This window comes from Pseudomonas pudica, assembly GCF_015680405.1.
Lineage (GTDB): Bacteria > Pseudomonadota > Gammaproteobacteria > Pseudomonadales > Pseudomonadaceae > Aquipseudomonas > Aquipseudomonas pudica.
This window is the reverse complement of sequence record NZ_JADLJS010000003.1, coordinates 111,833-227,175: the sequence shown is the minus strand read 5'-3', so window position 1 is coordinate 227,175 and position 115,343 is coordinate 111,833. Positions and strand designations below refer to the sequence as shown.

The following is a 115,343-nucleotide window of genomic DNA, read 5'->3' as shown; positions in this document are numbered from 1 at the left end:
GTCCATGGGGTATGGCGTGCCGGCGGCGGTGGCAGCCAAGCTGACCTATCCGCAACGTACTGTGGTGGCATTTGCCGGTGACGGCTGCTTCCTGATGAATGGCCAGGAGCTGGCCACGGCGGCGCACTACGACGCCCACCTGATCACCGTGGTGGTCAACAACGGCATGTACGGCACTATCCGCATGCACCAGGAGCGCAGCTACCCGGGGCGGGTGTCCGGCACCGAGCTGCACAACCCTGACTTCGCCGCCCTGGCGCGTGCCTATGGGCTGCACGGTGAAACCGTCACCCGCACCGAGGACTTCGCTGCCGCTTTCGAGCGTTGCCAGGCTTCTGGCAAGCCGGCGCTGATCGAAGTGCAGGTCGACCCCGAAGCCCTGACCCCGCGCATGACCCTCAGCCAGATCCGCGACAAGGCCATGCAAGCCAAGCGCTGATTCGCCTCAGGTGGGGCGCGGTACGGCCCCACCTTTTTTCCTTTTTCGAACGAGTCAATCGACATGAACCTTGCCGATCGTGATCTGCTGCGTGAAGTTTGCTATATCGACGGAAAATGGCTGGCGGCCGACAGTGGTCAGCGCATTGCCGTGACCAACCCGGCCAGCGGCGAAGTGCTCGGCCATGTGCCGCGCATGGGGGCGGATGAAACCCGTCGCGCCATCGCCGCTGCCGAACGTGCCTTGCCGGCTTGGCGGGCGCTTGCTGCCAAGGAGCGTGCCGCCCGGCTGCAGGCCTGGTTCCGCGAAATCCTCGCCCACCAGGAGGATCTGGCGTGCATCATGACGGCCGAACAGGGCAAGCCGCTAGCCGAGTCCCGTGGCGAGATTGCCTTTGCGGCAGCCTATGTGGAGTTTTATGCAGAAGAGGGCAAGCGCATTTATGGTGATGTAATTCCTTCGCCGAGCGCTGATCGTCGGTTGATCGTCACCAAAGAGCCGATTGGCGTCTGCGCGGCGATTACGCCATGGAATTTTCCGGCGGCGATGATCACCCGTAAGGCGGCGCCGGCTTTGGCGGCGGGTTGCACGCTGGTGCTCAAGCCGGCCTCGCAAACTCCGTTCAGCGCGCTGGCGCTGTGCGTGCTGGCCGAACGCGCTGGTATCCCTGCGGGCGTGCTAAGCGTGGTGACTGGTGACTCGGCGGCCATCGGCGGGGAGCTGACGGCCAGCCCGGTGGTGCGCAAGTTGTCGTTCACCGGCTCCACGCCCATCGGCATCCAGTTGCTGCAGCAGTCGGCGGCGACGGTGAAGAAGGTGACCATGGAGCTGGGTGGCAATGCGCCGTTCATCGTGTTCGATGATGCCGACCTGGAAAAAGCCGTGGAGGGGGCGCTGATCGCCAAGTTCCGCAACAGCGGGCAGACCTGCGTGTGCGCCAACCGGTTCTATGTTCAGGGTGGTATCTACGAGCGCTTCGTGGCGCGCTTTGCCGAGCGCGTGGCTGAGCTGGTGGTGGGGCGGGGCGATGCGCCCGGGACCCAGGTCGGGCCTATGATCGACGGGCGTGCTGCCAGTGGTGTCGAGCGGCTGGTGGGTGAAGCGGTGGAGGCCGGGGCACGTGTGCTGGCCGGTGGGCGCCGGCATGCGCTGGGCGAGGCGTTTTTCGAGCCTACCTTGCTGGCGGATGTGACGCCGGACATGCGCGTGGCACGCGAGGAGATCTTCGGGCCGGTGGCGCCGATCTTCCGCTTCGGTAGCGAGGAGGAGGTGATTGCCCAGGCCAACGACACCGAGTTCGGCCTCGCCTGCTACCTGTATGCGCGGGATGTCGGGCGAATCTGGCGGGTGTCCGAGGCGTTGGAGTATGGGATGATCGGGGTCAACGTCGGCGTGGTGGCGACCGAGGTGGCGCCGTTTGGTGGGGTGAAGGCTTCGGGCTTGGGTAGGGAAGGGTCGCGCTACGGGATCGAGGATTACCTCGAGGTCAAGTATGTGTGCCTGGGGCTTTGAGGTGATTCCGGGCCGCTGATGCTGCCTGTGCTGGCCTCTGCGCGGCCGGTACAGGATAGCCATCAGGCCTTGCTGTCGAGCAACCGCTGATACCGCGACAAGCTTTCTTCCAGGTGCTTGCGCAGCGCCGTGCGCGCACTGGCCACATCGCCCATGCTGATTGCCGAGAGGATCGCCCCGTGCTCTCGGCCGATCTTCTTGATGTGCGCCTGGCGGTTCTTGCCCGTCACCTGCCCATGCTTGAGGTTCAAATCGAGGATGATGTCCGGGCCCAGCGCTTCCAGCAGCTGGGTGAAGTGCGGGTTGTTGGTGGCACGGGCAATTGCCAGGTGGAATTCGAAGTCGGCCCTGGCTTCTTCCTCCTGCGTGGCACCGTCCAGTGAGTTGAAACGGTCGAATGCCTCGGTGATTGCCGCCATGCTGGCCGGGCTGCGGCGCTCGGCTGCGCGGGCCACCGACTCGGTTTCGATCCCCAGGCGCAGTTCCAGGATCTGCGCGGCGGCACGCACGTCATCAACCACGCTGTCGATGGCAAAGCCGATGCGTTTCACGTCCTGCTCGACCACGAAGACGCCCACGCCCTGGCGGGCGATCAGGCGCCCACCCAGGCGCAGCGAGGCTACCGCCTCACGGATGACCGGGCGGCTGACGTTGAATTCCTTGCACAGCTCCTGTTCGGACGGCAGCTTGTCGCCCGGGCCGTAGGTGCCGTTGTCGATCCGGCCGGAAAGCTCCTGGATCACGGTTTCCGCCAGATTGGCGCGACGCGTGCCTAACGACGCATTCATAAAAGAGTTGCTCCTGAAACTGATTGGCTCATCACGGTTGATTCTCCGGCAGGTTGCGCGCAGCCCTCATGCCCCTTGCGGCGGGATCCGTAGCCAACCAGCGGTGATGTTGTAGGCATATGTTATCAAACATCTGATCTGTAGGAGCGGGCTTCCCCCCCGAGCAGGTCTCCACGCATGCCTGTAAATTTTAACCACGGCTCAAGCATACACCCATTGACAGTTGCCTGCTGACTGTTATCTTACAAGTGCGATGGCGTTCCGGCCAATTCGCATGCGGTAAGCGATGTCGAGGTTCGTCCAATCACTACTGGGAGCTGAGCATGAATAACAACAAGGGAGGGCGTGCAGCCCTCGCGACCGCGGTAACGTTGCTGATGGCCATGGGGACGGCAAACGCAGCAGACAGTGAAATCGTCAGGATCGGCTTCGCCGGCCCCCTGACCGGCCCTTCGGCGCACCAGGGACAGGATGTCGAGCACGGCATCCAGATTGCCGTTGATGAAGCCAACGAACAGCAACTGAAGATCGGCGACAAGGTCGCCCGGTTCAAACTGGTCTCCGAAGACGATGTCGCCGACCCGCGCACCGGCACGGCGGTCGCGCAACGCCTGGTGGACTCGAAAGTGGCGGTGGTGATCGGCCATTACAACTCCGGCACCAGTATCCCCGCCTCGAAGATTTACGCCGCCGCCGGCATCCCGCAGATCTCGCCCTCGGCCACCAACCCCACCTTGACCCGCCAGGGCATCCCTTCGGTGTTCCGTACCGTCAACGACGATGCCACCCTGGGCCGCTACGCTGGCAACTACCTGGTCAGCCAGCTCAAGGCCCAGCGCATCGCCATTTTCGATGACCGCACCGCTTACGGCCAGGGCCTGGCCGACGAGGTGACCAAGGCAGTCAAGGCTGCCGGCGGTAATGTGGTGGTGCGCGAGTACACCAACGACAAGTCCACCGACTTCAACGCCATTCTCACCACCGCCAAGGCACAGAAGGCCGATGCGGTGTTCTTCGCCGCCCTCGACTACCAGGCCGCACCGATGGCCAAGCAGATGAAGAATCTTGGCCTGAAGGCGCGCTTCATGAACATCGGCAACCTGCCCAACGACTCGTTCAGGCAGATGGCCGGCAGCGCCGCCGAGGGCACCTACGCCTGGAACTACGGCACGCCGCTGCTGGACATGCCCAAGGGCGCGGCCTTCGAGCAGAAGCTCAAGGACAAGTTCGGCGTGGGCGTAGTGCAGTCGTCGCCAGCCGCGTATGACGCCACCTGGGCAGCGATCAACGCCATGGTCAAGGCCGGCTCCGACGACCCCAAAGTGTACCTGCCAGTGCTCAAGAGCCAGAGCTACGAAGGCGTCACCGGCACCATCGCCTTCGATGATCAAGGCAACCTGAAGAACCCGGCGGCTACCGTGTTCCAGTTCGCCGACGGCGGCTGGAAAACCCTGTCGGTCCAGCGCGACTGAGCGCCACCCCCATAACAAGCAGGCGCCGGCCTGCCACATAACAAGAAGACTTTTCCCACCTGCCAGGCCTGTCGGCGTGTGGCGCTGAGCCGCCGCGCGCCGACGACAACGCAGTTTCGAGGATTCAGCGCGTGGACGGTAATTTCGATATCTTGTTGCAACAGGTCCTCAACGGCCTGGTGCTGGGCAGCATCTATGCCCTGGTAGCCTTGGGCTACACCATGGTCTACGGCATCATCGGCCTGATCAACTTCGCCCATGGCGAGGTGGTGATGGTCGGCGCCATGGTGACCATTTCGGTACTGACGATGCTCGCGGGCGCAGGTTTTGCCCCAGGCATCATCACCTTGCTGCTGGCGATCATGGCTGCGGTGGTGGTGTGCATGCTGCTGGCCCAGGGCATGGAAAAGTACGCCTACCGGCCCTTGCGCAAAGCCCCGCGGCTGACCCCGCTGATTCTCGCCATCGGCATTTCCATCGCCCTGCAGAACCTGGCGATGATGATCTGGGGGCGCGGCTACAAGACCTTCCCCGAGGTGGTCGAGACCCAGCCGGTGGACGTGTTCGGCGCCACCATTACCAACGTGCAGCTGTCGATCATGCTGATTGCGGTGGTGATCATGCTCGGCCTATGGCTGCTGGTGGACAAGACCCGTCTGGGCAAGGCCATGCGTGCCACCGCCCAGAACCAGGAGGTGGCCGGGCTGATGGGCATCAACATCAACCGGGTGATCAGCGCCACCTTCCTCATCGGTGCCAGCCTGGGCGCCATCGCCGGGGTAATGCGCGCGGTCAACTACGGCCAGGCCGATGCCTACATGGGCCTGCTGCTGGGCCTGAAGGCATTCTCGGCGGCAGTGCTCGGCGGCATTGGCAACCTTTTCGGGGCCATGGCCGGCGGCCTGTTGCTGGGGCTGATCGAGTCGCTGGCAGCGGGCTACACCGGGCAGATCACCGGTGGCTTCCTCGGTGCCAACTATCAGGACATCTTCGCCTTCGCGGTGCTGATCCTGGTGCTGCTGTTCCGCCCGAACGGCCTGCTTGGCGAACGCCAGGCTGACCGGGCGTAAGGAGTCGGCCATGAAAAACCTCAAGAGCCAATACTTGCTGTTGATCCTCGGCTTCATTGCCTTGCCGTTCCTGGTCGAGGCCATCCCCATGCTCGGCCCGACCTGGGTGCGCATCCTGGGCTTCGCCATGCTCTACGTGTTGCTGGCGTTGGGCCTGAACATCGTCATCGGCTACGCCGGCTTGCTCGACATGGGCTACATCGGCTTTTACGCCATCGGTGCCTACCTGTACGCCTTGCTTGCCTCGCCGCACCTGCAGATGGCCGGCCTGGTCGAAGGCGTGCTGGACTGGCCGGTATGGGTGATCATCCCGCTGGCGGCAGTAGCCGCGGCCATCTGTGGGGTGTTGATCGGCGCGCCGGTGCTCAAGCTGCGCGGTGATTACCTGGCGATCGTCACCTTGGGCTTCGGCGAGATCATCCGCATTTTCATGAACAACCTGGACCAACCGGTGAACCTCACCAATGGCCCCCAGGGCATCAGCAACATCGCTCCGCTGCACGTGGATGGCGCAGCATGGGCGCATGCCCCGGGGGAGGGTGCAGCGCCGCTGCTGTCGCTGCAGCAGAGCTGGAGCCTGTTCGGTCTGCAAGTGTCGCCGGTGATCAGCTACTACCTGTTCTTCCTGGCCATCGTCATCCTCAGCATCGTGCTGTCCAAACGCCTGGAAGTATCGCGTATCGGCCGTGCCTGGATGGCCCTGCGCGAGGACGAAGTGGCTGCCGAGGCCATGGGGCTGAACAAGCGCAACCTCAAGCTGCTGGCGTTCGCCATGGGCGCCACTTTCGGCGGCGTGTCCGGCGTGCTGTTCTCCAGCTACCAGGGCTTTGTCAGCCCCGAGTCGTTCACCCTGATGGAGTCGATCATGGTCCTGGCCATGGTGGTGCTCGGTGGCATGGGTTCGATCCGTGGCGTGGTGCTGGGCGCGCTGATCCTGTCGGTGATGCCGGAGTTGTTCCGCGACCTGGTCAACTGGGTCCAGCCATGGGTGATGGACAATGTCACTTTCATCAGCCGCGACATCCTGCGCAACGTACTGGATGCCTCGACGCTGCGCATGCTGGTGTTCGGCCTGGCGTTGATCCTGGTGATGCGTTTTCGCCCCGAAGGCCTTTGGCCGTCTGACCGCCGCCGTGCCGAACTGCACGATGGTGACCCAGAGGCGGAGCCGATGCCTGCGGCGCTCAGCACCGCAGTGCATGCTCCGGCCAGTGAAGCATCCTTCGAGCTCCCGATCAAAGAGGCGGACAAGGCATGAGCGACATCCTTCTCGAGCTGCATCAGGTCAGCAAGTTCTTCGGTGGCCTGCAGGCCCTGCATGGCATCGACTTGAGCATTCGTCGTGGCGAGATCCGCGGCCTGCTGGGCCCCAACGGCGCCGGCAAGACCACCCTGTTCAACGTGCTCACCGGGTTGTACCGGGCCGAGCAGGGGCGGGTGATGTTCGACGGCAAACCGCTGCGTATCAGCAAGCCGCACAAGGTGGTGGAAGCTGGCATTTCGCGCACCTTCCAGAACATCCGCCTGTTCCACAACATGACCGCCCTGGAAAACGTGATGATCGGCCGCCATGTGCGCACTCGCAGCGGTGTGTTCGGCGCCATCCTGCGTACTCCGGCCTGCGTGCGTGAAGAGCGCGAAATCCGGCAGGCCGCGCGCCACTGGTTGAACTACGTCGGCATCGGCCACCTGGCCGGGGAGCTGGCCAAGAGCCTTTCCTATGGCGACCAGCGTCGCCTGGAAATCGCCCGGGCGCTGGCCACCGAGCCCAAGCTGATCGCCCTCGACGAACCGGCGGCGGGCATGAATGCCTCGGAAACCGAAGGCCTGCGCCAGCTGATGTGCAAGATGCAGGCGGACGGCAAGACGGTGCTGTTGATCGAGCACGATGTAAAGCTGGTGATGGGCCTGTGCGACCACATCACCGTGCTGGAATTCGGCCGCAAGATCGCCGACGGCCTGCCGGCCGACGTGCGCAAGGACCCACGAGTGATCGAGGCCTACCTCGGTGCGGAGGCAGTGGCATGAAAAACATTCTGCAAGTGAACGACCTCAAGGTGAGCTATGGCGCCATCCAGGCCATCAAGGGCATCGACCTGACAGTGGGCGAGGGCGAGATGGTGGCGCTGATTGGCGCGAACGGTGCAGGCAAGACCACCACCCTGAAAACCTTGGCCGGGTTGCTGAAACCTAGCGCCGGTAGCATTACCTTCGATGGCAAGGCGCATGCGGCGATCAAGGGCCATGACCTGATCCGCGAAGGGCTGGCGCTGGTGCCGGAGGGGCGGGGCATCTTCCCCAAGCTGACCGTGCACGAAAATCTCGAGATGGGAGCCTTCAGCCGGCGTGACGGCAAGGATGCCATCGGCGCCGATATCGAACGCATGTATGGCATCTTCCCGCGCCTGAAGGAGCGCGCTTTCCAGTTGGCCGGCACCATGTCGGGTGGCGAGCAACAGATGCTGGCCATTTCCCGGGCGCTGATGGGGCGGCCCAAGCTGCTGTTGCTGGACGAACCGTCCATGGGCCTGGCGCCGATCATCGTGCAGAAGATCTTCGAGACAATCGTCGAGGTGGTCAAGGACGGGGTGACATTGCTGCTGGTGGAGCAGAACGCCCGGCTGGCACTGCAGACCTGCCAGCGCGCCTATGTGATAGATGGCGGACGCATCAGCCTGGAAGGCTGTGCCAAGACCTTGCTGCATGACGACCAGGTGAAGAAGGCCTACCTGGGCGAATGATCCATTCACAATGACAAGAGGATCTGCCCTGGGGTGTGGTGTTTGTCTTGCCGGCCTCTTCGCGAGCAAGCCCGCTCCCACAGGTATTTCACAGCCCTTGGGACCTGTGCAGTACCTGTGGGAGCGGGCTTGCCCGCGAAGAGGCCGGTAAGGCCATACCCGATTTCCGCCCCGGCCAGGCCCCCCCAAAGGTTTTAACGATGTCGCAAGTATCCCTGCAACACGGCCTGACCTCGCGCCAGGTTTCCATGATTTCCATCGCTGGCATCATCGGCGCCGGCCTGTTCATCGGTTCGTCCAAGGCCATCGCCTCGGCCGGCCCGGCCATTCTCGTGTCCTACGCCATGACCGGCCTGCTGGTGCTGCTGGTCATGCGCATGCTCGGCGAAATGGCCGTGGCCAACCCCACCAGCGGCTCCTTTTCCACCTATGCCGCCGAAGCCATCGGCCCCTGGGCCGGCTTCACCATCGGCTGGTTGTACTGGTGGTTCTGGGTGCTGATCATTCCCGTCGAGGCCATTGCCGGCGCCGATATCCTGCACGCGTGGTTCCCGGCGGTTCCATCCTGGTTGTTCGCCTTCCTGATCATGGCGGTACTGGCCACCAGCAATCTGGTCAGCGTGAAGAACTTCGGTGAGTTCGAGTTCTGGTTCGCCCTGGTCAAGGTGATAGCCATCCTGGCCTTCATCGTCATCGGTGGCATGGCGTTGTTTGGTGTCTGGCCACTGGCCGAGGCCTCAGGCGTGAGCCACCTGTGGGCCAATGGCGGTTTCGCGCCCAATGGCTGGGGTGCGGTGCTGGGTGGGGTGCTGATCACCATCTTCTCGTTCTTTGGTGCCGAGATCGTCACCATCGCTGCTGACGAAACCGCCAACCCGCAGGCCAAGATCCGCCGCGCCACCAACCTGGTGGTGTATCGCATCGCCGTTTTCTACCTGGCGTCGATCTTTCTGGTCGTGTCGCTGGTGGCCTGGAATGACCCCGCGTTGGTCGCGGTGGGTTCGTTCCAGCGGGTGCTGGAGGTGCTCAACGTGCCGGGCGCCAAGCTGGTGGTGGATGTGGTGGTGCTGGTGGCGGTGACCAGTTGTATGAACTCGGGGCTCTATACCGCTTCGCGCATGCTCCATTCACTGGGGGCGCGTGGCGAGGCGCTGCCCATTACCCGGCGGGTGACCGCGAATGGTGTTCCGGTGGTGGCGGTACTGATGTCGACCCTGGCCGGGTTTGCCGGCTGCCTGGTCAACTACGTGTTCCCCGGCAAGGTGTTCAGCTTCCTGCTGTCCACCACAGGCGCGATTGCCTTGCTGGTGTATCTGGTGATTGCAATTTCGCAGCTGCGCATGCGGGCACGGGCAGAACGCGACGGTGTGCAGCTGGAGCTGAAAATGTGGCTGTTCCCGTGGCTGACATGGCTGGTTATCGGCGCCATCCTGATGGTGCTGGGGTACATGCTGCTTAGTGATGCTTACCGCTATGAAGCACTCATGACTGCTGGAGTGACGGTATTCATTCTGCTGGTGTGCGTGACGCGGCGGCGGGTGGGTATGGTGGGGAGGGCGGTGTACGGGGATTGAGAACCAGGGGCCGCTTCGCAGCCCATCGCGACACAAGGCCGCTCCTACAGGCGGACGCGGTCTCTTGTAGGAGCGGCCTTGTGTCGCGATGGGGCGCAAAGCGGCCCCAAAGATCCTAAGTGTGCGGCACGCTGCGAGGCACTACCCCACCCGCATACTGCGGCTTCAGATGCCCCTGCTCATCCAGCAGATAGGCATCCATCACCTCCCGCACCACCGGCCCTGCCACCCGCCCACCGGCTTCACCGTTCTCGATCATCACCGCCACCACCACACTCGGGTGATCAGCCGGGGCAAAGCCGACGAACAGGGCATTGTCGCGGTGCCGCTCCAGGGTCTTGTCGCGGTTGTAGCGTTCGCCCTGCTTGATCGCCACCACCTGCGCGGTGCCGCTCTTGCCGGCAATGCGGTATTGCGCACCGGCCGCGGCCGCGCGGGCGATGCCGCGCGGGTCGTGCATGACCATCTGCATGCCCTGGCTGACCTGGTCCCAGGCGTGTCTGTCGTGCAGCACGATATCGGGCATCGGGTTGGGGTCTACCGGCGCATCGCCACCCACGGTCATGGCCAGGTGCGGGCGGTGCCACACGCCCTTGCTCGCCAGCAGGCTGGTGGCCTGGGCCAGCTGCAGTGGGGTGACCTGCATGTAACCCTGGCCGATGCCCAGGATCAGCGTCTCGCCCGGGAACCAGGCCTGGCGCCGTGTGGCGCGCTTCCACTCGGCCGACGGCATCAGCCCGGACGCTTCCTCGAACATGTCCAGCGACACCTTCTGGCCCAGGCCGAACTCGGCCATGTAGTCATGCAGGCGGTCGATGCCCAGCTTGTGCGCCAGGTCGTAGAAGTAGGTGTCGTTGGAACGCATGATGGCGGTGTACATATCCACCCAGCCATCGCCGCTGCGGTTCCAGTTGCGGTACTTGTGGTCGTAGTTGGGCAGCTCGTAGTAGCCCGGGTCGAACACCCGGCTGCCCGGGGTGATCACGCCGCTGTCGAGGCCGGCGATGGCCACCTCCGGCTTCACCGTCGAACCGGGCGCATACAGGCCGCGCAGCACGCGGTTGAACAGCGGGCGGTCGATGGAATCGCGCAGGGCGGCGTACTGTTTGAAGCTGATGCCCTTGACGAACAGGTTGGGGTCGAAGCTGGGGTTGCTGACCATCGCCAGCACGTCGCCATTGGCCGGGTCGAGCACCACCACCGAGCCGCGGCGGTCGCCCAGGGCCTTTTCCGCGGCCAGTTGCAGGTGGGCGTCCAGGGTCAGGACGATGTCCTGGCCTGGGGTCGGGGCCTTGTGGTTGAGCACACGCATCACCCGGCCTTGGGCGTTGGTCTCGACCTCCTCGTAGCCCACGTGGCCATGCAGCTGGCTTTCGTAGAAGTGCTCGATGCCGGTCTTGCCGATCGACTGGGTGCCCCGGTATTCGGTGCTGTCGAGGGTCTTGGCCTCTTTCTCGTTGATGCGCCCCACATAGCCCACCGAGTGGGCGAAATGCTCGGCCAGCGGGTACTCGCGGATGAACTGTGGTTCTACCTCCAGGCCTGGCAGGCGGAACTGGTTCACCGCCACCAGGGCGATCTGCTCTTCGCTCAGGCCGACCATCAGGGTCACCGGTTCGAACGGCTTGCGGCCACGGCGCAGGTCCTTGTCGAACTGCTTGCGGTCGTCGTCGGTCAGCCTCAGCACCTGGGCCAGGGTATCGAGCACCTTGGCCGTGTCGCCGCCGGCCCGCTCGCGGGTCATGGTCAGGTCGAAACTGGGCTTGTTGTCGGCCAGCACCACGCCGTTGCGATCGTAGATCAGCCCGCGCTCGGGGGCGATGGGCAGCACGTGCACGCGGTTGTTTTCCGATACGGCGGTCTGCTGGTCGTGCTGCAGCACCTGCAGCACATAGAGCCGGCCCACCAGGACGGCGACCAGGCTGAAGACCAGGGCGGCGCAGGCCAGAAGCCGGCGGTTGACCAGGTGCTTTTCCTTTTCGTGGTCCTTGAGGGGGATGGGTTGCGGCATCGGGGTTCTGTCTGCTGATGGTGTGGCTGGGTGAGGTGTGAGCGCTGTGGGCACGCGCCTGTGGGAGCGGGCGTGCCCACGAATGGGCCGCGCAGCGGCCCCGGGGGGCGGTGATGCTACGCAAGGTAGTGAGCCCCCTCAAGGTGAAGGCCTGCGGCTGCAGAAGCGAAGAGGGCTGCCACGCCCGCAATCAGGGCGCTCGCCAGCAAAATGAAGATTTGTTCATGGCGGCAGTGCGTTGGTGGGGGGCGGCGGCAACAGACATACTGCTGGGATATCTCTTGTTCGCCTGCTCCACTTGGCCTGGCTGACTCAGCGATGGACGCTGCCGTGTGATGCACTGGCGATCAAGCTGGCGCCGCACGCGGTTTTCATGCCATCGAGTGCGACAGGAACTCCGTTGACGCGGTAGGTGTCGCTACCCTCGATGATTGGGAATTCTCCTTTACAGAGTGGGCAAAATACCATGCTGCCTTTGCCAGCCAATGGTTTTCCGTTGAGGTTTGTGTGGGGAATGGCATCAAGTACTATTCCGCCGTGGTCGGTTGTGTCGCCCAGTCGAATTATTTGGTTCATTGTGATTAAGTTCCTGTACTGCTGAAGTATGTATTCCGTGCTTGTGAGCTATTCTGTTTATGGGGTGTCTATTTTTTCTTGCTGGTTCTACTGCGAAATTTAATCGTCGCTTCTGTGGGGTAATTTAAGTGCGTACAGATTTTTGTAAAAATCCCAGTGGATTATTTTTAAGTTATTTTCGTCTAGGTAGATGGTGTTTGCGTAATCGAGTTCCTTTGCAAATTTCTGCCATTCTTCTAGTGTTGTGCTGATTGCTGGGAAGGCATCATCTATGTTGATAATGATTATGGTTTCTGAATTTTTTAATTCTATGGTTGATGCTGCGCCCAATATTTCGACTATCAGTCTGTCCCTTTGGGTATGGCCTATTTCAATTCTGTTGGGAATGTTCTCCCAGTGGATTTTCGAAGGGCCTGCTGGCAGTAGTTCTCCAATCTTTTTCAAAACTTCATCTTGTCTTTCAAAAAGGTGGGTGTTGATATAGGTCAGGCACTCTGGTGTGAAATTCATCGGTTAAACCTCCTTAATAGTCTCTGGCGGTTTTTGATTTGCCTCGAATTAGATGATTGTTTTTGGCCCCAATACCGTTGGTATTTACGATGCGGATCAGGCGTATGTTTGGGGGCCTGATCAGCTCTCAATTTTAGGTCCGGAGCGGCGACAGCAGGCACACTCCTGGAATGTCCCTTGTTCGCCTGCTCCACTTAGCCTGGCTGACTCAGCGATGGACGCTACCGTGTGATGCGCTGGCCGGTCTTCATTCCGTCAAGCGCGACAGGAGTGCTATTGACGCGGTAGGAGTCGCTGCCCTCGATGATTGGCAACTCGCCTTCGCATTGAGGAAAAAAACCATGTTACGTTTGCCGGTCATCGGTTTGCCGTTAAGGCCTGTACTGTCTATGGAGCCAATCACGATACCTTTACGGTTGGTTTTGTCGTAAAGTCGAACTATTTTCTTCATTGTGGTTGAGGTCTATGTATTGTTGGCGTGTTGTTTGATTCGGTCCTTTGTTTAGAGTGAATTAATTAGTGTGTCTATCTTTTCGGCTGCGCGTGCATTTTTTTTTGTCAAGTTCATGATGCGCCTCGGTGTTAATGAAATTCTTGATGTGTGAAAATTTCTTCGGGCCGAGATGGGTGTTCCATTTGCGGAGAAAATCTAGCGGAGCTAAATTGCTCTTCAATTTTGTGAAGGTAAGGTATGGGGCTTCGTCTATGCCGTCCATTAGTGACATTATATACTTATCCCAATCGGACTGGCTTTCTAACCAAACATCTCGCCATTCACATGCGTAATGTTTTACGTCCAATCCGAGTGGTTCGATTTCAGGAATTAGCTCCAAAAGCTCTGGTGTGATTGGTGTGTTGAATTCGTCGATCACAAGCCAGTAGAGCCGGCTTGCTATTGAGTTGATGACATATGAGGCGGTGTTTGTCTCGTCGGAATTACTCTTAAGGATTTTGTGAAGGTTATCTATCTTTTCTAGCGTTTGCTTGGGGATGTTGCTTTTTTGGGCGAGTTCAAAAAAATCTTTTTCAGTTTTCTTTATGCGGTGGCAGGAAAAATCCGCGCACATGTAATAATTGTCGCCACCGTTAATGATTGTTTTGACGATATTTCGCGCTATTTCTCTGATTTTTAGAGATTCGTGCTTGTCGTTGTGTCAAGTATTTCGCCACAAAAGCTATCAGTGCTCAGTATTAAAATGAGGTCATCAAAAGTTGCATTCATTGTTGCTGCCTTTCGAGGCTGGATGGGATTTCGAGTGTGCCTATTTTTATATCGGTTGCTGCTTTTTTGTGACCCTCCCAAGATCCGCTCGCCATCAGGGTTATAGGCCACTTCTTCTCACCGCCGTTGGCGTCGGTGATGGCAATAGGCAGGTTGTCGCTGTTGTAGGTATCAGCTCTCAATTCTAGGTCGGGAGCGGCGGCAACAGACATACTTCTGGGATGTCTCTTGTTCGCCAGCTCCACTTGGCCTGGCTGACTCAGCGATGCACGCTGCCGCGTGATGCGCTGGCGATCAAGCTGGCGCCGCACGCGGTTTTCATACCATCGAGTGCGACAGGAACTCCGTTGACGCGGTAGGTATCACTGCCCTCGATGATTGGGAATTCTCCTTTGCATAAAGGACAGAAAACCATGTTGCCTTTGTCGGCCATAGGGTTGCTGTTGAGATTGGTATGCGGAATGAAGTCGATCACGGTTCCGCCGTGATCAGTGGTATTTCCAAGTCGTATTATATTTCTCATTATGGATTTTCGTATCTTCTATTGTGTTAAGTTTTACGAGTCTATGAATTCATAGCTCAATGTGTTTGGATTGGATGCGGAAAAGCTTACATGAAGGATTGCTTCGCTAGGTTCGTTGTTTTCTAGGATGAAACATTCCACGGCGATATCTCCATCACCGGTGTCGTACACGGTTATTAATGGTGCTTTGTTGACTTGAGAGTCCTGGCTGCCTAATGGTGGTGCGGACAGTATTGCTCCTGCATGGAAATAGATTGGTAGGAGATCTTGAATCTCTAAAATTACTGCATGCGATAGGCCGAACTTAGTGGACAAGGTTTTTGTGTCATTCTCGGAGATGGCCTTAATGAATCCGCTCAATAAAGCGTGCTTATTGGTGTCTAGATTTGCTGGCATTTTCATTTTCTCCTGGATCTTGGGGTCAGCGTGGGTGTACCTGCGTGGGCGCCAAGATGTGATAATTGACCGCGGGCTTTTAGCGTGGCGCACTTTGCAACTGGGGCGCTTAGCCCTGCTGCTCTCAGTGCGTTGAACGCTACTACGGTCTCACTGCCAAGTAATCCTGCAGATGATGCTGAATTTTGAGATAGCGTCGCTTTATAGTGTGGGGTACCAGTTCGAGATCTATCAGGATTTTTTCCAACAAGCCTGATTGCGATTGCATTGCCTGATGTATAGCCGTTAATAAGGGGTTGTTTTGTTTTATTATCAAGTAGAGCGGCCTGTTGGTAGATGTGGTGGGATTCATAAAGAGATCCTTTGTGTTTAGCGTCGGTGCTAAGGTTGGCATGGGTGTCGATGTCAACGCCAGCTTCGGACAAAATTTTATTGCAGTCTTCTGGGCATGGTTTCAGGCCGAGTGGATCCACCCAGCTTATTGGATTGGCGGCGTATAGATATAGGTTGAGTCCCCCCAATAACCCGATTGGATCCTTTTCGCAAAATCTTCCAGTTTGGGGGCTATAGAATCTGTGTCGGTTATAATGCAGGTTGGTCTCAAGGTCTGAATATTGGCCTTGGAAGCGTAGATTATTATTGGCTGGTAGCGAGTTTGTGTTGATATTATAGGTGCTACCTGAGCCAAAGGCGCTGTAAATTCCATGCCATGCCACATGTCCTTCTACGCTCGTAACTTCCATGGGGGTGCCTAAATGGTCGCACTGGTACCAGCCCACAGTGTCAAAAGGCTTCGGCGTTGGTTTTTCCTGCCATACCAGATCCCGATCAATGTCATAGGGGAAGCCATAGCTCGGCTGATGCAGCATCTCCTCGATGTGATTCATCACCCCTTGCGCGACCGGAACGAAAGTCCCCGGTTCAAACACATAGTGCGTAGTCCGCCCCTTGCCATCCCGCCCGCGCTGCTCGAACGCCAGCGTATCGCCGTCCCAGATGAACAGCGTCAAATCACAGCCCAGCTTTTCATCCAGCGCTCGCCGCGCATTCTCGTTCCAGACCGGCCCAGCTTGTATCCGTTTGCGGTACTTCGAGCGCGAGTCCTTGTACACTCGGCGGCCTAACGCGTCATACCCGAACTCGACAACCAGCCGCTCATCCTCGTAGCGCCGCAGCCGGTCATACAGATCCCAGGTAAACTTGCCTGTCTTGCCGTTCTCAATCCGCTCCTGCAGGTTGCCGCGCTCGTCGTATCGATACTGCGTGCCGCAGTAGCTGCGCAGCACGTTGTCCATCAGCTTGTGCGGCGAGTGCGGATTAGGATTGGGTGGTGCCTCGGGGTCCAGCAGGTTGCTCGCCGGGTCGAAGGCGAAGGTTTCCTTCTCGTGGTTGCGGCTGGCTTCAAGCAAACGGCCAACCGGGTCGTAGCGATAGTGCAGGTCGCCACGGTTGAGGTCGTCGATGTGGCACAGCTGGCCGGCTTCGTCATAGCGGTAGCTGCGCGCCGCGATGCGTCTGGATTCACCTTGGCGAACCAGTGTCTGCCCCAGCAACTGGCCATTCGGGCTCCAGGTTTGGCGCTGGACCAGGCCATTGCCTTGCACGCGGCCGATCTCCCGGTGCAGATCATCTCGCTCGTAGCTGATCAGCTCCTGGTCATCGAGCTTGAGCGCAAGCAGGTGGCCGCTGCCGTAGGTCAGCCAACTGACCCGATGCCCATCGGGGCGGGTGGTGGCGATGCGTTGGTTGAGGGTGTCGTACTCATGCCTGAACACGGCAACCTGTGGCTTGACCAGATAATCCAGCCACTGATGCTCGCGCGTGTTGTTGCCGGCAGCATCGTAGAACCATTGCAGCCTGCAGGCCTTATTGTTGGCCGCCAGCAGGTTGCCATTGCCGTCATAGGCAAAGGTTTCAACCTCCCACTTGTCACCGCCACGCCGAGCGGCCTTGCGCTGGATGAGCCGGCCCATGGGGTCGTACTCGAAGTGCGTGGTCCGGTCGCCATCCACCCGGCGGGTGGGCAGGTTGCTGCCGTTGTCGTAGAGGTAATGAGTGGTCTCTTTGTCGAAGCCGGTTTCCTTGAGCAGCCGCCCGACGGGGTCATATTTGAAGCTGGCTTCGCTGTTGTTCTCGTTGCGCAGGCGTACCAGTTGGCCGAGCTTGTTCCAGTGGTAGGTGAGGGTGGTGTCGTTGGCGTTGTGGCGCTGGTGAATCAACCCTGCTTCGTTGTAGGTCCAGCGGGTGCGTCGATACAGGGCATCGGTATGGCTGAGCAAGCGGCCTTCGGCATCACGTTCGAAGCGTTCGGTGGTCTTGTCCGGGTGGATGAGCAACACCAGCTGACCGGCTTCGTACTGGTATTCGGTGACATCGCCGGCGGCGTTGATCAGTTTGGCCAGTTGCCCCAACGCGTTGTATTTCCACTGCGTGGTCTTGCCTGAGCAATCGGTGTAGCTCGTCAGCTGGCCATCAGGGTTATAGGCCAACTTCTTCTCACCGCCGTTGGCGTCGGTGATGGCGACGGGCAGGTTGTCGCTGTTGTAGGTATAGAGGGTCTTGTTCTCCAGTGGGTCCTGGGTTTCGATGATGTTGCCGCGCTGGTCGTAATCGTACTTCCACAGGCCGCCCTCGGCATCGCGGGTCTTGAAGCATTGGCTCAGGTCATCGTACGCATGGTGAACGGAACTGCCATCGGCGCGGGTATGCTGCAGTAAGTTTCCGCGCTCGTCGTAGGCGAATTGCTCCGAACTGCCGTCGGTATGGATATGTTGAATTACGTTTTTTGCATCATCGCGGTAGAACCATTCTTCATTCCCATCTGGGTGCACAATGCGGTACGTAAACCCGAGAATGTCGTAGTAGTACCAGGTTTCCTGCTTCTGAGCGTTTGTGACATAGGTAAGCCGGATGTTTTTATCCCATTCCAGCCTGGTCTCGAAGCTTCCGTCATCACCCCACTCCCGTATCGCTTTCGCACCGGGGCCATCACCATCCCATTCCAGATTGAAACCGCGCCCCGTTCGATCTGTATAACGGGTGACCAGATGACGGTGGTACGCATAGTGCCACTGCGCGCCGTTTTCATCGTGTGCGTTGATCAAGTCTCCCGCATTATTCTGTTCATAGATGGCAAGTTGACGTTGCGCAAGGCCATCTACCATTAGCCATACCGAACAGATCAGCCCGTTCTCGCCATACCCAAGGTGTAGATGGTGCTGCTGGCGGTCATCCTGGTACGTGAGCAGGTCCGAAAGTAGCGGATTGTCGTTGTGGATGTGCTCGTAGTGCAGGTTTAGCCTTGCACCGTTGCGGTATTGGATGGCAGTAAGGCGATACTTGGCGCCTTGCCTTTGAAAATGCTCTTGAGTGTCATGACCGCGTGCAACGACCAGTTCGCTTTCCGAGGCTCGAATCAGTAGGACATCTTCGACTGCATCGTAGTGATACTTGCCAACGTCTGGATCTGGATAGCGATGACTTCGGCCGTCCGAATCCCGGTAGGCAAGGCCTCCATCATCAGTGCATTCCACAAAGATCGTGTAGGGGGTGATCCATCGAGCACCAAATGGCCCGGTGTCCAATGCGTCCAGGCTGGAGCGATAGGTTCGGGCCCATTCGATCGGGAAGCATCCCGGCAAAGAGAAGTCTGTATGTGTGAACGATTCGCTGCCTGTCGCAAAGCTGATATTCGCGCCGGTGCCGGCTGCTGCAAGGTTTCGGCAGTTGGGATCCTTGACCGCCGGGCGCTCGGTGCCCCGTGTTGTCAGACCGTTTTGCTGCTGCGTATGTTGTGCTTGGCTAGGCTTGTTGCTGTGGGATGTTGCTGCTATTGGTCTGCGGCGCTTGCGGTTTCTGAGTGCATTCGCCAATGACATCACTAGGTAGCCGATGCTTCCGACCTTCCCAGCGTCCGCCATGCCCAGTATTTTGGCTGAAGCGTTGCGACCTATCTGATCTGCCAAATTGGCGGCATTGAGCAATTGCTGGCAGGTATTCGATGAAAGCAGTCGGTCCTCGATCAGGAAGTTTGCGGCTATTGCCGCAACAGGTCCGAAGAAAATGGAGGCTTGCTTGGTTTTCTTGGCAAGGGCCTTTTGCCCTTGGTCGCTGGCTACCCCCCGAAGCATCTGAGCGAAGGAGGTGCACGCTTTCTTGATCTCTGCGGCAATCTTGGTAAGCAGCTCATTCAGGCGGCTTTCAATGGCTTGGGCGAAGGCTTCCAGTGATCCTCGCGTTTTATCGTTTAAGTTTTTCTCAAGTGCGCTCAACAGGGCGTCAGAAATCATCGCGATGCCATCGCGTCTGACCGCCGAGAGCGTAGTGCGTATGGCCAGACGCGCAGGCCCTACGCCTGGGAAGGAGACGAGCCCAACCACGTTGATGCCGAAGCTGACCCATGTCAGGAAATCATCGTGGTTACCATCAATAAGCGTCAGTAGGTCCCCAATGGCATCCACCGCTGCGAATACGGTGCCCACACCTGGGATGACCGAGCCTGCGGCATTGACGGCAGTCCAACCGATGGCGCCCCCCGTCATTTTTCGGATCCACTGATCCAGCTTTTCCTTGCCGGCTTCGATGTCGTTGACGGATGCGGTGTTCGTTGGGCCTGTGGCCTGTTGAGGTGCCCGAGCAGGAACGGTCATCGTGCTTTCTCCGAGAGTCTGATCAGCGTCTCGGGAACACCGGCGCCTTTAAGGGTGGGCTTTGCTGCGTCAGTAGCTAGATCAGCTCCCAAGCGAAGAGAACTATCTTTCAGCTTTGCGCCAGATAGGGTTGATGTGAGCTGCTTTAGAATTCCCGCGGCCTGGGCGCTCAACTTTGATGAAGAAGGTGTGGTCAACTCACCCGATATCTGCTCGTGAGGACCGGGGAATCCTGGGTCGTGCCAGACATCCACATCGTCATCGCTGAAGCGTACTTTGGCTGGGCCCGGCGCAACGTTGGCTACGCTGGCTTTTCCATCGCCATCAAGGTTGCCTTTGAAGACATGGCCGAGGGCGTCTTCAACTTCGTACTTGCCTTTTTTGAATGGCAGGGCATTAGCGTATTGCTGCAGCAGTTCCAGTGTTCCCTGGCCTGCCTTGGGCTCCTCCGGAAACGCCGCCGCCTGGCTTTTCGAACCTTTGTAGATGAAGTCAGTCGCGTGCGCGGTGTACTGGCCAGCGGTGGCATGCAGGATTCCCCCTGCGGTGTAGGTGGTACTGCTGCCGCCCCCCTGGATGACCAATTCCTCCTTGGCGCTGAGGGTGATGCGCTCGGCGGTTACGCTGACCTTGAGCTTGGCCAGCAGGTTGATGTTGTCCTTGAGCGCCTTCAGGTCGATGTCGCCGGTGGCCGCGACCAGTCGCCAGCCCATGCTCTGGACGAACTGGCGTACCCCTCGGCTGGCACTGATCAGCAGGCGCTTGCCGATGGCCAGGCTGGTGTGGCCACCCGTGCTCAGGCCCAGATGTTCGCCGCTGGCGATGTGGGTGGATTCCGGGGTGGTGGTCGCGATGCCGGTCGGGCTGGCGAGCACCAGCTGCGGGTCGGCCAGCTCCGGAAACCGGTTGGCTTCAGGGTTGCCGCCGTAGCCGCAGATGGCGTCGTGCTGTGCCTTGAGCGCTTCACCGACCTCATCCTGATCGCCACCTTCCTGGGCCAGGTGGTCGCGGGCGACCCTGGCGAAGGTGGTGTGGTACTGCTGTGCGGTCTGCAGGCGTTCGGCTGTTTCGGCCAGGTCGGTGTGGTGCTGGACGGCGCGGGCGCGCAGTTCGGTGGTCAGCAGCAGGCCGCCGCCTGCGCGGATCACCCCGTGGGTATCGGTGCGCAGCTCGAAACCTTGGCCACGGGGCTGGCCACCGAAGTGACGCGGATGGGTCAGGTAACCCAGGTGCAGCGCGGTGTTGTCGTGGTCACTCATCAGCGCCGCGCTGATCTGCCCGGTGGTGTCGTCCAGGCGTAGTTCGTTGTGCCGCTTGCCGTGGTGCTCCTTGCTGCGGATCGGGCTCAACGCCTTGAACTCGGGCAGGCGATACGGCGGGCGGTTGACGATGTGGTAGCTACGCCCGGTGATCATCGGTTGGTCAGGGTCGCCGTCGAGGAAACTGACCACCACTTCCTGGCCAATGCGGGGTATGGCCATATGGCCCCAGGTGGCACCGGCCCAGGCCTGGGTCACCCGCACCCAGCAGGAGCTCTTGTCGTCGTCCTGGCCCAGGCGGTCCCAGGGGAACTGCACGCGCACGCGGCCGTGCTCGTCGCAGTAGATTTCCTCGCCGGGCGGGCCGACCACCTTGGCCATCTGCGGGCCGTCGATCACGGGCTTGGGGCAAGCAGGGGCATGCCATTCGACCCGGGCTGGAATCAAGGTGGCGGTGAGGGTGTAGGACGTGCCGACTTCGGCTTCGGCAGCATCCTCTTCCAGCGCTGTGAACTGCTGCCCCATGTGCGTGATCTGCATCGGCCGCCAGAGGATGTTCAGGTCCTCACGGGCATGGCCGGCCAGCTGGAAGGCAATGCCCGGCTGCAGGCGCGCGTCGTCGCCTTTGACCTGGGCCACCCGGGCATCGCCGAACAAGGCGTTGATACGGGTCTGGGTAAACGGCTTGCCGGCGTTGTCGTGCTTGTAGCGGCCGGGGTAGTCGTAGCGCCCGTACTCGTTGCCCTGGTTGCCCATGTCCCTGGGGTACAGGGTGTGTTCCAGGTTGTAGCGCGGGTGGGTGAAGGTGTAGTCGCGCTGGACCTGGATACTGGTGCGTACCTGTTCGCGATAGCGGAAGTCATGCAGGCAGGGCTGGCGCGCCGTGCCACCCCGGTTGGCCACATACAACACCGGGTCGCCTTCCAGGCTGCCGAACTGGCTGATCTGGTCCGCCTGGATCACGCCATGGCTGCCTTGGCTGTGCTCGAAGATCGAGATCAGGCCTTCTTCTGCCGATAGCCGCCAAAAGAAATCCAGGTCCAGATCACCGGCCTGTACGCAGAACTCACGCGTCTGGTGCGGGTTGACCAGGTACTGGGTCAACGCTCCCCAGCGGCGCTCGCGGAACAGTTCCTCGAGCAACTGCGGCACGGGACGGTGCTGGAAGATGCGCCAGTCCGACTGCAGGCCGGCGCGGGCCAGCTGCGGTTCGACAATGGCGCGGTAGCGGGTGCGGCGGTGGCCGGTCTTGCCCTGTTCGAAGCTGCTGATCAGGCCATGCACGTGACGCACCGGTTGCTCCTGCTGCCAGATGGTCAGCAGCGCGGGGTGGTCGAGCAGGGTGGCGAAGTCGGCATCGTCGGCGAAACTCACCAGTTCGACTCCCAGGCGATACAACTGGCTGACGCCTTCGGTCAGCTCGAATGACACGACATCAAACTGAATGGCTTCGTCGGCTGGGGTAGTGAAGGTAAAGCGCACATCATTCAGGTTGCTCATGCGTACTCCTGCGGTTCGTCCCATCGGGCAGGTTCATGAAACCGGACGCGTCCTAGGACGCGAGGCATTAGTTGTGCTCACGGCCGTAATGAGGAATCCGTTCCTAGTCGTGAAAGTTGCTTCCTAAAAACCTGTAGGAAGTTTCGCTAAATGCAGGATCTATCTTGTTTCGGGCAAAGTTTTACTTGCTGCGCCCATCGGCACAGTGACTGTTGCGTCATGTCAGTTCGATGTTGTCGAGTTCATGGCTGCAGCATCGCCTGCAGTGATGCCAGTACTTGCTGGGTAATGCCGTCAAGTTTGCTGGCGAAGTAGAGATACAGGCCTGTGCAGAACACGCCCATCACGGCCCAGGGCGTCCACCAGGGCAGTTGGCGGTTCATGCGGTAATGCCGGGGCGCGACATGGGCCAGAGGGTCGGTCAGGGGTTGCGATTCGGCTTCGGGGCCATGCAGTTCAACGATCCGGTCATGGACCCGCTTGAGCCAGGCGGCCAGTTGCTCATCGCCATTGGTCTGGTTGGCGTACTTGCCGCGGTAGCCCAGTGCCAGGCACCAGAACAGGAACACAAACAGGTCGTAGCGCTTTTCGGGGGCGTCCAGCAAGCGTTCGAGCACGCTGAAGAATTTCTCGCCGCCCCAGGTTTCCTGATGGATGGCGCTGAGCAAGGACTGGGCTTTCCAGGACGAGTCGCGCCCCCAGGACGTAGTCATCACGGCTTCATCGACCACGCAACACAAGCAGTAGGAAAACACTACGCGGTCGCCTTCGTCGCAGTGTTCAAGCTGACGTACCTGCTCGACCATGCCGTGGATCATGTTCTTGACGTGGGCATGCAACTGCTCGACGTGGTCGTAGTGTTCGGTGCCTTCCAGGCGAATGACCAGGCCGAACAGGGGAGAGGCGATGTCGAAGAGGGGGAATGTGGTGTTCGAGCGGGTGTCGAACCCCAGCGCGTCGACATGAGGGAACAGTTCGCTGAGTGGGGGCGACCCGCGCGTATCTTTTTGGTCCTTGTCATACGATTGAGCGGATGTAACGGTCATAGGGCGGACTTCCTGGTCACATCACCGGCTGCCGCCCGGTCCGGGCAGGCCACAGCTGGCGGGTTGCGTTGGCGGTGTTGATGATCTGCAGTTGATGGAATGAGTTGCTGTTGGCGTACAACGTCATGAAATGGGACAGCACGTTGCCGAACAGCTGCACCTCACCCTCGCATTCGAAGCCGGCAGGGTCGATGTGCAGGATGGTGCGCATGCCCCGAACCGGCACGCCCTTGACCAGCCAATCGCAGGGCTCGTTGTCCACCTGTCTGATGGCGTCGAGGCGCTGGGTGGTATTGCGCTCCTGCTGCAGGTCGTGGGCGGCGACAAAGTCGTAAACCCGCAGTACCGCGGCAAGGGTTGCAGGAGAAGACAGCGACAGGTTGTTCAGCGCAAGGTTGGAGAGCAGCGCCCAGTGGCGCTCACCTTGGCCACCGCTCTGCAGCATCGGCGGGTAGCTGCGGGTAGGGCGGGTGAGGTTGCGATAGGTGACGAACGAGGGGGTGTCCTGGGTGGTCACATCGACCTCGCCAACCCTGAGCTGCTGCGCAAGGGGCCCGTTGCTGCAGGTAAGGTCGATGTTCAGTTCTTCGTGCAGACCAAGGTAGGGCGCAAGGTTGTGATGCACCAGGCTAATCTTGTGTTGCACCTTGTCATTGACGGGTTCCTGCTCGATGTCCAGCTTGTAGTAGCGGGCGGGCGTCGGCTCGGCCAACGGGAAGTCACGGTCCAGGGCTTCGAAGGGTTTGAAGTCCTGTACGTGATCGTTGGATTTCTGACGCTGGCTGCTGACACGATCAATGCTGAAAATCTCACCTTCCTTGCCGCCCCGGCGCTCCATTCGCACGGTTTCACACAGTGGCTGCCCATTCAACGGGATGGGCTCTGCCGTACAACTGAACAGGTTGATGGCAGGGATGCAGTTGAGCAGGATCGTTGTCTGGTCGATCTGTATGTCGGGCGGGAGGGGCGCGCTGAAACCGAACTCCAGCTGGATATGAGCGGCGGCCTCGTCAGGCCAGTAGCTGCCGAGCCCGTCAATGCGAAACCCATGAAAGCGCTCCGGGAAGCAGAAGAATTCGTGCAGGATGCGGTAGCCATCCATCTGCTCGCCGGGGCTGGGCAGCAGCGCTTCGTTTGCCTCGAAACCGACGAAGGCCACTGAGGGTGGTAGCGCAAAGCGGTGCTGGCCGATATGCAGATCAAGCTTGTCCAGGTGCTGCGCCAGCCACTGGTAGAGAGTGAGCGCATTGCGTTTACTGCCAGCCAGATGAAACCGAAGCTGGTCGCACTTCATCTGCCGCAGCGGCTGCTCGGACAAGGCGCCCAGGCCTATGCGCACTACCGGTGCTTCGGCACTGGGTTGCGTGGTGATGCTGCGAATTTCCAGCGGCGCGATAGCCAGGTCCGCGCAGGTGCGGAACTCGCACCTTACGCCGTCAACGGCTCGGGAGAACACAGGGGTGCCTTTGGGCAACACCTGGGTTTCGCTCAGCGCGTGGTCGACAGGCTGGAACTGCATCAGTGTCATGCTCGGCAGCGGACGCAGAAAATTGGGGTAGAGCAGCTGCAGCAACGGGTGGGTCAGCTCGGGCAGATGGTCTTCGATCTTCATGACCAGGCGAGCGGTCAGGAAGGCGAAGTGTTCCATCAGGTACTCGCTGGCCGGGTCCGAGGCGGTGCGACCGAGGACAGGCGCCAGACGCGGGTCGTCCTCGACAAAGTCGTCACCCAATTCCCGTAGGGTCTGCTGCTCCTGCATGAACCAGTCTTTGAACTTCATGTTTATCGCGTTGGACGCTCTATCTGGTGGCATGTGCCGGTGTTGATGAAAAGTGCACTTGGCTTATTTGTAGGAAAGTTCCCACAAGTTGATGGGTTATTAACTTTTCTGAAGCAAGTGCTTTTTTATTTAATAATTCAGGAAAGTCACCGGCGTCTGCAAGAAAAGTGTTAGCTGGTATTTCTTGCTTGATATCATTGAATAGTGTTTTTCAATGCTGCTACTGTTTTTGGCAGTGTGCACTGTGAGGTGCCTTAAATCATTCGGAAATGCAGTCGGTAAGGTTTGCCGCTATGAAAGTGAACAAGGACAGTCTGCTGCGCGGTGTATTGCTGGTGCAGCGTCAGGCAATGCCGGTAGTTGTTGGCGTGGTACTGCTCGGCGTTGCTGCCGCAGTGGTCTGGCTATGGTGGTTGGGGCCTGAATGGCGTTGGCGTGAGCAGCAACCGCTGGTTGACCTGCCGGTGCGGATTGCGGCAACCGTGCTGCTGGTGATGCTGCCATTGCTGGCATGGAGCGCGTGGGTGCATCGGCGCAACCGCTCGATCGTACGCGAACAGCAACGGCAGCGGCGCGAGGTGGAAGACCCGTGCCTGGTGTATCTGCAGGCCCAGCAGCGCTCCCTCGACAGCAGCCTGGCCCGCTTGCGCGACAGCCAAGGTGGCCGCGGGCACCGTTACGATGTGCCGTGGTACCTCATCCTTGGCGAACAGAATGCGGGCAAGTCGAGCTTCGTCAGCCGTTCGGATCAGCGTTTTGCACTCACCCGCACCGATGGCGCCACCCAGCGGGCCAGTACGGATCAGGACCTGGCTTTTGGCATCGACTGGTGGGTAGGTGACGACGCGGTGCTGATCGATCCGCCGGGCGAGTTCATCAGCCAGCCCGAGCGCCCGGCGTATGTGGTCAAGCCCATCAAGCCGCCGACAGCGGCTGAGGAGGGGGGCGATGACAACACGCTGCCAGCAGTGCAGGAGGCTGCACTGACGGCGAGAGCGCCGGCCGAGCCCTCAGGCCTGCCGGCGGGCGTCGAGCGACGCCTGTGGCGGCACATGATTGGCTGGCTTGCCCAGAACCGCAGCCGACGGCCACTCAATGGCGTGGTCTTGCTGGTGGATATGGTCAACCTGTTCGGGCGATCGGCGAAGGCACGACGTGACCTGGCATTCATGCTGCGTGCGCGCCTGACGGAGCTGGGTGATGAATTGGGTACGCGCTTGCCGCTGTACGTGGTGATGAGCAAGTTCGACTTGCTGGACGGTTTCGAGGAACTGTTCGCCGCGCTCCCGGCCCGTGAGCGGGAAGAGGTGCAGGGCTTTACCTTCACGCTGGGTTCGGTAAAGGACTTCGATGCCTGGCTGCAGGAGTTGGAGGGAGCCTATCAGGGCTTCCTGGGGCGCCTTGGCAGGCATCTGATGAGCGCTACCGTGGAAGCGCCTGGCAGCACGGGCAAGAGCGCCTGCTCGCTGCTTCGGGAACTGAGCGGGGCGCAGGAGATGTTGTTGAATTTCCTCGGTAATGTACTGGCCAGTGACCGCTACAGCACCCCACCACTGGTGCGTGGCCTGTACTTTTCCTCGGTCTACCAGCGAGGCGAAGTGCGCAACCTGCTCGCGGACGCTTCTGCCCGCGCCTTTGCCTTCGCTGCCCCGGCTTTGTCGACCAAGCCGCGAGGCACCTCCGTGGTGTATTTCGCGCAGCGGCTGTTGCAACGCGTGGTCTACCCCGAGGCCGGCCTGGCGGGCGACAACCGCAAGGTCGCCCGGCGCAAGGGCCGCCTGTTGAAGGGCGGCGCCGTGGCGGCGAGTGTGTGCGGGTTGGCCATGGCCGGTGGTTGGGCGTACTTCTACAGCGTCAACCGTGACAAGGCAGAGCAGGTGCTGGAGAAAAGCCTTGCGTTCAGCAACACCAGCACGGACGCCAAGGATGATTTGACCGGGCGCAGCCTGCTGCTGCCGTTGAATGAGATCCGTGATGCAGTGAGCCTGTACGGCGATTATCGCTCTGGTTGGAGCGTGTTCACGGATATGGGGCTGTACCAGGGCAAAGCCATTGGCCCGCAAGTGGACCAGGCGTACCTGAATGCCCTGGCCCAGCGCTTTCTACCGGTGATTGCGGGCGGCGTGGCAGCGTCTGTCAAGCAAGCCGCCCCCGGTAGCGACGAGCAGTTGGCGGCATTGCGCGTGTATCGCATGATCGAGGATCGCGGTAATCGTCGGGCAGAGATGGTCGAGCAATGGATGGCTCGCGAGTGGCAAAGGGCGTATCCGGGCCAGGGCCAGCTGCAGGCCGCGCTGATGCGCCACCTCAGGTACGCTTTGGCCTACGCAGATGTCGAGCTGCCGGAGTATCGGAAAGTCGTTGCCCAAGCGCAGCAGCAGTTGCGCAAGCTGCCGCTGGCCGAGCGTGTCTACATCGGCTTGAGGCAGCAGGCTCGGGAGCAATTGCACGGTGAGCTGGATTTGCGCAACGAGATCGGCCCAGCGTTCGATATCGTCTACAGGCCACTGGCCGAGCGCGATCACCAGGCGGCCGTCGACGCCAATTTGTCCCTGCCACCTTTGCTGACGGCGACGGGCTTTCGCGACTATTTCGACCAGCATAGCCAGAACGTGGCCGACCTCGCCCTGGTCGACCAGTGGGTGCTAGGGGAGCGGCGTAGCCTCGACTATTCCGACATGGACCGCCAGGCCCTGGCGGAGCGTCTGCGAGCCCTGTACAGCGCCGACTACATCGACAGTTGGCGGCGTGTGCTGAACCAGTTTTCGGTTGCCGAATTCAGCGATCTTGCGCATGCCTTGGGTGTTCTGGAACAAGTCAGCGGCCCGGCAGCGCCGATACGCCGGCTGCTGGAAACCGTGCGCAGCAATACGCTGATCTATCCGCAGGCCGCGGACAGCGAGAAGGAATCGAAAGCCGATCCGCAGGTTCGCATGCAGGCCATGGGTATCTATCGGTCTTTCGCGGGGCTTTCGGGGATGCTCGACGGGCGGGGTGACAAACCGTCCTACCATGACGAAACACTCCAGGCGATCAGCGCTGTACACGACCACCTGAAGGCGGTGCAGGACAGCCCTGACCGGGGCAAGGCCGCCCTGGCGCTAGTGTTGAGCCGTTTTTCGGAAACGGCGCCCGACCCCATTCGCAACCTTCAGCGCATTGCCACGGGCCTGCCGGAACCCCTCAATCGGCATGTTCGCCAGCTGGCGGAGCAGACTTCGCAGGTGCTGATGGTCATGGCGTTACGGGAGCTGGAGCAGCGTTGGGATGCCGAGGTTTACAGCGTCTACCAGGAACGACTGGCCTCACGCTATCCCATCGACCCGGCCGGGCCGGATGTGTCACTCAAGGATTTTGAAGCCTTCTTTGGCCCGCAAGGCCAGCTCAAGCGCTTCCAGGACCAGTACCTTGCGGTGTTTCTCGAAGACAACCTCGATGCCCTTTACTCCCGTGCGGATGAAGGTTACCTGGTCCGCCCCGAAGTCATGGTGCAGCTGAAGCAGGCTGAAGCCATACGCAATGCGTTTTTCGACAATCGCGGGGAGCTGAACGTGAGCTTTGGCCTCGAGCCCCTGGCGATCAGCGGTGGCTTGCGCGGCAGTGTCTTCGACCTGGATGGGCAGCTGCATGCATTTGCGGACCGGGGCAAGGAGCCGATCGGCATGACCTGGCCGGGCCCTGCCGGGGAGAGTGGGCATAGCCGTGTCACCTTGGTGCAGGTTGCGGGGACCACAGTCAGCCTGGGCTATCACGGCCCCTGGTCGCTCTACCGCCTGCTCAGCCGCGCTGGGCTGAATGCCCGTACATCCACCAGTATCGATCTCGGTTTCATGATTGCCGGCGATACGGCGCGCTACAAGGTTCACACCACGGGCGCAAACAACCCCTTCACCCGCCAGCTCTTTGCAGGGTTTGCCCTGCCGCAGCGGTTGTTGCGTGACGGCACGGCCAGCGAAGTGGCCGGGCGATAGGGCCTGGCGCAGGCCACCCAAGAACCCCGATACCAGTGGCCTGGGTCGGGATTCGTTGTCTGTTTGTTCCGGTGCCTGGTCCGGCCTTCACAGGATGCTCATTTCTTATTTGGACGGATCATTTGTCACGACGGTATTCACTGTCTTGCCTGAGTTCAACGGTGTTGTTCTCGAAGTGAACGTGTACGGTATGGTTGTAACCGCGTGACTGGATGCGTACTGCATCTTTCCAGCGGCCCTTGGAGTTATCGCCCAGGCGAGCAACGACGGCGATGTAGCGGGTGCGCTCGTTGATTTCTTCGTGTTCGATGAACTTGAACTGGCCAGGGGTCAGACGGTAGTCATCGATGCTGATCAGCGTGGTGCCCAGCGCTTTATCCAGGTCTTCTTCGACTTGCTCATAAGTGGCATCCAGCAACAACGAATCGTCACGGAGCTGAAGTACCTTGAAAACGATGGATGACGGGGCTTGGTGTTGTGATTGCAGGTCGAGTTCCTCAGGCAAACCGGTTTGGGGCGTTGCGTAACTGGCCAATGCCGCAGGCGCCTTCGGCCCGACGATGGCTTGCTTGCCCTCGACAGAAGCGGGGTAGTTGCGGTGCAGCTGCTCCGCCAATGAGCTCAGCTTGTCAGTCAACTCGACAGGACTTGTGGCGCTGAGGTTGGCCACCAGCTGTTCCGGGTGGCCATGCAGCGGTATTTGTTCGCCTGAATCTGTCGGTTCGAGGCTGACAGGCGCAGGCGCGTCTGCGGCGTAGAGGCTCAGCGCCAGGTGGCTGATTTCATTGTTGGGGCCACCGACTGGCAAAGACGGATCCATCGCCACCTGGTAGATCTTGCTGATCGAAGTACAGCCACTGATCGCCAGGCAGGCCAGTAGCAAACCTACAGGCTTGTTCATTGCACCTCCTTGCCGAATATTTCGGCTATGGCCGGGTCAACCCGGGCTTGTGCGGCCCTGTCCAGATAGGCCAACGGATCAAGCTCATCCACAGGCCCAGGCATTGAGGTTTGGAAAAATCCGGCGATATCCGTAATCGGTACGCCAAGTATCTGCAGCGGGCACATCTGCTGATTAACCCCTAGCTCGCAGAGTGGGTCTCTGCCGGTATGCGGCTCCGGCTCTACCTCGTCCTCGCCCAGGTGTATGGCAATCTGATAGTCACCCATCTGCAGTCTGTCGTTGTGCCTGAGGCGGATAGGCGTACCCGAAAGCAACTGGGAGTCACTGCCATTCATGAAACTTTTGCCGCTGTGGTCAATGATGCAGAAATGGCCTTCATGCCAGCCGATTTCGCAGTGCACCGGCAGGATGCGAACGCCCCGATCATCCAAGCGCCAAGCACCTTGACTGCCGATGGAGCCGCCAGCCCGATCGAAGCGATGCCGCGGTTCGCTGCCGTGCAAGAGTTGTTCCGGGTTGAGGACGGTGAGCGTGATGCTGGAGGGGAGAACATTTGTACTCATGTGCGTACCGTGATGCGAACAGGGGGAGGCGTGGGGTCATTGCGGTTGGCGATGAAGCTTGTCCAACCGAGGTGGGTGCCATGCGCGGCCCGTAGGCTGAAGGGTGGGGCTTGCTCGGCGCACATGCGTAACTCCAGGTCATAGGCCCCGACATCACGGAGCAGGAACTCCACCAGCCGCGCCAGCCTCTGGTAGTTGTCACCGCTGGGCAGGAATTCGCGGAACTGCTGCTGATCCAGGCCTGCGATCACAATGGTGAACTTGCTGCTGCGTGACTCGATGCTGTCGCCAACCAGGAAGTTGTTGCCGAGTTGGTAGTTTCTGGCCCCCAGGCAGTTGCGTTGGGAAGTGGGAATGGACACGGTGCGCTTTTCGAATTCGCGGATGGCAACCTGCTGGAGGTCGAAACAATGCGCGATCATGCCGGCTACCATGCCGGGCGAGCGGCTGCGGCTGGCGATCATTCCCACGAAACTGAGCAAGCGGCTCCAGGGTAGCGGCGTAGCGCCGCGTAGTGCTGAGTCGTCCAGGCCGATCAGGGCGAAGACATAGCGGGAGAAACCGTCCTTCGCGCCCGGTTGGAAGCGCACGTAGTAGCGGTATTTGCGCCATCCTTGATGGAGCAGGGTATGAAGGCGATGGTTGAAGAAATTGAGGAAAGCCGGGCGTAAACCGATGCCGTGTGCGTTTTCGTAGGCGATCTCGTCAAGGTAGTAAGTGGGCAATGGCGAGTCTGTGCCATGCAGGCCCAGAAAACTTGCCTGGATGCGGTAGCAGTCGTCCTTCAAGCGATCGGCGCGCAACACATCGGCAACAGGGAAAGACAGACTGGGGGACACTTCCAGCCGTAATCGGCGTCTCGTCTCTCGAGCAAGTGGGCGTTGTTCCAGATCGTCGTCGTGTACGTGATACAGCAATTCCAGTAGCTGGAAATAGGCGTACTGGTGGGCGCTTTCCAAAGCGATATCGACCTGGCCAGCGGCGTGCGGAACTACTGGTTTTTCCATGGTTGAGTCTCTTGCCGTAACTAACGGGGGCGAAGTGAATGCTGATCGTAGTCGATGGTTTCTGATTCAGGTCATTGTTTTTTCGTTTGAAAGTGGATATCGACCAATAAAAAGAACTTTCTGTAGGAAGTATCTTTTTTTATTGGCACGGGGCTGTTTATATTGACTTTTCGGTAAGGCTTTCAGGGTTGTGGAATTAATAAGTTCATCGAGAGTTGAAGCTGGATACCGCTTTTCGAATAGAGTCGGAAATTGCTTTATCGAGGAAAACGACGAGTGTTCGTTCACACCGCGATGAACCTGCTATTCCTAAGAAGACCCCTGAACTCACCAAGGCCCGTCGATGCTGGTCATCGAGCAACTGCACAAATCATTCCCCACCCCCCAGGGCCCGCTCCCCGTGCTGCAGGGTGTCGACCTGCGCCTGGCGCGCGGCAGCAGCCTGGCGCTGATGGGCGAGTCGGGCAGCGGCAAGAGTACGTTACTGCACCTGGTGGCCGGTCTGGACCGTGCCGACAGTGGCCGCATCCTGATCGACGACACCCCGCTCGACAGCCGTTCCGAGGCGTCGCTGGCGCTGTGGCGGCGGGAGGGCATCGGCCTGGTGTTCCAGCAGTACAATCTGATCAGCAGCCTGGACGTGGGGGCCAACCTTGCGTTTCAGGCCCGGCTGGCCGCTCGGCATGATCCCGATTGGCTGGCGTACCTGGCGCAGCGCCTGGGGCTGGCAAATTTGCTGGCGCGTTACCCGGAGCAGTTGTCTGGCGGCCAGCAACAGCGGGTTGCCATCGGCCGCGCCCTGGCCGGACGCCCGGCCTGGTTGCTGGCCGACGAACCCACCGGCAGCCTTGATGAAGCCAGCAGCGATGAGGTGTTGAGCCTGCTGTTGCAGCTGGTCGCCGAGGCTGGCAGTGGGGTGCTGTTGGTGACCCACAGCCCGCGGCTGGCGGCGCGCTTGCAGCAGTGTTGTTACCTGCAGGCCGGCCGCGTGCGGCCCGAGCTGGGCGGATGAGGCTTCTATCGCTGGCCCTGCTGGCGCTGCTCAGCCACTGGCGGCGCCATCGCGTGCAGTTTTTCAGCATCTTCACCGGCCTGTGGCTGGCCACGGCGCTGTGGACCGGCGTGCAGGCGCTGAACAGCCAGGCACGCAGCGATTATGCCCGGGCCAGCGCCGTGCTGGCCGGGCCGTTGCAGGCGCAACTGGTGCCGCGGGGAGGCGAGCGCTTCGACCAGGCACTGTACGTGCAGTTGCGCAGGCAGGGCTGGGCGGTGACGCCGGTACTGGAAGGGCGCTTGCGCTTTGCTGGTGAGCCGGCGCGCAGCGTGCGGTTGATCGGCATCGAGCCGTTGAGCCTGCCGCCGGCCAGCAGCATCGCCGGTGTGCAGCCCGGAACGTTCGATCTGCAGGCCTTTGTCGGCATGCCCGGGCAAGCCTGGGTCGGGCCGGACACCTTGCGCCAGCTGAATGCAGGCCCCGGGGCGTCAGTACGCGACAGCGAAGGGCAACTGCTGCCGCCGTTGGTTCTGCAGCCAGCGCTGGCCCCGGGGTTGATCGTAGTGGATATCGGCCATGCCCAGGCGTTGCTGCATGCACCCGGGCAGTTGTCGCGCCTGCTGGTGGCCGGCACGCCGAGGCCGCTGCCGGCGGATATCGCGCCTTACCTTGAGCTGCAACCCCGGCAGGACGATGGCGGCTTGCAGCGGCTGACCGACAGTTTCCACCTCAACCTGACCGCCCTTGGCCTGTTGGCGTTCGTCGTCGGCCTGTTCATAGCCCATGCCGCAATCGGTCTGGCACTGGAACAGCGGCGCGGCCTGATCCGCAACCTGCGCGCCTGTGGCATCGGCCTGCAAACCCTGTTGTGCGCGTTGGTGCTGGAGCTGGGGCTGTTCGCGGTGCTGGGCGGGCTGGCCGGCGTGGCCAGTGGTTACGGGCTGGCCGCGTGGTTGCTGCCCGATGTGGCCGCCAGCTTGCGCGGCCTGTATGGCGCCCAGGTCGCCGGGGCGCTGAGCCTGCCCGCAGGGTGGTGGCTGCTGGGCATGCTGATGAGCGTGCTGGGGGCGCTGCTGGCGGGTTTGGGCAGTGTACTGCGTGCGGCGCGGTTGCCGTTGCTGGCGCTGGCGCAACCTCAGGCGTGGCGGTTGGCGCAGGGGCCTTGGTTGCGGCGCCAGGCCCTGGTGGCCGGCCTGTTGCTTTTGCTGGCCCTGGGCTGTGGCGTGCTGGGCGACAGCCTGCCCAGCGCGTTCGGCCTGCTGGCAGGCTTGCTGCTGGCGGCGGCGCTGCTGCTACCGGCCTTGCTCGACCGGGTGCTGGCCTGGTTGGCGCGCCATTGCCGGCGGCCTTTGGCGCAATGGTTCGTCGCCGACAGCCGCCAGCAATTGCCGGCCCTGAGCCTGGCGTTGATGGCACTGCTGCTGGCGCTGGCGGCCAGTGTCGGGGTGGGCAGCATGACCGAGGGCTTTCGCAAGACCTTCGTCGGCTGGCTTGACTTGCGCCTGTCCGCCGACCTGTATGTCACGCCAAGGGACACCGCCCAGGGCATGCAGATAGCCGAGTGGCTTGGGCAGCAACCTTCGGTGGGTGTGGTGTTGCCCGGCTGGCGTGAGGAAACACAGCTGCAGGGCTGGCCGGTGCAGGTCCAGGGCATCGTCGATCACCCCGTCTATCGCACACGCTGGCCATTGCTGGCGCAGCAAAAGCACGCCTGGCAGCAACTGGCTGCCGGGCAGGCCGTGATGCTCAGTGAACAGCTGGCCAGGCGACTGAACCTGCGACTGGGCGATCGCCTGAGGCTGCCTGCAGACACTTCGCCAGCCCTTAGCGTTGTGGGCATCTATGCCGATTATGGCAACCCCAAAGGGCACATGCTGGTCAACGCCGGCTGGCTGCGCGGGCACTGGCCACAGGCAACCCTGACCGGCTTGAGTGTCGATCTGGTGGGCGATCAGGTGTCGGCGCTCGAGGCTGCATTGCAACAGCGCTTTGCCCTGGACGACAGCCGCGTGGTCGATCAGGCGCGTCTCAAACGTTGGTCGACCGACGTGTTCAACCGCACCTTCGCCGCCACTGCCGCGCTCAACAGCCTCACCCTTGGCGTGGCAGGCGTGGCGCTGTTCATCAACCTGCTGACCCTGGGCCAGACCCGCCTGCGCCAGTTGGCGCCGCTGTGGGCACTGGGTGTGCGGCGTACGCACCTGGTGTGGCTGAGCCTTGGGCAGACACTGTTGCTGAGCAGCCTTACCGTGCTGCTGGCGATCCCGCTGGGCATCCTGCTGGCCTGGTGCCTGGTAGCGGTGGTGAACGTGCAGGCATTCGGCTGGCGTTTGCCGCTCTACGTGTTCCCTGGGCAACTGCTGCACCTGACACTGCTGGGCGTGCTTACCAGCCTGTTGGCCAGCGCCTGGCCACTGTGGCAGCTGGCGCGTCGCCAGCCGCGCGAACTGTTGAGGCCGTTTGCCGATGAAACGTAGCGCCTGGCTGTTGCTGTGTGGGTTGCTCGGCGGCTGTGACCAGCCCGCCGAGCAGAGCTATGCCGGGCTCGGGCAGCAGGCGGGCGAATTCAGCCAGGTAAGCCGCGGCCATCGCCTGGAATTTCCGCGTGACCACGGGGCCCACGATGGCTTTCGCATCGAATGGTGGTATGTCACCGCCAACCTCCAGGACTTCCTGGGGCGGGACTGGGGCGCGCAGTGGACGCTGTTTCGCTCGGCCCTGCGCCCAGGCCCCGAGACTGCCGGCTGGAACAGCCCGAACCTGTGGATGGGACATGCGGCGTTGACCGGTCCCGGTGGCCATCAGTTCGGCGAAACCTTGGCGCGTGGAGGTATCGGCCAGGCCGGCGTGCAGGCCCAGCCGTTCCGGGCGTGGATCAATGACTGGTCGTTGCAGGGCAGCAGTGGCATCGAAAATCTGCAAATGCTCGCCGGTGGTGACGGCTTTCGCTATGACCTGCAACTGCACAGCGAGCGGCCCTTGGTGCTGCACGGGGACCAGGGCTACAGCGAGAAGTCCGGCAAGGGACAGGCTTCGTACTATTACAGTCAGCCGTTCTATCGGGTGAGTGGGGAAGTGCAGCGTGACGGCCAATGCATTGCAGTCAGCGGCCTGGCCTGGCTGGACCGGGAATGGAGCAGCCAGCCGCTGGCTGCCGGGCAGACGGGTTGGGACTGGTTTTCCCTGCACCTGGACAGTGGTGCCCGATTGATGCTGTTCCAGGTGCGCGAAGTGCAGGGGCAGGCGTATCGCGCCGGGACCTGGGTTGGCCCGCAGGGTAAGGTGGTGGCACTGCAGGGTGCGCAGATCCAGCTGCAGGCGCTGGCCTGGGCCCGGCAGAAGAACGGCAAGCAGGTGCCGACGCGATGGCGGGTGCAGGTGCCGGGGCATGGCGTGGATGTACAGGTCGAGGCTGTGGAATCGCAAGCCTGGATGGAAACGCGGTTCCCGTATTGGGAGGGGCCGGTACGCTTGACCGGGAGTGCGGGTGGGCGTGGGTATCTGGAGATGACCGGCTATTAGCAATACTGGGGGTTTCTGAGTTTTACCGGGGCTGCGTTGCAGCCCATCGCCGGCAAGCCAGCTGTCATGGAACAACCCAGGGCTCATCGGTTCAGTGAGGCTGCTCCTACAAAGGACGCTTCAAGCGAGCGATATTTGTGGTGGGAGCAACTGGCTTGCCGGCGATGGGCCGCAACGCGGCCCCAGGTTTTCAATCCTTGATCAACCCTCGCAACACCGCTCGCGCTTCTTCAGTGCGCAAGCACTCGATGAACAACCGGGCCTCCCGCGCCACTGTCGTCTCAAGCTCGGCCCGTTGGCCATCCTTGAGCAGCCGCTTGCTGATGCGCAGCGCCGCCTGCGGGTAGCCTTGCAGCTGGCGGGCCAGGCGCCGGGCAGCCGCCAGGCACTGTTCCCCGTCTTCATGCAGTTCATTGGCCAGCCCCCAGGCCACCACCTGTGCGCCGTCGAGCAACTCGTTTGCCAACAGCAGGCGAGCTGCCCGGGCATGGCCAAGCAAACGCGGCAGCAGCAGGCTGGAACCGAACTCTGGGCACACGCCCAAGGGCGCGAAAGGGATGCGCAGCTTGGTGGTACGGCTGACCAGTACCTGGTCGCAATGCAACAGCAAGGTGGCGCCAATGCCGATTGCCGCACCACTGACCGCGGCAATCAGCGGTTTGTCCAGGCCCATCACCACCCGCATCAGGCGGAACACCGGGCTGTCCAGGTCGGCAGGCGGGTTGTCGAGGAAGTCGCGCAAGTCATTGCCGGCGCTGAAGCAGTGCGGCCCACCGGTGATGATGATGGCTTCGACATCAGGGTCTTCACCTGCCGCCAGCAGCAGGTCGCCCAGCCGTTGGTACATGGCGGTGTTCAAGGCGTTGAGCTTGTCGGGGCGGTTGAAGGCCAGGGTCAGCAGGCCCTGGTCCAGGTCACGTGTGATCAGGTCGTTCATGGCAGCCGCTTTTGTTGTTGTAGGCAAGGGTGGCAAGGGTTTATCACGCAGTCCGGCTTGTTGTACAGTCGTTCAGCCCAGCCCATAGCCCGAGAGCCGCCGATGAACCAGGAAGCCCGCTACCACCGCATGCTGCCGGAATTGCGCAAAGCCAACCTGGTCGAGGCAACCCTGGCATGCCTCAAGCGCCATGGCTTCCAGGGCGCGTCGATCCGCAAGATTTCGGCCGAGGCCGGAGTTTCGGTCGGGTTGATCAGCCATCACTATGCAGGCAAGGATGAGCTGGTGGCCGAAGCCTACATGGCGGTCACCGGCCGAGTGATGGGCCTGCTGCGCGAGGCCATGGCCCAGGCTGCGCCCAATGCCCGCGAACGGTTGTCGGCGTTCTTCCGCGCCTCGTTCTGCGCCGAGCTGCTCGACCCGCAATTGCTCGACGCCTGGCTGGCGTTCTGGGGCGCGGTGAAGACCGCCGATGCGATCAACCAGGTGCATGACCATTCCTATGGCGAATACCGCAATGAACTGAGCGGGCTGCTGGCCACGCTGGCCGGGGAGGAGGGCTGGCAGGGCTTCGATGCCGACCTGGCGGCCATCAGCCTGAGCGCCTTGCTCGATGGCCTGTGGCTGGAGTCGGGGCTCAACCCCGGTACCTTCACCCCCGAGCAGGGCGTGCTGATCTGCGAGGCCTGGGTCGATGGCCTGCAGGCCGGTGGCCGGCGCCGCTTCAGCCTGCCGGAGGGCTGTTGATCGCCTGTTCAGTAACGAGTACGCTGCTGTCGCGAGTGTGTAGAACAAACCAATAAAAAAAAAGAGACGACACGCAATGACGCCTCGGGTATTGATCGTCGATGACGATCCGCTTATTCGTGACTTGCTGCAGGCCTATCTGTCCCAGGAAGGCTATGACGTGCACTGCGCCGACACCGCGGAAAAGGCCGAAGCCCTGCTCGGCAGCCAGGATGTCGACCTGGTGCTGCTGGATATCCGTCTGCCCGGCAAGGACGGCCTCACCCTGACCCGCGAGCTGCGGGTGCGTTCGGAGGTCGGCATCATCCTCATCACCGGCCGCAACGACGATATCGACCGTATCGTCGGCCTGGAATGCGGCGCCGACGACTACGTGATCAAGCCGCTCAACCCCCGCGAACTGGTGTCCCGCGCCAAGAACCTGATCCGCCGCGTGCGCCATGCCCGCGAGGTGCACCCGGCGCCGGCCTGCGCGCAATCGCTGAAGCAGTTCGCCGACTGGGCGCTGGACACCGACCGCCGACGGCTGATAGACGCCCGTGGCGGGCAAACCCTGCTGACCCATGGCGAGTTTCAGCTGCTCAGCGTGTTCCTGCGCAACAGCGGCCATACTCTCAGCCGCGACCAGCTGATGGACCAGATCCGCAACCGCGAGTGGGTACCCAACGACCGCTCCATCGACGTGCTGGTCGGCCGCCTGCGGCGCAAGTTGCACGATGACCCGGCCGAGCCCCAGCTGATCATCACCATCCACGGCACCGGCTACCTGTTCACCGCCAGCGTGGCGGCATGACCCGCAGAGCCTGGGTGCTGGCCTTGGCATTGTTCGCCTTGCAAGCCAGTGCAAGGCAGCCAGTGCGCTATTGCGACTACCCGGTGTACCCGCCGATTTCCTGGAGTGACGGCCACCAGGTGCGTGGCCTGGCCCCCACCGTGGTGCGAGAGCTGTTCGCGCGCATGGGCTACGAAGTGCAGACCGTGGTGCTGGGCAACTGGAAGCGCTGCCTGATGGACGCCGCTGCCGGGCGGGTGGACGTGGTGCTGGCCTACAACAGCGACCAGCGTGACCAACGCATGCGCTTTTCCACGGTGCCGGTGGTGCGTGAGGAAGTGGCGGTGTTCTACAACCGCCTGCGGCCAGTGCAGTTCCAGCGCCTGGAGGACCTGGCCGGCTACCGCGGCGGCCTGCTTTACGGGGAAAGCTACGGCGCCGATTTCGACCGCTTCGTCGCCCGCCACCAGAACATCGAACGGGTGTCGTCCAGTCAGCAGAACTTCGGCAAGCTGATCCGTGGGCGCATCGACTACGTGATCCAGGAGCGGCGCACCGGTCAGCTGTTCATCGAAAACCTGCCCGGGGCGCAGGACATCCGCGTATTGCCCACGGCCCTGAGCGTGGACTACCTGCGCGTTGCGATATCACGGCAATCGCCTTTGAGCCAGCATATGGACGAAATCGACGCGCAGTTGCTGCGCATGAACCAGACCGGCGAGATCGAGCGCTGGCTGGAGCAGAGCGAAGTGACCTACCGCGACATGGTCAACCTGCCGGCGGACTCCCGATGATCCGCCTGCGCACCGATGGCTTGCTGCGCCGCCTGCTGCTGTTCATCCTGCTGTTCAGCCTGTGCTTCACCGTGCTGGCCAGCTCGGTGCAGCTGTATTTCGAGTACCGCCGCGAGATGCGCGATATCGAGGCGCGCATGGCGTTGATCCGCGCCGGTTACCTGGCCAGCCTGGAGCGCAGCCTGTGGGACCTGGACGAGGCCCAGCTGGACACACAACTGCGCGGCCTGGTGGACTTTTCCGATGTCGCCCGGGTGCGCCTGGTCAGCGACGATTTCCAGCTGCTGCGCGGCGCCGCCGAGCCCAAGGGGCCGCTGCGCATCGAACGCTTCCCCCTCGATTACCAGCCGCCCTCGGGGCCGGCCAGGCACCTTGGCGAGCTGGAAGTGAGCATCGACCTGGGCGCGGTGCACAGGCGGCTGTATGCCACTGGCCTTGCCAGCCTGCTGTGGATGGGCGTGTTCCTGTGTGGCCTGGCGGTGGCACTGTCGGGGCTGTTCTATCGCCTGGTCACCCGCCACCTGCAAGTGATGGCCGAGTTCGCCCGGCGAATTGGTGCCGGCCAGTGGCAGGAACCATTGCGCCTGGGGCGCCGCCCGTCGACACGCCCGGACGAGATCGATACCGTGGCCAATGCCCTGGATGACATGCGCCGCGCCATCCTCAGCGACATCGAGCGCCGCGAGCGCGACCGTCTGGCGCTGCAGGACAAGCGCGACGAACTGCAGGCCATGGTCGAGCGGCGCACCGCCAGCCTGGCCCGGGCCAAGGACGAGGCCGAAGCCGCCAACCTGGCCAAGTCACGCTTTCTGGCGACCATGAGCCATGAGTTGCGCACACCGCTCAACGGCATTCTCGGCATGGCCGAGCTGCTGCGCGGCGGCCGGCTGGAGGTGGCCGACCGTCAGCGCGTCGAGGCCTTGTACAAGGCCGGCGAGGGGCTGCTGGCGATTCTCAACGAAGTGCTGTATTTCGCCCGGCTCGAGGAAGGCGAGAGCCGCGCCGAGCTGGTCGGATTCTCGCTACGCCAGTTGTGCCAGGAAGTGCTGACGCTGCTCGAACCCATGGCCAGGGACAATGGCGACGCCCTGCAGCTGCACATCGACGAGCAATTGGCCGAGTACCAGCACGGTGCCGAACAGTACCTGCGCCAGGTGCTCAGCAACCTGCTGGCCAATGCCATCAAGTTCACCGAACACGGCCAGGTGCGGCTTGTGGTGCAGGTACTGGCCAGTGACCAGGGCGCGCAGCGCGTGCGGGTGTCGGTCAGCGACAATGGCATCGGCATCGAGCCGGCTGTGCAGGCCAGGGTCTTCGACCGCTTCGTCCAGGCCAGCGAGGAGGTGGCCCGGCGCTATGGCGGCACCGGCCTGGGCCTGGCGATCTGCAAGCATCTGGTAGAAAAACTGGGGGGCTGCATTGGCCTGGACAGCGTGCAAGGACAGGGGAGTCGCTTCTGGTTCGAACTCGACATGGCCTGCGGGCAGCCAGTGAAGGCCAACTCACCAGCCCCTTCGCCCCTGGCAAGCCTGGACATCCTGCTAGTCGAGGACGTGGAATTGAACCGCGAGGTGGCCGGTGGGTTGCTGCTGCGCGATGGCCACCGGGTGAGCTTTGCCGAGGACGCCGGGCAAGCCCTGCTGGCCTGCGCGCAGCGGCGCTTCGACCTGATCCTGCTCGACGTGCACCTGCCCGGCATGAGCGGGGTGGAGCTTTGCCGGCAACTGCGTGCCACGCCCGGGCCGAACCGCCACAGCCGGGTCCTGGCACTGACGGCTGGCGTGCAACCGGGGCAAGTGCCAGGGTACCTGGATGCCGGCATGCAGGGAGTGCTGGCCAAGCCCCTGCGGCTGGACAACCTGCGCCAGGCGCTGGCCGAAGCGGTGCCCACCGAGGTGGCGTGTATGGACGCGAGAATGGACTGGTCATTGCTGGACACCCACCGCTCGCTGCTGGGTGAACAGAAGCTGCAAGGCCTGTTGAAGGTGCTGCGCCAGTCGCTGGAACATCACGCCACGGCATTGGCCGAGGCGCTGCCGGCCCAGGACCATACCGAAGTGCTGCACCTGGCCCACCGCCTGGCCGGCAGTTGCGACTCCCTGGGTTTTTCTGGCATGGCTGCGCTGTTGCGTCGTCTTGAGGACGCTGCCCGGCAGCATGACGAACAGGCATTGAACGCGCTCGGCGAGCCGCTGGCCATGGAGCTTGCCCAGGCCCGCGCCACCCTGGAACAGTTGATCCAGAGCTGACGTACAAAATACTTACGACTTTTTACATCTTCGATCCGTTCGTACAACGGCACCTTACATCCGTTTCCAATAATCCATGGCAACCGTGTTGCACGCGGTCCATGAGGCTTATTGGAGACAAGAATAATGACATGCCGTAGCGCTCAGCCCCTCCTTCCTACCACAACGCGCGGCACCCCCGCGCGGCCTGGCACCGGCCGCAAAGGCGAGGTGCGCCATGACTGACAACCGCGAAAAGATCCAGCTCACCCGTGCGCTGAAAAGCCGACACATCTTCATGCTGTCGCTGGGCGGGGTGATCGGCACCGGGCTGTTCATGGGCTCGGGCGTGACCATCAACCAGGGTGGCCCGATAGGCGCGATCCTGGCCTACCTGGTCGCGGGTTTGCTGATGTACCTGGTGATGGTCTGCCTGGGCGAGCTGTCGGTGCAGATGCCGGTGTCCGGTTCGTTCCAGGCCCACGCCACCAGGTTCATCGGCCCGGCCACCGGCTTCATGATCGGCTGGGTGTACTGGATGAGCTGGGCCACCACCGTGGGCCTGGAGTTCACTGCCGCCGGCATGCTGATGACCCGCTGGTTCCCGGAGGTGCCGATATGGTATTGGTCGGCGCTGTTCGTGGTCGTGCTGTTCGGCCTCAACGCCCTGGCCACCCGTGCCTTCGGCGAGGCGGAGTACTGGTTCTCGGGGATCAAGGTGGCAACCATACTCGGCTTCATCATCATCGGCCTGCTGGTAATCTTTGGCGCCATCCCGCTGAGCAGCGGGGCGCCGGCCCCGATGCTGGACAACCTGGTGGGCGAGTCGCTGTTCCCCCATGGCCTGTCGGCAGTGTTCGCAGTGATGATGACCGTGGTCTATGCCTTCCAGGGCTGTGAAATCATGGGAGTGGCGGCCGGCGAGACCGAGCACCCGGAAAAGAGCATCCCGCGGGCTGTGCGCAACGTGGTGTTCCGCGTGCTGATCTTCTACGTGCTGGCGATTGCCGTGCTCTCGGCCATCGTGCCGTTCGAGCAGGCCGGGCTGATGGAAAGCCCGTTCGTGCAGGTGTTCGACATGGTCGGCATTCCCTTTGCCGCCGACCTGATGAACTTCGTCATCCTCACCGCCATCCTTTCGGTGGGCAACTCCGGGCTGTATGCCTCCACGCGCATCCTCTGGGCCATGTCCAAGAGCGGCATGGCGCCGAAAAGCCTGTCGCCGTTGAGCAAGCGTGGCGTGCCGTTGCGGGCGCTGAGCATCACCCTGTGCTTTGCGCTGATCTCGCTGATGACCAGTTTCATTGCTGCCGACACCCTGTTCATGGTGTTGATGGCGGTGAGTGGCATGTCAGGCACCGTGACCTGGATTGTCATTGCCCTGGCGCAGTACCGCTTCCGCAAGGTCTACCTGCGTGATGGTGGGCAGCTGCAGGACCTGAAGTACAAGGCGCCGCTTTACCCGCTGGTGCCGCTGCTGTGCATCACCCTGTGCAGCTCGCTGTTCGTGTTCCTGGCGCTGGATGAAACCCAGCGGCCGTCGTTGTACTGGGGCTTTGGCTTCATTGCCCTGTGCTATGCGGCGTACTTCTTCGTCAACCGCCGTCGGCAGGGGGCCTTCGAGCCGAGCGTGCCGGGGGTTTGAGGTTTCAATCTCGGGGCTGCTACGCAGCCCATCGCGACGCAAGGCCGCTCCCACAGGTAACGCGCAGACCTGAAGTCTGCGAATGACTTGTGGGAGCGGCCTTGTGTCGCGATGGGGCGCAATGCGCCCCCAGCAATCCGCCAGTTGTACAAAGTTGTAACAACCACCTCCTATCTCAACCTTGATCCAACAAATAAGACTAATAAAAACAACGACATATATCGTTTTCAAGCGTTGTTACAGCCCCATCCCCGCCCAATTGCCGCCTTGTTGAACACTCGTTTAGTATCTCCCTCATCAAGCCCTCTCAAACCATCACAACAACACCGAGGCCCCCCATGACCACCCCGTCGTCGTCACTGTTGAGCAAGGTCGAAGCCGGCGTTGCCTGGATCACCCTCAACCGCCCCGAGCAGCGCAATGCGCTGGACATCCCCACCCTCAAGCAACTGCACACTCTGCTGGAAACCTGCAACAGCGACCCGGCCGTGCGCGTGGTGGTGCTGACCGGCAGCGGCCGCAGCTTCTGCGCCGGTGCCGACCTTGCCGAATGGGCCGCGGCCGAGGCCCAGGGCACCCTGGAAAGCTACGGCTGGACCGAAACCGCCCACGCACTGATGTTGCGCCTGCACAGCCTCGACAAGCCCACCATCGCTGCCATCAACGGCACCGCCGTGGGCGGTGGCATGGACCTCAGCCTGTGCTGCGACCTGCGCATCGCCGCGGCCTCGGCGCGCTTCAAGGCCGGCTACACCAGCATGGGCTACAGCCCCGACGCCGGTGCCAGCTGGCACCTGCCACGGCTGATCGGCAGCGAGCAGGCCAAGCGCCTGTTGTTCCTCGATGAGCTGTGGGGTGCCGAACGTGCCTTGGCGGCCGGGCTGGTCAGCGAAGTCTGTGCCGACGAGCAACTGCCCGCCGTGGCCGCCGAGCTGGCCGGGCGCCTGGCCAATGGCCCTACCTTCGCCTACGCGCAGACCAAACGGCTGATCCGCGATGGCGCCCGGCGCACCCTGGCCGAGCAGCTGGAAGCCGAGCGCCAGGCCGGCCTGCTGTGCGGCCGCAGCCAGGACGGTGCCGAGGCGCTGCGAGCGTCGGTGGAGCGCCGCGCACCCCGTTTCACCGGCCAGTAACCCGATAACCGACCCTCACCAGGACCTTCGCAGATGAATTTCCAACTGACCCAAGAACAAGAAATGTTGGTGGAAGCGGTACGCAGTTTTGTCGCCAAGGAGCTGCTGCCCCATGAGGAGGCAGTGGACCGCGCCGATGCCGTGTCGCCCGAGCTGGCTGCGCAGATCCGCGGCAAGGCCATCGCCGCCGGGTTCTATGCCTTCAACATGCCCGAGGAGGTCGGCGGCGGTGGCCTGGACTATCTGTCCCAGGCGCTGATCGAGCGCGAACTGTCCAAGGTGTCCTGGGCCCTGCACGTGTTCGTCGCGCGGCCATCGAAAATCCTCATGGCCTGCAAGGACGAGCAGATCAACGACTACCTGTTGCCCTGCGTGCAGGGTGAGAAGATCGATTGCTTCGCCCTCACCGAGCCGGGCGCCGGCTCCGATGCCAACGCCATCAAGACCCGTGCCGTGCGCCAGGGTGACGACTTCGTCATCAACGGCAGCAAGCACTTCATCAGCCATGCCGGCCACGCCGATTTCGCCATCGTCTTCGCCGTCACCGACACCTACGAGCACAACGGGCGCAAGCGCAACGCGGTAACGGCCTTCCTGGTCGACCGTGGCACGCCGGGCATGACCATTCGCCGTGGCCCCAAGTGCGTGAGCAACCGTGGCTACCACACCTACGAGCTGTTCTTCGACGACTGCCGGGTGCCGGCCAGCAAGGTGCTGGGCGAGGTCGGCAAGGGCTGGGAAGTGGCCAACGCCTGGCTCACCGCCGGCCGGGTGATGGTCGCCGCCAACTGCGTGGGCCAGGCCCAGCGTGCCCTCGACCTGTCGCTGCAATGGGCTGCCGACCGCAAGCAGTTCGGCCAGGCCATCGGCAGCTACCAGGGGGTGTCGTTCAAGCTGGCCGACATGGCCACGCAGATTCGCGCTGCGGAAATGCTCACCCTGCACACCGCCTGGAAGATGGACCAGGGCAGCATGACCGATGGCGAGGCCGGCATGGCCAAGCTGTTCGCCAGCGAAGTGCTGGGCAAGGTTGCCGACGAAGCCGTGCAGATCTTCGGCGGCATGGGCCTGATGGATGAAGGGCCGGTCGAGCGCATCTGGCGCAACGCACGCATCGAGCGCATCTGGGAAGGCACCTCGGAAATCCAGCGGCACATCATCGCCCGCGAACTGCTGCGCCCGCTGCTGCGCTGAGCGCCAGGAGAACACCCATGTCGCATTCGATTCGTGACAACCTCAAGCGCCTGCTGGCACCCCGGCACCTGGCCTTCGTCGGCGGGCGCAGCATGGCGCGGGCGCTCAAGCGCTGCGCCGAAGGTGGCTTTGGCGGCGAGCTGTGGCTGGTCAACCCGCAGCATGACAGCCTCGAAGGTATCCCCTGTGTGGCGCGGGTGGCCGACTTGCCCTATGCCCCGGACGCGGTGTTCATCGCCACCAACCGCGAACTGACTCTGCAGTGCGTTGCCGAGCTGGCCGCACGCGGCGCCGGTGGCGCCATCTGCTATGCCTCAGGCTTTGCCGAAAGCGGCGAAGAGGGCGGCCAGCTGCAGCAGCGCCTGCTGGCCGCCGCCGGTAACATGGCCTTGCTCGGCCCCAACTGCTACGGCCTGCTCGACTACCTGCACGGCGCTGCCCTGTGGCCGGTGGCCCATGGTGGCCAGCAAGTGGAGAAGGGCGTGGCGATCCTCACCCAGAGCGGCAACTTCGCCTACAACCTGTCGATGAGCGACCGCTCGCTGCCGGTGGCCTACATGGCCTCTGTCGGCAACCAGGCACAACTGGGCGTGGCCGAGCTGATGGACGTGCTGCTCGACGACCCACGGGTAACCGCCATCGGCCTGCACCTGGAAGGCCTGAAGAACGTGCCGGGCTTCGCCCGTGCCGCCTGCAAGGCATTGCAGCAGGGCACGCCGATCATTGCGCTGAAGACCGGCGTGTCGCAGATCGGCGCCGAACTGGCGCTCAGCCACACAAGCTCGCTGTCCGGCTCCGATGCCTTGTACGACAGCCTGTTCCAGCGCCTGGGCGTGATCCGCGTCAGTGGCCCGGTGAGCTTCGTCGAAACCCTCAAGGCCGCCGCCTGTGGCCGCCTGCCGGTGAATGGCGAGCTGATAGCCCTGGCTTGTTCCGGTGGCGATGCCGGCTTGATCGCCGACTATGCCGAGCGCAACCAGCTGGTCCTGCCAAAGCTCGAACAAGGACAGGTGGCGCAGTTGGCCGAGGTGCTGCCGGCCTATGCCAACCTGGTCAACCCACTGGATTTCACCACTGCCATCTGGGGTGATGCAGCGGCCCTGCAACGCATGCTCGACAGCACCCTGAGCGGCGCAGCCGACGCGGCCATGCTGGTGCTGGACTACCCGGCGGCGTTCACCGGCGAACGCAAGGAATGCGACCTGCTGCTGGCACTGTACTGCGATGCGTTGGAGCGCCACGGCAAGATCGGCTTCGTCACCTCGGCATTCCCGGAGCTGTTGCCCGCCTGCGCGCGCGAGCGTTTGCACGCGCGTGGCATCGCCGCCCTGCAGGGTGTGGAGGATGGCCTGGCAGCCTGGGGCCGCATCGTCGCCTACCAGCGCAACCGCCAGCGGCTGCTGGAACAGGGTGAGGCCGCACGGGTGCCGCTGTGCCCCCAGACCATCGCGGGCGAGGGCCAGCTGCTGGACGAATGGCAATCCAAGCAAGCCCTGCGTGCCTTCGGCCTGCCGGTACCGGCAGGGGTGTTGAGCACACCCGAGCGTGCCGTGGCAGATGCCGCCCGCGTCGGCTACCCGCTGGTATTGAAGGCGGTCAGCGCGCAACTGCCGCACAAGACCGAAGCCGGCGCGGTGGCGCTGAACCTGCGCGATGCCGCTGCCCTCGAGGTTGCGCTGGTGCAGATGCGCCAGCGCATCGCCGCCTACGCCCCGCAGGTAGCGTTCGACCAGGTGCTGCTCGAACCGATGGCCGAGCCGCCGCTGGCCGAATTGATCGTCGGCATCAAGCGCGAGCACGACTTCGCCCTGGCCCTGGTGATCGGTGCCGGTGGCGTGCTGGTCGAGCTGCTCAAGGACAGCGTCAGCCTGTTGTTGCCGACCACCGACGACGCCATCCGTGGCGCGCTGCTCGGCCTGCGCAGTGCCAGCCTGCTGCAAGGCTTCCGTGGCCGCCCGGCCGCCGACCTCGACGCATTGGTTGCGGCTATCCGCGCGGTGGCCGACTACGCCTGCGAAAACGCCGGGCAATTACTGGAGCTGGATGTGAACCCATTGATGGTAGGTGCCCACGGCACCACTGCGGTCGATGCGCTGATCCGCCTCGGCCAGGCGCAAGGAGAACGACATGAATAAGCACACCCCGACCGCCGGCCAGGCGTTGGTGCGCCTGCTGGCCAACTATGGCGTGGAAACGGTATTCGGCATCCCCGGCGTGCACACTCTGGAGCTGTACCGCGGTCTGCCGGGCAGTGGCATCCGTCATGTGCTGACCCGCCACGAGCAGGGCGCCGGCTTCATGGCCGACGGCTATGCCCGGGTAAGCGGCAAACCGGGGGTATGCTTCGTCATCACCGGCCCGGGCGTGACCAATGCCGCCACGGCCATCGGCCAGGCCTATGCCGACTCCATCCCTATGCTGGTGATTTCCAGCGTCAACCACACTGCCAGCCTGGGCAAGGGCTGGGGCTGCCTGCACGAAACCCAGGACCAGCGCGCCATGACCGCGCCGATTACCGCGTTCTCCGCCGTGGCCCTGCGCGGTGACGATCTGCCCGAGCTGATCGCTCGTGCCTGGGCCGTGTTCGACAGCGAACGGCCGCGCCCGGTGCATATCTCGGTGCCGCTGGACGTGCTGGCCGCACCGGTCAGCCGTGACTGGAGCGATGAGGTGGTGCGCCGCCCCGGGCGCGGCCAGCCGTGCCGTGACATCCTCGACCAGGCTGCCGTGAAGCTGGCAGCCGCCAGGCGCCCGATGATCATTGCCGGTGGTGGGGCATTGCACGCGGCCGAGCAGTTGCAGCAACTGAGCACCCGGCTGGCAGCCCCACTGTTCACCAGCGTGGCCGGCAAGGGCCTGCTGCCAGCGGACGCACCACTGAATGCCGGCGCCAGCCTGTGCGTCGAGCCCGGCTGGCAGCTGATCAGCCAGGCCGATGTGGTGCTGGCAGTGGGTACCGAAATGGCCGACACCGACTTCTGGCGCGAGCGCCTGCCGATCAGCGGCGAGCTGCTGCGCGTGGACATCGATCCGCGCAAGTTCAATGACTTCTACCCCTGTGCCATTGCGCTGCACGGCGATGCCCGGCAAACCCTGGCCGGCCTGCTCGAGCACCTGCCAGCGCTGGACCGTGACCCGGCCCAGGCCAGCGAAGCCGTGGCCAACCTGCGGCTGGCCATCCGCAACGGGCATGCGCCGCTGCAGGCCGTGCACCAGGCAATCCTCGACCGTATTGCCGCCGTGCTGCCCGATGACGCCTTCATCAGCAGCGACATGACCCAACTGGCCTATACCGGCAACTACGCCTTCGCCAGCCGGGCGCCGCGCAGCTGGCTGCACCCCACCGGTTACGGCACCCTCGGCTACGGCCTGCCGGCCGGCATCGGCGGCATGTTCGCCAGCGACCACCGCCCAGGCCTGGTGCTGGTGGGCGACGGCGGCTTCCTTTACACCGTCCAGGAACTGGCCACGGCAGTCGAGGAGCTGGACCGACCGTTGGTCGTGCTGTTGTGGAACAATGACGCCCTTGGCCAGATCCGTGACGACATGCTTGGCCTGGACATCGAGCCGGTCGGCGTACTGCCGCGCAATCCGGACTTCATCGGCCTGGCCCGTGCCTTTGGTTGCACGGTGCGCCAGCCGCGTGATCTGGATGCGCTGCAGGCCGATCTGGCCAGCGGTTTCGCCACCCCCGGCGTCACCTTCATCGAGCTCAAACACACCTGCGTCTGCTAAGCGGCAGACACCACGAACAACAAGAGAAACCACCATGCCATTTCGCCGTACCCTCCTGGCTGCATCCCTCGCTCTGCTGATCACCGGCCAGGCCCCGCTGTACGCCGCACCACCCCTGTCGATGGACAACGGCACCACGGCCCTGACCGTGCAGAACAGCAACGCCTGGGTCGAAATCAGTGCCGGCGCCCTGCAACACAACATCCGCACCCTGCAGGCCGAGCTGGGCGGCAAGTCCAAACTGTGCGCCGTGCTCAAGGCCGATGCCTATGGCCATGGCATCGGTCTGGTGATGCCGTCGATCATCGCCCAGGGCGTGCCTTGCGTGGCGGTGGCCAGCAACGAAGAGGCCCGGGTGGTGCGCGCCAGTGGCTTTACCGGGCAACTGGTGCGGGTACGCCTGGCCAGCCTCGGCGAAGTTGAAGATGCCTTGCAGTACGACATGGAAGAACTGGTCGGCAGCGCCGAGTTCGCCCGCCAGCTCGATGCCCTCGCCGAACGCCACGGCAAGACCCTGCGCATCCATCTGGCGCTCAATTCCAGTGGCATGAGCCGCAACGGCGTGGAGATGGCTACCTGGTCCGGCCGTGGTGAAGCGCTGCAGATCACCGACCAGAAGCACCTCCAGCTGGTCGCGCTGATGACCCACTTTGCCGTGGAAGACAAGGACGATGTGCGCAAAGGCCTGGCAGCGTTCAACGAACAGACCGACTGGCTGATCAAGCACGCCAAACTTGATCGCAGCAAGCTCACCCTGCATGCCGCCAACTCCTTCGCTACGCTGGAAGTGCCCGAAGCGCGCCTGGACATGGTGCGCACCGGCGGCGCGTTGTTCGGCGACACCGTGCCGACGCATACCGAATATCAACGTGTCATGCAGTTCAAGTCGCACGTGGCAGCGGTGCACAGCTACCCGGCTGGCAACACCGTCGGCTACGACCGCACCTTTACCCTGGCGCGTGATTCGCGCCTGGCGAACATCACCGTCGGCTACTCCGATGGCTATCGCCGGGTGTTCACCAACAAAGGCCATGTGCTGATCAACGGCCACCGTGTGCCAGTAGTGGGCAAGGTGTCGATGAACACCTTGATGGTCGATGTCACCGACTTCCCCGATGTCAAGGGTGGCAACGAAGTGGTGCTGTTCGGCAAACAGGCCGGGGGAGAGATCACACAGGCCGAGATAGAGGAAATCAACGGCGCGCTGCTCGCCGACCTCTACACCGTATGGGGCAGTTCCAACCCGAAGATTCTCGTCGACTGAAACCGCCAATGAAGGGAGATTGCCATGCGCTACGCCAAGCTCACTCAACGCATCGCCGGCGACGGGGCCGCGGCCTGGGACATCCACTACCGCGCCTTGGCGCTGCAGGCCGAGGGCAAGGATATCCTGCTGCTGTCGGTGGGTGACCCGGACTTCGACACCCCCGCGCCGATCGTCGAGGCGGCCATCGACAGCCTGCGGGCGGGCCACACTCATTACGCCGATGTGCGCGGCAAGCTGGCGCTGCGCCAGGCCATCGCCAACCGCCACCGCCAGCGCAGCGGCCAGGCCGTCGATGCCGACCAGGTGACGGTACTGGCGGGGGCCCAGTGTGCGCTGTACTGCGTGGCCCAGTGCGTGCTCGACCCGGGTGACGAGGTGATTGTCGCCGAGCCCATGTACGTGACCTACGAGGCGGTGTTCGGGGCCTGTGGCGCCAAGGTGGTGCCGGTGCCGGTCAAGCCGGAGAACGGCTTCCGCGTTTGCCCCCGTGACGTGGCCGCGCGCATCACCTCGCGCACTCGCGCCCTGGCCCTGAACAGCCCGCACAACCCCTCGGGGGCAAGCCTGCCGCGTGCCACCTGGGAAGCGCTGGCCGAACTGTGCATCGCCCACGATCTGTGGCTGATCTCCGACGAGGTGTACAGCGAGCTGTTGTACGACGGCGAGCATGTCAGCCCCGGCAGCCTGCCGGGCATGGCCGAGCGCACCGCCACCCTCAACAGCCTGTCGAAGTCGCATGCCATGACCGGTTGGCGGGTGGGTTGGGTGGTTGGTTCGAGCGAACTGGCCGCCCACCTGGAGAACCTGGCGCTGTGCATGCTGTATGGCTCGCCGGACTTCATCCAGGACGCCGCCGTGGTGGCACTGGAGCAGCAACTGCCCGAGCTCGACAGCATGCGCGAGGCCTATCGCCAGCGCCGCGACCTGGTGTGCGAGCAGTTGGCCGGTTGCCCGGGCATCAAGGTGCTCAAGCCCGATGGCGGCATGTTCGTGATGGTCGACATCCGCGAGACCGGCCTCAGCGCCCAGGCCTTCGCCGACCGCCTGCTCGACAGCCAGGGCGTATCGGTGCTCGCCGGCGAAGCATTCGGCCCCAGCGCTGCCGGGCATATCCGCCTGGGCCTGGTGTTGGGCAACGAGGCCTTGGCCGACGCTTGCCAGCGCATTGCCCGCTGCGCCGCGGCATCGATGCAGGTGCAGGCCCATGCGTGAGTATGCGCGGCTGTACATCGACGGCGCCTGGCAGGTACCGAGCGGGCAGGGCATGGCCGAGGTGATCGACCCGGCCACCGAACAGGTCATCGGCCGGGTGCCGCTGGGCGCGGAGGCCGATGTCGAGCGGGCGGTGACGGCCGCGCGGCGGGCCTTCGATGGCTGGTCGCGTACACCGTCCGGCGTACGTGCCGGGTACATAACGGCGCTGGCCGCACAGCTGAAAAGCCGCGCGGCGGAAATGGCCTCGGTCATCACCGATGAACTGGGCATGCCGGTGCAGTGGTGCCAGGCGGTACAGGTCGAGGGCCCGATTGCCGGGCTGGAGCAGTATGCCGAACTGGCCGGGCTGATGGATGAGGTGCGCGAAGTCGGCAACTCGCTGGTGTACCGCGAGGCCGTTGGCGTTTGCGCGTTCATCAACCCGTGGAACTACCCGTTGCACCAGATGATCGGCAAGCTGGCGCCGGCCCTGGCCGCCGGCTGCACGGTGGTGGTCAAGCCCAGCCAGGAAACACCGCTGCACGCGTTCCTGCTGGCCGAGATGATCGAGGCCATCGGCCTGCCGGCCGGGGTGTTCAACCTGGTCAGCGGGCCGGGGGCCAAGGTTGGCGAGGCCCTTGCCCGGCACCCGCAGGTGGACATGGTGTCGTTCACCGGTTCCACCGGTGCCGGGGTGCGCGTGGCCCAGGCGGCCGCGCCGACGGTGAAGCGGGTGTGCCTGGAGCTGGGCGGCAAGTCGCCGCTGCTGATCACCGCCGACGCCGACCTGCACGCGGCGGTGCGCCATGGCGTGCAGGACGTGATGATCAACTCGGGGCAGACCTGCACGGCCCTGACCCGCATGCTGCTGCCGGCCAGCCGCTACGCCGAGGCGCTGGAGATTGCCGAGGCCGAGACCCGTGCGCTGGTCATGGGCGACCCGCGTGACCCGGCCAGCTTCCTAGGCCCGATGTGTTCGGCAGGCCAGCGGCGCACCGTGCTCGACTACATTCGCCTGGGGCAGGAGGAGGGCGCGCGCCTGCTGTGCGGCGGTGATACGCCAGCCGGCTTCGAGCGTGGCTTCTACGTGGCGCCGACCTTGTTCGCCGATGTCGACAACTGCATGCGTATCGCCCAGGAGGAAATCTTCGGCCCGGTGCTGTGCCTGATCCCCTATGCCGACGAGGCCCAGGCGCTGGCCTTGGCCAACGATTCGCCGTTCGGCCTGTCCAGCGCGGTGTGGGCAGGTTGCCGCGAACACGGCCTGGCCCTGGCGCGGCAGATACGCGCCGGGCAGTGCTTCATCAACGGTGGTGGGTTCAACTACCAGGCACCGTTCGGTGGTTACAAGCAGTCTGGCAATGGGCGCGAGTGGGGCGAGGAGGGCCTGGCGGAGTTCGTCGAGGTGAAAGCGGTGCAGTGCTGAGCCACAGCTGGAAGACAACCTGTTTTGTGTGAGGAGAATGTTTGTGAATGTACTGATCGTCCACGCTCACCCCGAGCCGCAATCGTTCACTGCCGCCCTTCGTGACCAGGCCGTGGAAACCTTCCGCGCCCAGGGCCACCAGGTGCAGGTCAGCGACCTGTACGCCATGGGCTGGAACCCAGTGGCCAGTGCCGATGATTTCACCCAGCGCGAGAACCCCGAGTACCTGGTGTATGCCCTGGAGCAGCGCCAGGGGGTCAAGCGTGGCGCCATTGCCGCGGATATCCAGCAGGAGCTGGACAAGCTGCTGTGGGCCGACTTGCTGGTGCTGAACTTCCCGATCTTCTGGTTCTCGGCGCCGGCCATGCTCAAGGGCTGGATCGACCGCGTGCTGGTGTCGGGGGTGTGCTATGGCGGCAAGCGCTTCTACGACCAGGGCGGGTTGGCAGGCAAGAAAGCGCTGGTGACCGTGACCCTGGGCGGGCGCGAGCACATGTTTGGCGACGGGGCGATTCATGGGCCGCTGGAGGACATGCTGCGGCCGATCTTGCGCGGTACGCTGGCCTACGTCGGCTTCGAGGTGCTGCCGCCGTTCGTGGCCTGGCATGTGCCGTACATCAGTGACGAGGCGCGGCAGGGCTTTTTGCAGCAGTACCGACAGCGCCTGGAGCAGCTCTCGGACGACCAGCCTCTGGTGTTCCCGCGCCTTGAGCAGTTTGATGAGGCGTTGTACCCGCTGACCTGACCTTTCTCCTGTGCCAGCCACTGGGGCCGCGTTGCGGCCCTTTCGCGACACAAGGCCGCTCCCACAAGGACTGCGCAGCCTTCGAAGCTGGCAGTGAACCTGTGGGAGCGGCCTTGTGTCGCGAAAGGGCTGCAAAGCAGCCCCCAAAGATTCGGCAGGCTGTTGAGATCCACCTGCCAAAAAACGACCACCCACACATTCGGGGTATGTTCCCCTTCGGCAAATCCCTCGATAGTGCCTGCATCGGCTCGATCCCGAGCATTCACACGATGGAGTTGCCATGCGCAAGGTACTGAAGGTGATTGGCGGTCTGCTGCTGGCGTCTGGCGCCAGCCTGGCCCAGGCGGCAGAGGTGGACAGCGGTAACACGTTGCGGTTGTACAACTGGACCGACTACATCGGCGAAACCACCCTGGCCGACTTCGAGAAGGCCACCGGCATCAAGGTCATCTACGACACCTTCGACGGCTACGAAACGGTACAGACCAAACTGCTCACCGGCCGCTCCGGCTACGACCTGGTCATGCTGAATGCTTCCCTGGTACCCCCGCTGATCAGTGCCGGAGTGTTCCAGGCACTGGACAAGCAGCAACTGCCCAGCTGGCACAACCTCGACCAGCAGGTGGTGAACAACCTGCAAGGCTACGACCCCGGCCTGAAATACTCGGCGCCCTACACCTGGGGCAGCTCGGGGGTAACCTACAACGTCGACAAGATCACCGCGCGCATGCCCGATGCCCCCATCGGCTCGCTGGCCATGCTGTTCGACCCCAGGATCGTCTCGCGCTTTGCCGACTGTGGCGTCACCCTGATGGACGCGCCGACCGAAGTCATCCCGCTGGCCCTGCAGTACCTGGGCAAGGACCCACGCAGCGCATCGCCTGCCGACCTCAAGGCGGCCGAACAACTGCTGCTGGGCATTCGCCCGTACATTCGCAAGTTCGACTCGGTCAACTACCTCACCAGCCTGCCCAACGGCGATGTCTGCCTGGCCCTGACCTGGTCCGGCGACTACGCCACCGCCCAGGCTCGTGCGGTGGAAGCGAAGAAGAACATCAAGCTGTCGTTCTTCATCCCCCAGGAAGGCTCGCTGATCTGGTTCGACAACTTGTACATCCCCAAGGATGCACCGCACGTGGCCAACGCCCACCGCTTCATCGAGTTCCTGCTGCAGCCGCAGACCATGGCCAAGGTCACCGACTACATCCACTACGCCAACAGCAACGCTGCCGCCACGGCGTTGGTGCGCGAGGAGATCCGCCAGGACCCGGCCATCTACCCCGACGCGCAAACCCGCGAGCGCCTGTTCGCGCAGAAAACCCAGAGCCCGAAGGACATGCGCGCCATCACCCGGGTCTGGAGCACGGTCAAGACCGGTTTCTGAACACCGCCCAACGATCACTGCCAAGGAGCTGCCCATGGCTACCCCAAGCAAAGCATTCGCCACTGCCAACGACCCGCTGGTGGAAGCCGACAAGGCCCACTACATGCACGGCTACCATGTGTTCGACGAGCACCGCGAGCAAGGCGCGCTGAACATCGTTGCCGGCGAGGGCGCCTACATCCGCGATACCCACGGCAACCGCTTCCTCGATGCAGTCGGCGGCATGTGGTGCACCAACATTGGCCTGGGCCGTGAGGAGATGGCCCTGGCCATCGCCGACCAGGTACGCCAGCTGGCCTATTCCAACCCGTTCTCCGACATGGCCAACGATGTGGCCATCGAGCTGTGCCAGAAGCTCGCGCAGCTGGCGCCGGGTGACCTGAACCATGTGTTCCTCACCACCGGCGGCTCGACCGCGGTCGACACTGCCTACCGGCTGATCCAGTACTACCAGAACTGCCGTGGCAAGCCGCACAAGAAGCACATCATCGCCCGCTACAACGCCTACCACGGCTCCACCACGCTGACCATGTCGATCGGCAACAAGGCCGCTGACCGGGTGCCGGAGTTCGATTATCACCACGACCTGATCCACCACGTGTCCAACCCCAACCCGTACCGTGCCCCGCACGACTTGGACGAGGCCGAGTTCCTCGACTTCCTGGTGGCCGAGTTCGAGGACAAGATCCTCTCGCTGGGGGCCGACAACGTGGCGGCGTTCTTCGCCGAGCCGATCATGGGCTCGGGTGGGGTGATCATTCCGCCCAAGGGCTACTTCCAGCGCATGTGGCAGCTGTGCCAGACCTACGACATCCTGTTCGTCGCCGACGAAGTGGTGACCTCGTTCGGGCGCCTGGGCACCTTTTTCGCCAGCGAGGAACTGTTCGGCGTAACTCCCGATATCATCACTACCGCCAAGGGCCTGACCTCGGCCTACCTGCCGCTGGGGGCATGCATCTTCTCCGAGCGCATCTGGCAGGTGATCGCCGAGCCGGGCAAGGGCCGCTGTTTCACCCACGGCTTCACCTACAGTGGCCACCCGGTGTGCTGCACCGCGGCGCTGAAGAACATCGAGATCATCGAGCGCGAGCATTTGCTGGAGCATGTCAAGGACGTTGGCGCTTACCTGGAACAGCGCCTGCAAAGCCTGCGCGAGCTGCCGCTGGTGGGGGATGTGCGCTGCATGAAGCTGATGGCCTGTGTCGAGTTCGTTGCCGACAAGGCCAGCAAGGCGCTGTTTGCCGACGAGGTGAACATTGGCGAACGCATCCACAGCAAGGCCCAGGCCAAGGGGTTGCTGGTGCGGCCGATCATGCACCTGAACGTGATGTCGCCGCCGTTGATCGTCACCCATGCGCAGGTGGACGAGATCGTCGAAACCCTGCGCCAGTGCATCATCGAAACCGCGCGCGAACTCACGGCGCTTGGCCTGTACCAGGGCCGATGAACCTGGCGCAAAGGCCTGTGCGCGGGCGTGCCTGGCAGGCTAGACTGCCGGGCATGACCCAGGCCTCTCCCGACACCCCGCTTACCCTTTCACTGGGCGCGCTGCAGCAATGGCATGCGGCGCTGCAACGCGCATTGGCCCACAGCGAAACGCCCGAGGCGCTGGCCCATGTGGCGGCAGCCATCGGCCAGCTGGTGCAGGTGGAATCGATGATGATCAGCCTCGAGTGCCAGGGGCGGGCACCGCAACTGCTGTACCAGCAAGGCATCCCCGACCTGCACCGCGCCGCCGTGCTGGAGCGCTATTTCACTGCCGGCTACCTGCTCGACCCGTTCTGCCTGGCCGTGCAGAGCGGCCTGGCCGAGGGCTTCTACCACCTGCAGGAAATCGCCCCGGACAACTTCTTCGACAGCGATTACTACAAGGCTTATTACCTGGGCACTGGTTGCAGTGAAGACAGCTACTACATCGTCGACCTGAGCGCTGGCCGCAAGTTGTCGCTGAGCCTGTTCCAAGGCTGCAGCGGCACGCGCCTGAGCGCGGGCCAGATCGACCTGCTGCGTGCGCTGGAGCCGATGGTGCGCGAACTGCTGGGGCGCTATGCCCGGCACCATCTGGAGCCCGGCCCCGCGCCGGCGGAGCGTGGCGGCCTGCAGGCGGCGTTCGACAGTTTCGGCTGCCAGGTGCTGACCGACCGTGAGCGGGAGGTGGCGCACATGATCCTGCGCGGGCATTCGGTGAAGTCCACCGCGCTGGAGCTGGGCATCTCGCCGGAAACCGTGCGCATGCACCGCAAGAACCTGTACCTGAAGCTGCAGATCAACTCGCAGTCGGAGTTGTTTGCGCGGTTTATCGACTGGCTGCGCGGCGATCATCTGCCGGCCTAGCAGCAAAGGAGCAACTGCCTTGCTCAAATCTGAAAGCTGGCGCGGTCCCCTGTGGGAGCCGGGTTCACCCGCGAAGCAGGCACCGCGGTATATGGCACGGGCTTCGCCCGTGTTCGCGAGTGAACCCGCTCCCACAGGTACAGCGCTGCCCCCCCCTATAATTCTCAGCCCCTGCCTTTAGCCAGATAGGCCGCAAACTCTGCCTCCGGCACCATGCTGCCACCGGTCCCCCACACCAGATGCGTGGCCCGCTCCATGCGCCCGGCCGACAGGCCAATGCGCGCCAGGTACTCAGGTGATTCAAGCACCTTGACCATGCCCGGCATCCCCGCCAGCGCCGAAGGCTCCAGCCGCGTGTTCTCCTGGTCATGGGCCAGTACCAACAGCCGGTACAGCGCCTCGTCGCTGACCGTGTAATAACCATCGAGCAAACGCTGCATCGCCTTGCCGACAAAGCCGGAAGGGCGGCCCACCGCCAGGCCATCGGCGGCGGTCAGGTTGTCGATGCCGAAATCCTGCACGCTGGTGGCATCATGCAAACCGCTATACACCCCCAGGAACATGCACGGCGAGTGGGTGGGCTCGGCGAAGATGCAGTGCACATGGTCGCCCCAGATCAGCTTCAGGCCGAACGCCACGCCACCTGGGCCGCCGCCGACCCCGCAGGGCAGGTAGACGAACAATGGGTGCTGGGCGTCTACCTTGATGCCCGCAGCCTCGAACTGGGCGGCCAGCCGCTCGGCCGCCACTGCATAGCCAAGGAACAGGTGTGGTGAATTCTCGTCGTCGACGAAGTAGCAGCTCGGGTCCGCCGCCGCCTGCTGGCGCCCTTGCTCCACTGCCACGCTGTAGTCGCTTTCGTACTCGACCACGCACACGCCGTGGGCGCGCAGCTTGTCCTTCTTCCATTGGCGGGCATCGGCCGACATGTGCACGGTGGCCTGAAAGCCCAGCCTGGCACTCATGATGCCGATCGACAGGCCGAGGTTGCCGGTCGAGCCGACCGCAACCTTGTACTGGCTGAAGAATTGCCGGGCCTGGTCGCTGGCCAGTACCCGGTAATCGCTGTCGAGGTGGATCAGGCCGGCCTCCAGCGCCAGGTCCTCGGCATGCTTGAGTACTTCATGAATACCGCCCCGGGCCTTGATCGAACCGGAGATCGGCAGCTCGCTGTCGGCCTTGAGCCAGAGTGAACCGCTGGCGGGCAGGCCCGCTGCCTGCAGCAAGGTGGCGTGCAGGGTGGGCAGCGGGCGCAGCGGCGACTCGATGATGCCGCCGCTGGTGGCGGTGTCCGGGAACACCTTGGCCAGGTACGGGGCAAAGCGTGCCAGCCGGGCACTGGCGGCACTGACATCGGCGGCGCCAAGGCCGACATCGGCCAGGGCCTGGGCGGCAGGGGCGATGTGCGGGTTGAACCAACGGGTTTCGCGCAGGGCCACCAGGTCTTCGATCAGAGGATGGGAGCTGCACCATGCTTGCAGTGTCTTGCCGTGAATCATGCTGGGTTTCCTGTTGGTTGATGATGACCGGGGAGCGCACGCTCATTCGGCCTGCTGCGCAATCAATGCCAGGCAGCGCCGCACGATCGGGCTCACATCGCCCTTGCGCCGGCTGAGGATGATCGGGCTGACGGCGCCGCTGTCGAGCAGGCTTACATATTCGATATCGGTGCGGTGCTGCTGCTGCACCGACGCCGGCACCAGCGTGACGCCTACGCCGACGGCCACCAGGCCGATGGCAGTCTGCAGTTCGTTGGCCCACTGGCTGACGCGGATGCTCATGCCGTGGTGCGCGAACAGCGCCAGCACATGGTCTGCATAGCTGGGCCGCGGGTTGGCCGGGTAGAGGATGAACGCCTCGCCAGCCAGCTGGGCGAGTGTGAGCGGGCTGCTCCCCAGCGGGTGGCCCTTGGGCAGTACGGCCACCAGTGGGTCTTCGCACAGCACTTGCTGGTGAATGGCCGGGTCATCGATGCGAATGCGCCCGAAGGCGATGTCGATGCGCCCGCTTTTCAACGCCTCCACCTGCTGCAGCGTGGTCATCTCGTTCAGGCCCAGCTCCAGCTCGTTGTCCTGACGCAGTTCGCGGATCAGCTCCGGCAGCACCTTGTACAGGGTCGAGGGGGCAAATCCGATCCCCAACCACTGACGCTGGCCCTGGCCGATGCGACGGGTGTTGTCGCTGATGTTCTCCAGCTGCTGCAGCACGGTGCAGCTCTGCTCGTAGAAGAAGCGACCCGCCTCGGTCAGCCGCAGCGGGCGCTCGCGCACCACCAGCAAAGTACCGAGCTGGTCCTCGAGCTGGCTGATCTGCCGGCTCAGCGGTGGCTGGGCAATGTGCAGCAGCTCGGCGGCGCGAGTGAAGTTCAGGGTTTCGGCCAGGACCTTGAAGTAACGCAGGTGGCGCAGCTCCATCAGACCTCCAGGGTATGGTGGGAGATTCATTCGATATTGGACGGCTATCAGGGTCTCGCGCAATCCTTGAACAAGCAAGTAAATGCACCACTCGGGCCTGCGGCTGGCAGCCCGAAACTACGGGACCTGGCAACAATGACAAGCGCGCTGATTGAACGTATAGAGGCAATTATCGTCGACCTGCCGACCATTCGCCCGCACAAGCTGGCGATGCACACCATGCAGCAGCAGACCCTGGTGGTATTGCGTGTTCGCTGCAGTGATGGTGTGGAAGGCATCGGCGAGGCCACCACCATTGGCGGCCTGGCCTATGGCTACGAAAGCCCCGAGGGCATCAAGGCCAACATCGATGCGCACCTGGCGCCGGCGCTGATCGGCCTGCCGGCAGACAACATCAACGCCGCCATGCTCAAACTGGACAAGCTGGCCAAGGGCAACACCTTTGCCAAGTCGGGTATCGAGAGTGCCTTGCTCGATGCCCAAGGCAAGCGCCTGGGCCTGCCGGTCAGCGAACTTCTGGGTGGCCGCGTGCGTGACAGCCTGGAAGTGGCCTGGACCCTGGCCAGCGGCGACACCGCCCGCGACATCGCCGAAGCCTTGCACATGCTGGAGATTCGTCGGCATCGGGTGTTCAAGCTGAAGATCGGCGCCAACCCGTTGGCCCAGGATCTCAAACACGTGGTGGCGATCAAGCGCGAACTGGGCGACAGCGCCAGCGTGCGGGTCGACGTCAATCAGTATTGGGACGAATCCCAGGCCATCCGTGCCTGCCAGGTGCTCGGCGACAACGGCATCGACCTTGTCGAGCAACCGATTTCGCGCATCAATCGCAGCGGCCAGGTGCGCCTCAACCAGCGCAGCCCGGCGCCGATCATGGCCGACGAGTCGATCGAAAGCGTCGAGGACGCCTTCAGCCTGGCAGCCGACGGCGCGGCCAGCATCTTCGCCCTGAAAATAGCCAAGAACGGCGGCCCTCGCGCCGTACTGCGCACCGCGCGAATCGCCGAGGCTGCCGGCATCGCCCTGTATGGCGGGACCATGCTCGAAGGCTCGATCGGCACCCTGGCTTCGGCTCACGCCTTTCTGACCCTGCGCCAGCTCACCTGGGGCACCGAGCTGTTCGGGCCGCTGCTGCTGACCGAAGAAATCGTCAATGAGCCGCCGCTGTACCGCGACTTCCAGCTGCACGTGCCACACACACCGGGCCTGGGCCTGACCTTGGACGAACAGCGCCTTGCGCGCTTCGCCCGCCGCTGAGTCACGCTGGCTGAAAGAACACACAACCCCTGTGGGAGCGGCTTTGGCCGCGAAACAGGCGACGCGGTGGATGGCACGGGCTTCGCCCGTGTTCGCGGGTAAACCTGCTCCCACAGTGTTCGCGCCAAATCAGAAAAAGGAGATACCAGCATGCTGTTCCACGTGAAGATGACCGTGAAACTGCCGGTCGACATGGACCCGGCCAAGGCTGCCCGGCTCAAGGCCGACGAAAAGGAACTGGCCCAGCGCCTGCAACGCGAAGGCACTTGGCGCCACCTGTGGCGCATTGCCGGGCACTACGCCAACTACAGCGTGTTCGACGTGCCCAGTGTCGAGGCGCTGCACGACACCCTGATGCAGCTGCCGCTGTTCCCTTACATGGACATCGAGGTCGACGGCCTGTGCCGGCACCCCTCGTCGATTCACAGCGACGACCGCTGAGACGCACCTGTCAACCTGACAAGAACAAGATGAGGCAAGCACGATGACCGTGACAATTTCCCATACTGCCGATGTTCAGGCGTTCTTCAAGGAAGTGGCCGGCCTGGGCCATGCCGAAGGCAACCCACGCTTCAAGCAGATCATCCTGCGTGTGCTGCAAGACACTGCACGCCTGGTCGAAGACCTGGAAATCACCGAAGACGAGTTCTGGCATGCCGTCGACTACCTCAATCGCCTGGGTGGCCGTAACGAAGCCGGCCTGCTGGCGGCGGGCCTGGGCATCGAGCACTTCCTCGACCTGCTGCAGGATGCCAAGGACGCCGAGGCCGGCCTGACTGGCGGCACCCCGCGCACCATCGAAGGCCCGCTGTATGTGGCAGGGGCGCCGCTGGCGCAGGGCGAAGCGCGAATGGATGACGGTAGCGACCCGGGTGTGGTGATGTTCCTCCAGGGCCAGGTGTTCGATGCCGAAGGCAAGCCGTTGGCCGGCGCCACCGTCGACCTGTGGCACGCCAACACCCAAGGTACCTATTCGTACTTCGACTCGACCCAGACCGAGTACAACCTGCGCCGGCGCATCATCACCGATGCCGAAGGGCGCTACCGCGCGCGCTCCATCGTGCCGTCGGGTTACGGCTGCGACCCGCAGGGGCCGACCCAGGAATGCCTGAACCTGCTCGGCCGTCACGGCCAGCGCCCGGCGCACGTGCACTTCTTCATCTCGGCGCCGGGGCACCGCCATCTGACCACGCAGATAAACCTGGCTGGTGACAAGTACCTGTGGGATGACTTCGCCTATGCCACCCGTGACGGGCTGGTCGGCGAGCTGTGCTTCGTCGAGGATGCTGCGGCGGCGCGTGATCGCGGCGTAGAAGGTGAGCGTTTTGCCGAGCTGACGTTCGACTTCCATCTGCAGGCGGCCAAGGCGCCAGACGCCGAGGCACGCAGCCATCGCCCGCGTGCGTTGCAAAACAGTTGAGCCCTATCAATCGATGACTGGTTTTGGCCTGGGCCTTTCCGTGCGGGGAGGGCCTGGGCTTTTTGCTGCCAGGGGCTGTTGATCTAGAATCCGCCTTTTTACCCGAGCCCTTCGCATCATGCTGCCCATCGAACTGCTGGCGACCACTGCCGACCAGGCCCCGCTGATTCGCAACCTCTACCAGTTCTACGCCTACGAGTCCTCGGACTGGGAGCAGGAAGACGTCGAAGTGGACGGCCGCTTCTATATCCATGACGAGCACCTGCAACGATATTGGCAGGCCGATGGCTGGGGCGCGTATCTGGTGCTGGCAGATGGTTTCATCGCCGGTTTCGTGCTGGTCGAGCGCAGCGAACTGCCGGGCATCGATGCGTTCGAACTGGCCGACCTGTTCATCCTGAAAAAGTACCGCCGACAGGGCATCGGCCGGGCGGTGGCGTTGCAGCTGCTGGGCGGCGATGGTGATTGGCTGATGCGCTGTTACGCAAAGGACGCGCCTGCCGTGGCCTTCTGCAATGCCGTGCTGGCCGAGCTGTCGCGCCCGGCGCAGCCCATAGCCCTGGATGACGGACCAGGCTTGCTCAATTTCCTGGTCACGGGCGCACGTCATTGAGGGTGGCCAGCCTTCGTTCGCAAATTGAAGGGATCGTGGCTTTTTGTGAGCTACTTCACAAAATCGTCATCGGAGGCATAATGCCACCAATCCTTTTCACGCCTTTCGAAGGCCCAGGTAAAGTTCATGTCGCTAGTCGCAAGCCCCGACATCATGTACCGGCTGTTGATCCAGAGTGTGGTGGACTATGCCTTCTACCTGCTCACCCCCGAAGGGATCGTCGCCAACTGGAACCCCGGCGCCCAGCGCGCCAAGGGCTACCTGGCCGAGGAAATCGTCGGCCAGCACTACTCGTTGTTCTACACCGATGCCGAGCGCGCCGCCGGGCTGCCCGCGCTCAATCTTGAGCAGGCGCGCAGCACCGGGCGCTTCGAAGAGGTCGGTTCGCGCCTGCGCAAGGACGGCACGACCTTCCATGCCCATGTGGTGATCGACGCGGTTTACGATGATGCCGGGCAACTGGTGGGCTTCGCCAAGGTCACCCGCGACATTTCCGAGCGCCACCGGCAAGAGCTGGAACTGCTGCAGGCCAAGGAACTGGCCGAGCAGTACAGCCAGGAAATGGCCAAGCTGTCGCAGTTTCTTGATTCGGTGATTGCCAATATCCCCGCCAGCGTCATTGTCCAGGACCTGGAAAGCCAGCGCATCCTGCTGGCCAACCAGCAGGCCGAACGCCTGTTCGGCGGGCCGCAGCGCAGCATGATCGGGCAGCTGCCCGGCGAATGCCTGGCACCGGGTGCTGCCGGCTACCTGGAACAGCAACTGGCCCGTGGCGCCCGCAGCACCAAGGGCCATGCCGCCGAAACCCGGGTCGACACAGCCTGCGGCCCACGCACCCTGCGCAGCCGCACCTTGCTCAGCCAGAACCGTGAAGGCCAGGCCGACTATGTGCTGTTCGTTGCCGAAGACGCCACCGAAGAGCTGGCTGCCCACGCGCAGATCCACCACATGGCGCACCACGATGCGCTGACCGGGCTGCCCAACCGCACCCTGTTCAACGAACGCCTGCGCCAGGCGCTGGTGCGTGACAGCGAGCACGCCAAGCTGACCGCCGCCCTGTGCCTGGACCTGGACAACTTCAAGAACATCAACGATTCGCTGGGCCACGCCTTTGGCGACAAGCTGCTGCGCGCGCTGGGCAAGCGCCTGCGCCGCGAGCTGCGCGAACACGACACCCTGGCCCGCCTGGGCGGCGACGAGTTTGCCGTGGTGCTGACCGGCCTGGAAGGCCGGGAGGCCGCATGCAACACTGCGCAGCGCCTGATCAACGCGGTCTGCCCACCGTTCCAGATCGAGGGGCACCAGTTCACGGTGGGGGTGAGCATCGGTATTGCCATTGCGCCTGACGACAGCGACCAGGCCTAGCAACTGCTGGGCTACGCCGACATGGCGCTGTACGAGGCCAAGCGCAATGGCCGCAACCGCTACGAGTGTTTCAACGTCGAACTGGACGTCGCCGCCCGCCAGCGCCGCCTGGTGGAAACCGACCTGCGCACCGCGTTGCACCTGGGCCAGTTGCAGTTGCATTACCAGCCGGTGGTCGATCAGCAGACCAGCAGCGTTACCGGCTATGAGGCGCTGCTGCGCTGGGAGCACCCGACCCGCGGCATGGTCATGCCCATGGACTTCATCCCCATCGCCGAGGAAACCGGGCTGATCCATGAACTGGGCGCCCGGGCGCTGAACCTGGCCTGCCAGGAGGCGGCCAGCTGGGACAGCGAGCAGACGGTCTCGGTCAACCTGTCGGCGGTGCAGTTCAAGAATGCCAACCTGGTGCACACCGTGGCCTTGGCGCTGGCCGACTCAGGCCTGCCGCCACAGCGGCTGGAGCTGGAGGTCACCGAGTCGGTGCTGCTGGGCAACAGCGAGGAAAACGTGCGTACCCTGCGTGCACTGAAGGACCTGGGGGTGGCCATTTCGCTGGACGATTTCGGCACCGGGTATTCCTCGCTGGGCTACCTGCGTTCGTTCCCGTTCGACCGGATCAAGATCGACAAGTCGTTCGTGCATGACATGTGCGACAGCCGCGAGGCGATGTCGATCATCCGCGCCATTACCGACCTGTCCAACAGCCTGATGATCAAGACGACGGCCGAGGGCGTGGAGTCAGAGGAGCAGATGCGCCGGTTGGCGGCGGAGGGTTGCTCGCACTTCCAGGGCTACCTGTACGGGCGACCTGCACCGGCGAACGAGCGCTTGAAGCAGGTCATGACGCCGGCATAACGGTTTGCGCGGCCCATTGTGGGAGCGGCCTTGTGTCGCGATTGGGGCGCGCAGCGCCCCCAACATTTTCAGCTTCGCCGCAAAAATTGCCGGGGCCGCTTTGCGGCCCTTTCGCGACACAAGGCCGCTCCCACAGAGATCGTGCCAGCTTTCAGATATTGAGCAGCAATCAGCTGTTCCAGTCCGGCGCAAACGCCGGGCTCACCACCCGCTGGTTTTTCGGCAACCCGGCAATCGCCGCGCGGTCCTCGTCATCCAGTTGCACGGTCGAGGCCGCCAGGTTGGCCAGCTGGTTCTCGCGGCTGCCGGCCTTGGGGATCACCGCCACGCCGTCCTGGTCCAGCAACCACTTCAGCGCCACCTGGCTGGGCAGCACGCCATGCTTGCGGGCGATCGCCTGGATCACCGGCTGCGCCGCCGCCTGCCCACGGGCCAGCGGGGTGTAGGCGGTGAGCAGCAGGTCGTGGCGGCGGGCATAGTCCAGCAGCGGTTGCTGGCCGAGCAGCACGTGGTATTCCACCTGGATCGCCGACAATGGTGCGCCCAGCGTTTCCACCACCTGGCGCAGCAGCCCCAGCGGGAAGTTGGCCACGCCGATGCTGCGCGCCTTGCCCTCGTCACGCAGGGCCACCAGGGTTTCGATGCTGCGGGCCAGGTCCCAGTCCTGGGCGGGCCAGTGGATGTGGAACAGGTCGACCTGCTCGGTACCCAGCGCGCGCAGGCTGTCCTCCAGCGACTGGCGCATGGCCTTGGGCGCCAGGCGATCCCACCATACCTTGGTGGTCAGGTGAATATGCTCGCGCGGTACATCGCTGTCGCGCAGGGCCTGGCCGACGGCGGCCTCGTTTTCATAGGCAGTGGCGGTATCGATATGCCGGTAACCCACTTCAAGCGCCTGGCGCACGGCCTGGGTGCACTCGCTGCCGGTCATTGGCCAGGTGCCCAGACCGATCGCGGGCAGGTCCAGGCCGTTTCGGGTGGTGAGCCTTTGCATGTAAATTCCTTGTAGGGTGTGCAGGGTTCGCATTGGATGGTCGGCGATCAGCACGGCACGGGCCATGCGCGCGGGGCGGAAAGTGGTCGATCAGCGAACAGAAACTGCAGTCGGCCTTGGCTGGCGGCAATTGAACTTCCTTATTCTTTGGCATCTCTTCTAGAATCCGAGCTGTTGCATCCGCCAGGCTGTGCCTGCGCGGCCTTCACTGGGCGCCGCATCCAGCCGCGCCGTCATCGAGAGTGCCATGAGTTCCAGCACACCGCTGTCCGGAGTCAACCAACCCCTGCGCGGCATCGCCCTGGTGGTGGTGGCGACATTCCTGTTCGCCAGCCACGATGCCCTGTCCAAGTTCCTCGGCGGCCTGTACCCGATCATCATGGTGGTGTGGGCGCGGTATGTGGTGCATACGCTGCTGATGGCCGGCATCTTTCTGCCAAAGGCCGGCCTCAACGTGCTGCGTACCCGCCGCCCGCTGTTGCAGACGTTACGTGCCCTGAGCCTGCTGAGCACCAGCCTGCTGTTCACCACCGGCCTGCAGTACCTGCCGCTGGCCGAAGCCACGGCGGTCAACTTCCTCGCCCCGGTGCTGGTCACCGCACTGTCGGCACCACTGCTGAAGGAGCGGGTGACGGTGGGGCAATGGGTGGCGGTGGTGATGGGCTTCATCGGCGTGCTGGTGGTGGTGCACCCGGGCGGGGCGATGTTCACCCCGGCCATCCTGTATCCGTTCGGTTCGGCGCTGGGCTTCTGCTTCTACCAATTGTTGACGCGTATCCTGGCTTCGCACGACAGCCCGACCACCAGCAACTTCTATGCGGGGTTGTGCAACACCCTGGCGATGAGTGCGCTGGTGCCGTTCTTCTGGGAGATGCCGCGTTGGGACCATGCGCTGCTGATGCTGGCGCTGGGTGGCTTTGGCATGACTGCGCACCTATTGCTGACCCAGGCCTTCCGCCATGCGGCACCGGCGTTGCTGGCGCCGTTCAGTTATTGCCAGATCGTGTTTGCCGGTTTGCTTGGGTTGGTTGCCTATAGCCAGGTGCCGGATACCTTGAGCCTGGTGGGCATCTCGGTGATCTGCCTGAGTGGGCTGGGGGCGGCGTGGATGCAGCGGGGTAAGTAGAAGGCCGTTATTACAGCACCGACCTGTAGGAGCTGTGCCCAAGCATTGCGCTAGACCAGTGGAAGGCCCTCAAACGCGACCCTTCAACAACGCCTGCAACGAATCGTCAAAGTCCCGCAGCGCATCTGCCTGCACCGCCCGCTCATCCTCGACCACCCGCGCCACATCGCCCAGGCGCTTGCTGGCCCGTCCTTCAGCGCGGCCGATATAGGTCAACTGGTCATCGAAAAAGCGAGCTACCACCCGGCTTTCGATATCCGCGCTGGCCAAACGGCTTTCGGTGTCCAGCAGCACGATCACATCCGGGTGGTCGCCCAGCAGCGTGTCCAGGTCGTCATAGAACGTCACTTCGGCAAACTGCTGCGCCAGTGACCGCGCCAGCCAGTCATACGCCTGGCTCTCGCTGCGCAGGGGCGCCACCGGGACGCGCTGGCCCTGGGCCGGCGCGGTGGCCTGGGTGCGATGGCTGCCGAGGTATTCGAGGGTCGCTGCGGCATCACGTCCCAGCAGCACGGCCACCCGCTGGCCAGGGCCCAGGATGACACTGGAAATGGCCGTGGCCGAATAGAAGTGCCCGTAGGGCTGCGTGTCGGTAGCCGCCGGGCTGGCACAACCGCCAAGGGCGGCCAGCAAGGCTAGCAGGGCTGCGATCATGCCGGTTTTCATGGGAGGCCTCATCAATCAGTGAATGCCGCCATCTTCCAACCGGGCTGTTCGCAGCGGAACTTGATGGCATTCATGGTAGCTATCGATGAGGTCGATGAATCACTGCGTGGCCATGAATTGCAGGATGCGTTCGCGCAGCCAGCGCTCGGCGGGGTCATTGTCCTGGGCGCCGCTCCAGACCATCGACAGTTCAGCCTCGGTGATGTCGAACGGCGCCGGGTCGGCGCGCAGGCTGCCGTCGTCGGCCAGGGCGCAGGCGGCGTAGTCCGGCACCGTGGCGATAAGTTCGGTGTTGCGCAGCAGGGCGCGCAGGCTGCCGAACTGCGGCACCGCCAGCACCACCTTGCGGCAACGGCCGATGCGTGCCAGGTCAAGGTCGATATTGCCGCTCATGTCGCCGGAGAACGACACCATTACATGTGGGCGGGCGCAGTATTCGTCGAGGGTCAGCGGGCCTGGACGGTCATCGGCGCGCAGCACCCGCACGCCGATGTTACGCAGCTTTCGGCGCTTGGCGGTGGCCGGCAGGTCAGTGGTGTAGCTCACGCCCACCGAGATCTCGCCGCTGGCCAACAGCCCTGGCATCAGCAGGAAGTTGGCTCGGCGCACCACCACGCTGATGTTCGGGGCCTCTTCGCGCAGGGCCTGCAGCAGGGCCGGGAACAGGCCGAACTCGGCATCGTCCGACAGGCCGAGGCGGAACACGTTGCAGCTGTTGACCGGGTCGAACTCGCGGGCGCGACTGATGGCGGCGGAAATCACGTCCATGGCCGGCCCCAGCTCGGCGAAGATCTGCATGGCCCGTGGGGTGGGCTCCATGGCCCGGCCGTTGCGGATCAGCAGCGGGTCGTCGAACAGCTCGCGCAGGCGGGCGAGGGCGGCGCTGACGGTGGGTTGGGTGATGAACAGCTTTTCGCCGACCCGGGTCAGGTTGCGTTCGATCATCAGGGCTTCGAACAGTACCAGCAGGTTCATGTCGACGCGGCGCAGGTCGTTGCGGTTCATGAGTGGGCGGGTTCCGGAGTAGAGGGGGTGGCGGTGTATTGAAGCATGTGGCCAGCCTGATTGCCTTGTATGGATGTGCCGGCCTCTTCGCGGGTAAACCCGCTCCTACAGGATCATCATGGGAAAGCTGACAGAGCCAACCTATCACCCCTCAATAGCCACTCTATTAGAACTCTGTCCAAGCTCGGCTAGTCTTTCCCCTGGCCCCGCGAGTTCCGCGAGCGGGCGGCGTGTCAGCACCTGCGTGCAAGACCGCACCAACCCCATCGTGACAGCTTCGCAAGCCCCGTGTAGACCTGATGAGGGGTTGCACGAGCCCACGCGCTCGGCTGAAAGAACACCTGGCAATGACCGGAAATCTGGATAACCGACCCAAAGGTACCCGCAGATGTCGAACGAATCGAAATGCCCGTTCCATCAAACCGCAGGTGGCGGCACCACCAACCGTGACTGGTGGCCTGACCAGCTCAACCTGAGAATTCTTCACCAACATTCCTCCAAGTCCGACCCGATGGACCCGGGTTTCGACTATGCCAAGGCGTTCAAGAGCCTCGACTTCCAGGCCCTGAAGCAAGACCTGACCGCCTTGATGACCGACTCCCAGGACTGGTGGCCCGCCGACTTCGGCCACTACGGCCCGCTGTTCATCCGCATGGCCTGGCACAGCGCCGGCACCTACCGCATCGGCGATGGCCGGGGTGGTGCAGGCTCTGGCCAGCAGCGCTTCGCCCCGCTCAACAGCTGGCCGGACAACGTCAGCCTGGACAAGGCCCGGCGCCTGCTGTGGCCGATCAAGCAGAAGTACGGCAACAAGATTTCCTGGGCCGACCTGATCGTGCTCACCGGCAACGTCGCCCTCGAATCGATGGGATTCAAGACCTTCGGTTTCTCTGGCGGGCGTGCCGATGTCTGGGAGCCGGACGAGGACGTGTACTGGGGCTCGGAAAAGGTCTGGCTGGGCGGAGACATTCGTTATGGCAATGAGCAGGTCAAGGCCCAGCCGCCAGGCCAGGGTGACCTGGTAGCCGAGCCAGCCAAGCACGCAGAGGAGCAAAGCCGGGACCTGGCCGGCGAGCGCAACCTGGAAAACCCGCTGGCTGCCGTGCAGATGGGCCTGATCTACGTGAACCCGGAAGGCCCGGACGGCAACCCCGACCCGGTGGCCTCGGGCAGGGACATCCGTGACACCTTCGGCCGCATGGCCATGAACGATGAAGAAACCGTGGCGCTGATCGCCGGGGGCCACGCCTTCGGCAAGACCCACGGTGCCGGCCCTGCCGACAACGTCGGCCCCGAGCCGGAAGCAGCAGGCCTGGAGCAGCAGGGGTTGGGCTGGGCCAACAAGTTCGGCAGCGGCAAAGGTGGCGACACCATCACCAGCGGCCTCGAAGTGACCTGGACCTCGACCCCCACCCGATGGAGCAACGAATACCTCAACAACCTGTTCAACTTCGACTGGGAACTGACCAAGAGCCCGGCCGGTGCCCACCAGTGGCGGCCGAAGGAGGGCAAGGGGGCAGGCACTGTGCCGGATGCCCATGACCCGGCCAAGCGCCACGCGCCTTCCATGCTCACCTCCGACCTGGCACTGCGCTTCGACCCGATCTATGAGCCGATCGCCCGCCGCTTCAAGGACAACCCTGACCAGCTGGCAGACGCCTTCGCCCGCGCCTGGTACAAGCTGATCCACCGCGACATGGGCCCATTGGCGCGCTACCTCGGCCCGGAAATGCCCAACGAAGAGCTGCTGTGGCAAGACCCGCTGCCAAAAGTCGACCATCCGCTGGTAGGCGAGCAGGACGTTGCCGAGCTCAAGGCCAAGGTGCTGGCGACGGGCCTGAGCGTTGGCGAGCTGGTGGCCACAGCCTGGGCGGCGGCGTCGACCTTCCGCGGTTCGGACAAGCGTGGCGGGGCCAATGGTGGCCGCCTGCGCCTGGCGCCGCAGAAGGACTGGCCGGCTAACCAAGGCACGGGCAAAGTGCTGGCGGCGCTCGAGAAGATCCAGGCCGAGTTCAATGCCGGTGGCAAGAAAATCTCCCTGGCCGACCTGATCGTTCTGGCTGGCGCCGCCGCAGTGGAAAAGGCTGCCAAGGACGCCGGGCACAACGTCAGCGTGGCGTTCCGCCCGGGGCGTACCGATGCCTCCCAGGCGCAGACCGACGTCGAGTCGTTCGCCGTGCTGGAACCGCTGGCCGATGGCTTCCGCAACTTCACCAAGGCCCGCTACAGCGTCAAGGCCGAGAAGCTGTTGCTGGACAAGGCCCAGCTGTTGACCCTGACCGCACCGGAAATGACCGTGCTGATCGGCGGCCTGCGCGTGCTCGGTGCCAACCATGGCGGCAGCCAGCAGGGCGTGTTCACCGACAAGGTCGGTACCCTGAGCAACGACTTCTTCCGCAACCTGCTGGACATGGGCGTTGAGTGGAAGCCGACCTCGGCGGATAACGAAGCCTTCGAAGGACGGGACCGCAAGACCGGGCAGGTTAAATGGACAGGTAGCCGGGTTGACCTGGTGTTCGGTTCCCATGCCCAGTTGCGGGCGTTGAGCGAGGTGTACGGCAGCAGTGATGGCCGGGACAAGTTCGTGCGGGACTTTGTGGCGGCCTGGGAGAAAGTGATGGAGCTGGATCGCTTTGACCTGAAATAGCTTCGTCAGAAATGGGGGCTGCGAAGCAGCCCCCATGCTCTCCGGGGGCTGGACCATTTCAATCTTCCTGTGCAAGCTGGTGCACGACAGTGATTGCACACAGAAGGTAATCGTTCGTGAACCCCGAAACCATGCTGGCGGCATTGCCAGGCTACGCCATGTCGGCAGAGTCCATCCAGGTGCTGCCCGATGCCAAGGCCTACCGCGCCTGCCTGCTTGAGCGCATCCGCGCCGCAACCCGGCGTATCGTCATCGTTGCGTTGTACCTGCAGGAAGACGAGGCTGGCCAGGAAGTGCTGGATGCCCTGTACCAGGCCAAGGCCGCGCGGCCAGGGCTGGAAATCACCATCGTGGTCGACTGGTTCCGTGCCCGCCGTGGCCTGCTGGGCGCCGGCCGCCAGCCGGGTAACGCCGCCTGGTACCAGGCACAGCGCCAGCACCATGGGCTGGACATCGTCATCCATGGCGTACCGGTCCAGACCCGCGAGCTGTTCGGCGTGTTGCACCTGAAGGGCAGCATCATCGACGACTGCGTGATCTACACCGGCGCCAGCCTCAACAACGTGTACCTGCACCGTTTCGACCGTTACCGCCTGGACCGCTACCACCTGTTCCAGTCACCAGAGCTGGCCGATGCGATGGTCGGGCTGGTGCGACGCCTGCTGCACCACACCGCCACACCGCGCCTCGACCTGCCGGCGCCACCCTCTACCCGCAGCCTGCGCGGTGACATCCGGCGCTTGCGCGCGCGGCTGCGGCGCATGGCCTATGAGGCACCGGCCAGCGCAGCAGGGCAGGGCCTGCGGGTTATTCCGCTGTTGGGTGTGGGCCGTGGCAACCCGCTGAACCGGGCGCTGTGCGCCTTGCTGGCGGCGGCGCGCGCACAGGTCATCATCAGCACGCCGTACTTCAACCCACCCCGGGTGCTGATGCGCGAGCTCGACCATGCCCTGGCGCGTGGCGTGCGGGTGGAGCTGATCGTTGGTGATCGCACGGCCAACGATTTCTATATCGCCCCTGGCGAGCCGTTCAGCGCCAGCGGCGCGTTGCCCTACCTGTACGAAGACAACCTGCGCGCTTTCACCCGACGTCGCCACGCTGCGATTGCAAGCGGCCAGCTGCAGGTGCGGATCTGGAACGACCCCGGGCATACCTTCCATGCCAAGGGCGTGTGGGTCGACCAGCGCTATTCGCTGCTGACCGGCAACAACCTGAACCCGCGCGGCTTCAACCTGGACCTGGAGAACGGCCTGCTGATCGATGACCCGCAAGAGCAATGGCTGGGGCCACGGGAGGCAGAGTTGGCCGAGTTGCGCCGGCATGCGCCGAAGATCGGCTCGGCAGAGGAATTGGGAGTCAAGGCCGAGCACCCCAAGGAAGTGCGCAGGTTCCTGCGGCGGCTGCGCTATAGCCGACTGGAGCCGCTGATCAAACGGGTGCTCTGAGGGAATTCAAGCGTTTTTGTGGGAGCGGCCTTTTTGTCCGGGCAACGGCTTACTGCGCCGGGGCCAGGCGAATACCACTCACCTGCACCTGATCACCGGGCTTGAAGCGGGCATTGGGCGAGCGATAGCGCTGGGTACTGCCGTCGTCATGGCGTACCACGTAGGCTGCATCGCTGTGTCCGCTGCCTTGTTGCACGGCGGCTCCGCCAAATGCACCCAGGGCTGCACCTGCGATGGCGCCGAACGGGCCGCCGAGCGCGGCACCGACCATCAGGCCGGTGACGCCCCCGACGCCATGGCCCACCGTGTTGTCGGGGCTTTCCGAGAGCACCTCGTCGGCGCAGGCGGGCAGGGCGATGGACAGGGACATCGCCAGAGGGAGAAGGATATTTTTCATGATGGTTATTTCCGCAAGGCAGGTAGTGGCGAAGAGAATGGTTCAGCTTTCGTGCCAGCTGGGCAGCCCTTGCAGATGGGGGTGTTACGCTGGTGTGTTGTCATAACGACAGCAGTTTTTGTGGTGCAAATGACTGGCTGATGTCAATATGACATTTCGCCCGCACGGTATTGGCCAGGGCTGGGCTATCATTTGCAGGCTGGTGGTGTAAGGCTCCTCTGAAAAGTCATCACGAGCGCATACAATCGGGCCTTTTCCTCGTCAACCAGATAGGCCAAACCGTTCATGGCGCTTGATCCACCCACGATGCTGACTATCTCGATCGCCCTGGCTGCCGCGGCTGCGTTGTACCTGGCGATCGAGTGGCGCAGCGTCCGCGAGCCGTCACTGCTGTTCTGGAGCGCAGGCTTTGCCACCATCACGATTGGTTCCACCCTGGCCTTGCTGCGCGGCATCGGTTTGTTGCTGATCGGTATCTGGTTCGCCAACGGCCTGCTGGTGGTGGCGCACTGGTTCTTCCTGATGGGTGTGTTGCGTTTTACCCAGGAGCGGCTGTCGCGTATCTGGTTATCGGTCGTGCTGGTGTGGTTCGCCTTGCTGCTGTTGCCTGTGGGGCCGCAGTGGTCGAAGGTGATGCTGATGGTCAACTCGTTGCTGGTGGCGCTGTTGACGCTCAAGGCCAGCTGGCTGTTGCGGCCGCATGGCAGGTCGCTGAGTGTTGGCGCGGTGCAGTTGCGCTATGTGTTGCTGGTTCATGGGTTGTTCTATGTGGCCAAGGCGATCATTGCGATCACACCGGGTACGTTGATTGACCTGGCCACCTTCGGCGGGCTGATCATTCAGGTTTCGTTGGTCGAAGGTGCGATGGCGATCATGCTGATTGCCTTGTCGATGACTGGCACCGTGCGCTACCGGCGCGAGGAGCGGATTGCCCGCCTGGCAGCCCGTGACCCGTTGACAGCGCTGTACAACCGACGTGCACTGGAGGTGCGGGCGGGGCCTTTCTTCAAGGCAGTGGACTCGGCGCAACCCGGGGCCTTGCTATTGATCGACATCGACAATTTCAAACTGGTCAACGACCTGCACGGGCATGTTGCGGGGGACCGCTTGCTGATTGCCCTGAGCGAGATGATTCGTGCGGTGCTGCCCGAGCGCTCGCTGGCGGCGCGGCTGGGTGGTGATGAGTTCGTCATTCTGCTGTGTGGTGCGAGCAGCGAGCGGGTCATGGAGCTGGGAGGACTGCTGCGCGAGCAGTTCCAGCAGTATGCCAGCAAGACGGTACCTACGCCGCAGCCGGTCACCTTGAGCATCGGCGCCAACCTGTTCGACCAACCGCCGACGAGCCTTGCAGCCTTGATCGAGCAGGGGGATGTCGCCTTGTACCAGTCCAAGCGCGGTGGGCGCGACAGCATCCGCTTCGTCGAACGACCGATGACCGATCTCAGTTAGCCATATCCAAAAAGCCAAATAGCTGCAGGCCCCGTCCGTGGGGCCTCAGCAAGAATGGCGACTCAGGTCACCACCTGGTAGCACGGTACATACGCCGCGCCGCCAGGTAACTTCATCCGATGCTGGTCGACGAACGCCTGCAACAGCCGGCCCAGTGGGTCCAGCACGGCGCTGTCGCCACGGATCTGGTACGGCCCGTGTTCCTCGATCAGGCGGATGCCCTTGTCTTTCACGTTGCCAGCAACGATGCCGGAAAACGCCCGGCGCAGGTTGGCGGCCAGTTCGTGAGCCGGCAGCTCGCGGCGCAGGTCGAGGTCGGCCATGGCCTGGTGGGTCGGGTCGAACGGGCGCTGGAAGCTCTCCTCGATCTTCAGCAGCCAGTTGAAGTGGAAGGCATCGTTGCGCTCGCGGCGGAACTGCTTTACCGCCTTGAGCCCTTCGACCATGTGCCGGGCAACTTCAGCCGGGTCATCGATGATGATCTCGTACAGGCGGTGCGCCGCTTCACCCAAGGTGGCGCCCACGAAGGCATGCAATTGTTGCAGGTACGGCTCGGCGCTGCGCGGGCCGGTGAGTACCACCGGGAAAGGCAGGTCCTGGTTGTCCGGATGCATGAGGATGCCCAGCAGGTAGAGGAACTCCTCGGCCGTGCCGGCACCGCCCGGGAAGATGATGATGCCGTGGCCGACCCGGACGAAAGCTTCCAGACGCTTCTCGATGTCCGGCAGGATCACCAGTTCGTTGACGATCGGGTTGGGCGCTTCGGCGGCGATGATGCCCGGCTCGGTGAGGCCCAGGTAGCGGCTGCCGTGCATGCGTTGCTTGGCGTGGGCAATGGTGGCGCCCTTCATAGGGCCCTTCATCACACCCGGGCCGCAGCCTGTGCACACGTCCAGCTTGCGCAGGCCCAGCTCGTGGCCGACCTTCTTGGTGTACTGGTATTCCTCGCTGCTGATCGAATGGCCACCCCAGCACACCACCATCTTCGGCTCCACGCCCGGGCGCAGGGTGCGGGCGTTGCGCAGCAGGTGGAAGACATAGTCGGTGATGCCCTGGGAGCTTTCCAGGTCGATGCGCTGGCTGGCCAGCTCGCTTTCGGTGTAGACGATGTCGCGCAGTGCGCTGAACAGCATTTCACGGGTGCTGGCGATCATTTCGCCATCGACGAAGGCGTCGGCCGGGGCATTCAGCAGCTCCAGGCGCACGCCGCGGTCCTGTTGATGGATACGTACCTCGAAATCCTGATAGGCCTCGAGTATGGTCTTGGCATTGTCGACATGGGCGCCGGTGTTGAGGATGGCCAGGGCGCACTGGCGGAAAAGGGTGTAAAGGCTACCGGTACCGACTTCACTCAGTTGCTGCACTTCACGTTGTGACAGCGTCTCCAGGCTGCCTTTGGGGCTGACGGATGCATTGATGACATTGCGTTGAGGCATCTAAGTCTTTCCTGTGCGGGTAAAACATCCTTCTTTGACAACACCATACCGAGAAATGTGGACGGCAACGAGGGGGGAGTGGAAAAAGCTTGAGACCAGGCTGGCTTCTTCGCGGGCTTGCCCGCTCCCACAGGGGCCGCGCCGCTTTCAGGCTTGCGCTGGACCTGTAGGAGCGGGCAAGCCCGCGAAGCAGGCGACTCGGTCTCAAGTCATCCCAACAGCTTCTGCACACCCAGGGTAATGGCCACGCCACCAAACACCAGCCAAAGGTTGAGAATCGCCCCGGTGGCCAGTGCCCGCGGCCCGGCCTGGCGAATCTGGCTGAGGCGCGTCTCCATCCCCAGCGCGGTCATGGCCATGGTCAGGGCGAAGGTATCCAGGCTGTTGATCGTCTGGGTCAGGCTGCCCGGCAACACCTGCAGCGAGTTCACCAGTACCAGCGCGAGGAAGCCGAAGGCGAACCAGGGCATGGCGATGCGCCCATTGCCCTGTGCCTGGCCCGGCTGGCGCGCGCGGCTGATCCAAAGGCCCACCACCAGCAGTACCGGTACCAGCAACATCACCCGGGTCATCTTGACGATGGTGGCGATATGCGTGGCCTCGGGGCTGACGTTGCTGGCCGCACCGACCACCTGGGCCACTTCGTGAATGGTGCCTCCCAGGAACAGCCCGGCACCCATGGTGTCCAGGTGCAGCCAGCCGGCATTGATCGCCAATGGGTAGAGGAACATCGACAGGGTGCCGAACAGCACCACGCTACCTACCGCCATGGCACTTTTATGCGGTGCACTGCGCAGGGCCGACTCGAAGGCCAGTACCGCGGCGGCGCCGCAGATGGCGCTGCCGGCTGCGGTCAGCAAGGCGGTATCGCGGTCCAGCTTGAACAGCTTCATGCCGCACCACAGGCCGATCAGCAGTGTGCTGGACACCACCAGCAACGACACGATGAGCCCGGACCAGCCGACTTCGGCAATTTCCTGCAGGCTTACCCGCAGGCCAAAGAAGGCCACGGCAATGCGCAGCAGGCCGCGGGCCGAAAAGTTGATACCCGCCGCCCAGCTTGCCGGTACACCGTCACGCAGTGCATTGCCGTAAAGCGCACCGGCGACGATACCGACGATCAGCGGGCTGATGCCCATGTTGGCAATGGCGGGCAGGGCAGCCAACTGGGTGACCGCAAGCGCGAACAGCGCGACGAACAGGATGCCATTGAGCCGCCCTCGGGTAGAGAGGGTAGGAGCAAAGGCGGGGTTGGACGGAGCCGTGGCCATGTGAGTCCTCCGGAAAAGTGTTTCGACATGGCTTACGTTAGTCTGGTTATAAGCTTATAAAAAATCGTAATTTAGGATGGAAAATATCCGTTTAGCTGATATTTTTCATTCATGACCCCAGAACAACTGATAACGTTTGCTACCGTCGCCGAGCACGGCAACATCAGCCATGCGGCCCAGGCCCTGCACTTGTCGCAGCCGGCGGTGTCTGGCCAGCTCAAGTTGCTGCAGGAGGCCTTTGGCGAGCCTCTGTATCAGCGCGCCGGCCGTGGTGTGCGGCTGACAGCAGCCGGCGAGCAATTGCTGGCCCATGCCGAGCGCTTGCGCGAAACCTTCCGTCAGGCCCAGGCATTGCGCGAGGCCATGCGCGGGCTGGAGCGCGGCACCTTGCGCATCGGCGCCAGTACCACGCCGGCAAGCTACCTGCTGCCTTACCTGATTGCCGATTTCCATGCCCGCTATCCGGAAGTGCTGGTGAGTACTTCCAACGGCAACACGGCGGAAATCGTCGCTGCGCTGGATAGCGTCGATATCGCCCTGATCGAAGGGCCGCCTGGGCAGGAACTGCCATTGGGCACGTCGGTGACGGCGTGGCGGGAAGACGAGATCGTGGCCATCGTGCCGCGTGCTCATCCGCTGGCTGGCAGTGACCGGCAGACACTGGCATCACTGGGGGCCTACCCGTTGGTGTTGCGCGAGAGCGGCTCGGGTGTGCGGCAGATCGTCGAGCGGGCATTTGCCCGCAGCGGCGTGGCGATGCGCGTGGCGCTGGAAATTGCCGGGGTGGAAGGGGTGAAGGAAGCGGTGCGGGCCGGGATGGGGATCGGTTTTGTATCGGCGATGTCGATCCGGCATGAGGATGGGGCTTTGCAGCGGTTGCAGGTCGTGCCGCAGGCGCTGGTGCGGCGGTTTTCAATTCTGGTGCCGCATGCCGCCACCCCCTCGCGGGCTGCGGCGCGGTTTCTGGAGTTGTGTGTTGGTCTGCAAGAGGTGGGGTGACTGTGCAGGCCTCAATCCACCCGAAAGACATGCTTCAGATAGGCCACGAAGTTCTCATCCCGGCACTGTGTCTTGCCCGGGCTGTCGGAAATCTTGGCTACCGGGGCCCCATTGCACGCTGTCATCTTGATCACGATGTTCATCGGCTCCACCCCCGGGATATCGCAGGTCAGCCTGGTCCCAATGCCAAAGCTCACATTGATCCGCTCATGCAACGCCCGGTACAACCCCAGCGCCTTGGGAAGGTCCAGCCCGTCGGAAAAGATCAGGGTCTTGCTCTTCGGGTCGATCCCCAGCCGCTCATAGTGGGCAATGGCCTTTTCCGCCCAGGCCAGCGGGTCGCCCGAATCGTGGATAGTGATCCCAAGGACATCCCACAACTCCACCGCCACGATCTAACTCGTTGTTCTACGGGGACTATTTTTAGGAGTATTTCTGGGACTGAAATTTTGTCCAATCCTAAATCTGCGTTCGACTCTTTGACGAGGAAGCAGCACTCTGGACTGAATGATTGCCTCTTTCCTGAAATATTAATCCGCACATTTTTCTGCCCGCCCAGTGAGAGTACTGGCCTGTCAGCTACCGCTTCGGGGTTGTAGGCTGATCGCAGCAGCTCAGCTCTCATCACCCGAACCCACTCACTCATGCTGGGGGAGGGAGCCAAAGAGCCAAGGAGGCGAGGTGGCGAACGCCACCCCGCGCCGATTGAGATTCACTTGGAAATGCGCTTTTTGGATGTGGAGTAGGAAGCTTGAGTAGAGAAGGGGCGCTGATTGATGCAGCCACTTCACCTGCTATACAACAAAACTGCCGAGAGACGCATGGCGCGCACACGGTGCTTCCCTTCAATTCCTGCCCTCTGAATCCACCCTTCAAACATGCGAGTAAGCGTCTTAATACCTGAGCCCAGATCATCAGGTGTTTTGATGAACAGATAGTCTCCTCGTTTGAGGCCCGCATCTTTAATGTACTGATAGAACAGGTCGATCTGGGCTGGAGACAAATGGACATTAAGGAGCCTAGAATACTTATCCTTCAACATGTAAATACTCATAGGGAAGCCTACCTGCGCGGTGACAACCTCTCGGGCTCGGAGGCCTTTAGCTAGCAGCACATACATGCATCTCTCTTTTAGGTTTGCAGATGTTTTGACCACAATTTCCAGTTGTGCAAGCTGTTGCTCGGTCAATATCTGATTTTTCCAATCAAGGCGATTCTTGAAAGCTTCGTGAGGCTTCGTCAACTCTTCAATGGGCTGCCCAGGCCCAACAGCTGACTGCGCTGTCGTATGCTGCACCTTTGTATGCACATCTTGCAGCTTAAGATTTTGGTAAGCCTGGAGGCGATGCAGCGAGAGTGAGGCCAGTAACGCATCCACATCAGCTATTGAGGCACCTTCAATTTTGAAATGCGCAATGATGAACGCTCGGATGCTTACTCTAACCTCAGTTTCACTGGGTGCATGGATCAAGTCTGAGCTAGAAGGGGGGGATTCTTTGATCAGAGACTGCTGGAGATGATGGCAATCCTCGTAACCAAGCCCTCGTGCCAATATCTCCTGTGCTTCCATAAGACTCAACCCATTAGCACCTGGCCAACCCCGTTGAATTCTCCTGGCGGTCTGCTTGAAGGCTCCGGTACGGAGTAGATCAGACTGTAACATAGGAAAGCGCATGGCATTTCTCCGTTGTCAGAATGTCGGCTGTTTCTGACTTCCGTAGAAAGCATGCGAGAGGGCATGCGGAGGATGAAGCACCTGTGGCTAATGCCTTTGCGAGCCGACCGCATGATTCAGGCTAATCAATCATAAATCCTAGCACAGTGGTTTTCTCTGTCCAAAAAGCGTGAGTCAGAGCCCGAGATCCAACTCTAAATTCATTTCAACCAAATGCTCCGGTGCGGTTCCAGATTCGACCCACCAGCCCAGCGCCTTGATGAGAAATGCTTCCCAGATTATTTCAGGTACAATGACGTTAACATGCATCTTCTTCTTGCCGTGTATAGTCTTGCCCGGAGTCAACGCTTTACGAAACAGCGCCAGTGTTGTCTCGGGAACTGCCGGCCGACCACGTCGGTCAGCTAACATCACAAACGGAAGTAAATAAGATTTTTCTTGGTGTTGGGTAGCTGTATCTTTCAATTCTGCTAGCAAAAACTTTTCATCCTTTAGGAGTGTAATGGTATTTAATATTGCCCACGTGTCAAGTTGAGTGAAGCGAAGTAGATTGCTGGTGAGTTTTATTGGTGTGTATTTTAAAAAGGCTTCAAGTGATATGGATCTTTCGCAAGTGTAGCAGGCTGTCATGAGCGAGCTTTTGTGAAGGAGGCTGGATGTTGTTGTTTTTGCTAGCGTCTTATTTAATATTAAGCTCCTGTTTGGGGAGGTCGAGGGAGGTAAAGTTACACTTGTGGGTGTCTGCTGATTGCCATTGCTCATGATGTGCTCCTTGGTAGATGCTGTGTTCAGCGCAGAGGCGAACTGCGAAGAATGACCGAACATGAATTTCAACGCGAGACGAATATGGGGAGGCAGCTACTCTTCGATGATGAGAAAGCTGTTGTAAGCAAAGAAGTTTATAAGCAAGTGTCTGACGATATTGCGATTCTCAAAGGCCAATGGCTCCGAATAGCCAGCCCTTATCGCCTGCTCAACTGCTTCATACTCTGCATACCTCATGAAGCTTGCAGAGCTATTTTCGTCAAGATGGAGTTGAGACAGTTTTACATTAGGATGGCGTGTCACCAATCCCTGCATCAAACCGCAGATCGCATTGCCCTCTTGAGTTCCTTCATCTTGAGGTAGCTTAGAAAGGTATGCGGCGAGCAATTGGCTAAAGTAAGAAAAATCTTCTTCGTTGAGAGTGTTTCTCAGAGCGCCAAAATCGAGACGGATCACCTTGTTGGCCTCGGTACATTCAAATAACGACTCGTAGCGCCTGATTTCTAGTTGGGTGGGGTCGCGAAATAACAAGTAAATCATGTTGCATTCATACTGAGATTCTTCGATGATTTTGGCTGCAGATTGAACGTCGATGGCCACGTTAGAAGCCTGCTCAGCGCAAACGGCCCGTAATACATTCGCAACCTCAGTTTTTTCAAGCTGCATAGTCACGTTTAAAAATCCTCTGAATGCCATAAGCTCATCATAATTGATGTTGTTTTCATCAGTAATGCGCATGACTCCCAGATATGTCCGAAAGGCTGCTAGGCCACGACGGCGGATATCGATCGGGCTCCCGTCGTTCAGGAATTTCGGAAAATTCTCCCCCTCGCTTCTTTCATCATGCTCGGTCAGGTTGTGTAGCCAAATTTGCGTGAAGGTTATCATCTCAATGCTGGGCCTCTATGTGAGAGTTGCGCTTTCGACGGGGCGAGAGTTGAAGCTTGGTTACTTATTTCCTATTGGCTGACGTCTTCGTATATGGCGGTGGGGTATTAACAAGTGGATTGGTAGGAATTGTGTTTGTGAGTTGGTATCTCCTCTGGGTATAGATTGGGTGCTTTAACCTGGGAAGTTTTGGGTTGCTAACTGGAGTCAGAATGAGGGCGATATTAGTGTGTGCTAGAAGGGCGGTTCGTCGTCTAATTTGTCGTTATCAGAAGAGTCAAGTGCTGACTGGCCATCATTCATTTCCGACTCAGCCCGCTGGCTGCTCGCAATGTCATCCATGACCTGATTCCACTCTTCCCTGAATAGGAAGTGATCTAGGCTGATATCCTCAATCCCTAAGCTCTCTACGGCGAGGATACTTTGAGCGTATTCGCGAAACCTACGGCCCTCTATGGAGGGCTGGATGTCCTGCTCGAACAGAATGCGTAACTCCCAGCTATCACAGATGACATTGGTCGCGATGCAACGCCAGAACTCCTCGAACTGCCCTGTGATTTGACGAAATGAAGGATCCACGAGAAGCGTCAGCAGGCCTTTTGAATGATGAATCAGCTGGACGGGTGCGAGCACGTCGCACGCTATGGCTTCTTCAATGACGTTGAATAGTCTCGAATCAGTGCCGTCTAACTCCCAAAGTACGGCAAATGTTTGAATGCCCACGCTCAAGCGATAACGTCCGTTTGCATCCATGTGTTGGTGGGTAGAGTAAATCGAGCAGACCATACGTCCGTCTTTGCGATCAAGCAGGTCGTGCTCAGCGAAAAAGAATCGTGAGCACCGGGCAATCTGGGGTTCTCTGCGCTGCAGGGTGACCGATTCTACCTGTGACATGATTGATGCTCGCGAGTAGATGTTTCGAGCGAGGATAATTGGTCGCTCCATATTTGCAAGTGCGACCACAGCGTCTCGTTAGGGAAGGCAGGTAGATGCAGAAGGGTCGAGCAAAAAACTTGAGCCAGGACGTGGGGTTACCAACTTTTTTCTATTTAAGCATATATTGATAGTTGCCAAGTATCGGACGAATGGTTGTTGCTAGGTGTCAGCATCGCTTACGCACACTGCTGTGCGGGGAGGGAAGCGCTCAGTCAGTTTTAGTAATCTATGGATGGAGTTGCCTGTGTGGACTAAAAATCTGTAGGAATTGGTTTAGTTAGTTGCTGGTCATAGAGTCTGCCGTCTCTGGTAATGCCAGTATTGATGTAAGGGCTTTATCTTTACAAGCTTTTGGTGTGGCCGTTAGCGCTGGGCAAGACACGCAGAAATTGCCTGGCGGGCTCGTGTAAAAGTTAAGAGTATGTGGCTCCGTGTATGATTAATCCGAGTCGCGTTGGTTTTGTAGATGCCTTAATCGTTATGATTAGGCCAAGTAGGAGGAGCCATATTACATCAGTGGTACCCTGGATAATTCAAGATCTATGGGCTTCCAGTTTGATGGCCTGCTAAACTTTTGGCGCCACTCGTTTCGACTTGTCATTCATGCGCCATCTGCGCACTGTTTCGTCGGACAGTTGGACGCCCGCCTCTTCGAGTTTGAGGAGATGGTAGGCGGGCGTGCAGTGTGGCGGCGCTGCTCACAAATATGTGATGCACCGTCCTTTGAGGCCTTGTCGTAGAATGTTCAGGCTGCGTCAACGTCTCTATTGCTAATCCGGCACACCTCGACTTGGTAGCCCATTGCAGTAAGCCGCTGGGCAAATTGCCTGAAGTTGACCTTCGAGAAAAACGGCATGTGCAGTTCTGCATTGGGTTGCATGATCGCGAACACGATTTTGTTGCGCGGCTGGGTGGCCGGGTTGAAGGCGAATTGGAAACCACCCAGCTCTGCCAGGTGTGCGTTCACCTGGGTAACCACATCCGGTGCATTGATCAGCGCCTCGGCGGACACATAGGCCTGTGAGAAGAGGTGGCTCAGCACGCTCGACGATGAGTACTTCTTGACGTGGATGATGTGGTTATCAGGTGTGAGCAAATCACAGAACTCGAACGGGCCGCCTGCGCCAGTTAGTCTCACCAGTTTTTGGTCGAGTAGATAGAAATTGACGTTGTCAGCAATGCGCCGAAGGTAGGCGCCTTCATGGTCAGTGCGGTAGGGAGGAAACACCAGGTTGCACGGTGTTGCGGCCTCAAAAAAGTGGTTCACTTGCTCGGTGTAGTCGCGATCAATCTGGTACCAGTCACCTTCGCTCAGCAGATATATTTTTCCTTCGTGCTCGATCTCCGCCTCCAAGCACATGTACAAAGGCCAAGTGGCGAGTCGTTGTTCGTCCGCGCCGTAGAGGTAGATGCGTTCGGAATCAAGAAGTGGGCGAGTTATGCCTCCTAATAGGTGCTTAGCGAGCAGGGCTTGACGAAGATCCAGATCGAATGAGATTGCTGGGCCATTGTGCGCTCGGGCACTGTGTTTAACATAGCCGAAGCCGCTGACGTCATTACCAAGCAGCTCAGGTGCCGCTGCGCGGACGCAGTCGAACCGCTCGGCATTCATCGCTTCTACCAGCACCCTGTCCAACTGTCCTTTGAGGGCAGCGTCGCGGACTGGGACGATGAAGTCCATCCAAGGATATTTTTCCTTGCAGTGCTCATCCTCGTACGCTGTCAACAGGCGGAGCGCGATTTCAGGGAATTCTTCGAGCTTTACATCGGAATGGAGCGCCAATGAGTCCGACCCGCTGACGTACTCCCCCTCATCCTGGTCGTTCTCCACAATCCCGGTCAGAGATTTGAGGATCTCCGAATCGAACTTGAAGTCGAACTCCGATATCGACAACAGCCTTGATGACTGCGCCTTTGAGCGCAGCGGGGTGCGGTCAATGTTGGATTTCTCCACGGACTTGATCAGCAGTGGATCGGTCAAGCTGAGCGCTGTACGTAGCCCGAAGTAGCGCTCAATCGCGAGCGGATCAATCAGGTGCCTGGCATGGCCAAAGGTAAAGCAAAAGACCCTGTCGTTGATTGCCAGAACGAGCAGGGCTTTGAGCGATCTACCGGTCAAGTCGAGGTCGGCCACCTCCGGGACTGCGCCAAAGAGCTGCGTCCACTTTGGATGGGAAGGATTCCTCTGGTGGTAGAAAAGGCATTCAACTTCGCCCAATGCAAAGGCGATAGGTCGTAGGTTGACCTCATCGGAAAGCGCGTCCTGGACGGTTCGCCCCTCCTTGAGCAAGAACACATTTATAGTGATCTTCACGCGTCACTCCTTGACTCCTCGGCTTGATGTTAAATTGGCATCTACCTCTGTGTCCGTCAAGCCGCGTCAGTGACATGCTGAGCGACGTACAAGTCCATTGTTGCAATCATCAATTGAAGAGTGTGGGCTGCTCGTTAGCGCTACTCTGTTGGTTACCGATGAGACGCATATGGAGCAGCAATGAAAAGGAATGTTGCGTCAATGCTCATGCCCGACGATCCCGTTATGCGGGAAGCCATCGAGGCAATGAAGCGTTATCACCAAGCCCAAGAAGCAGGGGAGGCCGATGTAGAAGTAGAGCGGCTGAGATTGACTGCAGAACAGCTATTTCAGTCCATCAGCGACTACCAGCTTGCAGCGCTAGGGCATCAACCTCTGGTTCGCCACTGACAAGGGGGTTGAGCACCCTTGTGCCGATGAAGGGGGCATGGTTGCGCAATGTTCCTTAGCCGTAGTTGAGCTTAGGGAGCAAATGGCCTACGCATGGCGGTCGCTTGGCGTGGCATCAGACAGGCTTAGTTTGCCGACGAAGCTGATCCGTCTCTGATGTCAGAGCCGCACGTCGATCAGGCGAGACTCTCTTTGGGCGAGGGGAGCCGTCTGGTAGGACGACGGTGAGCCCGTAAGACCCAAGACAAATTACAGCTCATCATTTTTGAAGCGAGTCAGCTAGCGACCAAGGCACTAGGGATCATCTACCAATGCCTTCCCACAGTCTGCTTGGAAACCCCAAGCTCCCGAGCCACCTCAGCCTTGGTCAACCCTTGGCTCTTCAGTCGTTGCACCTCTTCCCGACGCTCATTGGCCGCTGCCACTCTGGAATGTGTCCTGGTTTCAGGCCTGATCGCGAGCGGGGCGATCGACCCACCCAGGGTGCCCACCTCTTTGGATACCTGCTTTAAGAGATCGGTAGGTCGCACAACCTCATCTGCCCCGTATGCAAGCGCGAGGAGGGTAAGGGGATGTACACCCAGCTGTCGTGCGATCTCATCCAGCTTCTCGACCGTAACTCCTCGTTCACTGCGTTCGATCCGGCTGAGGTGAGCGGCGGTGACGCCTTCCTCAAGGTCAGTAAGCACCACTCGCTGTTGCTGGCGAACGTGGGTCAACGCTGCGGCGATCGCTTGCCTGAGCATTCGGGAGTATCCCTAAAATCCGACTGTATGCCCGGTTTGCGCAGTTCCGCTCAATGTCGTATAGTCAAATGAATGGAACTGTTGCGATTCGCTGCGCGTCCGTGAGGGCAGGTTGGCCCGTCCAAGCGCAAGCCATGGACAATTTCAATATATCGCTTAATCGAAGACACCGGGACTGAGTCAGTCCTGCGGGTAGCTGTATGAAAATTTTGGTCTATTCCGATTTACACACCGAATTCGAGGCGTTCACGCCGCCGGCGACGGAAGCTGACCTGGTCATCCTGGCCAGTGACATCGGCACTAAAGCACGGGGTGTAAAGTGGGCCAACGAGACCTTCAGTTGCCCGGTCATTTACACCTGTGGAAATCACGAATTTTATGGTGGTCACCTGGATAAAACGCTCGAAAAAATGAAGGTGGTCGCAGCACCACACGTGCACGTCTTGGAGAACGAATGCTGGGTTTGGAAACAAACCCGGTTCCTGGGCTCGACAACGTGGACTGACTTTTCATCAACGGGCTCAAGGGATCTTGGGATGCGAACGGCCCATGAGCGAATGAATGACTTTATGGCCATTCGCGTCGATACCAGCGACCGCCGCTTAACGCCTGCAGATCTGGTCGTGCGCAATGCAGCATCGCGCGCCTGGCTTGCCCAGCAGCTAAGCACTCCGTTTCCTGGGCGTACGGTAGTGGTAACACACCATGCCCCGCTGATCGGTTTAGTCGGTGGGCCGCGTGAGCACCTGATGGCAGCCTACGCCAATCATTGGCCGGATCTCGTTGCGCAGGCAGATCTTTGGGTCTTTGGTCACACGCATCACCCGGTTGACCTCGTCAAATATGGCTGCCGTGTGGTGTCGAATCCTAGGGGCTATCCCGGTGAGGGGCTGCAGTTCCGTCCTGAATTCGAGGTTGAGATCTGATGGATTCCAGCGGCACTGAGGCTGCGAGTTTCAGACTTCATGGCAGGGTATACCAGCGAAAACGGTCGGCGGATTGATCACAGACAAAGCGTTGAAGGCTCGCGCTAGCTCTTGATAGGCGGTGGAAATAATTCTGGCAAATCGCGAACGAAAGCGATGGCTAATCACTCAGGTATCGGTTCTGACAACAACAAAGGTGGGAAGGTGGAAGCAGCACAATTGGCGCATTTCTTTCTCGATGGCGCAGAGCATGTGGAGGGCCTGCCATTGGCGGATGACGAGCTGGTTGAGGTGGCCAAGAAGCGCTTCGGAGCAAAACCCTTCTGCGTGATAAGGAGCTGGATACTGCTCGACGTGATGGTCTCGGATAAAGACGAAAGAACCCTGGAGGATCAGGGCCTACATCCTACAGTCATGCTAGGGCGCGAGATCGTTTTCGACAGTCGCACTCAAGGTTCACGGCCAGGTGGGCTGAGGTCGAGCTTCATGCATGCACTGGTTGAGTCGGTATTTGAGAGCAAGGACACGCTTTACTACCTGGCAGGGCCGGGTTTTCGAAAGTACACGAGTCTAACGGCAGTGCTTACGCTCGATAACGTGGGCGAGGTTACTCAGGACGCGACTTGAAGAGGCGACCCACCCTAAGCCACACGGAGCACGGGCACCTGATGAGGATTCTGATCTACTCAGACTTGCACTTGGAGTTTGTTGGCTTTGAGCCACCTCCGGTAGAGGTTGATCTGGTCGTATTAGCTGGCGACATATCGATGCGTTGTCGCGGGGTGACATGGGCAAATGAGACGTTCCGATGCCCGGTGATCTATGTCTGCGGCAACCACGAATTTTACAAATCGCACATTGATCGAACGCTGATCAAAATGCGAGCTGCAGCTGCGGAGCATGTCCATGTCCTAGATAACCAATGTCTGATCATCGGTGGGAGCCGGTTTCTGGTGGCGACCGCGTGGACAGACTTTACCTCGACGGGTGACTACAACGCTGCGATGAGAGACTGTGCTGAGTGGATGAGTGACTTCAGGCGTATTCGAATCGGAGAGGATTACAGGAAGCTTCGGCCAGCCGACCTCATTGCTCGGAACATCGCCAGTCGTGAGTTCCTGCTCGCGGAACTGGCCAAGAATTTTGACGGCAAGACCATAGTGGTTACACACCATTGCCCGATTGCAGAGGTAGCCGGAAATGGCCATGAAGGCCACCTTGCGGCGGCTTACTACAACCAATGGCACGACTTGATCGAGCAGGCGGATGCGTGGTTTTTCGGTCACACACATCATGCTATCGACACTGAAGTCTTGGGCTGCCGCTTGGTCTCGAATCCCAAGGGCTATCCAGGTGAGCGAACGGGGTTTGCTCCTGATTTCGTGATAGAGATCTGACCATACACTGCGCCAAATTTTATCACTTTATCGACTTCTTAGAGCTACGAAGTAAGGTGGCGTCATGAAAACTCTTGGAATTCATCGTCCACCCCCATGCTCGACGTTAGCGTGCTCGGAGCAGCCATGAATTTTGAGAAGCTAATTCAGCATCAAGCCGAGCAAGTGTTTGGCAGCAAAGCCAAGGCCAACATTTGGTTGTCGCAGCCTAGGACTGTTTTCAGTGGCGCCACCGCATTGGAGTGCGTACGCGATGAGGCGGGATATCGAAGAGTCAGAGGTGTGCTAGATCGCATCGAACACGGGTTCGTATCCTAGTCGGATCTTCGCGGGGGCGGTTAACTCTAGGGCTCAAAAACATGTATAAATCCAGGCTTCAAATCGCGCTTCGCACAGTGGCAGGTATTAGGGGCAGGGAGAAATTTTCTTTCACTAAGCGCTGTATCACTGAATTCAATCTGTCCGTCATTCCTGGAGGGCCGGAATGAATGATTTATATTCCGAGTGGGGCCGTTTTTGTTTGAGGTATCGACAGGTGACAGAAGCCTCAGATTTTGCATCCCCTCGCGTTGACCTTCCCCAGTCTGATGGGGTAGCGGAATTTCGAATTGCGGCCAATTTCTCTGGCGGTAAGAAAATGATTGGCACGCTATTTTTCGTACCATATTACGAAATCGACCCGTTACCCATTACCTTCCACCACAACGAGGCCATTGCGAGCTTAAGGGAAGGGTATTGCTTGCTAGTCCCTGTTGCCTTTGGTACGAACTGTTCGGAGAGCGTATGGCCCAAGTCGATGATGGAACTAAATATTTTTATTGCCGATTCGACCGGTTCTCCGCGACTCCTTGAAGATTGGATTGTGGGGAGGCGTCGCGAGCTTAACAAGCTACTGATGGTTGTGCTAGTTCAAGACAATATTTGTTATGGATACCTACTAGGCTCTCCGAGAGATGGGGGATTCACTGGGACTCGTGTAGTACCTGTTTTCTTCGACCGACTTGAGGAGCTTTCATTTGAAGATCGCGTGCTGATTGAACTGGAACTCAGTGTAAAGCATCTCCAAGCGCTCATCAGGCACTCTCGTCAGCTACAACCCAGTTCTGGCGACGCAATAGAGGATCAATGTTTGCGTTATGCGCTCGATGAGCTTGCGAGTGCGCTGGAAATGGGCGCAGGTAGATTCCGTCCGACCTAACATAATGCCTGCCAGGCCCACCGCATCCAGAGCATCCACGTCAGCCAATGCTGCCATGACCGGTATCTACTGAGGCATAAACATCTGACTCTAACATTGCAGGTAGGGAAGTTTAACGGATCTTATAAGCCTTTGGACGGCTGACAAGGCCTCTCTATTCCTCCTATTATCACGCGCATGACCAAGAACGCACGCATTCGGTGAAGCGCTTCGGCATACGAGACTGCGGTTGAGCTCGGTTCGCCTGGTCGCCGATCGCCAGCCTGCCGTCCAACATGGGGCGAAGCCATTTTCTAGGAGCCAACAGTGAAAATTACCGGGCTGGTCGAGATTGAGGCCATCACTGATGTCACGTGTGACGTCTGCGGTAGCTCTACGCGCATGGCCGCGGGCAGTTACCAATATGGAACCCTGCAAGCCCACTGGGGATATGGCAGCGACCACGATGGCCAGCGCTTTGAGGTACACCTCTGTGAGCACTGCTTTTTCCAGACCCTGGCGTACGTGAAGCAAGAGCGACGTGTTCAGCACCTGTTCAATGATGAGCCGTTTGCTGAGAGTGCTGATTTGGGCCTGGTTGACCGGGACGATTACTTCCAGGGCCCGCACCACCGTTGAGTGGTCGACCATCGACCAGCCAGTGAAGAGATTTTCGTCAAGGTTCCAGCGCTCACATCAGCTGGGCCAGATGAGGGGGAGCGCCGACTATCACCGCGATCACTCGGGCTAATGCGGTTTCAGTACCAGCGCGCATATTGATGGCCTTTTGCCCTGCGCAGCCATCATGGCCTCCTGGGCGACCGAGCGCCTGAAATGGACAGCACGATCATCACTGAAATCTGGAGGCGCGCCTCGGCTTGTTGCGGCGACGAATTCGTCCACGTTCTGAGCGGGTTGCTCGACGAATATGAGCGTAAACCTGGCAAAGACGAGCCTGTTCGAATCACTGCCGAATGGGTAGGCCAGGATGCTTACACTTCACTAGTCGTAGCCCTGAATGCAAAATCTCGCCGGAATGTCAGGTACTACGACCAGGGCTGGCATATCGAGCTGCGATCGCGTCTATGGACGCACATCTGCAGGGGCATACAGCATCGACTGGTGACGAGTGGGTTGGCGCCCGAAGCCATCACTGAGGATCTCCTGGCTCTCGAAATCGGCGTTTGATGCGATCTATTGGACGGGATGCGGTTTTCACGGCACCTCTAAGCGAATCATCGACAGGCTAATAACCTGTTGTCTGTCACCGACCGGAAATTTCAGCCCATTGTGAACGGATTCATCCACCGAGCGCTGCGCGCCTTGGCATTGAACGCAAAATGAAAAGCAGCGGCCTGCGGCCAATGAAGCGATTGCCCCGAGCCCCAAGGGGCCGATCTGTATCAGTTCCATCGTTGCAACACGAGATTAGAAGCAAAACGGCATCGAAAAGCATGTGGCCAAGATCGCGGGAGAGACGGAAGAAATGCAGCGGAGCAGATCTCGCTTTTCTTTGGGTCTCAAATATAGAACTCCGTCTCACAAAAAAAATTGACAGACCAAAACGACGACTTATTTTTGAAATGTGATGAGCGTCACACTTTTTCCCTGTTCTCACTGAAGTCGGTCACGGCTGGGGGATCTGCGGTCACCTAGCCGATCGACATGCCCCAGATTGTTCGTCGTGGCTCACCTGCCTATCCTGGCTGTCGCATGGATTCGTGCGCCTTACAACGACCAAAGGATCATTACGCCTGAAGCTGGAAGCGCTATCATCCCGCCATCAGCTCAAGAGGGGCTCCTTGGCCGGCCTAATCCGGCACTCCCTTGGGCATAACGACAAGGAAGGTTGCGCATGGACGACATCGTTCAGCCCCTCGCTGCTCAAGAAGAAATCCCGCCTAAAGAAGTCAAGATTCTGGCCACGTTGGTGGCGAAGCTGAACCTTGCCGACTTCCAGAACGCCATTCCCGTGATTCGGGAACTTCGCATCGCGAACGAGACCGAAGAACGCTTCGTCAATGTGACCCTGACATTGACCTCAGAGCCTGAGGTGTTCAAGGCCAAGGTCTGGCGAATCGACGAAGTCGCACCTGACAGCTTTCGAGTTATTCCGGGGCTTGATCTGGTCTTGGATGGCCCCTTGCTCAGTCGTCTCACAGAGGCGGAGCTTTCGACTTTTACCTTTGTCCTTGAGACCGATGACAAGGCGTCCGAGAGTGGTCGGAAGGAAGTTGCTCGCCTAGAGCAGGTTGTAGACCTTTTGCCGCGTAACCAGTGGGGTGGGCTTCGTCATATCCCAGATATGACTGCCGCTTTCGTACAACCCAATGATCCGGCAGTTGAACGGTTGTTGAAGCAGACGGCTGAATTGCTACGTCTCAGTGAGAAGTCTTCGGCGCTCGATGGCTACGAGGGTGGTGCGAAGCGTGTCTGGCAGCTGGCGTCAGCAGTCTGGGGCGCCGTGGCACGAATGAAGCTTGATTACGCGTTGCCACCGGCGAGCTTTGAGCAGACTGGCCAAAAGGTGCGCAGTCCCAGCCAAATCGCCGACACTGGTTTGGCGACCTGTATGGATCTCACTCTGCTTTTCTGTGCAGCTCTTGAGCAAATTGGGCTGAACCCGGTGATCGTCTTTACCCGGGGGCATGCCTTCGTGGGGCTGTGGATGAAGCCGGAAGAGTTTACGACGGCGCTGGTGGATGATGTGACCGCGGTGCGCAAACGGGTGAAGCTGCGCGAGCTGGTGCTTTTCGAGACCACCCTCGTTACTCAGAACCTTGCTCCGTCTTTCTCCTATGCCGTCGAGCGCGGAGCGAAGCAGATAGCTGAAGACTCAGACAGCGACTTCGAGATGCTGCTAGACATACGTCGCGCACGTCTGCAGCGCATCAAGCCCCTGGCGAGCTCCGAGGCTCAGATACCACGAGTTGCTCTGGAAGTCCCGGACGAGGCCGCACCGCTGCTGGTTGAAGACGGCCTGGACATGCCAGATGAAGTGCATGAGGTGGTCGTCGAAGATCTTTCCAAACTCGATCCTGCTGATCGTCTAGGCCGCTGGCAGCGCAAACTGCTGGATCTGTCGCTTCGAAATAACCTTCTCAACTTCAAGACGGGCAAGCGGGCTTTGAAGCTCGAGTCTCCAGACCCGGGTGCTCTTGAGGATGTACTGGCCAGTGGTCAGTCGCTGAAGCTGCTCACCCGTCCAGACCTCATGGATGGTGCTGATCCGAGGGAGCGCGCTCTGTATGAGCAACGCGAGCGTGAGGATGTTCGTCGCCGGCATGCCGAGGATGCGCTTAAGCGCAGAGAGGTGTTCGTTGCGCTGACATCCAACGAGATGGATGTTCGACTCACCGAACTGTACCGAGGTGCTCGCACAGCGCTGCAAGAAGGCGGCTCCAATACGCTCTTCCTGGCCATCGGCTTCTTGAGTTGGACTCGTGAGGACAGGGCAGGGCAGAAGTACAAGGCGCCATTGGTTTTGGTTCCGGTTACGCTGGAGCGCAAGAGCGCTCGCTCCGGATTCACCATGGTGCTCCACGATGATGAGCCGCGCTTCAACCCAACCCTTATTGAAATGCTTCGGCAGGACTTCGAGTTGGGCTTGGGTTCCCTGGAGCACGAGTTGCCTCGGGACGATTCTGGTCTTGATATCGCCGGCATTTGGAACAAGGTCGGACATGCCATCAAGGACATCCCAGGGTGGGAGTTGAGCGAAGACGTCGTGCTGTCGATGTTTTCATTTGCCAAATACCTCATGTGGAAGGATCTGGCCGAGAACGCTGAGCATCTGCGGCAGAGCCCTGTCGTTCAGCACCTTTTGGATACCCCACGCGATTCGTTCGTTTCGGATACACCGTTCCCAGAGGCGCAATCGCTGGATCGTGATTACGGCCCGACCGATGTTTTCTGCCCACTGCCATCAGACTCATCTCAGTTGGCTGCAGTGATGGCGGCAGCCAAGGGCAAAGACTTCGTATTGATTGGCCCACCCGGTACCGGCAAGAGCCAGACGATTTCCAACATGATCGCTCAGTCGATTGCCCAAGGGCGTCGCGTGCTGTTCGTCTCGGAAAAGATCGCCGCGCTGGATGTCGTGTATCGTCGCCTCCGTGAGATTGGCTTGGGTGAGTTCTGCCTCGAGTTGCACTCAAGCAAGGCTCGGAAAACTGATGTGCTGGCCCAGCTGCAGTCCGCTTGGGAGGCGAAAGGGCAGGTCGACTCTGCTGCATGGGAGGTTGAGGCTCAGCGCCTCGCAACGCTGCGCGATAGCCTGAACATTTACGTGGAGCGGCTGCACCAGCGTCATCGCAACGGTTACACCATCTACGGTGCGATTGGCACCGTCACTTCGGGTGGCGATGAAGCTGTTGCTCCTGTTGGTTGGGCGTCACCTGACACGCATGACCAGAAAGCCATACTAGAGCTTCGTGAGTTGGCCGATCGCCTCGAAGTGAACGCGCAGGCTGTGGGATACGGCCTTTTAGTGGGCAATGCGTTGTCCGCTATAGGCCAGGCGGAATGGTCACCCCATTGGCAGCAACAGCTGGTGCAGGCAGCTCGCGATGTATTGCCTGCTGTGCTGGATGTGCAGCGGGCGGCTGATCGGTTCGTTGAGTTGGTTGGGTTCCCGACTTCGGAATACACCGCGACAGCACTGGAGGGGTTGTCAGTCCTTTCCCAGGCACTACCCGCGGCAGCAGGGCAGGATTGGCGCTTCGCGTTGCGGCCTGATGCCCGCTCCATATCCCAACGACTGAGCGATGGCTGTGCGTGGGTTGAACAACACCGAGAACTCAACGGCAAGCTTTCGCCGCTCTGGCCTTCACGCGTTGTGGCGGAAGCGAAGCAGGGTATCGAGTTGCTACAGCAACGTCGCATCACCTTCGGTGAACTCAGCCCAGCCTGGCCGGCGAGTGTCACCGATGTCCTTGCTCAGGCGGTGGCACTGCTTGGCCAAATAGAAGAGCTCAAGCAGCAGCTCAGTGCGACCTATGGCGATACCATCGAATCGCTCGACATCGATCTGTTGCTGCGTGAGTGGAAAGAGGCCGAGGAATCGTTCTGGCCAAAGTCCTGGTTCGGTAAGCGTCGTATCGCAGGTTTGCTAGCCCCGACTCAAACCACTGCAGGCGAGGCCGATCACGGTAAAGATTTGGCCATCTGGGCAGAAATCCGCGCCGTGCGCCGTGCTATTGATGAGCTTGAGCCCGGACACGAGTGCGTTGCCGTTTGGCAAGGTTCAAAGTCTGTGGCTGAGCAGCTTTCAACGTCGATCAAGCTTCAAGAGGCCATTCGGCTCCAGCAAGCAGACTCGGACTGGATTGATGATGGGCTCCAGTTGGTCGAGCAAGGCCAGCTGGGTGACGCCTTGAAGGAAGAGCTGCGACGACTTCGCACGCTGACGCGCCTTAATAGCGATATGGCCGCCTTGTCCGACCTTGGCCCGACCACTCAGCAGCTTTGGTGCGGCAAGGACACAAACATTGAACTCCTTACTGCAGCGCTGCGTTTCCAGGCTGAGCGTCGAGATATCGAAGAGCGTGGTCGCCTTGTTGATGATCACCCAGAAGTGCAGGAGGGCCGCTGTGGAGCGTTGCTTAAAGGTGACTTCGACCTGTTAAAGCAGCGGGCAGCGGTTGAACGTGATCTGTCCGACCTGGCTGACCTGCGAGAGCTGGTACCGGTCTGGAGTGACCTGAAGACCAAGCTTGAAGTTGCACGTCAGGCTGTGGTGTTCCAAGGGCAGGTAGCAACGGCTATTGCGAAGCTCGCGCTGAATCCGGAGCACATCGCAGCTTACAAGGCTCCCCTCCAAACGCTCTTGGGAGATGGCAACGCCTTGCTAGAGCCTGAAGGTGCGATAGCTCTCGCAGGCGTGGCCCTTCGTGAAAAGCTTGCGTTGTTGCAGGAGCGTTCATCGCATCTGACTTCGATCGGTCACTTCACCGAGGCCGGGGCTGATGAGACCGCACATCTTTCGTTGAATGACCTCAAGAAAAATTGCGAGACCGTCGTTTCTTCCGAGGCGCGACTCAAGGCATGGTGTGCTTGGAGAAAGGTGCGCGATGAGGCTTTCGCCGTTGGCCTCGCCCCAATTGTCCAAGCTATGGAAAGCGGAGCAATCACCTCCGGAAAAGTCCGCCGCGTCTTCGAGGTGAATTACGCTCGCTGGTGGCTGAATACCACTGTCGATAATGAGGAAGTGATCCGGACGTTTGTCAGTGTTGAGCACGAACAGCGTATTCGCGATTTCCGAGCGCTGGATGACAAGTTCACCGAGCTGACGAAGGACTGGCTCCGTGCTCGGCTGTGTGCTGACCTGCCAAGTCAGGACAGCGTGAGCCGCTCTTCTGAGTGGGGCTTGCTGCGTCATGAAATGGGCAAAAAGACCAAGCACATCCCTTTACGCGAGCTTATGACGCGAGCACCAGAAGCGTTAACGAAGCTTACGCCTTGCTTACTGATGAGCCCGCTTTCGATTGCCCAATACCTGCCGCCCGCATCGACCCCGTTCGACCTGGTTATCTTCGACGAGGCCTCGCAGATTCCAGTTTGGGATGCGATTGGTGCGATGGCGCGAGGAAAGCAGGTCGTAATGGTGGGCGACCCGAAACAGCTCCCGCCGACCTCGTTCTTCGACCGTGCGGAGTCTACGGCTGATGATGAGGACGTCGAGGCTGATCTCGAGAGCATTCTGGATGAATGCATCAGCGCAAACCTGCCGATGCGGAATTTGAACTGGCATTACCGTAGCCGTCACGAGAGCTTGATCGCCTTCTCGAATCAGCGTTACTACAGCTCGAAGCTGGTGACGTTCCCATCACCATTCACGACTGATAAGGCCGTGCGGTTGTGTCCAGTAGCAGGCATCTACGACAAGGGCGGTTCACGTACGAACCTGATCGAAGCGAGAGCCCTGGTCGCTGACCTCGTCGCTCGCCTTCAGTCGCCAGTCTTCCGTGAACGCCGACGCACCGTGGGTGTGGTCACGTTCAACGGAGAGCAGCAGAAGCTCATCATGGATATGCTTGATGAGGCATGCCGGAAGGATCCGTCGCTCGACTCGTATTTCGCTGAGTCTGAGCTGGAGCCTGTGTTTGTGAAGAATCTGGAGAGTGTTCAGGGCGATGAGCGAGACATCATCTACTTCTCGACTACCTACGGGAAAGACGCTGCCGGCGTGATGTCGATGAACTTCGGCCCGATGAACCGTCCTGGAGGCGAGCGTCGCCTGAATGTTGCTATCACACGTGCTCGCCAGGAATTGGTGCTGTTCTCGACCCTTCGTCCAGAGCACATTGACCTTGCCCGGACGCAAGCGGTTGGGGTGCGTGACCTGAAACACTTCCTCGAGTTTGCAGAGCGGGGCACACAGGCCTTGGCAGAAGCCAACTTCGGCAGCGTAGGTGGGTTCGACAGCCCGTTTGAAGAGGCGGTTGCAGCTGCCTTGGCCAAGAAGGGTTGGCAAGTTCACACCCAGATTGGCGTCTCGTCGTTCCGAGTCGATTTAGGAGTCGTTCATCCCGATGCACCTGGAAGGTTCCTTGCCGGCGTTGAATGCGATGGTGCCACCTACCACCGCAGTGCAACTGCGCGTGATCGCGACAAGTTGCGGGAGTTTGTATTACGCGGGCTTGGCTGGGAGATCGTGCGAATTTGGTCGACCGACTGGTGGGTTGATGCTGTAGGGACTGCGGAAAAGGTTCATCAACAATTGACGGAGCTCCTGACTGAGTCGAGAGCCAAGCAAGCCATCATCGACGCTGCGCATGAGGCGGAGCGCTTGAAAATCGATGCCGCGATGGCTGAAGTTATTGAGGTGGTGGATCAGGTTTCTGTTGTAGCTTCGGCCTCTGTTGTTGAAGCCAACGACCCGTCTGGCGCATTACCTGAGTTGAAATACGCTAGAGCTGCGGCGCCTCAACCAGTAGAGGAAGTTGTGGTTCCCTATGTTCCAGTGGAGCACCTGGTTTACAAGGAAGCAGACCCTGCCGAGGCTGTGGAAGGTATCGATCCAGACCGATTCTTCGAAGCGAGTTACACGGCTACTTTGGAACAGATGATCGCCCACGTGGTTTCTGAAGAGGGGCCTGTGCTTGATACGGCACTTGCACGGCGTATCGCGCGTGCTCATGGTTGGGTCAGAACCGGCTCACGCATTCGTGATCGTGTCGATCAAATTGCGCGGGCTCGATTCCGTTCCCATGAAGAGGAGCAGTCCGGAACGTTCTTCTGGCCCGTGCATCTACACTCGGAGGCGAACGTCGTCTTCCGTAGACCTAATGATGACGATTCAATTCGCCCTCTCGCTGACATCTGCTTGCCCGAACTGCGGGCTTTGGTAGATGAAATGACCAAGCTGGGCCATGTAGGAGAGGGGCTCGTCTACGCGGTGGCAAAGGAGGCTGGGGTTAGTAAGCTTGCCCACGCGGGTCGTCAGCGTATCGAAAAAGCGATAGCGCAAAACGTTAAGTGATATCGGAGGGGGCTCTGGCAGAGCCCCTTTTCGTTTCGCACCAAATAGATGCACTCCTCTCGACGCGCCTTCGCTGGAATGTGCGCGCGGAGACAGAACTTTGTAAAAGCGACGTCCTTTTCGGACAAATGCATGTCCTGCCAGAGCGATTTGCTAACCCTGCTCCGAGCAATAATCCTCATAACGGCTCGCCTCGCGCCATAGGCCAGTCGCTGTGGTTTTCACGAGTAAGCAGCCTCGCTTCATAATTCCAACGCTGCGGCGCCTCCTGCACCGGCTTACCGGTAGCATCCTCATAACGATAAAACCGGTATCTCCATACCACCGCAGCGTAGCGCCGCGCGGTTCGCGCTGCGCGCTTGATGAAGACTTGACTGCCATGATTTGTACCTCTATCTCCAGTTCCGGCACTGCTGCCGAACATCGCAATGCACTATTTGCCGCACACATCGCCGCGGTGCTTTTTGGCCTCACGGGCATTCTCGGCGCGCTGATTCTTGCTGATGCCAGCCTGATCACCTTTGGAAGGGCAACATTCGCATTCATCGCCCTGGGTTTTGTTGCCGGTCTGAAGGGTACCCGTCTCTTGGACGCGCTGAGCTGGAGAAATTTGCCAGTCATTGGCCTGACCGGCACGTTGTTGGCGGCCCATTGGGTAACGTTCTTTATTGCCGTGAAGGTTGGGGGGGTGGCGGTCGCTACTTTGGGCTTCGCCAGCTTCCCCGCATTCATCGCGCTAATAGATAGATTGTTTTTTCGGGAGCGCATTGGCTTTAGTGAAAGCCTGTTGCTGATCATGGTGACAGCCGGGCTGGTGCTCGTCGTACCCTCGTTCGACCTTCTTGATAGTGGCACGATTGGTTTGATTTGGGGGCTTGCATCGGGCTTTTCCTTTGCTCTGCTGGCAGTATCAAATCGTCGCCACACGGCAGGAATGAAGGCTCTGCAAGTTGCGTTCTGGCAAAACGTGGTGGTGGCCTTGCTGATGGTGCCTTTTGCTTTTCGTCATTTGCCTAGCACCAGCTTGCAAGCTGGCGACTGGGTGAATTTGGCATTGCTGGGGGTTTTCTGCACCGGGCTTTCACAGTTCCTGTTCGTCAAAAGCCTGGATGGCCTGCAGGCGCGAACCGCAGGGATGATCATTGCTTTGGAGCCGGTATACGCCATCGCATGTGCCTGGTGGTTGTTCGGTGAACAACCGTCGATACGTATGGGCGCGGGCGCACTGCTGGTGGTACTGGCCACAATCCTTGGGGCGCGACGAAAAGGGTCGGTTCATTAAGGCTGTGAGCACCATGCGAATGTCCGTCTGAGTAAACTAGATGGCCGAACCGGTCAACTGATCCCTACCTTCGCTCTCTATGGTGAAAACGTGCGCTTCGAACAGCACGCGCACCATACCCATAACAAGAGCAAAAGTAGGGATCAGGATGACTATGACAACCTCTGGAACAGCCGGTGACCAGCTGGCGCAGGGATTCAAGCCAAGACATGTAACCATGCTGTCTATCGCCGGAGTGATTGGCGCAGGGCTGTTTGTAGGGTCGGGACACGCCATCGCAGCAGCGGGCCCTTCTGCAATTGTGGCCTACGCTCTTGCCGGCGCGTTGGTGGTGCTGGTTATGCGAATGCTAGGCGAGATGGCCGTTGCTAGCCCGGATACCGGCTCTTTCTCCACTTACGCAGACCGCGCGATCGGCCGCTGGGCTGGCTTTACGATCGGCTGGTTGTACTGGTGGTTCTGGGTACTGGTTATTCCGATCGAAGCAATCGCTGCCGGGGTGGTACTCAACAATTGGTTCCCACTGGTCGAGCCCTGGTGCTTCGCCTTGACAATGACAGTGCTACTCACCGCCACCAATCTGTTTAGTGTCGCCAAATATGGCGAGTTTGAATTCTGGTTCGCCATGATCAAGGTTATCGCCATCGTCGGCTTCATTGCCCTAGGCGCTTTCGCACTCGTTGGCGCGTTACCAACGAGCCAGGTCAATGGCCTTGCGCATTTGATGGGCGTCCACGGTGGATTTATGCCTAACGGCTGGACAGCGATCATCGGTGCCTTGCTGACTACTATGTTCAGTTTTTTGGGCACCGAGGCGGTCACCATCGCCGCTTCAGAGTCAGCTGACCCGGCCCGTAATATTGCAAAGGCGACGCGTTCAGTCATCTGGCGGATCAGCGTGTTTTACCTCTTGTCGATTTTCGTCATCATTTCCGTGGTGCCTTGGAACGATCCCCTGCTTCCGGTACAGGGCTCCTATCAGAGGGCGCTGGAAATGATGAACATCCCTCATGCCAAGCTCATGGTTGACATGGTAGTGCTCGTGGCAGTTGCAAGTTGCCTTAATTCGTCCATTTACATTGCATCGCGAATGCTGTTTTCGCTGGGCAAGCGGGGAGATGCGCCGAGCTCCGTCGGCCGGACTTCAGCAGCAGGGGTGCCGTGTGCTGCCGTAGTTGGCAGTACGCTGATTGGCATGGTGGCAACGATCGTTAACTACTTCGCTCCGTCCGAGGTGTTTGCTTTCCTTCTGGCTAGTTCAGGCTCGATCGCGTTGCTCGTGTACCTTGCTATTGCCTTTTCCCAGCTGCGCATGAGAGCCGTGCTTGAAAAACAGAATCAGACGATTGCGTTCAAGATGTGGCTGTATCCATGGCTGACGTATGGCGTTATTGGCTTCATCGTGTTCGCATTGGGTGTGATGTTTGTCATGCCCCAGCATCGACTGGAAGTAACTGTAACAATTGGCTTGGCGCTGGTGATCCTCCTGATCGGCAAGATCAACAGTCGCCGGCATGCGCAGGTAGCTATAGCGCAGATGACACGGGTAACCTGAGTGAGACGGGAGGGCTCGAGGTCGCGCGAGTTCGTCCCATTCAACTTGTCTCACGATGCGTGCCTCTGACGCAGCCGAAGCGTTTTTCCTTCGATGGGCTGTAGCCAAAGAATGAGGCGTAGCACTTGCTGAAGTGGCTTGCGGAGACGAACCCGCAAGCCACAGCTACGCCTAGTAGGGGGAGGTCGGAGTACTGCAACAGGCGTCGGCTTTCTGTGATGCGTAGCTCCAGGTAATAACGTACCGGCGTTGTGCCCAATTGGTGCTGAAACAAGCGGCCAATCTGCCGCTTCGAACGACCTACGTACGCGGCTATCTGATCCTGGCTTAGAGGTTCCTCAATGTTTGCGCTCATTAAGTTTATCGCCTCGCGCAGCGGCTCGCTGATGTTGGCGTGCAAGGCGGGGGTGGTGCGCAGGTAGCGGGATGCTTCGAAAGCCAGGATGGCAGTAATACCATCCGTCAGGGCGGTTCCTCTTTGCTCGCCTAACCATTCCAGCACCATGTTGAACGCTCCCGCTGGGCTGGCCGCGCTCAAACGGTCGCGATCGACCAGGAAGCTTTGTGTAGTCACTTGACTCCGGTGCGCAACTTCCGCCACTGCGCCGCGATGCTCAGGGTGCACTGCACAACGATATCCGTCCAGCAATCCAGCTTGGCCTAGAAACCAAGCACCATTCCATAGCCCGGCCAGGGCAACGCCTTTGCGCGCTAAACCTTGCAACCAAGCGCTTAGATTTGCCGAAGCACTCAGTGGCGTGCGTAGGCCACCGCAAATCACCAGTAGATCCAGAGGTTGCTTGCTGCTTGTTTCCATTGATGCTGCGGGACAGATGACGATCCCCAAGTCGCTCGTCACTGATCGTCCGTCGATGCTGAAGGTGGTGCTCACACACGCTGAGGGCTCAATCAGGTTCGCTGTAACAAGCGTGTCCAGCGCCTGGGTAAAGGCAGGCAGCGAGAAATTATCTAGCAAAAGAAATCCCACGCGCGTTGGTTCACGAGTGGGTTCTTCTGCTGAGCGGGTAAACCGGGAGTTATGCCCATTCAGGGCGTTGCTGAAGCTACGAGTCGGGCGCAACGGTATTTCTCTTTCATTGAACGAACGGAAGAGGGCGGGCAGGGCTGCCCGCCTTCTCAGTGGAAGTTAGCGCGGAAGAAGGCTCTTGCGACGGTCAAGTAGGCCGCGTGACAACCGATCAAGCAGCAATGCGACGGCGACGATGGCCAGGCCCGCTCGGAGACCGAGCCCCATTTCCATCCGGGTCAGGCCTCGAGTGACCTCAGCGCCCAATCCGCCTGCTCCAACTAGCCCTGCCAGCACGACCATGGCCAGAGACATGAGGATGCACTGGTTCAAGCCCACCAACAGGGTGGGCATGGCGTTTGGCAGCTCGATCTTGAACAAGATGGTGCTGGGTTTTGCACCAGTCGCCTGGCCGAGCTCCAGCAGGTCTTTAGGTACCTGGCGAAAGCCCAGCGTGGTCAAGCGCAGCATTGGCGGAATGCCATAAATGATGGTCGCCATGATGGCTGGTACCTTGCCAAGGCTGAAGATGATGACCGCTGGTATCAGGTAGACCCACGGCGGGATGGTTTGCATGATGTTAAGCAGCGGGCTGATAGCGTTCTCGAAGCGTTTCACCCGTGCCGCGAGGATGCCCAGCGGAAACGCTATGGCTACCGCGATCATTACCGCTACCGACACCAGGGCGATGGTTTGCATCGAGGCATTCCAAAACCCGCTGACCCAGCAAAAGCCCAGCAACACGCCGGCCAGAACTGCGCTGCGCAGGTTTATGAAAAGTGCCGCCGAAAGGCACACTCCGGCCACCATCACGTAGGGGGGCGGCATCAGTAGAAGCACTTCGACCCCACCAAGCACTGCCTCGACGAAGCGGCTGATGGCTGCGAACAGCCCATGCAGATTGGTGTTCATCCAGTCGAAAACCGGAGCTACATATGCGCCTGGCGAAAGGTTCAGTTCAGTGAGCGCCATGACGGGCCTCCTCGGCACTGCGGACGCCGCTTTGAGCCAGCCGATCAAGTATCAGCGTGAGGATCACGATAGCGATTGAAGCGTTGATCGATCGGGCAATGTCCAGTGTACGAATCGCGCTGTAGATTACTTCGCCCAGCCCGCCGGAACCGACGATGCCCGCTATCACGACCATGCCGAAGGCCATCATCAGACTTTGATTGATGCCGGTCATGATGCTTGGCAGGGCGAATGGCAAGCGAATCTTGGCGAATTGCTGCCAGCCCGTGGTACCGGTGGCGTGCCCCAACTCGAGAAACGCTTTTGGTGTCATGCGTATACCCAGTGCGGTAAGACGCAGTACCGGTGGCACCGCAACAATTACCGTGGCAACCAGCGCTGTGCCGGTGCCATAGCCGAGGAGGGCGATGGCGGGTAGAAGATAGATGTAGGGAGGGAGAGTCTGGATCAGATCCAGGGTCGGCTCGCAGACTCGGTTTACGGACGAGGAAAGTCCGGCCACCACACCTAAGGGAATGCCAATGAGCAGTGCTAGACAGGTGGCGGTCAGAACTAGAGCGAGGGTGCTCATGGTCTGCGTCCACAAGCCCATCACTGCGCATAGAAGCAAGGCGAGCAGCGTGCCGACGGCAAACCGACAGCCGGCGAGGCGCCACCCAAGTAGCGCAACCATCAGCGCCACGGCATAAAAAGGCGGCGCCTCGAGCAACATGTAAACAGCTTGATAAAGGGCCTTAAGGAGGTCATTAAACAGGTCGAACAAGCCAGCGGCATTGTCAGAGAGCCACATCAATCCGTTGTCGACAATTTCATCGAAAGATGAGGCGAAGTTTTCAGGATTCATGCCAGTCCCTCCGCTGAAGTAAGCGACGGCACGGTGTCCGCGTCATGCTGCATTCCCTGCACGGCACGTAGCAGATCGCGTTGGCTGATGACACCCAATAGCGCGCTATTCTCGCGCACGCTCACAGCATCCTGACCTGAGCGAATCAACAAATTGATCAGGGTATCGAGATCACTTTCCGGACTGGCACAGGGGAGCTGCTCAATGTCATGGTGTGGATGTCGGGCGCGATAATCTCCCAGTGAGTGCATGATCGAGCGGGCTTTAACAAGGTGCAAACGCGAAATGCCTGCTACGAACTCAGCTACGTAGCCATCGGCGGGACTGAGCACTATGTCCTCGGCTGTGCCTTCCTGGATGATTACCCCATCTTTCATGATGGCAATGCGATCGCCGATGCGTATGGCTTCCTCTAGATCATGCGTAATGAACACTGCGGATTTTCCGAGTGACTTAGTGAGTTGCCGAAACTCATCCTGCAACTGCCGACGGATCAGCGGATCAAGGGCGCTGAAGGGTTCGTCCATAAGTATCACTTCCGGGTCTGAAGCGATCGCACGGGCTAGCCCGACGCGTTGTTGCATTCCACCTGACAGCTCGGCAGGGAATCGGTTGGCCCAGTCGCTTAGCCCTACTTTGGCCAAGGCACGCTGGGCCACTTCATGGCGTTTTGCCTTGGCTTGGCCTTGAACTTCAAGGCCGAAGGCTGCGTTTTCCAGCACCGTGCGGTGCGGTAGCAAGGCGACGCTTTGGAACACCATCCCAATATGCCTTGCGCGGACGTCTCGCAGTGCTGCGGCATCCAGCTGAGCGATATCACGGCCTTTGACGAAAATTTCGCCACTGGTGGGAGTAATGAGCCGGTTGAGGAGCCGGATCAGCGTAGACTTACCGCTGCCAGAAAGGCCCATGATGCAAAAAATTTCACCACGACGGACTTGTAAGTCGACATTAGAGACGCCTACCACGCAACCGTAGTCTTGCAGGATTTGGGTTTTCGTTAGGCCGCGCTCACGATAGGCCTGCATCGCTGCCGGCGCGCGGTCACCGAAAATCTTCCAGACGTTGCGGCAATCGATCAATGTTTCAGTGACGCTATTGGTATTCATAAGTGCACCCGAACCAGATTTTTCTGGTGTGTTCTTGTTTCAAGTTCGGCAGTGGCAAACTAGACACGTCTCTCAGTACTTTTTAATGTTTTCCCAGCGCTTGAGCAGGTCTGCGTGGCTGTCCGTCCAGTCCTTCACGGCCTGATCCATGGTTTTGCCATCGTTCACAGCACTGTTAATGGCACTTATGTCGGACAACGGGACATAGACGCTGGCGATCACTTCGCGGGCTTGCGGATTTTCAGCTGAGAAGCCCTTTTGACCAATCCAGTAGTAACCCTGGGCTGGCGCAAACACACCTTTCGGGTCTTTCAGGAACTTGGTGTCGTATTTCAAAGCCATCCAGGTGGGCTCCCAAAGCGTCACTGCCACCCACTCCTTGCGATCGACTGCTGATTTCAGCGCAGCGGTCATTGCTGCGGTACTGCCTTCAAGCAATTTGAGCTTCAGGTCGTAGGCCTTGACCGCGTTGGCGGCTTCGTTCATCAGGCCCGATCCAGGTTCGATCCCGACGATCTTGTTGCTGAACTTGTCGGCGTTTTCATTAAGCTGCTCGATCGAATCGATAGGCACGTATTTGGGCACGGCGATCGCTTGGTAAAGTCCATGGGATACCGGCGAAATTTTCTCCAGGCGGCTTTTATTACGGTTCCAGAAATCTTGAGCCACGTAGTCAATCTGCGAGGCGAGAATCTGCACGTCGCCCTTGCTCAGCGCGGCATAGGCGATGCCCCATTCGGAGAACGAGGTCACCTTGACGGTGTAGCCGGCATCTTCGAGCACTTTCTTGGTGATGCCTGTAATCGGGGTGAGGTCTTCCCAGGACAAAGTGCCCATGTTGATGACCTTTTCCTCAGCGTTGGCCTGGCATAGCCCAAGGCCGACAATAGCGATGGCGCACAGCGCTTTGCGAATACGATTCATGTGAAGCTCCTGCGTTGTGGTGGGTGGGCGTTGGCGCCCTGTTGTTTTGACTTTCACCTTCTGCCCCTTGGTCGACGTCATCGAAAGGGGTTGAACTGCTCGTTTGATGCGCAAGGCGCTGCTAGCCGCCGTTGAATCGCGGATCATTCATTAGTAGGGCTTCGTGGGGCGATGAACATCTGCATGTTGCATCGCGACAGTTCCCAGTGTTCGTACACGAGGTCGACCACTGCTCCTTCGTCATGCTTCTCAAAAGCTTCGATGAAGCTGTCGTGATGCCGTATGGCCAAAATCAGGTGCCGCTCCATTTCACTGTTGTGCGGGCGGAAGAAGGTGTGGCCGATACGAGCGTGATCAATGAGCAGGCGACCTAGGCTGGGTTCGAGATAAGTGTTGGCGGACATCTCACCCATGATTTCGTGGAAACGATTGTTTTCGACAACCATGGCCCGGGCTTCGTGAGCCGCGCAGGCGCGACGAAACCGTGCCTGGGTCGTCTGCAAGTTACGAAGCTGGAAGGGTTTGTAGTTCTGAACCGCCAAGCGGCCGATGGCCGCGTAGACCATAGGGGCGACCAGAAAGAAATTGCGCAGCGTATCGTGGTTCATTGATGCCACCCGGGCGCCGCGATGTTCCTGGATCTCGATATAACCTTCCCCTGCCAAGCGACGGAGAATTTCCCGCACCGGAGTCCGGGAGAGCCCATAACGCTCACCAATTCCCAGTTCGTCTAACAGCTGGTCGGGGCTGAGCTCCATGGTCAGAATCTGGCTCTTCAGATCTTCATACAGCTCATTCTTGTCGCTTTTCATGGTAGGCCCGCCGTTCGACGACGCTGGAGCGATCACTGTTTTCAGCAGACTCGCACGGGACTGAAAGGCGGTCAATCCAATTGTATTCTTTGTGTATACCTAGATTATTCGATCAGAATACCGTCAAACTCAGTAACCATCAGCGTTGGCGCTCGTTGCGCTAGCACACCGCTTTGTCGTAAATGGGCATGATACCGTCGCTGGTGGGCAAGACCGCTTTGGCAGCTCTCAAACGCACAGCCGATTGCCCCAAAAATCCTGTAGACACATTGTCTAATGGGCCCTATATTCGTTATACAAATTGTAGACATAACAAAATGACAACCAAAAAAGTCGCTACTAAACCTACCGCAGAGAACCATCCGCTGATCGGAGACGTGCCGCTGGATCGCAAGGGCGTGCTCGCTGATGCGCTGCGTCGACGGATCCTGAGCATGGAATTGGCGCCAGGAGCAGTAGTAGATGAACTCGCCCTGTGTGACGAGTTCGGCCTGTCGCGTCCGCCTGTTCGTGAGCTACTCAGGCAGATCGCAGCAGAGGGTTACATCGAATTGGAGGCCAATCGTGCTCCGCGGGTGGCTGCGATGAATCACGATTCACTGCATAGCTTTTTCTTGGCAGCGCCTTTGATCTACATAGCGACGACCCAGTTGGCCGCGACACATGCCACAGCACATGAGATCGAGGGGCTAAAGGCCATTCAGGCGATGTTCCGCCAGGCGATCGAACAGCGCGATGTTGAAAATCGTGTGTTGTACAACGACGCCTTCCATCTGGAGATCGGCCGGATGGCGCATAACGACTACTTGTTACCTAGCCTACGGCGCCTTCTGATCGACCACACGAGGCTGGGAAAAATCTTCTACCGGCATCCGACTACCGATGATATGCAGCGCGACCTAGAGCTCGCCTGTAACCAGCACGATCAAATGATCGAGGCCATTGAGCGTCGCGATCCTGAAACTGCCGGACAACTGGTGCGCGAGCATTTCGAGTTGTCCCGTCGCCGTATGGCCGAATACGCGGCACCCCAAGGAATGGAAGTGGCACTGGCCTTATGAAGTAATGCTCACCGCGCGCCGATACCCTGCAGGATGCCGGGTATGGCGAGGCGTGATGAGGAACAGACGCTAACAACAATATCTGGTTCCTGAAATGACAAAGATCACCTCATTGCCCGCTGACGACACCACGTGCGGTTGGTACCACCTGAGCAAAGGACGGCAAGTTAAAGCACCGCACCGTGGGCATACCGCCGCGCGGTGGGTTGTCGTCGGCGCCGGCTTTACCGGGTTAGCGGCTGCACGGCAGTTGGCGTTAAATTTCCCGGAAGACGAGGTTGTGCTGCTGGAGGCCCAAGAAGTGGGGTTCGGTTCGTCGGGACGCAATGCCGGTTTCGCCATCGACCTACCTCACGACATCGGGGCGGAGGACTATATCGGCGACATCGGAATAGCCAAGACTACGCTCAAGCTCAATCTCAGCGGTCAGTCGTTTCTCAAGGAGTTAGTGGAACGCTACCGGATCGATTGTCAGATGAAGCACTGCGGAAAATACCAAGCCGCAGTTGAACCTCGTGGTATCGCTGTGCTTGAAGCTTATCGGCGTGGTTTAGACAAGCTTGATCAGCCCTACGAAATGATCGAGGGTGATGACCTGCCACAACACATCGGAACCCATTTCTACCGCAAGGCGCTTTTTACCCCTGGCACCTCACTTATCCAACCTTCGGCGTTGGTGAAGGGGCTGGCCGATAATTTACCGTTGAACGTCACCCTCTACGAACAGACGCCGATCACTGAGATCGAATACGGCGCTAAAACCGTGCTGAAGCACGCCCACGGATCGATTACAGCCGACAAACTGGTTCTTACCACAAATGCATTCGGCATGAGCTTTGGCTTTCTTAAGGGGCGCATGTTGCCCGTATTCACCTATGCCAGTCTGACCCGGCCGATGACTGATCAGGAGCAGGCGCGATTGGGTGGAAAGCCATACTGGGGTGTGATTCCCGCTGATCCCTTTGGAACCACTGTGCGTCGTACCCCAGATAACCGGCTGCTAATTCGCAACAGTTTTAGTTACAACCCCGACGGCCGAGCCAACCGTAAATACTTGGATCGCTTTGCTGTGCGTCATCGCGACGCCTTTGATCGCCGTTTCCCTATGCTGCCCGAGATGCCTTTCGAATATACCTGGGGCGGGGCGCTTGCGATGTCGCGCAATCACATGGGTTATTTTGGTGAATTGGCGCCGAATGTATACGGTGCGCTCTGCTGCAATGGTCTAGGCGTTACCCGTGGTACCGCCACTGGCAAATTACTCGCCGACTGGCTGGCAGGGGAAAATAACGAACTTATCGATTTCGTTCGAAAAGCGCCAGGCCCTTGTGCAAATCCTCCAGCGCCGCTGGTCTCACTTGGGTTAAATCTGAATCTTAGGTGGGGGCAATACCGCGCCGGAAAAGAAAGCTAACTCCATCCAGGTCGATATAACTTATTTGATATTTGCCAGGTATTGAATTGCCTGGCCTGCGGTTTCTATTGCGTGCTGTTTGCGGTCGAGCATCGCGCTCGGCGATACGGAGCTGACTGGAATGTCAGTTTCGAGGCGTCGTTCGTCTGTAAATAGGCCGCACTTTGGTCGTGGCAGGAGAAAATAATGACAAATTCCAATGTATCAATCGAAGAAGTACCTATTAATCGTTTCCATCAATTGCTGACCCTTCGCTCGGGTGGCGGTTCATTTGTTGATGGTTATGTCCTCAGTATCATTGGCGTTGCAATGGCGCAGATGTCTGTAGGCTTGGGATTGACCAGCTTCTGGCAAGGCATGATCGCGGCCTCCGCGCTGATAGGCATTTTCTTCGGTGGGTTTTTCGGGGGATGGTTGACTGACCGTTTTGGCCGCAAACGCGTTTTCTTCGTTGGGCCGACCCTGTTCATTCTGTCCTCGGTCGCGCAGTTCTGGGTTGATTCAGCTCTGGCGCTTTTTCTACTGCGGTTTGCGATTGGTATCGCTGTGGGCATCGAGTATCCGGTAGCGACTTCGCTTCTTGTGGAGTTCCTGCCGAAGAAGAACCGTGGGCCGCGTCTGGCTACCCTGACTGTACTTTGGTTCGCTGGTGCTGCCGTGGCCTACATGGTGGGCGAGGCGATTCTGCACCACGGTGGTGACGGTGCATGGCGTCTCGTACTCGCCAGCGCTGCGGTGGTGGGCAGTGTTCTGTTCGCCCTGCGCTTGGGCACGCCGGAATCGCCGCGCTGGTTGATTAGCAAGGGGCGTAGCGCCGAGGCAGAGCAAGTGATCAAGCGGGTGTATGGCAATGACTTCTCTTTGGCGAATCTGCCGGAAGAACCCATAACCCGGAAACTCTCTTTCCTCAGCCTGCTGCACTCGGGCTATGGCAAACGCATGTTGTTCGTCACCATGTTCTGGACGTGCTCTGTCATTCCTGTATTCGCCGTCTATGCCTTCGCCCCGAAGGTACTTGGTGCGCTCAATCTCAAAGGAGAGTGGGCTTCGATCGGCTCCGTCGCGATCACCTGTCTGTTCGTTGTGGGCTGCATCATTGCTACACGCCTGATTAACGGCCTTGGCCGCCGTACCACACTGCTGCACAGCTTCCTTTGGTCAGGGCTCGCGCTGCTGGGCCTGGGTGTATTCAGCACGAGCTCTGAAATGCTCATCCTCGTGCTTTTCGGCGCCTACGCACTGTTTATAGGTGGGGCCCAGGTGCTGCAACTGGTGTACCCCAACGAACTCTTCCCCACCGAAATTCGCGCGGGTGCAGTAGGAGTCGGCACTTCCATGTCACGAGTCGGAGCCGCCGTTGGCACCTGGTTGGTACCCATGGCACTCGATACCTATGGAATCGGCGCAACCATGTATGCCGCCGCAGCAGTGACCTTCGTTGGCCTGGCGTTTTCCTTCGTGCTGGCACCTGAAACCCGATCGATGAATCTGCAACAGGCTGCCTCACTCGCCTGACTTTAAACACAGCCGCCGTGGCGCGTTGCGTCGCGGCTCTCACTACCCAATGTACCTCGGAGAATCCACCGTGAAATTTGAAGGCATCTACACACCGGCTATCACTCCACTGGCAGCGGACGGCTCGATCGACAAAGCGGCGTTCGCCGAAGTGCTTGAGTACCTGACCGAGTCGAAGATCCACGGCGTCATCATCGGCGGCTCTACCGGCGAGTACTACGCCCACACCACCCAAGAGCGTATCGAACTGGCCGCCCAGGCCAAGGACGTGCTCAATGGCCGCCTGCCGCTGATCGTTGGCACGGGTGGCATCCGCACCGAAGATGCGGTGGCCTTCGCCCAGCACGCCAAGGAAATCAAGGCCGACGCGCTGCTGGTAGGTACCCCGCCATACGCGCTGCCCACTCAGCAGGAGATTGCCCTGCACGTCAAAGCGGTCGACGCCGCCGCAGGCCTGCCGATCATGCTCTACAACTATCCAGGCCGCATGAGCGTGAGCATGGGCGAGGAGTTCTTCGATGCCGTGGACGACGTGAAGAACATCGTCGCCATCAAGGAAAGCTCCGGTGACATGGCCCAGCTGCACCGCCTGGCCATCCAGCGCCCGAACATCCAGCTGTCGTGCGGCTGGGACGACCAGGCTCTGGAGTTCTTCGCCTGGGGCGCCAAGAGCTGGGTCTGCGCCGGTTCCAACTTCATCCCGCGTGAGCACGTCGCCCTGTACGAAGCCTGCGTGATCGAGAAGAACTTCGATAAAGGCCGCAAAATCATGGCCGCGATGATGCCGCTCATGGACTTCCTCGAAGGTGGCAAGTTTGTCCAGGCCATCAAGAACGGCGTTGCCCTGAACGGTCTGAAGACCGGCGGCGTGCGCAAGCCGCTGTACGACCTGGATGACGCCGAGAAGCAAGAACTCAAGCGTGTGGTCACCGAACTGAAGGCCACCATCGCCCAGATCAAATAAGGAGACTGGAAAATGGCTGAATTGCTGAGTAAGGAACAATACGCGGCCATCGCCGCCGACCTGCAGCTGCGCACCCAGGCGTTCATCGACGGTGAGTTCCGCGATGCCATTTCCGGTCGCACCTTCGTCACTACCAACCCGGCCACCGGCAAGCAGCTGGCCGAGATCGCCGCCTGCGACGTCAACGACGTCAACGTGGCGGTGGCTGCGGCCAAGCGCGTGTTCGAAGAAGGCACTTGGTCGAAGATGCAACCGAACGACCGCAAGCACGTGCTGCAGAAGTTCGCCCAGCTGCTGGAAGACAACGCCCACGAGCTGGCAGTGCTTGAGGCCCTGGACAGCGGCAAGCCGGTCAGCGAGTGCCAGACGGTGGACGTGCCGGAAACCATCCACACCATTCGCTGGCACGCCGAGCTCATCGACAAGATCTACGACGCCACCGCCCCGACCGGCAATGCTGCCGTGACCATGGTGGTGCGTGAAGCCATCGGTGTGGTCGGCCTGGTGCTGCCATGGAACTTCCCGCTGCTGATGCTGGCCTGGAAGATCGCCCCGTCGCTGGCTGCCGGTTGCTCGATCGTGGTCAAGCCGGCCAAGGAAACCACTCTCAGTGCCCTGCGCGTGGCCGAACTGGCCCATGAAGCGGGCATTCCTGCGGGCGTGTTCAACCTGGTGCCTGGCGGTGGCCGTGAGGTGGGCGAGGCTATCGGCCGCCACATGGACATCCCGATGGTCAGCTTCACCGGTTCTACCGACACCGGCCGACTGTTCCTGAAATACGCTGCTGAATCCAACCTCAAGCGCATCGTCCTGGAGCTGGGTGGCAAGAACCCCGCAGTCGTGATGAATGACTGCGAAGACCTGGACGAAGTGGCCCAGTTCGTCACCGCCGGTGCGTTCTGGAACATGGGCGAGAACTGCTCGGCCTCCTCGCGCCTGATCGTCCACAAAGACGTCAAGGACGAGTTGCTGGGCCTGATCGCCAAGCACCTGAAGGACTGGAAGCTGGGCGACCCGCTCGACCCGGACAACCGCTTGGGCGCGATGGTCAGCAAGTCGCATTTCGAGAAGGTCAAGTCGTATCTCGAATACGCTGCCGAGCAAAACCTCAGCATCGTCCAGGGTGGCGAAACCGAGGAAGGCGTGTTCGTGCAGCCGACCATCGTCGACAATGTTGCCCCCGACAACAAACTGTTCGTCGAGGAAATCTTTGGCCCGGTGCTGAGCGTGACCAGCTTCGAGACCATCGACGAGGCGATCGAGCTGGCCAACGATACCGTTTACGGGCTGGCTGCCTCGGCCTACACGGGCAGCTTGCGCAATGCGCTGCGCCTGTCGCGAGAAATCCGCGCCGGCGTGGTCACGGTGAACTGCTTCGGCGAGGGCGATGTGACCACACCGTTCGGTGGCTACAAGGAGTCTGGCTTTGGTGGTCGCGACAAGTCCATCTGGGCCCACGACCAATACACGGAGCTGAAGACCATCTGGATCAACGCTTCATGACCGGATACGCGATGTAAGCCGTTTGGGCTCCCGCAATCTACATTGATCCGTCCGAGTTCGGCCGCCATTGAACCACTGCCCGCTGGGGCAGTGGTTTTTTTGTGAGCTTTCAGTGCGGGTTACGCAGCTCGCTAGCGATTGGAAATGTAAAGCTGAGCGCGGGATGGTCTTGGATGAGTTGCTCCGAACCAGGGGAAGGCGATTTACATTTATCCTGCGTATGATTAAGCGGCAACCCCCGATTGGAGATGTGTGTGTTCAGGTTTCTAGTCATCGTCTTTCCCTACTTCAACGCTGCTGCCACCTCCGCATTCGTCGATCCATTTCGTGCAGCTGACTACCTGAGTGGGGAGACCCATTACTACTGGGAGTTCGCCTCGCTCGATGGAGGAGGCGTCCGGGCATCCAACGGCATGGACTTGTTTACTCAGTCACTGGCCAAGGTGCGGAATCAGAATTGGGATCTCGTGGTGGTGTCCTGTAGCTGGACGCCGGAGAAATTCCACAGTCCTCGTTTGCAAGGCTTATTGAGAGGATGGGCTGCCAAAGGCTGCATGCTTGGCGCGATCGATACCGGTACATTTTTGCTGGCAGAGGCGGGTTTGCTTTCGGGGCGTCGCGCAACGGGGCACTACGAGCACATAGATGCACTGATAGAGCTTTACCCTGACGTTAAAATCGTCGAGGACTTGTATGTCTTCGATGACAACCGGTTCACGTGTTGTGGTGGAGCCGCGGCAACCGACACCGCTTTGCAACTCATTCGTACGATGCACGGTGAAACCGTCTCCAACGAGGCAGCCCGTTATGTGTTCCACCAACAATTTCGCCCTGGCAATACCCAGCAGAATCCTCAAGACCATCAGCCTTTGGGACAAACCATTCCTCCAGCGGTCATGCACGCAATCAAGCTGATGGAAACCCACCTCGAAGAGGTCATCAGCATTCCTGAGATCAGCGAGCGAGTCGGCATCTCGCAGCGCCAACTAGACCGTTTGTTCCGTGATGTCACCCATAAGACGCCAGCGCTGTACTACCGCGATATTCGGCTGGATCGTGCCCGTGGTCTGGTAACCCAGACGAGCCTGGCGTTGACCAAGGTGGGGGTCGCTTCAGGTTTTCCCAATCAGTCACATTTTTGCAAGATCTATCGGGAACGCTTCGGTTTGACGCCCCGGCAAGATAGGCAAGAGGGCCGCGTGCCTTTCAACTACCGCGCCTGGCCAATGCATCAGGCCGGTAAAGATCGATAATTTCTGTCGCGAATTGCCTCTACTTATCCAAAAACGACGCCGACGAAATTAACAAATAAATCGGCGAAATATGAAAATTCTCCGTTATCCAACCAGCCCACTATCAACGCCACAGAGCGAGCCACCCCCCCGGCTCGTGATAATAAAAGGGCCGTTGACATGTCTGAGTTGTTGCATCCTCGTCAATTCGAATCGATCAAACAGGGCTACGATCCGGATCCTCTAGTCTCTCACTCGTTGCGCGCTGAAGCGTATGTAGACCCTGAGTGGTTCCGCCTCGATCAGCAGGCCATCATCGCGAAAAGCTGGCAGTGGGTCTGTCACGTTGAGAAAGTTCGCGAGCCTGGTAGCTACACGACAGTAGATATTGCGGGGCATCCTATCGCTGTAGTTCGTGACCAGGACGGTACGCTCCGTGCCTTCTACAACGTCTGCAAGCACCGTGCTCATCCGGTGCTGCAAGGGGAGGGCAAGACTCGCCGGATT

Annotated in this window: 92 protein-coding genes and 2 pseudogenes (2 of these 94 running past the window's edge); 57 read left to right on the top strand and 37 right to left on the bottom strand. The window is 60.6% G+C overall.

Features of this window, described 5'->3' with window-relative positions; genetic code table 11:
* Positions 1-439, top strand: the 3' portion of a protein-coding gene (locus IRZ77_RS04055; RefSeq protein WP_108480891.1) for a thiamine pyrophosphate-binding protein. It extends 1,247 nt beyond the left edge of the window; only the last 439 of its 1,686 coding nucleotides appear in the window; the start codon falls outside the window, past its left edge; it ends in the stop codon at positions 437-439.
* Positions 440-502: 63 nt separating this feature from the next.
* Positions 503-1,951 (top strand): NAD-dependent succinate-semialdehyde dehydrogenase, encoded by a 1,449-nt coding sequence (locus IRZ77_RS04050; protein WP_153670803.1) that lies wholly within the window; start codon positions 503-505, stop codon positions 1,949-1,951.
* A 62-nt stretch (positions 1,952-2,013) separates the two neighbouring features.
* On the opposite strand, the gene IRZ77_RS04045 is transcribed toward IRZ77_RS04050, so the two are convergent.
* Positions 2,014-2,739 carry a FadR/GntR family transcriptional regulator gene (locus IRZ77_RS04045; protein WP_085615260.1) on the bottom strand — a complete coding sequence of 242 codons (726 nt, stop codon included), beginning with the start codon at positions 2,737-2,739 and terminating at the stop codon, positions 2,014-2,016.
* Positions 2,740-3,062: 323 nt separating this feature from the next.
* Here IRZ77_RS04045 and IRZ77_RS04040 point away from each other — a divergent pair, with 323 nt between their 5' ends.
* The 6 genes from IRZ77_RS04040 to IRZ77_RS04015 all read left to right on the top strand — a co-directional run bounded on the left by IRZ77_RS04040 (position 3,063) and on the right by IRZ77_RS04015 (position 9,596).
* The gene (locus IRZ77_RS04040) at positions 3,063-4,211 is read left to right on the top strand and encodes a branched-chain amino acid ABC transporter substrate-binding protein (RefSeq protein ID WP_230386331.1); all 1,149 of its coding nucleotides are present in this window, start codon (positions 3,063-3,065) and stop codon (positions 4,209-4,211) included.
* Between the two features lie 131 nt (positions 4,212-4,342).
* A complete protein-coding gene (locus tag IRZ77_RS04035) occupies positions 4,343-5,281 on the top strand; it encodes a branched-chain amino acid ABC transporter permease (RefSeq protein ID WP_108481449.1) in 939 nt (312 codons plus the stop codon).
* Positions 5,282-5,291: 10 nt separating this feature from the next.
* Complete coding sequence (locus IRZ77_RS04030; RefSeq protein WP_108481450.1) at positions 5,292-6,539, top strand: ABC transporter permease subunit; 1,248 nt, start codon at positions 5,292-5,294, stop codon at positions 6,537-6,539.
* Entirely contained in the window at positions 6,536-7,309 is a 774-nt protein-coding gene (locus tag IRZ77_RS04025; RefSeq protein WP_085615268.1) for an ABC transporter ATP-binding protein, read from the top strand. The genes IRZ77_RS04030 and IRZ77_RS04025 overlap by 4 nt, the downstream gene beginning before the upstream one ends.
* A gap of 5 nt (positions 7,310-7,314) precedes the next feature.
* Entirely contained in the window at positions 7,315-8,022 is a 708-nt protein-coding gene (locus tag IRZ77_RS04020; protein WP_441344402.1) for an ATP-binding cassette domain-containing protein, read from the top strand.
* Between the two features lie 200 nt (positions 8,023-8,222).
* Positions 8,223-9,596, top strand: coding sequence for an amino acid permease (locus IRZ77_RS04015; RefSeq protein WP_108481451.1), 1,374 nt, complete (start codon positions 8,223-8,225; stop codon positions 9,594-9,596).
* Positions 9,597-9,711: 115 nt separating this feature from the next.
* Here IRZ77_RS04015 and mrdA read toward each other — a convergent pair whose 3' ends face one another.
* The 11 genes from mrdA to tssF all read right to left on the bottom strand — a co-directional run bounded on the left by mrdA (position 9,712) and on the right by tssF (position 25,068).
* Positions 9,712-11,607, bottom strand: coding sequence for a penicillin-binding protein 2 (gene mrdA / locus IRZ77_RS04010; protein ID WP_108481452.1), 1,896 nt, complete (start codon positions 11,605-11,607; stop codon positions 9,712-9,714).
* A 312-nt stretch (positions 11,608-11,919) separates the two neighbouring features.
* Complete coding sequence (locus IRZ77_RS04005; protein WP_153670804.1) at positions 11,920-12,183, bottom strand: PAAR domain-containing protein; 264 nt, start codon at positions 12,181-12,183, stop codon at positions 11,920-11,922.
* 99 nt (positions 12,184-12,282) lie between these two features.
* Positions 12,283-12,693 (bottom strand): hypothetical protein, encoded by a 411-nt coding sequence (locus tag IRZ77_RS04000; RefSeq protein WP_108481454.1) that lies wholly within the window; start codon positions 12,691-12,693, stop codon positions 12,283-12,285.
* A gap of 512 nt (positions 12,694-13,205) precedes the next feature.
* Complete coding sequence (locus tag IRZ77_RS03995) at positions 13,206-13,760, bottom strand: hypothetical protein (protein ID WP_196172985.1); 555 nt, start codon at positions 13,758-13,760, stop codon at positions 13,206-13,208.
* A 151-nt stretch (positions 13,761-13,911) separates the two neighbouring features.
* The gene (locus IRZ77_RS03990) at positions 13,912-14,127 is read right to left on the bottom strand and encodes a hypothetical protein (protein ID WP_108481456.1); all 216 of its coding nucleotides are present in this window, start codon (positions 14,125-14,127) and stop codon (positions 13,912-13,914) included.
* A 47-nt stretch (positions 14,128-14,174) separates the two neighbouring features.
* Positions 14,175-14,438, bottom strand: coding sequence for a PAAR domain-containing protein (locus tag IRZ77_RS03985; RefSeq protein WP_153670806.1), 264 nt, complete (start codon positions 14,436-14,438; stop codon positions 14,175-14,177).
* Positions 14,439-14,471: 33 nt separating this feature from the next.
* Positions 14,472-14,834 carry a hypothetical protein gene (locus IRZ77_RS03980; RefSeq protein WP_108481458.1) on the bottom strand — a complete coding sequence of 121 codons (363 nt, stop codon included), beginning with the start codon at positions 14,832-14,834 and terminating at the stop codon, positions 14,472-14,474.
* A gap of 2 nt (positions 14,835-14,836) precedes the next feature.
* Complete coding sequence (locus IRZ77_RS03975) at positions 14,837-19,483, bottom strand: RHS repeat-associated core domain-containing protein (RefSeq protein ID WP_108481459.1); 4,647 nt, start codon at positions 19,481-19,483, stop codon at positions 14,837-14,839.
* Positions 19,480-22,242, bottom strand: coding sequence for a type VI secretion system Vgr family protein (locus IRZ77_RS03970; protein ID WP_196172984.1), 2,763 nt, complete (start codon positions 22,240-22,242; stop codon positions 19,480-19,482). The genes IRZ77_RS03975 and IRZ77_RS03970 overlap by 4 nt, the downstream gene beginning before the upstream one ends.
* A gap of 242 nt (positions 22,243-22,484) precedes the next feature.
* On the bottom strand, positions 22,485-23,288 hold the full coding sequence (gene icmH / locus IRZ77_RS03965) for a type IVB secretion system protein IcmH/DotU (protein ID WP_108481461.1): 804 nt from the start codon (positions 23,286-23,288) through the stop codon (positions 22,485-22,487).
* Between the two features lie 16 nt (positions 23,289-23,304).
* Entirely contained in the window at positions 23,305-25,068 is a 1,764-nt protein-coding gene (gene tssF, locus IRZ77_RS03960) for a type VI secretion system baseplate subunit TssF (RefSeq protein ID WP_173015095.1), read from the bottom strand.
* Between the two features lie 293 nt (positions 25,069-25,361).
* Here tssF and tssM point away from each other — a divergent pair, with 293 nt between their 5' ends.
* Positions 25,362-29,039 (top strand): type VI secretion system membrane subunit TssM, encoded by a 3,678-nt coding sequence (tssM, locus tag IRZ77_RS03955; RefSeq protein WP_230386332.1) that lies wholly within the window; start codon positions 25,362-25,364, stop codon positions 29,037-29,039.
* Positions 29,040-29,157: 118 nt separating this feature from the next.
* Here tssM and tssJ read toward each other — a convergent pair whose 3' ends face one another.
* From tssJ to tssG, 3 genes are read right to left on the bottom strand one after another with little or no spacing between them, the layout of a single operon-like run.
* Positions 29,158-29,940, bottom strand: coding sequence for a type VI secretion system lipoprotein TssJ (tssJ, locus tag IRZ77_RS03950; RefSeq protein ID WP_108481462.1), 783 nt, complete (start codon positions 29,938-29,940; stop codon positions 29,158-29,160).
* A complete protein-coding gene (locus IRZ77_RS03945; RefSeq protein WP_196172983.1) occupies positions 29,937-30,506 on the bottom strand; it encodes an FHA domain-containing protein in 570 nt (189 codons plus the stop codon). The genes tssJ and IRZ77_RS03945 overlap by 4 nt, the downstream gene beginning before the upstream one ends.
* Positions 30,503-31,513 carry a type VI secretion system baseplate subunit TssG gene (gene tssG, locus IRZ77_RS03940; RefSeq protein ID WP_108481464.1) on the bottom strand — a complete coding sequence of 337 codons (1,011 nt, stop codon included), beginning with the start codon at positions 31,511-31,513 and terminating at the stop codon, positions 30,503-30,505. The genes IRZ77_RS03945 and tssG overlap by 4 nt, the downstream gene beginning before the upstream one ends.
* Positions 31,514-31,856: 343 nt before the next feature.
* On the opposite strand from tssG, the gene IRZ77_RS03935 reads away from it, so the two are divergent.
* From IRZ77_RS03935 to IRZ77_RS03925, 3 genes are read left to right on the top strand one after another with little or no spacing between them, the layout of a single operon-like run.
* Positions 31,857-32,525 carry an ABC transporter ATP-binding protein gene (locus IRZ77_RS03935; RefSeq protein ID WP_153670807.1) on the top strand — a complete coding sequence of 223 codons (669 nt, stop codon included), beginning with the start codon at positions 31,857-31,859 and terminating at the stop codon, positions 32,523-32,525.
* Complete coding sequence (locus IRZ77_RS03930; protein ID WP_108480629.1) at positions 32,522-34,984, top strand: ABC transporter permease; 2,463 nt, start codon at positions 32,522-32,524, stop codon at positions 34,982-34,984. The genes IRZ77_RS03935 and IRZ77_RS03930 overlap by 4 nt, the downstream gene beginning before the upstream one ends.
* On the top strand, positions 34,974-36,029 hold the full coding sequence (locus tag IRZ77_RS03925; protein WP_108480628.1) for a lipocalin-like domain-containing protein: 1,056 nt from the start codon (positions 34,974-34,976) through the stop codon (positions 36,027-36,029). The genes IRZ77_RS03930 and IRZ77_RS03925 overlap by 11 nt, the downstream gene beginning before the upstream one ends.
* A 190-nt stretch (positions 36,030-36,219) precedes the next feature.
* Here IRZ77_RS03925 and IRZ77_RS03920 read toward each other — a convergent pair whose 3' ends face one another.
* A complete protein-coding gene (locus tag IRZ77_RS03920) occupies positions 36,220-36,966 on the bottom strand; it encodes an enoyl-CoA hydratase (protein WP_046615217.1) in 747 nt (248 codons plus the stop codon).
* Positions 36,967-37,068: 102 nt separating this feature from the next.
* On the opposite strand from IRZ77_RS03920, the gene IRZ77_RS03915 reads away from it, so the two are divergent.
* The 16 genes from IRZ77_RS03915 to IRZ77_RS03840 all read left to right on the top strand — a co-directional run bounded on the left by IRZ77_RS03915 (position 37,069) and on the right by IRZ77_RS03840 (position 57,564).
* The gene (locus tag IRZ77_RS03915; RefSeq protein ID WP_046615218.1) at positions 37,069-37,713 is read left to right on the top strand and encodes a TetR family transcriptional regulator C-terminal domain-containing protein; all 645 of its coding nucleotides are present in this window, start codon (positions 37,069-37,071) and stop codon (positions 37,711-37,713) included.
* Positions 37,714-37,789: 76 nt separating this feature from the next.
* A complete protein-coding gene (locus IRZ77_RS03910) occupies positions 37,790-38,506 on the top strand; it encodes a response regulator (protein ID WP_012271826.1) in 717 nt (238 codons plus the stop codon).
* Positions 38,503-39,279, top strand: coding sequence for a substrate-binding periplasmic protein (locus IRZ77_RS03905; RefSeq protein ID WP_135003119.1), 777 nt, complete (start codon positions 38,503-38,505; stop codon positions 39,277-39,279). The genes IRZ77_RS03910 and IRZ77_RS03905 overlap by 4 nt, the downstream gene beginning before the upstream one ends.
* Positions 39,276-41,528 (top strand): ATP-binding protein, encoded by a 2,253-nt coding sequence (locus tag IRZ77_RS03900; protein ID WP_153670808.1) that lies wholly within the window; start codon positions 39,276-39,278, stop codon positions 41,526-41,528. The genes IRZ77_RS03905 and IRZ77_RS03900 overlap by 4 nt, the downstream gene beginning before the upstream one ends.
* A 217-nt stretch (positions 41,529-41,745) precedes the next feature.
* A complete protein-coding gene (locus tag IRZ77_RS03895) occupies positions 41,746-43,152 on the top strand; it encodes an amino acid permease (RefSeq protein ID WP_135003147.1) in 1,407 nt (468 codons plus the stop codon).
* A gap of 338 nt (positions 43,153-43,490) precedes the next feature.
* Positions 43,491-44,285: an enoyl-CoA hydratase/isomerase family protein gene (locus IRZ77_RS03890; protein ID WP_085599175.1), complete on the top strand. Its 795-nt coding sequence runs from the start codon at positions 43,491-43,493 to the stop codon at positions 44,283-44,285.
* Positions 44,286-44,318: 33 nt separating this feature from the next.
* Positions 44,319-45,479, top strand: coding sequence for an acyl-CoA dehydrogenase family protein (locus tag IRZ77_RS03885; RefSeq protein ID WP_015270769.1), 1,161 nt, complete (start codon positions 44,319-44,321; stop codon positions 45,477-45,479).
* A 17-nt stretch (positions 45,480-45,496) separates the two neighbouring features.
* Positions 45,497-47,614 carry an acetate--CoA ligase family protein gene (locus tag IRZ77_RS03880; RefSeq protein ID WP_196172982.1) on the top strand — a complete coding sequence of 706 codons (2,118 nt, stop codon included), beginning with the start codon at positions 45,497-45,499 and terminating at the stop codon, positions 47,612-47,614.
* Positions 47,607-49,214, top strand: a complete 1,608-nt coding sequence (locus IRZ77_RS03875) for a 5-guanidino-2-oxopentanoate decarboxylase (RefSeq protein WP_046615224.1) — start codon at positions 47,607-47,609, stop codon at positions 49,212-49,214. The genes IRZ77_RS03880 and IRZ77_RS03875 overlap by 8 nt, the downstream gene beginning before the upstream one ends.
* A gap of 34 nt (positions 49,215-49,248) precedes the next feature.
* Positions 49,249-50,478: an alanine racemase gene (gene alr, locus IRZ77_RS03870; protein ID WP_046615225.1), complete on the top strand. Its 1,230-nt coding sequence runs from the start codon at positions 49,249-49,251 to the stop codon at positions 50,476-50,478.
* Positions 50,479-50,502: 24 nt separating this feature from the next.
* Positions 50,503-51,693 (top strand): pyridoxal phosphate-dependent aminotransferase, encoded by a 1,191-nt coding sequence (locus IRZ77_RS03865; protein ID WP_196172981.1) that lies wholly within the window; start codon positions 50,503-50,505, stop codon positions 51,691-51,693.
* On the top strand, positions 51,686-53,101 hold the full coding sequence (locus IRZ77_RS03860) for an aldehyde dehydrogenase family protein (protein WP_196172980.1): 1,416 nt from the start codon (positions 51,686-51,688) through the stop codon (positions 53,099-53,101). The genes IRZ77_RS03865 and IRZ77_RS03860 overlap by 8 nt, the downstream gene beginning before the upstream one ends.
* A 43-nt stretch (positions 53,102-53,144) precedes the next feature.
* Positions 53,145-53,846 carry an NAD(P)H-dependent oxidoreductase gene (locus tag IRZ77_RS03855; RefSeq protein WP_108480630.1) on the top strand — a complete coding sequence of 234 codons (702 nt, stop codon included), beginning with the start codon at positions 53,145-53,147 and terminating at the stop codon, positions 53,844-53,846.
* 280 nt (positions 53,847-54,126) lie between these two features.
* Positions 54,127-55,230 (top strand): polyamine ABC transporter substrate-binding protein, encoded by a 1,104-nt coding sequence (locus IRZ77_RS03850; RefSeq protein ID WP_046615228.1) that lies wholly within the window; start codon positions 54,127-54,129, stop codon positions 55,228-55,230.
* Between the two features lie 34 nt (positions 55,231-55,264).
* On the top strand, positions 55,265-56,677 hold the full coding sequence (locus tag IRZ77_RS03845; RefSeq protein WP_085599165.1) for an aminotransferase: 1,413 nt from the start codon (positions 55,265-55,267) through the stop codon (positions 56,675-56,677).
* Positions 56,678-56,730: 53 nt separating this feature from the next.
* On the top strand, positions 56,731-57,564 hold the full coding sequence (locus tag IRZ77_RS03840) for a helix-turn-helix transcriptional regulator (protein ID WP_230384923.1): 834 nt from the start codon (positions 56,731-56,733) through the stop codon (positions 57,562-57,564).
* Positions 57,565-57,728: 164 nt separating this feature from the next.
* On the opposite strand, the gene IRZ77_RS03835 is transcribed toward IRZ77_RS03840, so the two are convergent.
* Together IRZ77_RS03835 and catR are read right to left on the bottom strand one after the other, a co-directional pair.
* Positions 57,729-59,063, bottom strand: coding sequence for a D-serine ammonia-lyase (locus IRZ77_RS03835; protein WP_196172979.1), 1,335 nt, complete (start codon positions 59,061-59,063; stop codon positions 57,729-57,731).
* A gap of 42 nt (positions 59,064-59,105) precedes the next feature.
* Positions 59,106-59,978: an HTH-type transcriptional regulator CatR gene (gene catR / locus IRZ77_RS03830; protein WP_196172978.1), complete on the bottom strand. Its 873-nt coding sequence runs from the start codon at positions 59,976-59,978 to the stop codon at positions 59,106-59,108.
* 135 nt (positions 59,979-60,113) lie between these two features.
* On the opposite strand from catR, the gene IRZ77_RS03825 reads away from it, so the two are divergent.
* The 5 genes and pseudogenes from IRZ77_RS03825 to IRZ77_RS03805 all read left to right on the top strand — a co-directional run bounded on the left by IRZ77_RS03825 (position 60,114) and on the right by IRZ77_RS03805 (position 65,491).
* Entirely contained in the window at positions 60,114-61,235 is a 1,122-nt protein-coding gene (locus tag IRZ77_RS03825) for a muconate cycloisomerase family protein (RefSeq protein WP_196172977.1), read from the top strand.
* A 150-nt stretch (positions 61,236-61,385) separates the two neighbouring features.
* The gene (gene catC / locus IRZ77_RS03820) at positions 61,386-61,676 is read left to right on the top strand and encodes a muconolactone Delta-isomerase (RefSeq protein ID WP_013973066.1); all 291 of its coding nucleotides are present in this window, start codon (positions 61,386-61,388) and stop codon (positions 61,674-61,676) included.
* A 43-nt stretch (positions 61,677-61,719) separates the two neighbouring features.
* The gene (gene catA / locus IRZ77_RS03815; protein ID WP_196172976.1) at positions 61,720-62,655 is read left to right on the top strand and encodes a catechol 1,2-dioxygenase; all 936 of its coding nucleotides are present in this window, start codon (positions 61,720-61,722) and stop codon (positions 62,653-62,655) included.
* Positions 62,656-62,773: 118 nt separating this feature from the next.
* Positions 62,774-63,268, top strand: coding sequence for a GNAT family N-acetyltransferase (locus IRZ77_RS03810; protein WP_196172974.1), 495 nt, complete (start codon positions 62,774-62,776; stop codon positions 63,266-63,268).
* Positions 63,269-63,394: 126 nt separating this feature from the next.
* A pseudogene (locus tag IRZ77_RS03805) lies at positions 63,395-65,491 on the top strand (putative bifunctional diguanylate cyclase/phosphodiesterase).
* A 169-nt stretch (positions 65,492-65,660) separates the two neighbouring features.
* On the opposite strand, the gene IRZ77_RS03800 reads toward IRZ77_RS03805, so the two are convergent.
* A complete protein-coding gene (locus tag IRZ77_RS03800; RefSeq protein ID WP_108480621.1) occupies positions 65,661-66,485 on the bottom strand; it encodes an aldo/keto reductase in 825 nt (274 codons plus the stop codon).
* A 247-nt stretch (positions 66,486-66,732) separates the two neighbouring features.
* On the opposite strand from IRZ77_RS03800, the gene IRZ77_RS03795 reads away from it, so the two are divergent.
* Complete coding sequence (locus tag IRZ77_RS03795; protein ID WP_046615238.1) at positions 66,733-67,611, top strand: DMT family transporter; 879 nt, start codon at positions 66,733-66,735, stop codon at positions 67,609-67,611.
* A gap of 69 nt (positions 67,612-67,680) precedes the next feature.
* Here IRZ77_RS03795 and IRZ77_RS03790 read toward each other — a convergent pair whose 3' ends face one another.
* Complete coding sequence (locus IRZ77_RS03790) at positions 67,681-68,277, bottom strand: hypothetical protein (protein WP_196172972.1); 597 nt, start codon at positions 68,275-68,277, stop codon at positions 67,681-67,683.
* A 99-nt stretch (positions 68,278-68,376) separates the two neighbouring features.
* Positions 68,377-69,282 carry a LysR family transcriptional regulator gene (locus tag IRZ77_RS03785; RefSeq protein ID WP_025338767.1) on the bottom strand — a complete coding sequence of 302 codons (906 nt, stop codon included), beginning with the start codon at positions 69,280-69,282 and terminating at the stop codon, positions 68,377-68,379.
* Positions 69,283-69,670: 388 nt separating this feature from the next.
* On the opposite strand from IRZ77_RS03785, the gene katG reads away from it, so the two are divergent.
* Positions 69,671-71,929, top strand: coding sequence for a catalase/peroxidase HPI (gene katG, locus IRZ77_RS03780; RefSeq protein ID WP_196172970.1), 2,259 nt, complete (start codon positions 69,671-69,673; stop codon positions 71,927-71,929).
* A 116-nt stretch (positions 71,930-72,045) separates the two neighbouring features.
* The gene (gene pssA / locus IRZ77_RS03775) at positions 72,046-73,374 is read left to right on the top strand and encodes a CDP-diacylglycerol--serine O-phosphatidyltransferase (protein WP_196172968.1); all 1,329 of its coding nucleotides are present in this window, start codon (positions 72,046-72,048) and stop codon (positions 73,372-73,374) included.
* Positions 73,375-73,423: 49 nt separating this feature from the next.
* On the opposite strand, the gene IRZ77_RS03770 is transcribed toward pssA, so the two are convergent.
* Positions 73,424-73,771 (bottom strand): hypothetical protein, encoded by a 348-nt coding sequence (locus IRZ77_RS03770; protein WP_046615242.1) that lies wholly within the window; start codon positions 73,769-73,771, stop codon positions 73,424-73,426.
* 306 nt (positions 73,772-74,077) lie between these two features.
* Between IRZ77_RS03770 and IRZ77_RS03765 the strand changes: the two genes are divergently transcribed.
* Positions 74,078-75,220: a GGDEF domain-containing protein gene (locus IRZ77_RS03765; protein ID WP_196172965.1), complete on the top strand. Its 1,143-nt coding sequence runs from the start codon at positions 74,078-74,080 to the stop codon at positions 75,218-75,220.
* A gap of 62 nt (positions 75,221-75,282) precedes the next feature.
* Here the strand turns inward: IRZ77_RS03765 and ppnN are convergent, their stop codons facing one another.
* Positions 75,283-76,656 carry a nucleotide 5'-monophosphate nucleosidase PpnN gene (ppnN, locus tag IRZ77_RS03760; RefSeq protein WP_046615244.1) on the bottom strand — a complete coding sequence of 458 codons (1,374 nt, stop codon included), beginning with the start codon at positions 76,654-76,656 and terminating at the stop codon, positions 75,283-75,285.
* Positions 76,657-76,865: 209 nt separating this feature from the next.
* Complete coding sequence (locus IRZ77_RS03755) at positions 76,866-77,927, bottom strand: YeiH family protein (RefSeq protein ID WP_085599145.1); 1,062 nt, start codon at positions 77,925-77,927, stop codon at positions 76,866-76,868.
* A gap of 111 nt (positions 77,928-78,038) precedes the next feature.
* On the opposite strand from IRZ77_RS03755, the gene IRZ77_RS03750 reads away from it, so the two are divergent.
* Positions 78,039-78,926, top strand: a complete 888-nt coding sequence (locus tag IRZ77_RS03750) for a LysR family transcriptional regulator (protein ID WP_108480618.1) — start codon at positions 78,039-78,041, stop codon at positions 78,924-78,926.
* Between the two features lie 11 nt (positions 78,927-78,937).
* Here IRZ77_RS03750 and IRZ77_RS03745 read toward each other — a convergent pair.
* The 6 genes and pseudogenes from IRZ77_RS03745 to IRZ77_RS03720 form a co-directional block, all read right to left on the bottom strand.
* Positions 78,938-79,279, bottom strand: a pseudogene (locus IRZ77_RS03745) (nicotinate phosphoribosyltransferase); the annotation flags it as partial.
* A 434-nt stretch (positions 79,280-79,713) separates the two neighbouring features.
* Positions 79,714-80,601: a hypothetical protein gene (locus tag IRZ77_RS03740; RefSeq protein WP_196172962.1), complete on the bottom strand. Its 888-nt coding sequence runs from the start codon at positions 80,599-80,601 to the stop codon at positions 79,714-79,716.
* 174 nt (positions 80,602-80,775) lie between these two features.
* Positions 80,776-81,363, bottom strand: coding sequence for a hypothetical protein (locus tag IRZ77_RS03735; protein ID WP_196172961.1), 588 nt, complete (start codon positions 81,361-81,363; stop codon positions 80,776-80,778).
* A 96-nt stretch (positions 81,364-81,459) separates the two neighbouring features.
* Positions 81,460-82,254: a hypothetical protein gene (locus IRZ77_RS03730; RefSeq protein WP_196172960.1), complete on the bottom strand. Its 795-nt coding sequence runs from the start codon at positions 82,252-82,254 to the stop codon at positions 81,460-81,462.
* A 234-nt stretch (positions 82,255-82,488) separates the two neighbouring features.
* On the bottom strand, positions 82,489-83,148 hold the full coding sequence (locus IRZ77_RS03725) for a hypothetical protein (RefSeq protein WP_196172959.1): 660 nt from the start codon (positions 83,146-83,148) through the stop codon (positions 82,489-82,491).
* Positions 83,149-83,935: 787 nt separating this feature from the next.
* Positions 83,936-85,504 carry a TIGR04141 family sporadically distributed protein gene (locus IRZ77_RS03720; protein ID WP_196172958.1) on the bottom strand — a complete coding sequence of 523 codons (1,569 nt, stop codon included), beginning with the start codon at positions 85,502-85,504 and terminating at the stop codon, positions 83,936-83,938.
* A gap of 201 nt (positions 85,505-85,705) precedes the next feature.
* Between IRZ77_RS03720 and IRZ77_RS03715 the strand changes: the two genes are divergently transcribed.
* Complete coding sequence (locus tag IRZ77_RS03715; protein WP_230386333.1) at positions 85,706-85,894, top strand: hypothetical protein; 189 nt, start codon at positions 85,706-85,708, stop codon at positions 85,892-85,894.
* A 305-nt stretch (positions 85,895-86,199) separates the two neighbouring features.
* On the opposite strand, the gene IRZ77_RS27250 is transcribed toward IRZ77_RS03715, so the two are convergent.
* Entirely contained in the window at positions 86,200-86,583 is a 384-nt protein-coding gene (locus IRZ77_RS27250) for a helix-turn-helix domain-containing protein (RefSeq protein WP_408003925.1), read from the bottom strand.
* Between IRZ77_RS27250 and IRZ77_RS26875 the strand changes: the two genes are divergently transcribed.
* The 11 genes from IRZ77_RS26875 (at position 86,467) to gabP (ending at position 101,459) form a co-directional block, all read left to right on the top strand.
* Complete coding sequence (locus IRZ77_RS26875) at positions 86,467-86,712, top strand: hypothetical protein (RefSeq protein ID WP_230386334.1); 246 nt, start codon at positions 86,467-86,469, stop codon at positions 86,710-86,712. The two genes, IRZ77_RS27250 and IRZ77_RS26875, sit on opposite strands and share 117 nt — an antisense overlap.
* A 128-nt stretch (positions 86,713-86,840) precedes the next feature.
* Positions 86,841-87,566, top strand: coding sequence for a metallophosphoesterase family protein (locus IRZ77_RS03705; protein ID WP_196172955.1), 726 nt, complete (start codon positions 86,841-86,843; stop codon positions 87,564-87,566).
* A gap of 204 nt (positions 87,567-87,770) precedes the next feature.
* A complete protein-coding gene (locus tag IRZ77_RS03700; RefSeq protein WP_196172954.1) occupies positions 87,771-88,193 on the top strand; it encodes a DUF6957 family protein in 423 nt (140 codons plus the stop codon).
* A gap of 41 nt (positions 88,194-88,234) precedes the next feature.
* Positions 88,235-88,963 (top strand): metallophosphoesterase, encoded by a 729-nt coding sequence (locus IRZ77_RS03695; protein ID WP_196172952.1) that lies wholly within the window; start codon positions 88,235-88,237, stop codon positions 88,961-88,963.
* Between the two features lie 96 nt (positions 88,964-89,059).
* Positions 89,060-89,281 carry an MbcA/ParS/Xre antitoxin family protein gene (locus IRZ77_RS03690; RefSeq protein ID WP_329603697.1) on the top strand — a complete coding sequence of 74 codons (222 nt, stop codon included), beginning with the start codon at positions 89,060-89,062 and terminating at the stop codon, positions 89,279-89,281.
* A gap of 166 nt (positions 89,282-89,447) precedes the next feature.
* The gene (locus IRZ77_RS03685; RefSeq protein ID WP_196173004.1) at positions 89,448-90,161 is read left to right on the top strand and encodes a hypothetical protein; all 714 of its coding nucleotides are present in this window, start codon (positions 89,448-89,450) and stop codon (positions 90,159-90,161) included.
* Between the two features lie 306 nt (positions 90,162-90,467).
* The gene (locus IRZ77_RS03680; protein ID WP_196172950.1) at positions 90,468-90,779 is read left to right on the top strand and encodes a hypothetical protein; all 312 of its coding nucleotides are present in this window, start codon (positions 90,468-90,470) and stop codon (positions 90,777-90,779) included.
* A 195-nt stretch (positions 90,780-90,974) separates the two neighbouring features.
* Positions 90,975-91,328, top strand: a complete 354-nt coding sequence (locus tag IRZ77_RS03675) for a hypothetical protein (RefSeq protein ID WP_196172949.1) — start codon at positions 90,975-90,977, stop codon at positions 91,326-91,328.
* 667 nt (positions 91,329-91,995) lie between these two features.
* Positions 91,996-98,622 (top strand): DUF3320 domain-containing protein, encoded by a 6,627-nt coding sequence (locus IRZ77_RS03670; RefSeq protein WP_196172946.1) that lies wholly within the window; start codon positions 91,996-91,998, stop codon positions 98,620-98,622.
* A 379-nt stretch (positions 98,623-99,001) separates the two neighbouring features.
* On the top strand, positions 99,002-99,904 hold the full coding sequence (locus IRZ77_RS03665; RefSeq protein WP_196173000.1) for a DMT family transporter: 903 nt from the start codon (positions 99,002-99,004) through the stop codon (positions 99,902-99,904).
* Between the two features lie 148 nt (positions 99,905-100,052).
* A complete protein-coding gene (gene gabP / locus IRZ77_RS03660; RefSeq protein ID WP_196172944.1) occupies positions 100,053-101,459 on the top strand; it encodes a GABA permease in 1,407 nt (468 codons plus the stop codon).
* 40 nt (positions 101,460-101,499) lie between these two features.
* Here the strand turns inward: gabP and IRZ77_RS03655 are convergent, their stop codons facing one another.
* The 6 genes from IRZ77_RS03655 to IRZ77_RS03630 all read right to left on the bottom strand — a co-directional run bounded on the left by IRZ77_RS03655 (position 101,500) and on the right by IRZ77_RS03630 (position 107,147).
* Positions 101,500-102,540: a GlxA family transcriptional regulator gene (locus IRZ77_RS03655; protein ID WP_196172942.1), complete on the bottom strand. Its 1,041-nt coding sequence runs from the start codon at positions 102,538-102,540 to the stop codon at positions 101,500-101,502.
* 66 nt (positions 102,541-102,606) lie between these two features.
* Positions 102,607-103,458: an ABC transporter permease gene (locus IRZ77_RS03650; protein WP_196172941.1), complete on the bottom strand. Its 852-nt coding sequence runs from the start codon at positions 103,456-103,458 to the stop codon at positions 102,607-102,609.
* A complete protein-coding gene (locus tag IRZ77_RS03645; RefSeq protein WP_196172939.1) occupies positions 103,445-104,302 on the bottom strand; it encodes an ABC transporter permease in 858 nt (285 codons plus the stop codon). The genes IRZ77_RS03650 and IRZ77_RS03645 overlap by 14 nt, the downstream gene beginning before the upstream one ends.
* Entirely contained in the window at positions 104,299-105,411 is a 1,113-nt protein-coding gene (locus tag IRZ77_RS03640) for a quaternary amine ABC transporter ATP-binding protein (protein WP_196172937.1), read from the bottom strand. Before IRZ77_RS03640 ends, IRZ77_RS03645 begins: the two co-directional genes overlap by 4 nt.
* Before the next feature lie 72 nt (positions 105,412-105,483).
* On the bottom strand, positions 105,484-106,335 hold the full coding sequence (locus tag IRZ77_RS03635) for a glycine betaine ABC transporter substrate-binding protein (RefSeq protein ID WP_196172935.1): 852 nt from the start codon (positions 106,333-106,335) through the stop codon (positions 105,484-105,486).
* A gap of 143 nt (positions 106,336-106,478) precedes the next feature.
* A complete protein-coding gene (locus IRZ77_RS03630; RefSeq protein ID WP_196172934.1) occupies positions 106,479-107,147 on the bottom strand; it encodes a GntR family transcriptional regulator in 669 nt (222 codons plus the stop codon).
* Positions 107,148-107,464: 317 nt separating this feature from the next.
* Between IRZ77_RS03630 and IRZ77_RS03625 the strand changes: the two genes are divergently transcribed.
* The 7 genes from IRZ77_RS03625 to IRZ77_RS03595 all read left to right on the top strand — a co-directional run.
* Positions 107,465-108,208 carry a GntR family transcriptional regulator gene (locus IRZ77_RS03625; protein WP_230386335.1) on the top strand — a complete coding sequence of 248 codons (744 nt, stop codon included), beginning with the start codon at positions 107,465-107,467 and terminating at the stop codon, positions 108,206-108,208.
* 94 nt (positions 108,209-108,302) lie between these two features.
* Positions 108,303-109,622 (top strand): NAD(P)/FAD-dependent oxidoreductase, encoded by a 1,320-nt coding sequence (locus tag IRZ77_RS03620; RefSeq protein ID WP_196172932.1) that lies wholly within the window; start codon positions 108,303-108,305, stop codon positions 109,620-109,622.
* A gap of 186 nt (positions 109,623-109,808) precedes the next feature.
* Positions 109,809-111,137, top strand: coding sequence for an MFS transporter (locus IRZ77_RS03615; RefSeq protein ID WP_196172931.1), 1,329 nt, complete (start codon positions 109,809-109,811; stop codon positions 111,135-111,137).
* A 70-nt stretch (positions 111,138-111,207) separates the two neighbouring features.
* Positions 111,208-112,101, top strand: coding sequence for a dihydrodipicolinate synthase family protein (locus IRZ77_RS03610; RefSeq protein ID WP_196172930.1), 894 nt, complete (start codon positions 111,208-111,210; stop codon positions 112,099-112,101).
* A 12-nt stretch (positions 112,102-112,113) separates the two neighbouring features.
* A complete protein-coding gene (locus IRZ77_RS03605) occupies positions 112,114-113,604 on the top strand; it encodes an aldehyde dehydrogenase (RefSeq protein WP_196172929.1) in 1,491 nt (496 codons plus the stop codon).
* A gap of 248 nt (positions 113,605-113,852) precedes the next feature.
* Complete coding sequence (locus IRZ77_RS03600) at positions 113,853-114,857, top strand: GlxA family transcriptional regulator (RefSeq protein WP_196172928.1); 1,005 nt, start codon at positions 113,853-113,855, stop codon at positions 114,855-114,857.
* A 159-nt stretch (positions 114,858-115,016) separates the two neighbouring features.
* Positions 115,017-115,343, top strand: the beginning of a protein-coding gene (locus IRZ77_RS03595) for an aromatic ring-hydroxylating oxygenase subunit alpha (protein WP_196172927.1). The gene runs 816 nt beyond the window's last position; 327 of the gene's 1,143 nt are visible here — the first part of the coding sequence; the start codon lies at positions 115,017-115,019; the stop codon falls past the right edge of the window.

Excerpts from the sequence above, each read along its gene's own strand:
- IRZ77_RS04050 (WP_153670803.1), top strand. The coding sequence starts at position 503 with ATGAACCTTGCCGATCGTGATCTGCTGCGTGAAGTTTGCTATATCGAC.
- IRZ77_RS04045 (WP_085615260.1), bottom strand. The coding sequence starts at position 2,739 with ATGAATGCGTCGTTAGGCACGCGTCGCGCCAATCTGGCGGAAACCGTG.
- IRZ77_RS04040 (WP_230386331.1), top strand. The coding sequence starts at position 3,063 with ATGAATAACAACAAGGGAGGGCGTGCAGCCCTCGCGACCGCGGTAACG.
- IRZ77_RS04030 (WP_108481450.1), top strand. The coding sequence starts at position 5,292 with ATGAAAAACCTCAAGAGCCAATACTTGCTGTTGATCCTCGGCTTCATT.
- IRZ77_RS04025 (WP_085615268.1), top strand. The coding sequence starts at position 6,536 with ATGAGCGACATCCTTCTCGAGCTGCATCAGGTCAGCAAGTTCTTCGGT.
- IRZ77_RS04015 (WP_108481451.1), top strand. The coding sequence starts at position 8,223 with ATGTCGCAAGTATCCCTGCAACACGGCCTGACCTCGCGCCAGGTTTCC.
- mrdA (WP_108481452.1), bottom strand. The coding sequence starts at position 11,607 with ATGCCGCAACCCATCCCCCTCAAGGACCACGAAAAGGAAAAGCACCTG.
- IRZ77_RS04005 (WP_153670804.1), bottom strand. The coding sequence starts at position 12,183 with ATGAACCAAATAATTCGACTGGGCGACACAACCGACCACGGCGGAATA.
- IRZ77_RS04000 (WP_108481454.1), bottom strand. The coding sequence starts at position 12,693 with ATGAATTTCACACCAGAGTGCCTGACCTATATCAACACCCACCTTTTT.
- IRZ77_RS03995 (WP_196172985.1), bottom strand. The coding sequence starts at position 13,760 with ATGTGCGCGGATTTTTCCTGCCACCGCATAAAGAAAACTGAAAAAGAT.
- IRZ77_RS03990 (WP_108481456.1), bottom strand. The coding sequence starts at position 14,127 with ATGTCTGTTGCCGCCGCTCCCGACCTAGAATTGAGAGCTGATACCTAC.
- IRZ77_RS03985 (WP_153670806.1), bottom strand. The coding sequence starts at position 14,438 with ATGAGAAATATAATACGACTTGGAAATACCACTGATCACGGCGGAACC.
- IRZ77_RS03980 (WP_108481458.1), bottom strand. The coding sequence starts at position 14,834 with ATGCCAGCAAATCTAGACACCAATAAGCACGCTTTATTGAGCGGATTC.
- IRZ77_RS03975 (WP_108481459.1), bottom strand. The coding sequence starts at position 19,483 with ATGACCGTTCCTGCTCGGGCACCTCAACAGGCCACAGGCCCAACGAAC.
- IRZ77_RS03970 (WP_196172984.1), bottom strand. The coding sequence starts at position 22,242 with ATGAGCAACCTGAATGATGTGCGCTTTACCTTCACTACCCCAGCCGAC.
- icmH (WP_108481461.1), bottom strand. The coding sequence starts at position 23,288 with ATGACCGTTACATCCGCTCAATCGTATGACAAGGACCAAAAAGATACG.
- tssF (WP_173015095.1), bottom strand. The coding sequence starts at position 25,068 with ATGAAGTTCAAAGACTGGTTCATGCAGGAGCAGCAGACCCTACGGGAA.
- tssM (WP_230386332.1), top strand. The coding sequence starts at position 25,362 with ATGAAAGTGAACAAGGACAGTCTGCTGCGCGGTGTATTGCTGGTGCAG.
- tssJ (WP_108481462.1), bottom strand. The coding sequence starts at position 29,940 with ATGAACAAGCCTGTAGGTTTGCTACTGGCCTGCCTGGCGATCAGTGGC.
- IRZ77_RS03945 (WP_196172983.1), bottom strand. The coding sequence starts at position 30,506 with ATGAGTACAAATGTTCTCCCCTCCAGCATCACGCTCACCGTCCTCAAC.
- tssG (WP_108481464.1), bottom strand. The coding sequence starts at position 31,513 with ATGGAAAAACCAGTAGTTCCGCACGCCGCTGGCCAGGTCGATATCGCT.
- IRZ77_RS03935 (WP_153670807.1), top strand. The coding sequence starts at position 31,857 with ATGCTGGTCATCGAGCAACTGCACAAATCATTCCCCACCCCCCAGGGC.
- IRZ77_RS03930 (WP_108480629.1), top strand. The coding sequence starts at position 32,522 with ATGAGGCTTCTATCGCTGGCCCTGCTGGCGCTGCTCAGCCACTGGCGG.
- IRZ77_RS03925 (WP_108480628.1), top strand. The coding sequence starts at position 34,974 with ATGAAACGTAGCGCCTGGCTGTTGCTGTGTGGGTTGCTCGGCGGCTGT.
- IRZ77_RS03920 (WP_046615217.1), bottom strand. The coding sequence starts at position 36,966 with ATGAACGACCTGATCACACGTGACCTGGACCAGGGCCTGCTGACCCTG.
- IRZ77_RS03915 (WP_046615218.1), top strand. The coding sequence starts at position 37,069 with ATGAACCAGGAAGCCCGCTACCACCGCATGCTGCCGGAATTGCGCAAA.
- IRZ77_RS03910 (WP_012271826.1), top strand. The coding sequence starts at position 37,790 with ATGACGCCTCGGGTATTGATCGTCGATGACGATCCGCTTATTCGTGAC.
- IRZ77_RS03905 (WP_135003119.1), top strand. The coding sequence starts at position 38,503 with ATGACCCGCAGAGCCTGGGTGCTGGCCTTGGCATTGTTCGCCTTGCAA.
- IRZ77_RS03900 (WP_153670808.1), top strand. The coding sequence starts at position 39,276 with ATGATCCGCCTGCGCACCGATGGCTTGCTGCGCCGCCTGCTGCTGTTC.
- IRZ77_RS03895 (WP_135003147.1), top strand. The coding sequence starts at position 41,746 with ATGACTGACAACCGCGAAAAGATCCAGCTCACCCGTGCGCTGAAAAGC.
- IRZ77_RS03890 (WP_085599175.1), top strand. The coding sequence starts at position 43,491 with ATGACCACCCCGTCGTCGTCACTGTTGAGCAAGGTCGAAGCCGGCGTT.
- IRZ77_RS03885 (WP_015270769.1), top strand. The coding sequence starts at position 44,319 with ATGAATTTCCAACTGACCCAAGAACAAGAAATGTTGGTGGAAGCGGTA.
- IRZ77_RS03880 (WP_196172982.1), top strand. The coding sequence starts at position 45,497 with ATGTCGCATTCGATTCGTGACAACCTCAAGCGCCTGCTGGCACCCCGG.
- IRZ77_RS03875 (WP_046615224.1), top strand. The coding sequence starts at position 47,607 with ATGAATAAGCACACCCCGACCGCCGGCCAGGCGTTGGTGCGCCTGCTG.
- alr (WP_046615225.1), top strand. The coding sequence starts at position 49,249 with ATGCCATTTCGCCGTACCCTCCTGGCTGCATCCCTCGCTCTGCTGATC.
- IRZ77_RS03865 (WP_196172981.1), top strand. The coding sequence starts at position 50,503 with ATGCGCTACGCCAAGCTCACTCAACGCATCGCCGGCGACGGGGCCGCG.
- IRZ77_RS03860 (WP_196172980.1), top strand. The coding sequence starts at position 51,686 with ATGCGTGAGTATGCGCGGCTGTACATCGACGGCGCCTGGCAGGTACCG.
- IRZ77_RS03850 (WP_046615228.1), top strand. The coding sequence starts at position 54,127 with ATGCGCAAGGTACTGAAGGTGATTGGCGGTCTGCTGCTGGCGTCTGGC.
- IRZ77_RS03845 (WP_085599165.1), top strand. The coding sequence starts at position 55,265 with ATGGCTACCCCAAGCAAAGCATTCGCCACTGCCAACGACCCGCTGGTG.
- IRZ77_RS03840 (WP_230384923.1), top strand. The coding sequence starts at position 56,731 with ATGACCCAGGCCTCTCCCGACACCCCGCTTACCCTTTCACTGGGCGCG.
- IRZ77_RS03835 (WP_196172979.1), bottom strand. The coding sequence starts at position 59,063 with ATGATTCACGGCAAGACACTGCAAGCATGGTGCAGCTCCCATCCTCTG.
- catR (WP_196172978.1), bottom strand. The coding sequence starts at position 59,978 with ATGGAGCTGCGCCACCTGCGTTACTTCAAGGTCCTGGCCGAAACCCTG.
- IRZ77_RS03825 (WP_196172977.1), top strand. The coding sequence starts at position 60,114 with ATGACAAGCGCGCTGATTGAACGTATAGAGGCAATTATCGTCGACCTG.
- catC (WP_013973066.1), top strand. The coding sequence starts at position 61,386 with ATGCTGTTCCACGTGAAGATGACCGTGAAACTGCCGGTCGACATGGAC.
- catA (WP_196172976.1), top strand. The coding sequence starts at position 61,720 with ATGACCGTGACAATTTCCCATACTGCCGATGTTCAGGCGTTCTTCAAG.
- IRZ77_RS03810 (WP_196172974.1), top strand. The coding sequence starts at position 62,774 with ATGCTGCCCATCGAACTGCTGGCGACCACTGCCGACCAGGCCCCGCTG.
- IRZ77_RS03800 (WP_108480621.1), bottom strand. The coding sequence starts at position 66,485 with ATGCAAAGGCTCACCACCCGAAACGGCCTGGACCTGCCCGCGATCGGT.
- IRZ77_RS03795 (WP_046615238.1), top strand. The coding sequence starts at position 66,733 with ATGAGTTCCAGCACACCGCTGTCCGGAGTCAACCAACCCCTGCGCGGC.
- IRZ77_RS03790 (WP_196172972.1), bottom strand. The coding sequence starts at position 68,277 with ATGAAAACCGGCATGATCGCAGCCCTGCTAGCCTTGCTGGCCGCCCTT.
- IRZ77_RS03785 (WP_025338767.1), bottom strand. The coding sequence starts at position 69,282 with ATGAACCGCAACGACCTGCGCCGCGTCGACATGAACCTGCTGGTACTG.
- katG (WP_196172970.1), top strand. The coding sequence starts at position 69,671 with ATGTCGAACGAATCGAAATGCCCGTTCCATCAAACCGCAGGTGGCGGC.
- IRZ77_RS03770 (WP_046615242.1), bottom strand. The coding sequence starts at position 73,771 with ATGAAAAATATCCTTCTCCCTCTGGCGATGTCCCTGTCCATCGCCCTG.
- IRZ77_RS03765 (WP_196172965.1), top strand. The coding sequence starts at position 74,078 with ATGCTGACTATCTCGATCGCCCTGGCTGCCGCGGCTGCGTTGTACCTG.
- ppnN (WP_046615244.1), bottom strand. The coding sequence starts at position 76,656 with ATGCCTCAACGCAATGTCATCAATGCATCCGTCAGCCCCAAAGGCAGC.
- IRZ77_RS03755 (WP_085599145.1), bottom strand. The coding sequence starts at position 77,927 with ATGGCCACGGCTCCGTCCAACCCCGCCTTTGCTCCTACCCTCTCTACC.
- IRZ77_RS03750 (WP_108480618.1), top strand. The coding sequence starts at position 78,039 with ATGACCCCAGAACAACTGATAACGTTTGCTACCGTCGCCGAGCACGGC.
- IRZ77_RS03740 (WP_196172962.1), bottom strand. The coding sequence starts at position 80,601 with ATGCGCTTTCCTATGTTACAGTCTGATCTACTCCGTACCGGAGCCTTC.
- IRZ77_RS03735 (WP_196172961.1), bottom strand. The coding sequence starts at position 81,363 with ATGAGCAATGGCAATCAGCAGACACCCACAAGTGTAACTTTACCTCCC.
- IRZ77_RS03730 (WP_196172960.1), bottom strand. The coding sequence starts at position 82,254 with ATGATAACCTTCACGCAAATTTGGCTACACAACCTGACCGAGCATGAT.
- IRZ77_RS03725 (WP_196172959.1), bottom strand. The coding sequence starts at position 83,148 with ATGTCACAGGTAGAATCGGTCACCCTGCAGCGCAGAGAACCCCAGATT.
- IRZ77_RS03715 (WP_230386333.1), top strand. The coding sequence starts at position 85,706 with ATGCTCATGCCCGACGATCCCGTTATGCGGGAAGCCATCGAGGCAATG.
- IRZ77_RS26875 (WP_230386334.1), top strand. The coding sequence starts at position 86,467 with ATGTACACCCAGCTGTCGTGCGATCTCATCCAGCTTCTCGACCGTAAC.
- IRZ77_RS03705 (WP_196172955.1), top strand. The coding sequence starts at position 86,841 with ATGAAAATTTTGGTCTATTCCGATTTACACACCGAATTCGAGGCGTTC.
- IRZ77_RS03695 (WP_196172952.1), top strand. The coding sequence starts at position 88,235 with ATGAGGATTCTGATCTACTCAGACTTGCACTTGGAGTTTGTTGGCTTT.
- IRZ77_RS03690 (WP_329603697.1), top strand. The coding sequence starts at position 89,060 with ATGCTCGACGTTAGCGTGCTCGGAGCAGCCATGAATTTTGAGAAGCTA.
- IRZ77_RS03685 (WP_196173004.1), top strand. The coding sequence starts at position 89,448 with ATGAATGATTTATATTCCGAGTGGGGCCGTTTTTGTTTGAGGTATCGA.
- IRZ77_RS03675 (WP_196172949.1), top strand. The coding sequence starts at position 90,975 with ATGGACAGCACGATCATCACTGAAATCTGGAGGCGCGCCTCGGCTTGT.
- IRZ77_RS03670 (WP_196172946.1), top strand. The coding sequence starts at position 91,996 with ATGGACGACATCGTTCAGCCCCTCGCTGCTCAAGAAGAAATCCCGCCT.
- IRZ77_RS03665 (WP_196173000.1), top strand. The coding sequence starts at position 99,002 with ATGATTTGTACCTCTATCTCCAGTTCCGGCACTGCTGCCGAACATCGC.
- gabP (WP_196172944.1), top strand. The coding sequence starts at position 100,053 with ATGACTATGACAACCTCTGGAACAGCCGGTGACCAGCTGGCGCAGGGA.
- IRZ77_RS03650 (WP_196172941.1), bottom strand. The coding sequence starts at position 103,458 with ATGGCGCTCACTGAACTGAACCTTTCGCCAGGCGCATATGTAGCTCCG.
- IRZ77_RS03645 (WP_196172939.1), bottom strand. The coding sequence starts at position 104,302 with ATGAATCCTGAAAACTTCGCCTCATCTTTCGATGAAATTGTCGACAAC.
- IRZ77_RS03640 (WP_196172937.1), bottom strand. The coding sequence starts at position 105,411 with ATGAATACCAATAGCGTCACTGAAACATTGATCGATTGCCGCAACGTC.
- IRZ77_RS03635 (WP_196172935.1), bottom strand. The coding sequence starts at position 106,335 with ATGAATCGTATTCGCAAAGCGCTGTGCGCCATCGCTATTGTCGGCCTT.
- IRZ77_RS03630 (WP_196172934.1), bottom strand. The coding sequence starts at position 107,147 with ATGAAAAGCGACAAGAATGAGCTGTATGAAGATCTGAAGAGCCAGATT.
- IRZ77_RS03625 (WP_230386335.1), top strand. The coding sequence starts at position 107,465 with ATGACAACCAAAAAAGTCGCTACTAAACCTACCGCAGAGAACCATCCG.
- IRZ77_RS03620 (WP_196172932.1), top strand. The coding sequence starts at position 108,303 with ATGACAAAGATCACCTCATTGCCCGCTGACGACACCACGTGCGGTTGG.
- IRZ77_RS03615 (WP_196172931.1), top strand. The coding sequence starts at position 109,809 with ATGACAAATTCCAATGTATCAATCGAAGAAGTACCTATTAATCGTTTC.
- IRZ77_RS03605 (WP_196172929.1), top strand. The coding sequence starts at position 112,114 with ATGGCTGAATTGCTGAGTAAGGAACAATACGCGGCCATCGCCGCCGAC.
- IRZ77_RS03600 (WP_196172928.1), top strand. The coding sequence starts at position 113,853 with ATGTGTGTGTTCAGGTTTCTAGTCATCGTCTTTCCCTACTTCAACGCT.